The organism is Ruminococcus sp. RTP21359st1_H3_RTP21359_211015 (assembly GCF_040909065.1).
Lineage (GTDB): Bacteria > Bacillota > Clostridia > Oscillospirales > Ruminococcaceae > Hominimerdicola > Hominimerdicola aceti.
On sequence record NZ_JBDGDD010000013.1, the window covers coordinates 1 to 81,651 of the forward strand.

Annotated in this window: 79 protein-coding genes and 1 other annotated feature; of the genes, 27 read left to right on the forward strand and 52 right to left on the reverse strand. The window is 41.5% G+C overall.

Annotated features, from left to right (window positions below; all coding sequences use genetic code 11):
* Positions 1–145 precede the first annotated feature (145 nt).
* Together AB5Z01_RS06890 and AB5Z01_RS06895 are read right to left on the reverse strand one after the other, a co-directional pair.
* Entirely contained in the window at positions 146–736 is a 591-nt protein-coding gene (locus AB5Z01_RS06890) for a hypothetical protein (protein WP_046441888.1), read from the reverse strand.
* 211 nt (positions 737–947) lie between these two features.
* Positions 948–1,706 (reverse strand): phosphotransferase family protein, encoded by a 759-nt coding sequence (locus tag AB5Z01_RS06895; protein ID WP_022288440.1) that lies wholly within the window; start codon positions 1,704–1,706, stop codon positions 948–950.
* Between the two features lie 489 nt (positions 1,707–2,195).
* On the opposite strand from AB5Z01_RS06895, the gene adhE reads away from it, so the two are divergent.
* The 5 genes from adhE to udp all read left to right on the forward strand — a co-directional run bounded on the left by adhE (position 2,196) and on the right by udp (position 8,856).
* The gene (adhE, locus tag AB5Z01_RS06900; RefSeq protein WP_038671794.1) at positions 2,196–4,814 is read left to right on the forward strand and encodes a bifunctional acetaldehyde-CoA/alcohol dehydrogenase; all 2,619 of its coding nucleotides are present in this window, start codon (positions 2,196–2,198) and stop codon (positions 4,812–4,814) included.
* Between the two features lie 283 nt (positions 4,815–5,097).
* Positions 5,098–6,594 (forward strand): L-aspartate oxidase, encoded by a 1,497-nt coding sequence (locus AB5Z01_RS06905; RefSeq protein ID WP_216553105.1) that lies wholly within the window; start codon positions 5,098–5,100, stop codon positions 6,592–6,594.
* On the forward strand, positions 6,591–7,430 hold the full coding sequence (gene nadC, locus AB5Z01_RS06910) for a carboxylating nicotinate-nucleotide diphosphorylase (RefSeq protein WP_195220904.1): 840 nt from the start codon (positions 6,591–6,593) through the stop codon (positions 7,428–7,430). Before AB5Z01_RS06905 ends, nadC begins: the two co-directional genes overlap by 4 nt.
* Before the next feature lie 62 nt (positions 7,431–7,492).
* On the forward strand, positions 7,493–8,047 hold the full coding sequence (locus AB5Z01_RS06915; RefSeq protein WP_287216358.1) for a DUF3592 domain-containing protein: 555 nt from the start codon (positions 7,493–7,495) through the stop codon (positions 8,045–8,047).
* A gap of 20 nt (positions 8,048–8,067) precedes the next feature.
* Positions 8,068–8,856: a uridine phosphorylase gene (gene udp / locus AB5Z01_RS06920; RefSeq protein ID WP_195246502.1), complete on the forward strand. Its 789-nt coding sequence runs from the start codon at positions 8,068–8,070 to the stop codon at positions 8,854–8,856.
* Between the two features lie 42 nt (positions 8,857–8,898).
* On the opposite strand, the gene AB5Z01_RS06925 is transcribed toward udp, so the two are convergent.
* Together AB5Z01_RS06925 and AB5Z01_RS06930 are read right to left on the reverse strand one after the other, a co-directional pair.
* Positions 8,899–9,522, reverse strand: a complete 624-nt coding sequence (locus AB5Z01_RS06925) for a pentapeptide repeat-containing protein (RefSeq protein ID WP_287216362.1) — start codon at positions 9,520–9,522, stop codon at positions 8,899–8,901.
* Position 9,523: 1 nt separating this feature from the next.
* Positions 9,524–10,276, reverse strand: coding sequence for a glycerophosphodiester phosphodiesterase family protein (locus tag AB5Z01_RS06930; protein WP_287216359.1), 753 nt, complete (start codon positions 10,274–10,276; stop codon positions 9,524–9,526).
* Between the two features lie 197 nt (positions 10,277–10,473).
* On the opposite strand from AB5Z01_RS06930, the gene AB5Z01_RS06935 reads away from it, so the two are divergent.
* From AB5Z01_RS06935 to AB5Z01_RS06945, 3 genes are all read left to right on the forward strand, one after another.
* The gene (locus AB5Z01_RS06935) at positions 10,474–11,694 is read left to right on the forward strand and encodes a peptidylprolyl isomerase (protein ID WP_195220899.1); all 1,221 of its coding nucleotides are present in this window, start codon (positions 10,474–10,476) and stop codon (positions 11,692–11,694) included.
* A 211-nt stretch (positions 11,695–11,905) separates the two neighbouring features.
* Positions 11,906–12,541 (forward strand): hypothetical protein, encoded by a 636-nt coding sequence (locus AB5Z01_RS06940; RefSeq protein ID WP_243271215.1) that lies wholly within the window; start codon positions 11,906–11,908, stop codon positions 12,539–12,541.
* Entirely contained in the window at positions 12,538–13,983 is a 1,446-nt protein-coding gene (locus AB5Z01_RS06945) for a D-alanyl-D-alanine carboxypeptidase family protein (RefSeq protein ID WP_243271214.1), read from the forward strand. Before AB5Z01_RS06940 ends, AB5Z01_RS06945 begins: the two co-directional genes overlap by 4 nt.
* 49 nt (positions 13,984–14,032) lie before the next feature.
* Here the strand turns inward: AB5Z01_RS06945 and AB5Z01_RS06950 are convergent, their stop codons facing one another.
* The gene (locus AB5Z01_RS06950) at positions 14,033–15,355 is read right to left on the reverse strand and encodes an AI-2E family transporter (protein WP_022288429.1); all 1,323 of its coding nucleotides are present in this window, start codon (positions 15,353–15,355) and stop codon (positions 14,033–14,035) included.
* Between the two features lie 206 nt (positions 15,356–15,561).
* Positions 15,562–15,814 (forward strand) — a binding site (T-box leader).
* A 75-nt stretch (positions 15,815–15,889) separates the two neighbouring features.
* Between AB5Z01_RS06950 and trpE the strand changes: the two genes are divergently transcribed.
* From trpE to trpA, 7 genes are read left to right on the forward strand one after another with little or no spacing between them, the layout of a single operon-like run.
* Positions 15,890–17,365: an anthranilate synthase component I gene (trpE, locus tag AB5Z01_RS06955; RefSeq protein ID WP_368365409.1), complete on the forward strand. Its 1,476-nt coding sequence runs from the start codon at positions 15,890–15,892 to the stop codon at positions 17,363–17,365.
* Positions 17,366–17,384: 19 nt separating this feature from the next.
* The gene (gene trpS / locus AB5Z01_RS06960) at positions 17,385–18,461 is read left to right on the forward strand and encodes a tryptophan--tRNA ligase (RefSeq protein ID WP_022288427.1); all 1,077 of its coding nucleotides are present in this window, start codon (positions 17,385–17,387) and stop codon (positions 18,459–18,461) included.
* A 12-nt stretch (positions 18,462–18,473) separates the two neighbouring features.
* Positions 18,474–20,111: a bifunctional anthranilate synthase component II/anthranilate phosphoribosyltransferase gene (locus tag AB5Z01_RS06965; protein ID WP_287216136.1), complete on the forward strand. Its 1,638-nt coding sequence runs from the start codon at positions 18,474–18,476 to the stop codon at positions 20,109–20,111.
* A gap of 3 nt (positions 20,112–20,114) precedes the next feature.
* Positions 20,115–20,894 (forward strand): indole-3-glycerol phosphate synthase TrpC, encoded by a 780-nt coding sequence (trpC, locus tag AB5Z01_RS06970; RefSeq protein WP_287216134.1) that lies wholly within the window; start codon positions 20,115–20,117, stop codon positions 20,892–20,894.
* A complete protein-coding gene (locus tag AB5Z01_RS06975; protein ID WP_046440652.1) occupies positions 20,895–21,527 on the forward strand; it encodes a hypothetical protein in 633 nt (210 codons plus the stop codon). It abuts the gene before it with no gap.
* Positions 21,528–22,718, forward strand: coding sequence for a tryptophan synthase subunit beta (gene trpB, locus AB5Z01_RS06980; protein ID WP_287216130.1), 1,191 nt, complete (start codon positions 21,528–21,530; stop codon positions 22,716–22,718).
* Positions 22,708–23,499, forward strand: a complete 792-nt coding sequence (gene trpA / locus AB5Z01_RS06985) for a tryptophan synthase subunit alpha (protein WP_287216128.1) — start codon at positions 22,708–22,710, stop codon at positions 23,497–23,499. The genes trpB and trpA overlap by 11 nt, the downstream gene beginning before the upstream one ends.
* Positions 23,500–23,597: 98 nt before the next feature.
* On the opposite strand, the gene AB5Z01_RS06990 is transcribed toward trpA, so the two are convergent.
* Positions 23,598–25,013: an ABC transporter substrate-binding protein gene (locus AB5Z01_RS06990; protein ID WP_287216125.1), complete on the reverse strand. Its 1,416-nt coding sequence runs from the start codon at positions 25,011–25,013 to the stop codon at positions 23,598–23,600.
* A gap of 249 nt (positions 25,014–25,262) precedes the next feature.
* Here AB5Z01_RS06990 and rnhA point away from each other — a divergent pair, with 249 nt between their 5' ends.
* From rnhA to mnmA, 4 genes are all read left to right on the forward strand, one after another.
* The gene (gene rnhA, locus AB5Z01_RS06995; protein WP_117891699.1) at positions 25,263–25,706 is read left to right on the forward strand and encodes a ribonuclease HI; all 444 of its coding nucleotides are present in this window, start codon (positions 25,263–25,265) and stop codon (positions 25,704–25,706) included.
* Between the two features lie 90 nt (positions 25,707–25,796).
* Positions 25,797–27,002, forward strand: coding sequence for a cysteine desulfurase NifS (gene nifS / locus AB5Z01_RS07000; protein WP_038671763.1), 1,206 nt, complete (start codon positions 25,797–25,799; stop codon positions 27,000–27,002).
* 12 nt (positions 27,003–27,014) lie between these two features.
* Positions 27,015–27,446 carry a Fe-S cluster assembly scaffold protein NifU gene (gene nifU, locus AB5Z01_RS07005; RefSeq protein ID WP_022288418.1) on the forward strand — a complete coding sequence of 144 codons (432 nt, stop codon included), beginning with the start codon at positions 27,015–27,017 and terminating at the stop codon, positions 27,444–27,446.
* Entirely contained in the window at positions 27,439–28,509 is a 1,071-nt protein-coding gene (gene mnmA / locus AB5Z01_RS07010) for a tRNA 2-thiouridine(34) synthase MnmA (RefSeq protein WP_195220893.1), read from the forward strand. The genes nifU and mnmA overlap by 8 nt, the downstream gene beginning before the upstream one ends.
* A 41-nt stretch (positions 28,510–28,550) precedes the next feature.
* Here the strand turns inward: mnmA and AB5Z01_RS07015 are convergent, their stop codons facing one another.
* A complete protein-coding gene (locus tag AB5Z01_RS07015) occupies positions 28,551–29,381 on the reverse strand; it encodes an AraC family ligand binding domain-containing protein (RefSeq protein WP_117856409.1) in 831 nt (276 codons plus the stop codon).
* Positions 29,382–29,545: 164 nt separating this feature from the next.
* Between AB5Z01_RS07015 and AB5Z01_RS07020 the strand changes: the two genes are divergently transcribed.
* From AB5Z01_RS07020 to yfcE, 3 genes are read left to right on the forward strand one after another with little or no spacing between them, the layout of a single operon-like run.
* On the forward strand, positions 29,546–30,547 hold the full coding sequence (locus AB5Z01_RS07020; RefSeq protein ID WP_195220892.1) for an SGNH/GDSL hydrolase family protein: 1,002 nt from the start codon (positions 29,546–29,548) through the stop codon (positions 30,545–30,547).
* A 6-nt stretch (positions 30,548–30,553) separates the two neighbouring features.
* The gene (locus tag AB5Z01_RS07025) at positions 30,554–31,747 is read left to right on the forward strand and encodes a PIN domain-containing protein (protein ID WP_287216119.1); all 1,194 of its coding nucleotides are present in this window, start codon (positions 30,554–30,556) and stop codon (positions 31,745–31,747) included.
* A gap of 13 nt (positions 31,748–31,760) precedes the next feature.
* Complete coding sequence (gene yfcE, locus AB5Z01_RS07030) at positions 31,761–32,276, forward strand: phosphodiesterase (RefSeq protein ID WP_287216117.1); 516 nt, start codon at positions 31,761–31,763, stop codon at positions 32,274–32,276.
* A gap of 33 nt (positions 32,277–32,309) precedes the next feature.
* Here the strand turns inward: yfcE and AB5Z01_RS07035 are convergent, their stop codons facing one another.
* The 11 genes from AB5Z01_RS07035 to AB5Z01_RS07085 form a co-directional block, all read right to left on the reverse strand.
* Positions 32,310–33,437: a DUF4317 domain-containing protein gene (locus AB5Z01_RS07035; RefSeq protein WP_117905220.1), complete on the reverse strand. Its 1,128-nt coding sequence runs from the start codon at positions 33,435–33,437 to the stop codon at positions 32,310–32,312.
* Positions 33,438–33,545: 108 nt separating this feature from the next.
* Positions 33,546–34,943: an oxaloacetate decarboxylase subunit alpha gene (locus AB5Z01_RS07040; RefSeq protein ID WP_022288411.1), complete on the reverse strand. Its 1,398-nt coding sequence runs from the start codon at positions 34,941–34,943 to the stop codon at positions 33,546–33,548.
* 37 nt (positions 34,944–34,980) lie between these two features.
* A complete protein-coding gene (locus AB5Z01_RS07045) occupies positions 34,981–35,343 on the reverse strand; it encodes a biotin/lipoyl-containing protein (protein ID WP_022288410.1) in 363 nt (120 codons plus the stop codon).
* Between the two features lie 38 nt (positions 35,344–35,381).
* Positions 35,382–36,764, reverse strand: coding sequence for a carboxyl transferase domain-containing protein (locus tag AB5Z01_RS07050; protein ID WP_278460035.1), 1,383 nt, complete (start codon positions 36,762–36,764; stop codon positions 35,382–35,384).
* A 234-nt stretch (positions 36,765–36,998) separates the two neighbouring features.
* Complete coding sequence (locus AB5Z01_RS07055) at positions 36,999–37,730, reverse strand: pseudouridine synthase (protein ID WP_117864042.1); 732 nt, start codon at positions 37,728–37,730, stop codon at positions 36,999–37,001.
* A gap of 37 nt (positions 37,731–37,767) precedes the next feature.
* Positions 37,768–38,952 (reverse strand): D-alanyl-D-alanine carboxypeptidase family protein, encoded by a 1,185-nt coding sequence (locus AB5Z01_RS07060; RefSeq protein ID WP_287216112.1) that lies wholly within the window; start codon positions 38,950–38,952, stop codon positions 37,768–37,770.
* 24 nt (positions 38,953–38,976) lie between these two features.
* Positions 38,977–39,372, reverse strand: coding sequence for a GerW family sporulation protein (gene ytfJ / locus AB5Z01_RS07065; protein WP_022288406.1), 396 nt, complete (start codon positions 39,370–39,372; stop codon positions 38,977–38,979).
* A gap of 20 nt (positions 39,373–39,392) precedes the next feature.
* Positions 39,393–40,397 (reverse strand): hypothetical protein, encoded by a 1,005-nt coding sequence (locus AB5Z01_RS07070; RefSeq protein ID WP_195220887.1) that lies wholly within the window; start codon positions 40,395–40,397, stop codon positions 39,393–39,395.
* Between the two features lie 19 nt (positions 40,398–40,416).
* Entirely contained in the window at positions 40,417–40,980 is a 564-nt protein-coding gene (gene scpB, locus AB5Z01_RS07075) for an SMC-Scp complex subunit ScpB (protein ID WP_046440628.1), read from the reverse strand.
* Between the two features lie 20 nt (positions 40,981–41,000).
* Positions 41,001–42,203 carry a ScpA family protein gene (locus AB5Z01_RS07080; RefSeq protein WP_287216109.1) on the reverse strand — a complete coding sequence of 401 codons (1,203 nt, stop codon included), beginning with the start codon at positions 42,201–42,203 and terminating at the stop codon, positions 41,001–41,003.
* Positions 42,204–42,229: 26 nt separating this feature from the next.
* Positions 42,230–42,895, reverse strand: a complete 666-nt coding sequence (locus tag AB5Z01_RS07085) for a site-2 protease family protein (protein ID WP_368365410.1) — start codon at positions 42,893–42,895, stop codon at positions 42,230–42,232.
* 248 nt (positions 42,896–43,143) lie between these two features.
* Here AB5Z01_RS07085 and rpmB point away from each other — a divergent pair, with 248 nt between their 5' ends.
* Positions 43,144–43,329: a 50S ribosomal protein L28 gene (gene rpmB, locus AB5Z01_RS07090; protein WP_022288401.1), complete on the forward strand. Its 186-nt coding sequence runs from the start codon at positions 43,144–43,146 to the stop codon at positions 43,327–43,329.
* Between the two features lie 108 nt (positions 43,330–43,437).
* Here the strand turns inward: rpmB and AB5Z01_RS07095 are convergent, their stop codons facing one another.
* Complete coding sequence (locus AB5Z01_RS07095; RefSeq protein ID WP_287216464.1) at positions 43,438–45,708, reverse strand: LTA synthase family protein; 2,271 nt, start codon at positions 45,706–45,708, stop codon at positions 43,438–43,440.
* A 427-nt stretch (positions 45,709–46,135) separates the two neighbouring features.
* On the opposite strand from AB5Z01_RS07095, the gene AB5Z01_RS07100 reads away from it, so the two are divergent.
* Positions 46,136–46,921 (forward strand): HAD family hydrolase, encoded by a 786-nt coding sequence (locus AB5Z01_RS07100; protein WP_117864034.1) that lies wholly within the window; start codon positions 46,136–46,138, stop codon positions 46,919–46,921.
* Between the two features lie 47 nt (positions 46,922–46,968).
* Here the strand turns inward: AB5Z01_RS07100 and nspC are convergent, their stop codons facing one another.
* From nspC to speD, 10 genes are read right to left on the reverse strand one after another with little or no spacing between them, the layout of a single operon-like run.
* Positions 46,969–48,099, reverse strand: coding sequence for a carboxynorspermidine decarboxylase (gene nspC, locus AB5Z01_RS07105; RefSeq protein ID WP_368365411.1), 1,131 nt, complete (start codon positions 48,097–48,099; stop codon positions 46,969–46,971).
* Between the two features lie 16 nt (positions 48,100–48,115).
* A complete protein-coding gene (locus AB5Z01_RS07110) occupies positions 48,116–48,400 on the reverse strand; it encodes a hypothetical protein (RefSeq protein WP_046439728.1) in 285 nt (94 codons plus the stop codon).
* On the reverse strand, positions 48,401–48,721 hold the full coding sequence (locus AB5Z01_RS07115) for a YbjQ family protein (RefSeq protein ID WP_038673184.1): 321 nt from the start codon (positions 48,719–48,721) through the stop codon (positions 48,401–48,403).
* Positions 48,702–48,932, reverse strand: coding sequence for a hypothetical protein (locus AB5Z01_RS07120; RefSeq protein WP_022288395.1), 231 nt, complete (start codon positions 48,930–48,932; stop codon positions 48,702–48,704). The genes AB5Z01_RS07115 and AB5Z01_RS07120 overlap by 20 nt, the downstream gene beginning before the upstream one ends.
* 12 nt (positions 48,933–48,944) lie before the next feature.
* Complete coding sequence (locus tag AB5Z01_RS07125) at positions 48,945–49,184, reverse strand: hypothetical protein (protein ID WP_117891712.1); 240 nt, start codon at positions 49,182–49,184, stop codon at positions 48,945–48,947.
* A 12-nt stretch (positions 49,185–49,196) separates the two neighbouring features.
* Positions 49,197–50,399, reverse strand: a complete 1,203-nt coding sequence (locus tag AB5Z01_RS07130; RefSeq protein WP_022288393.1) for a saccharopine dehydrogenase family protein — start codon at positions 50,397–50,399, stop codon at positions 49,197–49,199.
* A 38-nt stretch (positions 50,400–50,437) separates the two neighbouring features.
* On the reverse strand, positions 50,438–51,286 hold the full coding sequence (speB, locus tag AB5Z01_RS07135) for an agmatinase (RefSeq protein WP_287215190.1): 849 nt from the start codon (positions 51,284–51,286) through the stop codon (positions 50,438–50,440).
* An 11-nt stretch (positions 51,287–51,297) separates the two neighbouring features.
* Positions 51,298–52,149 carry a polyamine aminopropyltransferase gene (gene speE / locus AB5Z01_RS07140; RefSeq protein ID WP_038671730.1) on the reverse strand — a complete coding sequence of 284 codons (852 nt, stop codon included), beginning with the start codon at positions 52,147–52,149 and terminating at the stop codon, positions 51,298–51,300.
* A gap of 16 nt (positions 52,150–52,165) precedes the next feature.
* On the reverse strand, positions 52,166–53,617 hold the full coding sequence (locus tag AB5Z01_RS07145) for an aminotransferase class I/II-fold pyridoxal phosphate-dependent enzyme (RefSeq protein ID WP_287215188.1): 1,452 nt from the start codon (positions 53,615–53,617) through the stop codon (positions 52,166–52,168).
* Between the two features lie 16 nt (positions 53,618–53,633).
* Positions 53,634–54,449 carry an adenosylmethionine decarboxylase gene (gene speD, locus AB5Z01_RS07150; RefSeq protein ID WP_287215186.1) on the reverse strand — a complete coding sequence of 272 codons (816 nt, stop codon included), beginning with the start codon at positions 54,447–54,449 and terminating at the stop codon, positions 53,634–53,636.
* A gap of 217 nt (positions 54,450–54,666) precedes the next feature.
* Here speD and AB5Z01_RS07155 point away from each other — a divergent pair, with 217 nt between their 5' ends.
* A complete protein-coding gene (locus tag AB5Z01_RS07155; protein WP_287215184.1) occupies positions 54,667–56,610 on the forward strand; it encodes an ABC-F family ATP-binding cassette domain-containing protein in 1,944 nt (647 codons plus the stop codon).
* A 78-nt stretch (positions 56,611–56,688) separates the two neighbouring features.
* Positions 56,689–57,225, forward strand: coding sequence for an adaptor protein MecA (locus AB5Z01_RS07160; protein ID WP_195220880.1), 537 nt, complete (start codon positions 56,689–56,691; stop codon positions 57,223–57,225).
* Here AB5Z01_RS07160 and rpe read toward each other — a convergent pair.
* From rpe to AB5Z01_RS07180, 4 genes are all read right to left on the reverse strand, one after another.
* Positions 57,208–57,861, reverse strand: coding sequence for a ribulose-phosphate 3-epimerase (gene rpe / locus AB5Z01_RS07165; protein ID WP_022286755.1), 654 nt, complete (start codon positions 57,859–57,861; stop codon positions 57,208–57,210). The two genes, AB5Z01_RS07160 and rpe, sit on opposite strands and share 18 nt — an antisense overlap.
* Before the next feature lie 86 nt (positions 57,862–57,947).
* Positions 57,948–58,532: a 5'-deoxynucleotidase gene (yfbR, locus tag AB5Z01_RS07170; protein ID WP_038671721.1), complete on the reverse strand. Its 585-nt coding sequence runs from the start codon at positions 58,530–58,532 to the stop codon at positions 57,948–57,950.
* Positions 58,533–58,600: 68 nt separating this feature from the next.
* Positions 58,601–59,824, reverse strand: coding sequence for a sodium ion-translocating decarboxylase subunit beta (locus AB5Z01_RS07175; RefSeq protein ID WP_022286753.1), 1,224 nt, complete (start codon positions 59,822–59,824; stop codon positions 58,601–58,603).
* Positions 59,825–59,855: 31 nt separating this feature from the next.
* Entirely contained in the window at positions 59,856–60,308 is a 453-nt protein-coding gene (locus AB5Z01_RS07180) for an OadG family transporter subunit (protein WP_117864018.1), read from the reverse strand.
* A gap of 235 nt (positions 60,309–60,543) precedes the next feature.
* Between AB5Z01_RS07180 and AB5Z01_RS07185 the strand changes: the two genes are divergently transcribed.
* Complete coding sequence (locus tag AB5Z01_RS07185) at positions 60,544–61,350, forward strand: mechanosensitive ion channel family protein (RefSeq protein ID WP_117864016.1); 807 nt, start codon at positions 60,544–60,546, stop codon at positions 61,348–61,350.
* Between the two features lie 32 nt (positions 61,351–61,382).
* Here the strand turns inward: AB5Z01_RS07185 and AB5Z01_RS07190 are convergent, their stop codons facing one another.
* The 19 genes from AB5Z01_RS07190 to AB5Z01_RS07280 form a co-directional block, all read right to left on the reverse strand.
* The gene (locus AB5Z01_RS07190) at positions 61,383–61,640 is read right to left on the reverse strand and encodes a hypothetical protein (RefSeq protein WP_022286750.1); all 258 of its coding nucleotides are present in this window, start codon (positions 61,638–61,640) and stop codon (positions 61,383–61,385) included.
* Complete coding sequence (locus tag AB5Z01_RS07195) at positions 61,630–61,824, reverse strand: hypothetical protein (RefSeq protein WP_022286749.1); 195 nt, start codon at positions 61,822–61,824, stop codon at positions 61,630–61,632. The genes AB5Z01_RS07190 and AB5Z01_RS07195 overlap by 11 nt, the downstream gene beginning before the upstream one ends.
* Before the next feature lie 42 nt (positions 61,825–61,866).
* Positions 61,867–62,568, reverse strand: coding sequence for a ComF family protein (locus AB5Z01_RS07200; RefSeq protein ID WP_332009385.1), 702 nt, complete (start codon positions 62,566–62,568; stop codon positions 61,867–61,869).
* Positions 62,558–64,804 carry an ATP-dependent RecD-like DNA helicase gene (locus AB5Z01_RS07205; RefSeq protein WP_195220877.1) on the reverse strand — a complete coding sequence of 749 codons (2,247 nt, stop codon included), beginning with the start codon at positions 64,802–64,804 and terminating at the stop codon, positions 62,558–62,560. Before AB5Z01_RS07205 ends, AB5Z01_RS07200 begins: the two co-directional genes overlap by 11 nt.
* A 17-nt stretch (positions 64,805–64,821) precedes the next feature.
* Positions 64,822–65,166, reverse strand: coding sequence for a hypothetical protein (locus AB5Z01_RS07210; protein ID WP_117876122.1), 345 nt, complete (start codon positions 65,164–65,166; stop codon positions 64,822–64,824).
* Between the two features lie 142 nt (positions 65,167–65,308).
* Positions 65,309–66,151: a zinc ribbon domain-containing protein gene (locus AB5Z01_RS07215; RefSeq protein WP_195220876.1), complete on the reverse strand. Its 843-nt coding sequence runs from the start codon at positions 66,149–66,151 to the stop codon at positions 65,309–65,311.
* 93 nt (positions 66,152–66,244) lie between these two features.
* Positions 66,245–66,979: a hypothetical protein gene (locus AB5Z01_RS07220; RefSeq protein ID WP_287215176.1), complete on the reverse strand. Its 735-nt coding sequence runs from the start codon at positions 66,977–66,979 to the stop codon at positions 66,245–66,247.
* A gap of 105 nt (positions 66,980–67,084) precedes the next feature.
* Positions 67,085–69,199, reverse strand: a complete 2,115-nt coding sequence (locus tag AB5Z01_RS07225; RefSeq protein WP_022286743.1) for a polyribonucleotide nucleotidyltransferase — start codon at positions 69,197–69,199, stop codon at positions 67,085–67,087.
* A gap of 177 nt (positions 69,200–69,376) precedes the next feature.
* Positions 69,377–69,643, reverse strand: coding sequence for a 30S ribosomal protein S15 (gene rpsO / locus AB5Z01_RS07230; RefSeq protein ID WP_022286742.1), 267 nt, complete (start codon positions 69,641–69,643; stop codon positions 69,377–69,379).
* Between the two features lie 171 nt (positions 69,644–69,814).
* A complete protein-coding gene (gene folD, locus AB5Z01_RS07235) occupies positions 69,815–70,669 on the reverse strand; it encodes a bifunctional methylenetetrahydrofolate dehydrogenase/methenyltetrahydrofolate cyclohydrolase FolD (RefSeq protein WP_278460251.1) in 855 nt (284 codons plus the stop codon).
* Positions 70,670–71,920, reverse strand: coding sequence for a prolipoprotein diacylglyceryl transferase (gene lgt / locus AB5Z01_RS07240; RefSeq protein WP_287215172.1), 1,251 nt, complete (start codon positions 71,918–71,920; stop codon positions 70,670–70,672).
* A gap of 41 nt (positions 71,921–71,961) precedes the next feature.
* Entirely contained in the window at positions 71,962–73,236 is a 1,275-nt protein-coding gene (locus tag AB5Z01_RS07245) for a pitrilysin family protein (protein ID WP_022286739.1), read from the reverse strand.
* Positions 73,229–74,515, reverse strand: a complete 1,287-nt coding sequence (locus AB5Z01_RS07250) for a pitrilysin family protein (protein ID WP_287215170.1) — start codon at positions 74,513–74,515, stop codon at positions 73,229–73,231. Before AB5Z01_RS07250 ends, AB5Z01_RS07245 begins: the two co-directional genes overlap by 8 nt.
* A 118-nt stretch (positions 74,516–74,633) precedes the next feature.
* Positions 74,634–74,801 carry a hypothetical protein gene (locus tag AB5Z01_RS07255; protein ID WP_022286737.1) on the reverse strand — a complete coding sequence of 56 codons (168 nt, stop codon included), beginning with the start codon at positions 74,799–74,801 and terminating at the stop codon, positions 74,634–74,636.
* A 2-nt stretch (positions 74,802–74,803) separates the two neighbouring features.
* Positions 74,804–78,274 carry a DNA polymerase III subunit alpha gene (locus AB5Z01_RS07260; RefSeq protein WP_368365412.1) on the reverse strand — a complete coding sequence of 1,157 codons (3,471 nt, stop codon included), beginning with the start codon at positions 78,272–78,274 and terminating at the stop codon, positions 74,804–74,806.
* A gap of 2 nt (positions 78,275–78,276) precedes the next feature.
* Positions 78,277–79,218, reverse strand: coding sequence for a DNA-binding protein WhiA (whiA, locus tag AB5Z01_RS07265; RefSeq protein ID WP_242989164.1), 942 nt, complete (start codon positions 79,216–79,218; stop codon positions 78,277–78,279).
* A gap of 13 nt (positions 79,219–79,231) precedes the next feature.
* Positions 79,232–80,089, reverse strand: coding sequence for an RNase adapter RapZ (gene rapZ / locus AB5Z01_RS07270; protein WP_038671699.1), 858 nt, complete (start codon positions 80,087–80,089; stop codon positions 79,232–79,234).
* 60 nt (positions 80,090–80,149) lie between these two features.
* Positions 80,150–81,064 (reverse strand): UDP-N-acetylmuramate dehydrogenase, encoded by a 915-nt coding sequence (gene murB, locus AB5Z01_RS07275; protein WP_117927397.1) that lies wholly within the window; start codon positions 81,062–81,064, stop codon positions 80,150–80,152.
* Between the two features lie 45 nt (positions 81,065–81,109).
* Positions 81,110–81,651 (reverse strand): phosphatase (locus AB5Z01_RS07280; protein ID WP_368365413.1); only part of this gene is annotated, 542 nt, incomplete at its 5' end.

Sequence of the window (81,651 nt, forward strand, 5' to 3'; positions counted from 1 at the left end):
ATTGATATGGTGTATTATATTCTTGTTGGTATTTTTTCATCAAATTTATTATACCACAAAAAAGACTGCTTTCCTACCCTTTTAAGGGTGGTTGCAGTCTTTTTTTATTGCGCGTTTTTTTACAGCGCCTTTTCTATATAAAGTATTAGCGAACTGTTTTAACCGCAGCTGTTTCAACAACTGCAGCAAGATGGTCATTAACCTCTTTGCTCTGATAGTATTCAGCAAAAGACTCAGTTACTTGATCTGCCCATGACTCTGTAGATTGAGTTTTAACATCCTCAGTATTGATTTTTTCAGCACTTCCTGTTTCATCATCAAGAACGTAAAGCTTATCTGATGCGACCTCGGCAGCGACAGTTGCCACCTTTGTCAACACATCGTCATTTTTATCATATATAACAAAAATGTAACAATTCTTTTTGTTCACAGTCTTAGTGCCTGTATAACCATAAAGCCTTTTGGTTTTTTCAGCCAAAGGATATATCTCCTTGCAGACATCTACGACCTGATTAAACGAATCAACAGCCTCATCTGGTATCTTTTCAAGAGTGCTTCTGTCAGGGAGTGAAGTAGTTTCGTCTGGCACTTCATCAGTAACCTCTGTCTGAGCTGTCGTTACGTCATTATTTGTAAGATTAACATTATTTTCTGTTTTATTATCGGCATTTTTTCCACAAGCCGGCAAAGCAAACATAGTGCAAACTATAGCAACAGCTATCATTAGCTTTTTCATATTGATCCTCCGAATAACCTCTGTAGTCCTAAATCATTATGTCATATTTCAACAGTTTCACATTATATCACATGAAAATTACTCTGTAAAGGGATTATAAAGAATTGTAACAAAATATCCCGATTATGACGAAACTCATAATCGGGATAAATCATTTTTTAGCTATTTGCACAATAAGAGGTTACAAATTTGTTACAACCTAACGAAAAGACTAATCGTAATCTACAACGTCGATCCACTTCATGAGCAGATCCTTCTCCTCTGGTTTGCCCTTAATGAGCTGTGCTGCTGCAACGATCGGCAACCAAGCCTGTACATACTGCTTAGATGTTCCGCTCTTTACGCAATACTTATCAAGATAAGCCTCAGCAAGATCAGGATTGTTAAGGCAGAACAGCAGGTATGTTCTTGCAACGTCAGCAGACGCATTGCCTTGTCTAGCAGAACCCCAATTGATAACATAAGTACCTTCGTCATTGATGATAACGTTCTTTGGCTCAAAGTTACCATGGCAAAGCTTGATGTGCTTTGGCATTGAATCAAGTCTTGTGAGAAGCTCATACTTCTTTATCTCGTCGATCTGACCAAGAGTCTTGATCTGTCTTGCCATCTTATCTTTCAGCTTTGAAAGAAGTGGCATATACTGAGCGTGTATCTCGCACTGAATGTCGATAAACTGGTTAAGATATGTGTCTTTCTTGTCTGGATTTTCGTCCATAAGCTGCTGAAGAGTCTTACCTTTTATAAAGTCCATTGTAATAGCCCATTTGCCGTCGATAACGGAAACCTCGTGAAGAACAGGCATCTTTATAAAGGAATTGCCAAGTGTTGTTTCAACTCTTGCGTGTGTAAGAGCCGCATACAGACACTTTTCCTTGTATTCAGGCTTCTTATAGATCCTGACTGCCATTCCATCAGATTCATAAACATCATAGATGTCGCTGGATGCTACAAAGTTATCAAGTTTCATAAGTCATATCTCCTTTTATTTTAAAATATGGTATTAAGTCGAGCTTCAGAGTATACATCGATTTTTCAACAGCCTTATTGTGTAAAATCACCTTTACATCTCCGTGCTTTCTATGTATCTCTGTTATGTCTATATTATACTACAGATTTTCTAAATGTCAAGCACTTTTTCGTTATTTTCACAACTGTTTTATTTTTGTTTAGTTTTTTTCTTATATTTATTAATCTTTTTTCAGGCAGCATATATGATAAATTTTTATCAATCTGATTTTTATTGTGCATTTTGACGGTCATGAATTGTTAATCTATCATAAAACAATGTTCAATATTTATGTATATTGCATAATAAAGTGACGTAAAATATCAAAAAAGCTGTAACTTTATAAGATTGACAAAAAAATAACAATCGTATATAATATAACTAAGATAAAACCCGAGCGGGGGTTATCAAGAGTAAAAAACAATAATTAATTTATTGGAGGTTTATTTTATGGCAAAGAGTGAAGCTAAAACAGTCGGCATCGTCGATACAGAGGAAGCTTTGACTGCTAAGATCGCTGAAGTAAGAGCTGCACAGGCTATCTTCGCTACCTACACACAGGAGCAGGTAGATAAGATTTTCAAGGCTGCTGCTATCGCTGCTAACAAGGCAAGAATCCCACTTGCAAAGATGGCTGTTGAGGAAACAGGCATGGGTATCGTTGAAGACAAGGTTATCAAGAACAACTATGCTGCTGAGCACATCTACAACAAGTACAAGAATGTTCAGACTTGTGGTGTTTTTGAGGAAAATAAGGCTTACGGCACAATGAGAATTTACGAGCCTATCGGTCTTATCGCTGCTGTTATCCCAACAACAAACCCAACTTCTACTGCTATATTCAAGACACTTATCTGTCTTAAAACAAGAAATGGTATCATAATCTCACCACACCCAAGAGCAAAGAAGTCAACTATCGCTGCTGCTAAGATCGTTTATGATGCAGCTGTTGCAGCAGGTGCTCCAAAGGGTATCATCGGTTGGATCGATGTTCCTTCTCTTGAACTCACAAATATGATAATGAGAGAGTCTGACACTATTCTCGCTACAGGCGGTCCTGGAATGGTAAAGGCTGCTTACTCATCTGGTACACCAGCTCTCGGTGTTGGTGCCGGTAACGCATCAGCTATCATCGATTCTTCTGCTGATATCGTAAACGCTGTAAACTCTATCATTCATTCTAAGACATTTGATAACGGTATGATCTGTGCTACAGAGCAGACAGTTATCGCTGATAAGACAGTTTACAACGATGTTAAGAAGGAATTCATCAAGAGAGGTTGCTACTTCCTCAACGATGAAGAGGCCGATAAGATCAGAAAGACAATGCTTATCAACGGTGCTCTTAACGCTAAGATCGTTGGTCAGCGTCCTGTAACTATCGCTAAAATGGCTGGCTTTGAAGTTCCAGAGGATACAAAGGTACTCATCGGCGAGGCTACAAGCACAGCTCCTGAAGAGGCTTTCGGTCACGAAAAGCTCACAACTATCCTTGGTATGTACAAGTCAAAGAATTTTGACGACGCTCTTGACATCGCAGAGGCACTTCTCGTAAACAACGGTGGTCTTGGTCATACTTCAGTTCTTTGGGTAGATAACATAAACGAGAGAGAAAAGCTCAATAAGTTCGCTGCAAGAATGAAGACTTGCCGTCTTATCGTAAACACACCTTCTTCACTCGGCGGTATCGGTGACCTCTACAACTTTGACTTTGCTCCTTCCCTCACACTCGGCTGCGGTTCATGGGGCGGCAACTCAGTTTCTGAGAACGTTGGCGTTAAGCACCTGCTGAACATTAAGACAGTCGTTGAGAGGAGAGAGAATATGCTTTGGTTCAGAGCACCTGAAAAGGTATACTTCAAGAAGGGTTGTCTCCCTGTTGCTCTTGACGAGTTGAAGACTGTTATGGGCAAGAAAAAGGCATTCATCGTAACAGACCAGTTCCTTTATAAGAATGGTTATACAAAGGCTATCACAGATAAACTCGATGAAATGGGTATTCTCCACGAAACATTCTTCGATGTTGCTCCAGACCCAACACTTGCTTGTGCACTTGAGGGTGTTGCTCAGTTGAGAGCTTTCGAGCCTGACACAATTATCGCTATCGGCGGTGGTTCTGCAATGGACGCTGGTAAGATCATGTGGGTTCTTTACGAGCATCCAGACGCTGACTTCTTCGATATGGCTATGAGATATATTGATATCCGTAAGAGAGTTTACACATTCCCTAAGATGGGTGAGAAGGCATACTTCATTGCTATCCCAACATCTTCTGGTACAGGTTCTGAGGTAACACCTTTCGCAGTTATCACTGATGAAAAGACAGGTACTAAGTATCCTCTGGCTGACTATCAGCTCATGCCTAACATGGCTATCGTTGATACAGATATGATGATGTCTGCTCCAAGAGGTCTGACTTCTGCATCAGGTATCGACGCTCTGACACACGCTCTTGAGGCTTATGCATCTGTAATGGCTACAGATTACACTGACGGTCTTGCACTTAGAGCTATGAAGCTTATCTTCAAGTATCTGCCAGGTGCATATGACAACGGTCAGACAGACGTTAAGGCTCGTGAGGAAATGGCTACAGCATCTACAATGGCTGGTATGGCATTCGCTAACGCATTCCTCGGTGTTTGCCACTCAATGGCTCATAAGCTCGGTGCTTATCATCACCTGCCACATGGCATTGCTAACGCTCTCCTTATCACAATGGTAATGAGATACAACGCTGACCCAACACCTAGAAAGATGGGTACTTTCTCACAGTATCAGTATCCACATACTCTTGAGAGATACTGCGAGTGTGCACATTCACTTGGTATCGTTGGTAAGAACGATGAGGATACACTCAACAAGTTCATCGACGCTATCGAGGCTCTTAAGGAAAGAGTTGGTATCAAGAAGACTATCGCTGATTACGGCGTAGACGAGAAGCACTTCCTTGACACTCTCGACAACATGGTTGAGGACGCATTTGATGACCAGTGCACAGGTGCTAACCCAAGATACCCACTGATGAGCGAGCTTAAGGAAATGTACCTCAAGGCTTACTATGGCAAATAATCTTTGCTGACAAAGCAATTTGCAGAGTGACTAATATTTGATTATTAGTTGATCTATAATAAACCTCCGACTGCTTGTTCCCTTTAGGGAGCAGGCAGTCATTTTTTTGTTAAGTTGCACTTAAAATAATGTAAGATATGTGTATTATATATATGCAAATAACAGTTGAAAAAGGAAAAAATATATGGTATAATGGAATAAGTATAAATTATTTCAGAGCAATATCTGATGTGATTTTTACATAACACTTGGCGACACTCCGCCATACAAAGAGGTTACAAATATGAACAACAAAAATTATGACGTTATTATCGCTGGCTGCGGTGCGGCAGGTCTATATGCAGCACTTAACCTTTCCCGTGATTTAAATGTACTTGTGCTTTCCAAAAGAGAGCTGACCTTGTGTAACTCTTCCCTTGCACAGGGTGGAATTGCAGGCGTTTATGACAATCCAAAGGACTCGCCTGAATATCACAAACATGATACATTTGTAGCAGGCGGATTTGAAAATGATCCTGAGTCCACTCAGGTCCTTGTTGATGAAGCCTATATTGACATTGGAAAACTCATAGAGCTTGGTGCTGACTTTGATAAGTGTCCTGATGGATCTTATCACCGCACTCTCGAAGGCGGACACGGTATGAACAGGATTTTTCATCATGCCGATACCACAGGTCTGGAGATCGAAACAACTCTACTAAGAAATGTTCAACAGCTAGATAATGTTGAAATACTCGAAAATGCCGTTATGTGCAACGCAAAGAAAACCAAAACAGGTTTCTCCATTCTTGTGCTGACTAATGACAACGAATATACGACATATAATTGCAGATACGCCATTTTTGCAACTGGTGGAATAGGCAGAGTTTACGAATACACTACAAACTCCGCTATCGCAACAGGCGACGGCATAACTATCGCTCATGAGCTTGGAGCAGAGATAAAAAACCTCAGCTATATCCAGTTCCACCCAACAGGCTTTAACAACAAGCACACTCGTGAAACTTTCCTTATATCTGAATCTGTCAGAGGCGAGGGAGCTTATCTTAAAAATTGCAACGGCGAAAGATTTATGCAAAACTATGACGATCGTCTGGAGCTTGCGCCAAGAGATGTTGTTTCTCATGCGATCATGGCTGAAGCCAAGAAAACAGGCTCTGACAAATTCTATCTTGATATCACTCACAAAGACCCTGAGTTTGTCAGAAACAGATTTCCTATGATAAATGAAAAGCTTCTCGAAGCAGGTTATGACATGACCAAGGATATGATACCTATTTTTCCTTGTCATCATTACCTTATGGGCGGCATAAATGTTGATACATATGCAAGAACAAACATTGACAGGCTTTATGCCTGCGGCGAATGTTCACATACAGGTGTTCACGGCAATAACAGACTTGCAAGCAATTCCCTACTTGAAGCTTTGGTATTTTCAAGACGTGCTGCGGCTGACATCAATGAGAAGATAAAATCTGACAGTGGTGACCTTGAAACATACGATTTCAAGATAGACAATGAAGCCCCGCACATTCCTCATGGCATAAGAACAGAGATAAGAGATATAATGCAGCGTGCATATTTCGTTATCCCTGATAAGGAGGCTTTGCCGCCTGATCTTGAAGAAGTCACAAAGCTAAAAAATTTCCTTTGTGACGGTAATTTCAAAATAGACAGAGATTATGTTGAAGCAAGATCTCTTACAACTGTCGCTTATATCGTATTAAAGGACGCTATCGAAAAGCTCAAATCCAAAGAAAAAATGGAGGAAAACAAATGAGATTAATGCAGTTTCAGATCGACGATATCATTAAAACAGCTCTGCTGGAGGATATCAACTATATAGACGTTACAACGGATTATCTTGTTGACGAAAATTCAGTTTCAACAGCAAAGTATGTTTCAAAGGACGAAGGCGTTCTTTGTGGAATTGATGTTGCAATGAGAGTTTTTCAGCTTCTTGACAGCAATGTTAAATGTGAGATATTTATCCATGACGGTGAAAAGGTCAAGAAGGGCGACATTATCGCAAGAATAACAGGCTCAACAAGAGCCTTGCTCAAAGGCGAAAGAACGGCACTGAATATCATTCAGCATATGTCAGGCGTTGCAACTGCAACAAACAGATGCGTTGAGCTTGTAAAGGGTACAAAGGCGTCTGTTGCGGATACAAGAAAAACGCTCCCAGGTCTTAGAGTTTTGCAGAAATATGCAGTTACAGTAGGCGGCGGAAGAAACCACAGATACAATCTTTCAGATTGCGCAATGCTAAAAGACACTCACCTTGACGCATATGGCAGCATGACAGGCGCAGTAAACGCTCTCAGAGAAAAAATGGGGCATACTGTCAAGATAGAAGTTGAAGTCGGAAACCTTGAAGAACTCAAAGAAGCTCTTACACTTGGCGTTGAGATAATCATGCTTGACAATATGACAAATGAAGATATGGCAAAGGCTGTTGAAATGACAAATGGCAAAGCACTTTTAGAAGCTTCAGGAAACGTGACCTCTGAAACAATCCGTGCAATAGCTGAAACGGGCGTTGATATCATTTCTATCGGTGCTATCACACACTCAGTCAAGGCGTTTGACATTTCAATGAAAATGGAAAAGTAAGATAAAACAAAAGCCAACGCCATATTAAGGTGTTGGCTTTTATGCTTAAATGGGGGAAAAATATGCGTTATTACAAAAGATCTCATGTGCATTACAGCAAATCAGCAATGAAAATAATAGCGTTAGTTTTCATGTTGGTTGGCGTGACATTTCTTGCAGTTGGAATAGGTTTTGCAATACACCAAACTCAGCTCAAAAACAGATGTACTCTTGAAGTCAATGCTATAATATCAGATATTCTCAGCAAAGATGAACAACACGAAGACGATGACGGACACGTATCATATAGCACAGTTTACACACCAGTGTATTCATATAACGTTGACGGACAGCTCTACACCACTCACAGCAATACATATTCCAGCAACATCAGATACAGAAGAGGACAAACGATCCAGATATTCTGTGACCCTGACGACCCTGAAACGTTTTATGCACCAAATGATACAACCAATACCATATTAACAGTTGTTTTCTGTGGATTAGGCGGGCTGTTTGCGATTATAGCAATAGTGCTTATCATAGTGCTTATACATATAAAGAAAAAGCAGAAATCCGGAAAAAATTTTGCAGAAAATGAATTATACGAAGAAAATAATTATCCATACGACGAATAATTCTGAGAGGAGGAATTTTTATGGCAAGCATTATGGACGGTGAAAGACAATTTCACATCAGAACTATCCCTGAAGAAGTGGGCAGATATGTTATTATGCCGGGTGACCCTGGAAGAGTGCCGAAAATAGCGGCACTTCTTGATGACGCAAAACAGGTGGCTCAAAACAGAGAATACAATGTTTATACAGGCTATCTTGACGGTGAAAAGGTAACTGTGTGCTCGACCGGTATCGGAGGACCATCTGCGGCAATTGCAGTGGAGGAACTGGTAAAGTGCGGCGCAGACACATTTATTCGTATCGGTACAAGCGGAGGAATGGATCTTTCCGTTAGCGGTGGCGACCTTGTTATAGCTTCGGCGGCTGTTCGTGGCGAAGGTACGTCAAAAGAATATCTCCCCGAGGGCTACCCTGCTGTAGCAGATTTCACTGTAACAACCGCCCTTGCAAAAGCTGCGGCTGAACTGTCAGAAGATAAGCTTGGCAAGCGTTATCATGTGGGCGTTGTCCACAGCAAGGACAGCTTTTATGGAGAAGTAGAGCCTGACTCAATGCCTGTGAGCGGCGATATAAATTACCGCTGGGACGCATATTTAAGGTGCGGCTGTATGACTTCCGAAATGGAATGTGCCGCAGTTTTCTCAGTAGGTATCACAAGACACGTCCGTTGTGGAGCTGTTATAACAGCTATATGGAACGTGGAGCGTTCAAAGGCAGACCTTGAAGACAATGTGAGCGACGACACCACAAGAGGTATCCACTGTGCGGTGAACGCTGTGAAAATACTGATAGAACAGGATAAAAAGTGATAAAAAAAGCCGCTGTGACGTTTATTGTCATAGCGGCTAAAATTATTTTATTCTTATTCCAAGGAGCATTGAAAGCTCCACAGCTTGATTGGCTGAAAAAACAGCGTTTCGGAGTTCTCTGAATGTATCAGAAACGCGAAGTCCACTTACAAGACAGGTAGAAAAATCAACGCCGCCGAGAGCCGTTCTGAAAAATGATGTGCCAAGGTATTTGCTGCCGCTGGTCTTGAATGCTTTTAAATTGCAGGAAACAAGCTCAGCGGAGGACATATCACTGTTTTTCACCTGGGTTTCAGACAGCTTGCACTTATCAAATATGGCATATCCGCAGTTTGAGGAATCAAAGGCTACACCTTGAATGGAGCAATCCTTGAACTCTGCGCCAACGAGCTTGCAGGAGCGGAACTCACATCTGCTGAGGTAGGATGAGTCCAGTGATGAATTTGACAGATCGCAGGATATGAACGTCACATCAACGAATGAGGAACGCTCAAAATCGCAATCGGTAAAGGTGCAGTTTTCAAACATACAGTTTATAAATGACAGGCAGGAGAGATCTTCGCTTTCAAGATATTCTCCGCTAAATTTACAGCCTGAAATATCGCTGTCAGTGCGTTTTGTAGTACGTTTGACTTCGTTAAGGTCGCACAATGGAAGGTCTTGCATCTTATTCACAGCTTTCCTCCCAATTGTCAGAAAAATCAAAATCATCAGGAAACTGCTCTGCTATAACTGTCTTTGAAAACTGTGAAGCAGTTTCTATAAGCTCTTTGCCTCTTCCCGTCCATGTGAGCAAGTCTGCATCTATATCAACGGCCTGAAATGCAGTTTCAAGGCTTATAGACCTAAGGTCGGCAGCAATGAACTGCGGTTTTGATATAAAACGCCATATAAATGGCTGGGCGCAGATGAACCTTTCGATATATTCAAGGTCTATATTCTTTCTGTATTTTGAGATAAGCTGACCCCTTGTGACTTTTGGTGAATGAAACCTAAACCACATCACTGAGAATGGGTTAAAGCTCTGCACTGCAAATTCGCCTTTATATTTCTTCATCATATGGTCAACTCGGCTTTCAAGCTCTCCAAATGGCGCACCGCCTTTAAGCTCAATAAGAAGTGGCACTTTGCCGTCAACAGTTTTCAGCACCTCTGACAGCAGTGGTATCTTTTCATCACTGTTTTTAAGTTTAAAGGCAGAAAGTTGTTCATAGGTGTAATCAAACACCTTGCCCTCAACGCCGCACATTCTCATAAGGTCATTATCATGGAAAACCACAATGCGGCAATCCTTTGTAAGACGTACATCAAGCTCGATAGAAAGACATTTTTCAACCGCAAGCCTGAATGCGGTAAGAGAATTTTCAGGAACAAGTTCTGAGTGAAGACCTCTGTGAGCAATATATTGGCCAAAATCCATATGGGATACCTCTTTTCGTATTAAAGTCATTTATATTATACTCTCCCAGACTTAGATTGTCAACTGTATCACGCTGGATAATATATATTTCATTCACAGAAAGTTTAAGAATTATCACACAGTATCATCACAATAATAAGATATAATTAAATTTATGTTATGCAGAGGATTTTCTCTCAAAGGAAAGGACAATTATTATGATAAAGAAATTAGCCGCTGTTACAGCAGCTCTCACAATAGCTATTTGCAGCTTTACTTCATGCAGCAAAAATAACGACAGCTCATCAACCGTATCTTCCACAGTGGATTCTTCTGTTTCATCTGTTGACAGCACAACTGAAAAACAGACACCTGAGCCGTCCCTTACAATTGACGGCAAGTCCATTGATACTAAGGACTTTATCGTTTGCACCATTGACGGCAAAGATATTGATTTTGATACTTTCAGATACTATTATTATTATACTATAAGCAAGTACACTTCCACTTACGGAGCAACCCTTGACACTATCAAGTCAACTGACGGTGGTTTTAAGCTTCTTATGGAGGACGTTATCACTGCACTTAAGCAGGAACTTGTTGCACCTGAGCTTGCAGAAGAAAACGGAATTAAGCTTACAGACGATGACAACAAGACAATTGATGACCAGATAGCTAAAGCTAAAGCAAACTATGATTCTGATGAAGCTTATCTTAATGACATTAAGTCGGCTTACCTCACAGAGGATCTTTACAGGAAAATGCTTGAAACAGCCGCTATCTATACTAAAGTAAACGATACTCTTTTTAAGAATAACGGTAAATATGCAACTAAAAAAGAGGACTTTAAAAAAATAGTCAAGGATACAAGCGAGTATTGCCGCGAGATTCACGTTATGATCCCTTTCTATGCACAGGTAGATCTTGATGACAGTACCGCTGACAGTTATGACAGTATGTCACTTTCAGACAAAGCGAGCGCAAAGCAGTCAGCTTATGCGAAGCTTGATGATGACGGTGTAAAGAAAGCTAAGGAAAAGGCTAAGAAGCTTGCAGAAGAAGTTCTGAAAAAAGCTCAGGACGGAGAAGACTTTGACAAGCTTATTGAAAAGTACGGCTGGGATCTCGGTCTTGAAGATCCTTCAACAGGATATTATTTCAATAAAGATACGACTGGATATCCTGAGGAGCTTGTAAAAGACGCTTTCAAACTAAAAGAAAACGGCATTTCCACTGAACTTACAGAGAATGACACATATGGATATTTCATAATCAAGCGTTTGCCGGTTGATATGGATTATGTAGAACAGAACATAGACGATATGATCTATTCATATGATACACCTGCTATCTCAAAGCTTTACAACGAAAGAATGGACAAAATGGAAGTCAAGTATTGCGACCAGTGGGACAAGATAACTGCGGACAGCATAACCTGATGGGTCATGGTATGATTAAAGAGCCTGAGCAGATCTCAGGCTCTTTTTATGCGTTTTTGTGATTGACGTGAGAGTGAATATCTGATATAATAAAAATTGAGGTGATCTTACGGACAGGCTGAAATTTCAAGATGCTTGCGATAAAATCATAGGTAAAAGCCGTGAACGCAACGGCATCGGAACTCTAGGCGAGAAAACGCTTCATGCTGTTTTGAAAAACTATTTTGAGCCATATGGTGAAAATCAGGAGATACGCATTGGCGGATATGTGGCTGATATCGTAGGCGAGAACGGTGTTATCGAGATACAAACAAGACAGTTCAACAAACTGCTGAAAAAACTTGAAGCCTTTCTTGACTACTGTGACGTGACAGTGGTCTACCCTATCCCTGCGGTCAAATATGTCCGTTGGATAGATACTGAAACAGGAGAGTTGTCAGAAAAGCACAAATCGCCGAGAAAATACACTATCTATGAAGTCATGCCCGAACTGTACAAAATAAAATACACCCTTGATAACCCCCGATTTCATTTGTGCCTTTGTATGCTTGAAACCGAGGAGATAAGATTGCTTAACGGCTGGTCAAAGAACAAAAAGCGTGGATCTTCACGCCATGACAGGATACCAAAAGGTCTTATTGATGAAATACATATCGACTGCCCTGCCGACTTTGATATGTTCCTCCCTGAGGACCTGCCAAAAAAGTTCACTTCTAAAGACTTTGCCCTTAATGCAAAGATATCTCGTGAATATGCACAGGTAACGCTTAATATACTCACATATCTTGAAAGAGTGAAACGTGTGGGCAAACAGCGTGCTAATATACTTTATGAGAAAACTGAATGAGCAAGACTCTTTACATACAGTGCGAAAGGAAGCTGTCAATGAAACTAAAACGAAAAATCAGCAGGATATTATCCATGACGCTGGCAATAATGCTGCTTGTGCCTGCGATGTGTGCAGACGCATTCAATTTTACACCTACATCAGGCTATGACGATGACGGAAAAGCGATACCGTTGGAGCTTTACTCTGAAGCGGTCTATATGGTCAATCTTGACAGCGGTGAAGCTATCGTTGACATAAACGGTGAGGATGAGCGTGTGCCTGCTTCCCTAACAAAGATAATGACTGCTGTGGTGCTTCTGGACAAATTCAAAGGTGATGAACAAAAACTGAAAGATACATACTATTCAGCAGGCTCGGAAGCATTTGATGAACTATATGATACTGGTGCTTCAACAGCTGATATACAACCAGGCGAAGAAGTAAGCTGTTATGATCTCCTGGCGGCACTGCTTATCCCATCCTCATGTGAAGCAGCGAATATAATCGCTTTGAATGTGTCCGATTCCATAACAGAATTTACAGATCTTATGAATGAAAAAGCTGAAAAACTCGGCATGGAAAATACACACTTTTCAAATGCACATGGTCTGTGGGCGCAACAGAATTATTCATCCTGCAAGGATATGGCAACTCTTTGTGAATATGCCATAAGCAAATATCAGGTGTTTCGTGATATTGTCTGTCTGCCAAGCTATCATATGGCATCCACCTCTTATCACTCAGATGGTACAGATATTTATAATACAAACCTTATGCTTGACTCAATGACCGATTATTACTACTCCTATACTAAAGGCATAAAGACAGGCACCCTTGACTCCGCTGGAAGATGTTTAGCTTCATATGCGGAATATGAAGGCACCACATATCTTATTGTGACAATGGGTGCACCAATGGATAAGCTTGAAGAAGATGTGAAGAAGGGTGAGGAAGATCCTGATTCCATATATGGTGGAGATAATGTTTACTACAACCTCCTTGATCACATCAGTCTTTACAAATGGGCATTTTCAAGTCTTGTAGCAACGGATTTTGTGGACAAAAACAGCGAAGTCCGTGATGTAAAGGTAAGCTACGGTGACGGCATAGATTATGCAAATCTAAAACCTGCAAATGGTTTTACAAGGCTGTGGCCTGTAGATATATCAGTAAATGATGTGGAAAAGAAAATAACCGTTTTTGACAACGTTGTTGCACCTGTTGAAGTTGGCGATGTGCTTGGTAAAATGGAACTTGTCTACAAAGGTGAGGTGCTTGCAACTATAGATCTTGTTTCCACAACTAAAGTAGAACGTTCCCAAGTCAAAGCGAAGGTTAAAATAGCTAAGTCATACTTTGAATCGTCTGTTTTCAAGGTCACATTAACAATACTTATTGCACTTATAGTAATATACTCTGTGATACATATTGCAAAAATACAGAAAAAATACATGAAATAAAATAAGTGGTCTGCTCACTATGAATCGTGGACAGGCCGCTCTTTTGCGTTTACTGATCTTTATTTTCGTTGTGATCGTCAACTATTTCTGGATCATCCTCTCTGTTGACCTCATTTACCTCATCAGCACTTGGAATGACCATGGCGTCAAGCTGTTCAGGCGTAAGCGGAATACGCTTTTCATTTTTCTTATACAAATGCTCAACATCCTCCATATAATAGTCGGTATCTACAGGGAGCTTCTTCTTTCTTAACCGCTGAACAACGCTCTCTCGTGTAAAAGTATAAAGCAATGCAAAAGTCGGAACTGCAATGACCATACCTATGAACCCAAACAAATTTCCAAAGAAGAACAGTGATACCAGCACCCAAAAACCCGGAAGCCCAGTAGAATCACCAAGTATCTTAGGGCCAAGGATATTGCCGTCAAACTGCTGTAGAATAACTATGAAAATGAGAAGAATAATGGCTTTTTTAGGATCAATAAAAAGCATAAGTGCAGTTGATGGTATCGCACCGATTATCGGTCCAAAAAATGGGATAATATTAGTTACACCCACTAGAACACTTATCATGATGTTGTAAGGCATATTCATGATAGTCAGACCTATAAAGCAAAGAACTCCGATTATTGCCGAGTCAATGATCTTTCCGCTCAAAAAACCTGCAAAAACTTTATTTGTTTCAGTGCAAACTCTCATGATCTTCTCACATGTAGACTTTTTGGTGTTTGCAATGATTATCTTCTTAGCCTGAGCAAGAAGCTTTTCCTTGCTGCAAAGCATATAGATAGAAACGATAAATCCAAATACAAAGTTTTTAAGAACATTAATAACGCCCCAAGCACCCGAAAGAATATTTTCAAACATCGGCTGTATCTTCTCGATAACGGTTCCCAAATCAGTTGAAAAAGCTTTGAGTTTCTCCGTAGCCATTGTTTCGATATCAGGATAGTTTTTAAACAGCTTATTTATCCAACCCTGCACTTTAACAACGATGTTAGATGCATTGTTAAAAATATCAATTATGGAATTTATAAGTTCTGGAACAACAACATAAGTAAGTCCAACAACTATCCCCAGAAAAACAAGTGACGCTACAGTTACTGAGCAGGCTCTGGTAAGCTTTTTCTTAGCTGGATTTTTTACCACTTTATTTCTGAACAGCTTTTCAAAATTCACCATTATAGGATTTATAAGAAATGCGATCACAAGGCCAACTATAACAGGCGTAAGTGCAGAAACAAGTGTGGAAATAAGCTTTAAGATCGTATTAAATTTAAATACAGCCACTACCAAAAGCACATTTATAGCAATAACGATAACTGCATAAAATGCAATTGTGGTGTATTTCTTATTAGTTTGTACTTTCATATAATTTCCTTTCTTAATTACCTTAACTATTACTTTATTATACACTACATTATTTATAAATGCAAGGAATATTGAAAATTTAAAATTATTTATTTTGGTATAAATCCAAATTGCAAAAGAATATTTACAAAATAGCAATATTATTTACATTTTCTGATATTGACATTTTAGAAACAGAGGAATATAATAAGACTAAAGTTAATACGATAAATCCTATGAGCAAAAGTAAGTAGTTTGATGCAAAAGGTCACAGAGAGTCAGCGGTAGGTGTGAGCTGATACATTTTCTTCAGATGAATGGATTTGTGAGGAGCGGTGTGAAAGTTTTTACGAGTATCACTCGCCGTGATTCCTGCGTTAAAGGACAGGATATTGATTTCTGCCAGTCAGAATGCGTATCTGTGAGCCGATAATTTATTATCGGGAAATTGGGTGGCACCACGGTTCTATCGTCCCATAACTAGATGTTATGTGTGATGACAGGACTTTTTTTATTGTCAATTTTACGACAAAAAAGCATTTAGGAGGAATATTTATGCTGTACCCTGCTATTGAACAAGTAAAGGAACTTTTTGAAAACTACAAGACTGTGCCTGTATTCTATGAGCTTCTCATGGATTCATGTACGCCAATACAACTTTTTAACTGTCTGCACGAGGCGTATGATGATTGTTTCATTCTTGAATCTGTAGATAATAAAGACCAGTGGGGCAGATATTCCTATGTGGGAATTGATCCTAAATGTGAGTATATTCTTAACAAGCACGTTGTTACTGTTAGGGAGAAAGGCAAGGCTGATGAAACGGTAAAAGTCGATGATCCTATCGCTTTCTTTTCTGAGATAATCGAAGGCCACAAGTCACCGAGATTCAATAATTATCCAAAGCTCACAGGTGGTCTAATAGGATTTTTCGCTTATGACATGATAAGATACTTTGAGAAAACACTGTGCAACCCACCTGAGGACGATCTTAAGCTTCCTGACGCTGACCTGCACCTTTTTGAAAAGATCGTTGCTTACGATCACCTTTCAAACAAGGCTGTAATAATCCTCAACATCAATAAGAGCGATGATCTTGAAACTAAATACAAAGAATGTGAAAAGATATGCAACGAAGTAGTTGAAACTCTTAGAAATTACAAGCCTGTTATGAAAACTCCAAAGACAATGGAGGACAACATCACAGTAAAATCCAACATCACAAAGGAACATTATTTCGCAAACGTTGAAAAGGCTAAGGAATACATCAAAGAGGGCGACATCTTCCAGATAGTTCCTTCACAGAGATTTGAGATAGACAATCCGCCAGACAGCTTTGACGTTTACAGAATGCTCCGCTCCACTAATCCGTCACCTTACCTTTACTACTTTAAGCACAATGATTATGCTGTTGCAGGCGCTTCACCTGAAATGCTTGTATCTGTTGAAAACAGAACGGTAGTAACAAGACCAATTGCAGGCACTATTAAGCGTGGAGCGACCTACGACGAAGATATCCGCAATGAACAACAGCTTCTCAACGATCCAAAGGAAAGAGCTGAACACACAATGCTCGTTGACCTTGGAAGAAACGACATAGGAAAGGTTTCTGAGTTCGGCTCCGTAACTGTTACAGACATGATGATAGTTGAAAGATATTCAAAGGTTATGCACCTTGTATCGAATGTAAAGGGTACACTGAGAGAAGATAAAAAACCTCTTGACGCACTTATGGCAGTTCTTCCTGCCGGCACTCTTTCAGGCGCACCGAAGGTAAGAGCAATGGAGATAATCGACGAGCTTGAAACAACAAAAAGAGGCCTTTATGGCGGAACAGTTGGTTATCTTGCATTTGACGGTTCGCTGGATACTTGTATCGCTATAAGGACAGTGCTTTTCAAAAATAACAAGGCTTATATCCAAGCAGGAGGCGGAGTTGTCGCAGACTCAGTTCCTGAGAACGAATATCAGGAGTCATGCAACAAGGCAATGGCTGTTATAAATGCAATAAAAGAAGCAAGCAAATTATAATTTAAAAGGAGTTAATAACATGAGCAATAATATTATTCTTACAGGCGATAGACCAACTGGATCACTTCATCTTGGTCATTATGTAGGTTCTCTCAGAAAAAGAGTTGAACTTCAAAACACAGGAAAATTTGATCAGTTCGTTATGATAGCCGATCTTCAGGCACTTACAGATAACGCTGACAATCCTGAGAAGATAAGACAAAACATTCTTGAGGTAATGCTTGACTATCTTGCGGTAGGACTTGAGCCTGACAAGACAACATTCTTCGTTCAGTCACATATCCCAGCACTTTATGAGCTTCCAATGTACTATTCAAACCTCGTTACAATGTCAAGACTTGAAAGAAACCCTACTATCAAGTCTGAGATAAAAATGAGAAACTTTGAAAGAAACCTTCCTGTTGGCTTTATGACATATCCTATCAGCCAGGCAGCAGACATCACAGCATTCAAGGCTAAGTATGTTCCTGTTGGAGAAGATCAGCTTCCAATGCTTGAACAGGCAAGAGAGATAGTAAACAGCTTCAACAGAATTTATAAGTGCGATATACTTGTTGAGCCTGAGGCTGTTCTCCCAGACAACGCAAGCTGCAACAGACTTGTTGGTACAGACGGCAACACAAAGATGAGCAAATCTCTTGGCAACTGCATTTACCTTAAAGACGATGAAAAAACGCTGAAAAACAAGATAATGTCAATGTACACTGACCCTACACACATCAATGTAAGCGACCCTGGTCACACAGAGGGCAATCCTGTATTTATCTATCTTGACGCATTCAGCAAGGACGAAGATTTTGCTAAATACTTCCCTGACTATAAGAACCTCGCAGAGATGAAAGAACATTATGAGCGTGGCGGCCTTGGCGATATGAAATGCAAGAAGTTCCTTAACAACGTTATGCAGGAATTTCTCGCACCAATCAGAGCAAGACGTGAGGAATATGAAAAAGACAAAGAGCAGCTCATAGAGATACTTAAAAAAGGCACACAACGTGCAATAGAGGTTTCAAACGAAACTGTTTCAGAAATAAGGAATGCTATCGGCATAAACTACTTCAACGACAAAACTTTCATTGATAAGTTTGTACTGTAAAGGAAGATTACTATGATTTTACTTATTGACAACTATGACAGCTTTACCTACAATCTTTATCAGGCTGTAGGCGTACTCACAAAAGACATTACAGTAGCAAGAAATGATGAGATAACCATAGAAGAGATCGAAAAAATGTCACCTGCGGCTATCATCATCTCCCCTGGTCCTGGTTATCCAAAGGACGCAGGAATTTCCGAAGAGGTCATAAAGACATTCAGTGGCAGGATCCCTATACTTGGCGTTTGTCTAGGACACCAGGCGATAGCCGAAGCATTCGGTGGAAAAATAGTTCACGCAAAGCAGCAGCTTCACGGCAAGCAGACAGATATTAATCTTAACACTGCAAACCCACTTTTCAGCGGTCTGAAAAGCACAATAAAAGCCGCAAGATATCACTCACTTGTTGTTGACAGCATTTCACTTCCTGCCTGCCTGTCTGTTATTGCAACTGACGATAAAGCTCAGATAATGGCAATAAGACACAGAGAACACCCGACATACGGCGTTCAGTTCCACCCTGAGTCAGTTCTCACTGGCGAAGTTGGAAACATGATAATCGAAAACTTCCTGAACGATATCGCAGGCATAAAGACCACAAAAACAAAGTCTGCAGCTCTTCCTGACAGCGAGAGAGTTGAGCTTAAAAAGTATCTCAAAATAGTACGTGATGGAAAGTCACTAACTGAGGACGAAGCTTATAAAGCAATGGATATCATCATGAGCGACAGAGCTTCTAATGCTCAGATCGCTTGCCTGCTCACAGCACTGAGAATGAAGGGCGAAACTATCGACGAGATAACAGGCTTTGCAAAGGTAATGAGAGAAAAAATGTCAAAGGTCAATGTCAAGGGTACTCTTGATATAGTTGGCACAGGTGGAGATCTTTCAAACAGCTTCAACATTTCCACAACCTCTTCATTCGTAATTGCGGCAGCAGGACAGAAAGTCGCAAAACACGGCAACAGAAGCGTTTCTTCAAAGAGCGGTGCGGCTGATGTTCTCGAGGCTCTTGGAGTTAAAATTCAGTCAACACATGAACAGGCTGAAAAGTCCCTTGACGAGATCGGTCTTTCATTCCTGTTTGCACAGTCATATCACTCAGCAATGAGATTTGTAGGACCTACAAGAGCGCAGATAGGTGTAAGAACTGTTTTCAACATTCTCGGACCTCTCGCAAATCCTGCAAAAGCAGACTTCATGATACTTGGCACATATGACCCTGATCTGCTTGAACCTATGGCTAAGGTGCTTATGAATCTTGGCATAAAGAGAGCAATGCTCGTTTACGGCAACGACAGACTTGACGAAGTTTCTATATCAGCTCCTACAACTATTTGCGAGATAAACGGCGGAAAGCTTATCAAGTATGAGATAAAGCCTGAGGACTTCGGTCTTAAAAGAGGCAAGCTTGCTGATATCGTTGGCGAGGACGGAAAGGGCAACGCAGCTATCACAAGAGGTATACTTGAGGGCACAATCAAGGGTGCAAAGAGAGATATCGTTCTTCTCAACTCAGGCTGTGCACTTTATATCTGCGGCAAATGCGACAGCATCGAAGAGGGCGTAAAGACTGCAGCTGAAATGATAGACAGCGGCAAGGCTCTTAAAAAGCTTGAAGAACTTGTTGAACTTACTAACAGAGGATAAAAAATGATACTTGACAATATCTGCGACAAAAGAAAAGAACAGCTTGAAAGAGATATATCAAAAGTTTCAAGACAGGATATCAAATACATGGCAGCCGAAAAAGAGTATCAGACAGTTTCATTTTCAAAATCTATCAAGCGTGATACCCTCTCTGTCATAAGCGAGGTCAAGAAAGCTTCTCCGTCAAAGGGACTTATCTGCCCTGATTTTGACCCAGTGAAAACTGCCAGCGAATATGAGAAAAACGGTGCGAACGCTATTTCCTGTCTCACTGAAGAGCACTATTTTCAAGGCTCTGCGGAATATCTCAAAGCTATAAGAGCGGCTGTAAAGCTGCCGATACTCCGCAAGGATTTTATCATCGACGAATATCAGCTCTACGAGGCAAGGGCTATAGGTGCTGATGCAGTGCTGCTTATCTCGGCTATACTCAGCGAGGATCAAATGAAAGAATATTCTGATATCGCTCACGAGCTTGGACTTGAATGTCTTGTAGAGGTGCACAACGAGGAAGAGTATAAAAAGACGCTTGGTTTTAAGCCTGATATGCTTGGCATAAACAACAGAAATCTTTACACTTTTGACGTTGACCTTGAAACCACGGGCAGGCTCAGCAATATAGTAGGCGACCATGCTGTGCTTGTTTCAGAAAGCGGCATAAAAACAAATGCCGATATGAAAAAGGTACGCAGCCTTGGTGCAGACGCTGTGCTTATAGGTGAAACGCTTATGAGAAGCGGCAATATCGCTACAACTCTCCATGAACTGAGAGAGGGCGTATAAATGACAAAAATCAAGATATGTGGTATGCGCCGTGTGGACGATATTCTTTATGTGAACACATACCACCCTGATTATGCTGGCTTTATACTGTCGGAGGGCTTTACACGCACGGTAGACATTGACACATTCTACGATCTTGAACTTCTTCTTAATAAGGAAATCAAACGAGTGGGCGTTTTTGTAAACGAGCCTATAGAGAATATACTGAAAAGCTTTGCACAGAAGCTTGATGTTATCCAGCTTCATGGTGAGGAAAACGCAGAGTATATTGATAAGCTCCGTGAAAACTGCGACTGTGAGATATGGAAAGCCGTTCGTATGAAATGTGCTGATGATATTGCAAAAGCTGACGCACTTCCCGTCCACAAACTGCTTATAGACAGCTTTTCAGCAGGCAGCTACGGTGGGACTGGCAAGTGTGTTGACCTTGATATATTTTCACAGTTAAACATATCAAAGCCGTTTTTCCTTGCAGGTGGACTGAACGAGGACAACATCTGCTATGCTATGGAAAAGGTACAACCTTACGGCGTTGACTTTTCAAGTTCAGTGGAAACCGATGGCTTCAAGGACGAAAACAAGATAAAAAGGATAGTTGAAACTATCAGAAATAATACCGAAAGAAGGATATAAATGAGTAAAATTGGACGATTTGGCGAATTTGGCGGACAATATATTCCTGAAACTGTCATGACTGCTGTTCACGAGCTTGAAAAAGCTTACGATAAATACAAGGACGATCCTGAGTTCAACAAAGAGCTTCAGGAGCTTTACCACAATTATGCAGGAAGACCGTCAATGCTTTATTATGCAGAAAAGATGACCAAAGATCTTGGCGGAGCTAAAATATACATCAAACGTGAGGATCTTAACCACACAGGCTCACACAAGATAAACAACGTTTTGGGTCAGATACTTCTGGCAAAGAAAATGGGCAAGAAGCGCATAATCGCTGAAACCGGTGCCGGTCAGCACGGCGTTGCTACCGCTACAGTATGTGCTCTTATGGGTCTTGAATGCGAGGTCTATATGGGCGAAACAGATATGAAAAGACAGTCCCTTAACGTATACAGAATGAACCTCCTTGGTGCAAAGGTAACAGGCGTTGCAAGCGGTACTGCCACTCTGAAAGACGCTATCAATGAGGCTTTCAGAGATTGGGTATCAAATATCGACACAACTTACTACTGCATAGGCTCTGTAATGGGACCTCACCCTTATCCTACAATGGTTAGGGATTTCCAGAAAGTTATCAGTGCTGAGATAAAGGCACAGCTTATGGAAAAGGAAGGCAGACTGCCTGACTGTGTTGTTGCCTGCGTAGGCGGCGGCTCAAACGCTATGGGTGCATTCTACAACTTTATCGAAGACAAGTCAGTCAAGTTTGTTGGTGCAGAAGCAGCAGGCAGAGGCATTGACACACCTGACCATGCAGCAACTGTTGCAAAGGGTTCACTTGGTATATTCCACGGCATGAAATCGCTTTTTTTGCAGAACGAATATGGTCAGATCGACCCTGTTTACTCAATTTCCGCAGGTCTTGACTACCCAGGTATCGGACCTGAGCACGCATATCTTAACTCTATAGGCAGAGCGCAGTATGTTGACATAACCGATGAAGAAGCAGTTTGTGCTTTTGAGTACCTTTCAAGAACAGAAGGTATAATCCCTGCTATCGAGTCATCACACGCAGTTGCCGCTGCGCTTAAGATTGCTCCTACAATGGATAAGGACTCAATACTTGTCATCAACCTTTCAGGCAGAGGCGACAAGGACGTTTACTCAATAGCAAGATACAGGGAGGTCGAGCTCAATGAAGAATAGGATAGACGCTTGTTTTGAAAAGCTTAAAGCAGAAAACAAAAAGGCGCTTGTTACCTTTATCACCGCAGGCGATCCTGATATGGACACAACAGAAAAATGCGTTCTTGAAATGTATAAGAATGGTTCTGACATTATCGAGATCGGAGTGCCATTCTCAGACCCTATCGCAGAGGGTGCGACTATTCAGAAAGCTTCTCTGCATTCACTCAGTGGTGGAACAAATCTTGACAAGATATTTGACCTTGTGAGAAAACTCCGCACACAGACTGACAAGCCTATGCTTCTGATGATGTATATAAACACTATCTTCAAGTTCGGTACAGCAAAGTTCTTTGAGCTTTGCAAAGAAACTCAGATAGACGGCGTTATCGTTCCAGATATGCCTTTTGAAGAACGTGAAGAGCTTGAGGGCGAGGCTGAGAAAAATGGTATCTACACTATCTTCCTTGTTGCACCGACTTCACACGAGCGTGTAAAAATGATAGCTGAAAAATCTAAAGGCTTTTTATATGTTGTATCTTCACTGGGCGTTACAGGTATGCGTTCAGAGATAACCACTGATTTCAACGAGCTGCTTGCACCTATCCGAAACAACGATCACTGCCCTTGCTGCATAGGTTTCGGAATTTCAAATCCTGAGCAGGCAAAGAAAATGTCCCAATATGCTGATGGCGTTATCATGGGAAGTGCTGTTGTTAAAATTGTTGAGGAACACGGCAAAGACGCTCCTGAATATGTTGGCAAGTTTATCAAGTCTGTTCGTGAGGGCATGGACAACTAAACATAACAATAGCAAAGGCTCTGAGAAATGTATCTCTCAGAGCCATATTTTTATGCAAAAACAAGACCCCGATAAAATCGAAGTCTTGTAAAGTATTCTTATGAATTTTTCTTATTGAATGCAACAACAGCGTCATTGATAGTCTTAAGCTCGGCGTCAACAGTTGCAGAGTATGATTCTCTCAGCTCTGTCCATGAGAACTGTTTGCCATTATCGTCAGCCTTGTTTGTGTATTCATAAAGCTTTCTTGTTACGCAGTTGCCGTCCTCATTTGCATTGTCGTCAGACATTGTGGAAGAAATTCCGTAGCCGTAGTCAAACACCTGATTGTACTCAGAAGATGAGCAGTCAACGATCACCTGATACATATCCTCTGTCCAGTTAGGGTTAGCGTTGAGGAATTTCTCCTTGCCGTTTTCCTTATATGTTTCATCTGTGTTAGCCATTCTGCAGCACTCATACCAGCACTTAACAGCCTCCTTAGCTGTTGAACCTCTTACCCACATATATGCCGTCATATCAGATGTCATGTACTTTTCATCAGTGTTAGGATCAGACGGAACAGGGACCACTCTCCAAGTGTCAGCGTCAGAAGGTCCGTTATTTCCTGTCATAGCCCATGTACCCATGCAGTAGAACAGCAGATTGCCGTCTTTAAGCGCCTGCTTAGCATTGCCAAGCCAGTTGCCGTTTACAAGGTTGTTCTTACCTACCTGATAAAGCAGATCTTCTGCTCTTTCGATATCAGGGTCATTTACATTGTTTGTGAACTTCTCTCCGTCATAGTTTACCATTGTTTTACCGGTCTGCTGAATGACCTGTGTCTGGAACCAACCATTGATACCAAATCTCTCAACATCAGCAGGAGCGTTTGAAACAAACTCCGACATCATGTCATACCATTTATCCCAATTCCACTCGTTGTTCTGATAAAGCTCATATGGATCGTCAAGACCCTCAGCGTCAATAACGTCCTGATCGTACATCATAAGCGTGCCGACTGTGAAGCTTATAGGAGCAACATAATGCTTGCCGCCCATAACGAACTTATCAGCCGCTGTTTTCACATCAGCCCACAACGGATCGTCAAAGTTCACAATATCGTCAACCGGCTGATACATATCCTTAAGCACCTGTGCAGGGAATGCCATCCACTCATACTTGAAGATATCAGGCACATTCTGCTGAGCCATGATAGCACTAGCGAGCTGGTCAAATTTTTCGCTATCAGTTACTCTTGTGTACTCTACTTTACCACCCTTGTTGTTGAAAAGGGTCATCTCAACGGACTTATCCTCGCCCTTTTTCTCGTCAGGGTTAAGGTCATATGTACCCATCCAACGGATAGTTTTCTGAGCGTCGTCAGGGATAGCCTCTATTTCCTGTGTGTCCTCGACCTTAACTTTCTTTACTGTTGATACCTTTGAACTGTTGTCGCCTGTGGAGCCGCAACCTGCAACTGCAAAAACAGATGTAAGCGCTACTGCCAATGCAAGAATCTTCTTGATCTTCATAAAATAATTGACCTCCAAATCAAATGATTTTCTGTCTTAACAACCAATGTTACACTACAATTATAAAACCTAATGTCCTTTAAGTCAATTCTCATTTTATACAAAGACATTCAAGCCATTTGTATAATTTGAACATTTCAAAAGTAATAAATATTAAAATATTAAACCTCGAGAGGTACTTGAAAAAAAGAGAGAAATGTAGTATAATATGTTTTGCATAATAATCATCACAAAAACGGAGATAAATAAATGAAGAAAATAGAAATTTTCACTGACGGTGCTTGCTCTGGAAATCCTGGACCGGGTGGATATGGTGTTATACTAAGATATAAAGGCAATTCAAAAGAACTTTGGGGCGGTGATCCCTCTACAACCAATAACCGCATGGAGCTAACCGCTGTTATCACTGCTCTTTCAGCACTGAAAGAGCCATGTGAGGTAGAGCTTTACAGCGACTCAAAGTATATAATCGACGCTGTTACAAAAGGCTGGGCAAAAAAATGGCGTGCAAACAACTGGGTGAAATCGGACAAGAAAAAGGCTCTAAACAGTGATCTGTGGGAAAAGCTTCTTGATCTGCTGGAGGTGCATAAGGTCAATTTCAACTGGGTAAAAGGCCATGCAGGACATCCGGAAAACGAACGTTGTGACGAACTTGCAGTCATGGGATCAAAGAAATTCAGTAGAAGTTAAATTTCTGTTAAATTAACGAAATCACTTGCATTTTGTAGTAAATAAGTATATAATAAAATAGTAAATCTATATATGAAAGGTATGATTTAATTGGAAAAGAGATTTGTCTATGCAGATAACTCAGCTACGACTAGAGTATCTCAGAAAGCTCTTGACGCCGCTCTGCCTTATTTCACTGAGCTATACGGAAATCCGTCAAGTATATATTCTTTGGGAATGGAATGTGCAAAAGCCGTTCTTAAAGCAAGAGAACAGGTCGCAAACGCTCTTGGTGCGAAGGTCAACGAGATCTATTTCACTGCTGGCGGCTCTGAGTCTGACAACTGGGCTATAAGAGGCTGTGCACAGCTTGGAGAAAAAAAGGGCAAGAAGCATATCATCACAACTGCTTTTGAACATCATGCAGTTCTGCACACTTGTCAGTATCTCGAAAAGCTTGGCTTTGAGGTAACATATCTTCCTGTAGGTGACAAGGGTCTTGTTACTGCACAACAGGTCGAGGACGCTATCCGTGATGATACCTGCCTTGTTACAATAATGACAGCTAACAACGAGATCGGTACTATACAGCCTATCGCTGAGATCGGTGAAGTTTGCCACAAGCATGGCGTATGGTTCCATACTGACGCTGTTCAAGCTGTGGGAAATATTGATATCAATGTTAAAGATATGAACATTGATATGCTCTCACTTTCAGGACATAAGCTCCACGCTCCAAAGGGTGTTGGCGCGCTTTATGTAAAAACAGGCATTAACCTTCCAAACCTTATCTACGGTGGAGCACAGGAGAGAAATAAGCGTGCAGGTACCGAGAACGTACCTTCTATCGTGGCTCTCGGCGTTGCTATCACTGATGCTGTAAAGGATATCCCTGCAAAGAACGAGCGTGTAAGAAAAATGAGAGATAGACTTATCGAGGGTCTGCTCAAGATACCTGAGTCAAGACTTAATGGTGACACAGAACACAGACTTGCAGGAAATGTAAACATATCTGTTCGAGGAGTAGAGGGCGAGAGCCTGCTTCTTTCACTTGATCTTCAGGGCGTTGCAGCTTCATCAGGTTCAGCCTGCACAAGCGGATCACTTGACCCGTCACACGTTCTGCTTTCACTTGGTCTGCCACATGAAGTAGCACATGGCTCACTCAGACTTTCTATCAATGACGAGAACACAGAGGAAGATGTTGATTATATTCTTGAGGTTCTTCCACCAATCGTAAAGCACCTGAGAAGTATGTCACCACTTTGGGAAAGAATTTGCAGAACTGAGAATATTCACGACTATACACTTGATTAGGAGGAATAAAAAATGATATACAGCGAAAAGGTAATGGATCATTTCGCGCATCCGAGAAATGTCGGCGAGATTGAAGATGCTGACGGTGTCGGCGAGGTAGGAAACGCCAAGTGCGGAGATATAATGAAAATGTACATCAAGGTCAATGACGGCGTTATAACTGACGTTAAGTTCAAGACTTTTGGTTGCGGTGCGGCTGTTGCTACATCTTCTATCGCTACAGAAATGATAAAAGGTAAAAAGCTTGAAGACGCTTTGAAACTTACAAACAAGGCGGTTGTTGAAGCTCTTGACGGTCTTCCACCAGCAAAGCTTCACTGCTCTGTTCTTGCCGAAGAGGCTATGAAGGCTGCGGTTTCTGACTACTATAAAAGACAGGGTATCGATCCAACTCCGTTCGTAGGTAAGCAGTCTGCTCCTGATTGTGAGAACTGCAATGGCTGATAGAGTTCTTGTGGCAATGAGCGGCGGCGTTGACAGCTCTGTTTCGGTCAAGCTCCTTCTTGATGAAGGTTATGACGTGGCAGGGGCTACCATGCGGCTCTATAGCAATGAGGACATCGGTCTGGATAAAACAAGAACGTGCTGTTCTCTCAATGATGTAGAGGACGCACGTTTTGTTGCTTTTAAACTAGGCATTGATTTCCATGTATTCAATTTTTCTGATGATTTTAAGCACTATGTTATCGACAATTTTGTTGATACATATCTGGCAGGCGGCACGCCTAATCCGTGTATCGAGTGCAACAAACATTTGAAATTCGCAAAATTCTATGAGCGTGCAAAGCTGCTGGGCTTTGATTATATAGCTACAGGGCATTACGCTGCCAGAGAGTTTGACGAAAAGTCAGGCAGGTGGCTGCTCAAGCGTTCACCTGACAGGTCAAAGGATCAAAGTTATGTGCTTTACAGTATGACGCAGGAACAGCTTGCTCACACTCTCTTCCCCGTTGGCGAGATGCACAAGGACAAGATCCGTGATATTGCAGAAGAAAACAAGCTTATAAATGCAAACAAGCCTGACTCTCAGGACATCTGCTTTATCCCTGACGGTGATTACGCAGGCTTTATCACAAAACGCTGCGGTGAACAGCAGTCGGGAGATATCGTTCTTTCTGATGGCACAAAGCTTGGTAAACACAAAGGTCTGATACACTATACTATTGGACAGCGAAAGGGCGTAGGCATTTCATATAGCGAACCGCTTTTCGTTATTACAAAAGATATGGAGCATAACAGACTTATTATGGGCAAGGCTGATGAAGTATACAGTGACAGCCTTGTGGCAGGAGATGTGAACTTTATTCCGTTTGACACCCTCACAGAGCCTATAACCTGCACTGCTCAGACACGTTATCATCAAAAGGACGCTGAATGTACGGTTTCACCAATGAATGATGGCAAAGTACTCGTGACTTTTAAAGAACCTCATAAAGCTATCTCAAAGGGACAGGCAGTGGTTTTCTATGACGGCGAATACGTTATCGGAGGCGGAACTATATTATAAAAAAAGCCCCACGGAATCCATTTCCGTGGGGCATCATGTTTTTAATTACCTGCTTTTTTATGAAGAGAACGAAATTCTGCAGGGGAAAGCATTTCATGCTTTTTGAACACCGCACAAAAATAACTGCAATCGTTATAACCTACCTCCGCAGCGATTTCATTGATGTTAAGCTTATCCTCCAATAAAAGCAGCTTTGCCTGCTGTATACGCTTTCTTGCTAGATACTCAAAAGGTCTTAGACTAAGACACTCCTTGAAAAGTCTGCAAAGATACTGCGGTGAAAGGTCAATAAGATCAGCAAGCTCCACAAGTGTAAGTTCTTTTCTGAAATTCTTATCAATATAATCAATTACAGGCTGCAGCTGATTGAGTTTTTGCCCGTCCTGACTGCCATTTTGTAGGTTTACGACTCTGTGTAGCTCAATAAGAAACTGATATAGATATGCCGAACACTGGTGACCACAGTAGTAGTAATTAGTCTTCATAAGATAAAGTATCTTCTTAAATATGGCATCAACAGCATTGATATCATTTATGTGAAACACTTTAGCCTTCTCAAGCTTGATATGCTTGAGAATTTCAATTGCTTCCCTGCCCTCAAAGGTTATCCAGTGGGTTTCCCATATATCACCAACAGGATAATACTCATGCGGCACAGAAGGCGGGAGATAAAATGCGTCCCCCGGCTTTATATCATACTCATGACCATCAAATATAATGTGACCCTGACCACGAGTGCAGTATATTATCTGATGATTAGGATAGCCATCTTCTCTTACAAAATGAAATTCTCTATCTCTCGCACCGATTCCAAGCACATACAAAGGCAGGCTCGTTTCATCGCTGAGGACAGGGTAATAATAGTCAGTCATAATAAATCTCGCTTTCCAAACTGATTTCATATTCTTTTATTATATATTATCACAACACACTAAAAAAGTCAAGAAATTTCAAAAAAATATGTTGTACAATTGTCCTGAATGTGGTACAATATATTATATAATAAGGTTAATATACTCATATAGGAGATGATAAGATGTTAAAAAAATTAACGGCTTTTTTCACGGCAACCGTTATGGCATGTGCCACACCTCTTGCCTGTAACGCTGAAGTTATAAAGCATGAAGTAAATGTTCCGCCTAATATACTTGTGCTTGGGGATTCAATCGCCGCTGGCTATGGTCTGGAAGGCTACAGTGAAAACAGATATTCTTGTGCGTCTTATGCAAATCTTCTTCACGACCAGTATGACGCTGAGCTTAAAGACGCTGGCGGCTGTAAGCTTGTGAACTCTGCTGTTGTGGGCGATACTTCACAACAGCTTCTTGACCGCATTAATTCAGGCGAATTTGACGCTGACCTTGCAGACAGCGACGCTGTTATTATATCCATAGGTGGCAATGACATTCTTGGTCTTTTCATAGATTTTTTGATGAACGATCTGGGCATTACTTCTAAAAGCACAATGTCTGATTTGATGGATAAAACCAAGGATATTATTGGCATTGCAATGGATATGAAGGATATGTCTGATGATATGGATAAAGCGCTGAAAAATTTCACGAGCACTCTAGATGATATAATTAACGCTGTTGAAGCTAAAAGTAAAGGTGAAATAATCGTTCAGACACTATATGACCCGCTGGATAATTTCACTGCGGCTGCTGTTTTCCAGAGTATGTCGAAAGATAAAATTTCAAAACTTAACAACATTATCAAAGAACACTCCACTGACGAAGATGAAAATGAGAGATACATAGTAGCAGATGTTTTTAGTGAATTCAGCGGTCACGGAAAGGAACTTACCAACATAAATGACTTTGATATACACCCTAATAAAAAAGGTCATGCACTTATTGCTTCTTGTATAGACAAGGCGTTAAGAACAAAAACTTATACCTATGAGGAGGTCATCCCTGATAGCAGTGAGAACGATGAAAAGGGCAAAAATGTCATACTTATGACAACAACTGCGACAGGCGGACTTATTGTTATAATCGCAGCTACGATTCTTATACGACACAAAAAGAAAGGATAGATCAACATGAAAATATATTTGGTAGACTTTGAAAATGTCAAATCCAAAGGACTTCAAGGCATAGACAATTTAACTGAAACTGATACCGTCATAATTTTTTACAGTGAAAATTCCGATACCATTAACTTTGAAATGCACCAGAAAGTTCTTACATCAAAGGCTGATATTGAATACTTCAAAGTAAACGTTGGTGGCAAAAATGCCCTGGATTTTCAGCTTTCAACACTTCTGGGTTATCTGGTAGCCAAGGATACTTATACGAATATTTTTGTTATCAGCAATGACAGAGGTTTTGACTTTCTTCATGATTTCTGGCACGGTAAGTATGTTGACAGCCCAAATGCTATGGTCTACAGAACTAGGACAATACAAACCGCTATTAATTTCGCTAATCATAAGGTTAATCCGACCGAAAACAATGAAGATGAAGATGAAGAATCGACTAAACATATAGTCGAAAAAGCAGAGGAAACACAAGAAACAGCAGAAATTCAGACAGAGTCAGAGATAACTCTTGACGAAGCTGATGAGCCAAACCCTGAGTCTGCGGCTATAGATTATTCTGTTACACTAAACGAAAATATGAATGGTAATACAGAAGAGGTCGAAGAAGAACCAGAAGCCTGTGCACCTGATATTGTCGAAGTAGAAAGTGATCCTGTTGTTGAGACTATCGTCAAAGTGAAAAAGGGCAGAAAAAAGTGTACCACACAAAAAAACAACGATCTCCAAAGCATACTTGCAAACATTTGCAGCGAAGAGCAAATAGAAGAGATCAGCAAACTTATAGCTGAGTCTAACACAAAAGAGGAGCTTCACAACTCTCTTGCAAAGGTATATAAAAAGCAGGCTACAGATTTTTACAAGCTTCTCAGACCAAGATATCTGCGACTTAAAGGACTACAGGAATCCGAAAATACATGCACCGCTGATGAAGATAAAACGATGACGGCTCAGAAAACTGAAAAGGTTGTTTACCATGATGTACTATCCGTAAAACTTGATGAGCTACTCGACGGCAAATGCAACAAAGACGAACTGGCGCTTATAAGAGAAGCAGTCATTGACGCCACAACAAAACAGCAGCTTTATATCAGAATGGTAAAAGAGTTTAAAAAGGAAAAAGGCTGCGATATATATAACAAAATAAAGCCAGAGTATGTGTCTTTGCACAAGCTTGCATCTGAGATCATAAAATAAAGGAGTGTAAAAAATGAAACTTATGATAGCGTCAGACATTCATGGTTCGGCTTACTGGTGCAAAAAAATGCTTGAAGCCTTTGAGCAAAACGGCGCGGAAAAACTAATTCTTTTGGGTGATATCCTCTATCACGGACCAAGAAACGACCTTCCAGAGGAATATGCACCAAAGCAGGTGATAGCCATGCTCAATCCGCTGAAAGACAAGCTTCTGTGCGTGCGTGGTAATTGTGACACAGAAGTCGATCAAATGGTGCTTGACTTCCCTGTTATGGCGGAATATGCTTATATATGCTGTGACGGACAGAGGATATTCGCCACACATGGTCACAAATTCAACTGCGACAATCTGCCACCGCTGTCTAAGGACGACATTCTGCTCCACGGTCACACCCATGTACCTGTTATTAAAGACTGTGGCGATTACACCTATATAAACCCCGGTTCTGTTTCCATACCGAAAGAAAATTCAGCACACAGCTATCTGATACTGGAAGACGGCAAGTTCTCGTTTGGCGAGCTTATATAAAGAAAAGGCAGCGTTGAGCTGCCTTTTTTGTGCCTATTTTATTGTAGTTTCAAGTCCGTTGACCTCTATCTCAGGGTCATCAAGATTGATTATAAGGCATTTTCTGCCATCAACTATCTGAGTTTTTACCTTGTCAACTGCGTCCTTGCCAATATTTACGGTTATGCTTGGAGCAGAAACTACGGTCCTTTTCTCCACAAGGTTTACCGCTGTGAGTGGCTTCCCGCCAGCCGCAGCGTCAAAAACTTTAGGAAGATTATCAAGCTTATCCTGACTAACTCCAGCTTCCCACAGAATGGACGAAAGTTTATGTTCGTCAATTGTCGGTATCTCAGTTTCATGAGCATTTTGGTCAACAAATGTGGAAATCTTGTCATTCACAGTAGTGATAAGATCATAGTCAAGCTCGTCACCAACAACGCTCGTGAGGATATCCTTGAAAGTTTCCTTTTCGTTCTGACAGGTCATTGAAAACTCGCAACCAAGAAGCTCTTCAACAACGGAAGTGTTCGGCTTTTTGGCGTTTTTCGTGTAGTAAAGCACGCCGTTGATATCAGGCGCACGATCATTGAAAAGAGGAAACAAAAAGCCATCGCTTGGAAGCTCAACAATTCTGTCGCATGACTCTTTCTTAGCGATAGAGTTGTCCTGTTCATCATACACAAGCCCGTCAATACGCAGATTTACAGGGCAAAGGGCTGTCACTATAAAATTGTAATCTGTGTCAGCTTCGTCCTCAAACTCGTCCATTTTGTTCTTTTTCAGCACAGAATATGTACAATGCGCCATGAAAATGGTATATGTAGACACATACTCCACCTTTTCCACAATGGCATTCAGAAAGTTATCAACCTTTTCCTCATCAAGCAGCTTACTTTGCAATGTTTCATACATGAAAGGCTGTGCCCCACCCTCAAGGTAGGCGTCCTTAGGGAACGAATATTCCAGCAGATTTTTACCGATAGAGCCGCTGAGTACCTTTTTCAGGTTTATCATTATCAGCTCCGCCTCGTCCTGCGGAATAGTGTTGTAAAGCTGATTGGTCTTGCACTTTATGTTCTTTTCAGCGTCCACAAATGCAGTAACAACGTGGTTCACGGTGAAAAAGCCGCAGTCATCGCTGAAATTCTTCTTAATTTCATTTATTTCCTTTTTGTTCATCTTGGCGTCCTCCCGAAAAAATGTATATTAATTATAGCACAAATGTACAGATTTTTCAAGAGCCACAGACAAAAAAATCCCACAGCCGAAACTGTGGGATAATTGTTATTAAACTGGGTGAACCTTATTTTCAGCGTCTGAGTGCTTACCGTCAACGCCGTACTTTCTATCACGTCTGTCCTTGAAGAACTTAGGTGCAACCTTAGGGAACATTGCATATGTGAGGATATCTTCCTCCTGCTCCGTCCACTCAGCAGCCTCTTTCTTCATTGTTTCAAACTCTGGCTGGAGAAGGTCAGCAGGACGGCAAGTGATAGGCTCTTCGTCGCCAAGAATCTTCTTCTGGAACTCTGGGTCGATAGCAACTGGTGTCTTACCGTACTCGCCCTTAACAAGTCCCTTGAACTCCTTAGTTACTGTCTTGTATCTCTCGCCCATGATTACGTTGAACACAGCCTGTGTACCAACGATCTGTGATGTAGGTGTAACCAGTGGTGGGTAACCTGCGTCCTTACGAACCTTTGGAACTTCCTTGAGAACGTCGTCAAGCTGATCTGCCTTGCCAGCCTGCTTCAACTGTGAAAGGAGGTTTGAAAGCATTCCGCCAGGAACCTGATAAAGAAGTGCGTTTGTATTTGTAGCGAGCATTGAAGGGTCAAGCAGACCGTTGTCGATGTACTTCTTTCTGAGTTTCATGAAGTAATCTCTTATCACGTTAAGCTTAACAAGGTCAAGACCTGTGTCATACTCAGTGCCCTTGAATGTGGCAACGATAGACTCAGTTGGCGCATGAGATGTACCAAGAGCAAGTGGTGACATTGCTGTATCAACGCCGTCAACACCAGCCTCAACAGCCTTAAGGATACACATGGAAGCAAGACCTGATGTGTAATGAGTATGCAACTGGATCGGGATCTTAACTGCTGACTTGAGATCCTTAACAAGTGTTTCAGCCTCATATGGAGTCAGAAGAGCCGCCATATCCTTGATACAGATAGAATCTGCACCTGCATTCTCAATCTGCTTTGCATAGTTCATGTAATACTCATGAGTAAATACCTCGCCAAGTGTGTACGAGATAGCAACCTGAGCGTGACCATTTTCCTTCTTAGCAGCCTTGATAGCTGTTTCAAGGTTTCTGATATCGTTCAGTGCGTCAAAAATTCTGATAATATCAATACCATTTGCAATAGACTTCTGTACAAAATACTCAACAAGGTCATCAGCATAATGACGGTAGCCAAGCATATTCTGACCTCTGAAAAGCATCTGGAGCTTTGTGTTAGGCATTTCTTTTCTAAGTATACGAAGTCTTTCCCATGGATCTTCATTTAAGAATCTGATACATGAGTCAAATGTAGCACCGCCCCAACACTCAGCAGAATAAAAACCGATCTTGTCGATCTCAGGGAGTATCTCACGCATATCGTCCATTGACATTCTTGTAGCAAGAAGTGACTGATGAGCGTCACGGAGGACAGTTTCAGTTATTTTAAGCTTTGCCATTTTAAATCGATCCTTTCGTTATTTTTCAGGAATGTTATTAGCCGATAACAGCAAGAACTGCACCAGTCTCAACAGCAGAGCCCTTAGTTGTATTAACGCTCAGTACCTTACCGTCGCAAGGAGCGTTAACGTCATTTTCCATTTTCATAGCTTCCAGTACGCAAATAGCCTGACCAGACTTAACAGTGTCGCCCACAGCTACCTTGATGTCAAGGATAGTACCAGGCATTGGAGCTGTTACCTTTGTGCCATCTGCAACAGGTGCAGCGGCTGGAGCTGGAGCAGCAGGAGCGGCAGCAACAGGGGCTGCGGCTACAGGAGCAGCAGCGGCACTTCCGCCGACTTCTTCAACTGCAACGTCATAAGCTTTTCCGTTTACTGTAATATTATATCTTTTCATCTTAAAAAACCACCAATCTTTTTAATTTGATATGTTTATCACAACTGAATATTGCTGTGTTTCTTAGGCAGTCTGGAAATTCTCTTTCCAGCCATTACCTCGATAGAATCCATAAGTGTCTGTCTAATCTCGTTCTTAGCGATGATACCGTCAATGCAGCCATTCTTTGCAGCAACAGCAGCAGAGGCATTCTCCTTAGCGAACTTATCAGCAAGAGTGTTTCTTGCAGCAGTAAGATCAGCAGCACCCTTCAGCTCATCATGCTGGAGGAACTCAACAGCAGTTACAGGAGCAAGTGCAGAAATAACAGCTGTATCAAGTGCAAATGAAAGGTCAGCATTTGAACCCTTGCCGGCAAGTGCAATAAATGCAGGACCGTAAGCCTTGCCAGTAACTACAGCAAGCTTGATAGTTGTTGCCTCAGCATAAGCGTGGCACAGCTTAGCCATATCCTTCACAGCACCGTAAGCCTCAGTATCATCATCAGCCTTAAAGCCCTCTGTATCAACAAAAGTTACAACAGGGATAGCGTAAGCATCGCAAGTTCTTACAAATCTTGCGATCTTTGAGCAATCAGCAGACGTAAGCTTGTCGCCTGTCTTGTTAGTAGCAACAACGCCGACTGTAGCACCGCCAAGTGTTGCAAGTGCTGTATAAGAAGCCTTGCCATACTCAGCATTAAGCTCAGTTACACTGTCGCCATCGCAAACAGCCTTTGCAATGCCATCAGCGTCATCACCAACAGCCTCAGTTGGATCAGCAAATTCATACATTGGAACTGGTGAAAGGTTGTTCTGTGGAAGTTTTGTAAGTATATTCTTTGCAGCCTCAACAGCAGCCTTATCGTCCTCGCAAACAACAGCAGCAGTGCCGTTTTCAGCAGCATTTTCAGCAGAGTTCTTTATGTTTGCGTTTGGTGCAACATAAAGCTCAGCATCCTTTGCGATAACAGTGAAGTCAGCAGACTCAGCGAGCATTGCTGCACAGCCTGCACAAGTGCCAGCGACAACAGCTATCTGAGGAACAACACCTGAAAGGTTAGAAGTCCACATAAGCAGTTCACCATAAGCATTGAGAGCCTTTGAACCGTCGCTTACGTCAGCACCATAAGAATCGAATATTCCGACAACAGGAACTCCTGTCTTAGCAGCAAGGTCATAAACCTTTGCTATCTTCTTTGCCTGTGCCTCTGTCAAAGCACCGTCCTTAACAGTCACGTCCTGAGAAAAAGCATATACAGGATTACCCTCAACATAGCCAAAAGCAGTAATAACTCCAGCAAGGGAGTCACCCGCAGCAGCATAAGCGTCAAGCTCTGTAAATTTTCCTTCGTCAAACAAATATGTCAGCCTGTTTCTTGCAGCAGTAGGAGTCTGCGACGCAGCTTTAAGCTCAGCAAGAGTAGAAATTGAATCAGACATACAGTTTCCTCCATTCAAATAATTTTTTGTGATAAAATAACGCAAAACTACTGGATTTTATCATATTTATACACTTAATATTATACTATTTTTTTGCCGAATTTACAAGAGTAAATTGACCTATTTCCGCATATTTTACGTTTAGTAGCATAATCAATATCGATACACGCATATTATTAAGCATTTTGCACAATAACAAAGGGCCTCCTGACAAAAAGAGGCCCTCGATGAGCGTTATTTTTTGGTGATAGCATTCCTTAAAGCCCTTAGCTCGTCAGGTTTTAGCTCTCTATACTCACCTGGTTTTAGCATACCAAGTTTAATCGGACCGATGGCAGTGCGCTTTAGTCTTGCGACTTCAAGTCCCACAGCTTCGCACATTTTTCTTATCTGACGGTTCCTGCCCTCATGGATAGTCATTTGAAGCACAACCCTGCCAGGCTGTTTGTCGAGCACGACAACTGAACACTCCTGCGTCATTTTGCCGTCTATTTCAACTCCTGAAGCAAGCTTTATGAGCTGCTCATCGTTTATGTCAGGTCTTACTGTAACACGATAAGTCTTAGCGATATGCCTTGAAGGGTGCATGATATCATTGGCAAAATTTCCGTCATTTGTGAAAAGTAACAGACCTTCTGAGTTTTTGTCAAGTCTGCCGATAGGATAAACTCTTTCAGGCACTTTTGTTAGAAGTTCAGTTACACACTTTCTATCAAGCTCATCACTCATTGTGGTAACATATCCTCTTGGCTTGTGGAGCATGATATAATAAAGCTGTCTTTTCTTGGCAACATATATTTTTTCCCCATCAAGGGTGATTATATCCTTGCCTGCAAAAGCCTTGTCGCCAAGCTTGCAAGGTCTGCCATTGACCTTTACTCTTCCCTCTGAGATATACTCCTCTGCCTTTCTTCTTGAACAAACACCACTGTCAGACATTATTTTCTGTATACGAATCTTTTCCATATTTTCTCCTTATTTATGTACGGCTCACATTGAGCCGTTATGCAAACAATTTTTTCAGTTTATCTAGATAATAGTGGAATATATCTGGCTTTTCAGGCTCTGCAAGCATCGCATCTTCCACCGCCGTGATATCCGTTCGGGCTATTTCCACATCATTGTAGTAAAACAATGCCAGCCCTATTTTATCTCCACTTTTCACAGGCGCATAAACAAACCTTGGCAGATATATCTTTGTCTTGACTTTGTAAGCCCTGCCGTTCAAAAGCACAGCACTTGCATTCCCTACCTTACATTTCACACTGTCGCTCACTCCGCCAACAACTGCAACATCAAAACTACTTTTATCCAATGGAAGCTTCTGTTTAGATACAAAATCAAAGCAATAATCATAGAGCTTTGAGTGATCATTCCAATCATCAGGAGCATTCAAGGTAACGCATATAAGCTCTTTATTCTTTCTGTCACAGGCTGAAACAAGACATCTCCTCGCCTTGTCCGTAAACCCCGTTTTTACGCCCACAATACCCTCACAGCTTTTTAAAAGCTTGTTTGAGTTAATTAGCCAGCGGTCATACGGTGGGTTTCCATAGCACAACTCAACCTTTTCAAGGTGACATATAGCCCTGAAATCTTCATTTTTCATTGCTTCCGCTGCAAGCTTTGCCATATCCGCTGCAGTGGAATAATGCTCATCTGTATCATCATCGAGCCCTGACGGCGTTACAAAATGAGTATCATTAAGCTCCAATTGTTCAGCCTTTTTGTTCATAAGCTGAACGAACTTGCCGATACTTCCTGCCACTCTTACCGCAGCAGCATTTGCAGCGTCATTTCCGCTTGGAAGAAGCATGCCACAGCATAGATCGCGTAGAGTGACTTTGTCACCATCTTGAAGACCCATGGACGAGCCTTCGACCTTTATAGCTTCGCTGTCTACCACGAACTGCTTGTCAAGATCTTCACCACTTTCAAGCACAAGAAGCACAGACATTATTTTGGTAGTGCTTGCCATCGGACGCCTTTCATAGGCGTTTTTCTCGAACAGCACATCACCTGTTTCACCGTCTATAACTATAGCACTCTTCGCGGATATCTCACTGAGATCGTCAGCACTGACATTCATACAGCAAAAGCACATCATCATGACCGTACAAATAAATACCGTCACGCATTTCAAACAAACCACACCCTTAAAATCAATTTCAAGGATTAGTTTGCTCACTTACACTTTTAAAATTCAGTAAAATTATTCCTCGTCTTCGTCCTCGTCGTCAGACTTTTTGCCAAGAAAATCTGTTATCTTATCTATTACCTCAGGTACCATATTTATGATAGCGTTTTCCTTTGTCGCATTCATTGAAAGCTGTAAAAGCTTTGCTTCGCCCTTGTAAACAGCGATAAAAGCGATAGGCTGGATAGTTACTCCTCCGCCTGAGCCACCGCCGAACGTTTCCTTTGTGCTTTTTGTTGGTAAGTCGGAGCCACCCGACGCAAAGCCCACTGATATCTTTGAAACTGGGATTATAGTAGTACCATCTGCGGTAACGATAGGCTTGCCCACAACAGTTTCGCAGTCTGCCATTTCACGGACCTTGTCCATTGCAGTTTTAACAAGTCCCTCGATCTTTGTACTTTCGCTCATTTTTCTCAACCTTTCGTATTTCAATTTGTTGCTTTAACTTCATTCTTCTTAGCCGCAAGCTCTTTACTGCGACGCTTGGCAGCACGCTTTTTCTTACGTCTGCCTGAAAGATATATTTTAAGAAAATTAACGCCCGTGCAAAACCCTATTGCTATCAAAGTGCTTGGTCTTACCCTGACTAAGGTATGAACGTCATATCCGAACTTTTTTTCATCAAAAATGCAGTTCACATCAGCTTTTTTAAGCTTTACTGTAAAAACACCCGCAAATATTGCAATGGTATTGAAAAGCCCTGCCTGCACCTTGCCGTATAGCATAGCCGCTTCGTAAGCGTCCTCTTTTCCAACGTCAAGAACTATCCTTGTGTCTGTAAAGCGTATAGCTTTCAGAAGCTTTTTGAAATATTTCCAGCCCATTGGAATATAAGGCTTCACCTTTTTATACTGCGCTTTCAGCTCATAGAACTTGCTTTTTTTCTTTTCTTTAGATTTGGAAACCGGCTTCTTTTCACCCTTATCCTTTTTATGAAAAAGCTTTCCGGCAAAGCCCTTTTTCTCCTGCTTCACAGTTATTTCCTCGGGTTTGTCCTCTGTACCAGCTTCAACATTGGTATCAGTATCAATATCAGAGATATTTTCCTGCTTATCCTCTACCTCAGACACGCTGACATTTTCATCTGCTTCATTCTTTTCTATTTTTTCAGGCTTAGCTTCAACAATTTGCTCGGACACTTCTCCTGTTTTATCAGGCGCATCATCAGTCTGTGGGACAGGTAAGCTTTCTTCAATATTGTCCTCAAACTCCTCATAATCATCAAAACTATCCTCAGGCAGTTCTGCTTTTTTTGATCTTTTCTGTTTTTTCTTCTTAGGCTTTCGTGGATATATTTCAAAAAACATATACCGTACTTTAAGATCAAAGCCTTTTTTATTCAGATCTATCTGTGCCGTAATGGAAAAATGAAGCAGGATAACAATAACCGCTATAATACCAAGCAGTATCCATAAAACAATTATCGTTATCATCTCCCCTCACGGTCATACTTTATTCTTCCGTATCATTCTCTTTTGTTATCTCGTCAATGGTTATCTGCTCCTGCTTATCAGGGATAGGCGGCAGATCGTCCAGGCTTGACAGCCTGAAACAACGAAGAAAATTGTCCGTTGTCTTGTATGCAATAGGTCTGCCAGGCAGGTCAAGTCTGCCTGCTTCTGCAAGCAAACCCTTATCCACGAGAGAATTTACAACTCCCGAGGAGTCAACTCCCCTGACGTGTTCGACAAAGCCCTTTGTTACAGGCTGATTGTATGCGACTATTGTCAGTGCCTCCATTGCCGCAGGGCTAAGAACAGAGTTTTTCTTTATCTCCAAAGCCGCCTTAATGAATGTCGCAAGCTCTTCTTTTGTGGCAAGCTGATATGACCCATTAAGGCTCAGAAGCGTAATTCCGCTTTCAGCCTTGCTATATTTATCCGCCAAAGAGCCAAGAGCTTCCTCAAGCTGATCTTTGACGATACCAACTGCCTCGCATAGCTTCTCGCTCTCCACAGGCTCTCCGCTTGCAAAAAGCACAGCCTCGACGGCTGCCTGTATATTTGAATGTTCCATAGATTATCCCTTTTCTTATTTTATCCGTAGCACCAGAAATTATTGTCTCCGTCATCGCCCACAGGTGAATATCCCCAATAATATCTTCTTTTTGCCCAGTAATTAGGCTTGAACACTGTGTCAGGGGTGATATCCGCAAGCTGTTCGATTAGCCTTATCTCCTCCATAGTTGCTTCGTCAGGCTGTTCGGGCTCAAGCTTTGCAATAGCAGGCTCGGTATATAAATCAACACTGTCTATCTTTTCAGATATCTGCTCCATTTCTGCCATGACCTCCTCAGCTGACTTCACCGGAGCATACGCCGCAATGAATTCACCTGATATGCGCTCGGATTTTGCAGATATATACCGCTTTGACTGAGAAGCTTCTTCACGCTCTGCGTCAACATCAGCAACTTCTTCTATCTCATTCGAAGGCTCATCGTCAAGTATATTTTCTATAGGCTCAGGCTCGGGGACAGCTTCTGTCGTTTCGCTTTCGATAACAACAGGCTTATCGAAGTCGGACTCGACTTTTTTGTTCTTTGAAGCCTTGTTGAAAAAAATCTTTGAGTTATCGTCATTGAGAAATATCCTGCCAGACTTTGTAAGCTCCAATATAGCAAGAAAAGTAGCGACTTTCTCACTTTTCTCCGTCATGCCGTCATAAAGGTCGCCCATATCGCATTCACCATGCTTATAAAGTCTTTTAAGGACATGGATTATCTTCGATGTGACCGATACTATCTTATGTGAAACTATCGGCTCAAACATCTTCGCTTTCAGCGGAACGCTCTCACGGGCTTTCTTTGATATGCCCATATAAGCGTCATAAAGGCACTGAGGGTCATGCTCACGGGTATAGGTCTTGTTTACAGGAAGCTTTATCGCCGTCCTTATAAAAACAAGGTCGCCAACGTAAACTTCACGGAGAGTCTGTGCCGCCTGTTTGCACAGAGAATACTCGATGATCCTGCCTTCAAGCTCTTTTTTAAGCTCTTTTGACTCCTCGTCATGAGGCAGAAGCGAACAGGTCTTTATGTATATAAGGCGTGCCGCCATTTCAAGAAAATCAGCGGCATCCTCATAATCCTCGTGGTCAAGATCATTGATATAGTCCATATACTGTTCAAGGAGCAAAGATATCTCAATATCGTAAATATTCAGTTTGTGCTTGCTGATAAGGTGAAGAAGCAAGTCAAGCGGTCCTTCAAACATATCCAGCTTGAACTGAGCAGCACTCATTTACGTTTTTCCTTTCGTGAACAGTTTTATTTCAAAAATATCGCTTTTAGTATAGGGTCAACCCAGAACGTAAGCTTATCCATTATCCAGAACATACCATTTTGTAACCAACCTATAGGCGTATCAAGAACGCCTGTTACAACGAGTATCATAAATGCAATAGCGATATAGTTCTGATACTGTGCCATAAAGCGATCTACCTTACTGCTTGTAAAGTAAGAAAGTATCTTCTGACCGTCAAGCGGCGGGATAGGTATAAGGTTGAACATTGCAAGTCCCACGTTTATAGCTGTAAAGTAATATAATATAAGCGACACATAGTAAAGAGCTATAGAATAATGCACTATATAAAGCACATAGAAAAGCTTATAAAGAACTATTCCGATAAGTCCCATTATGATATTTGAGATAGGACCTGCAGCTGCCGTGAGTGCCATGCCCTTCCTGTAATTCTTAAACCTGATAGGGTTTACCTGAACAGGTTTACCCCAACCAAAACCTATGAAGAATATGCACAATGCACCAATAGGGTCAAGATGTGCAAGAGGGTTAAGGGAAAGTCTACCCTGATAGCGTGGGGTATCATCCCCAAGCTTTGTTGCCGCCCATGCGTGAGCGTACTCATGGATAGGTATACACATGAAAATTACGATGAGCTTTGCACCGTAATCAAGAATTTTCTGCGGATCCATATTTTCATGACCTCCTGTCATTTCAAAACAAAATTACACAAATCACAAGTGTAATTATACACTATTTTCAATGAAATTTCAAGGCATTTTGTCTTTATTTTTAATCGAAAACTATAAATATATACGATTTTACGGAAATTTCAAAAAAAATCTCAAAAAGCCCTTGCAATTTCTTTTCAGTTATGCTATAATATTAAATATTGTGAATAATAGTATTGCATTTTTAAGGGTAAAGGAGGTGCAGCGTAATGGCAAAATGCGAGATCTGCGGTAAGGGCGTTACTTTTGGTATCAAGGTATCACACTCACACAGAAGAACAAACAGAACTTGGAAGCCAAATGTAAAGAGAGTTAAAGCTGTTGTAAACGGCACTCCTTGTCACATTTACGCTTGCTCAAGATGCCTGCGTTCAGGTAAGGTAGAAAGAGCTTAATGCTTGAATATTCCAAAAAATCGACTAGCTTCGCTAGTCTTTTTTTTATGCTTTTTAAGATACAACAAAAAAATCGGAGCCGAGTGTCATACTCTGCTCCGATTTTTATTATGCAGCGTGTCTGCCAAATGTTCTCTTATTCTCAGGCGGTGCAAAAACAGAATTAGCACCTGACGATGAATTGTCACTGTTCATATTGTTGTTGCTGAAACCGTGGTCGGTCTTATATATCATATCATAGTAGATTATAGCATTGGAAATGTTAATTCGCTCCTCGGCATAATTAGAATAATTGCTGATATAATCCTCGTCCACAACACCATCGTTTATTCGTGCGTTACAAGAATCCTGACAGTACGTTTCATTCACAGTGGTCTTGAACAGACCCTGATCGTCGTCCATATACACTGGGTTAGGATCATCTTTATATACTTGATTGCATGACACCGACGTTGCCACATTTTTGTAATCCGTAAGATCAAAATATGTGTTTTTCTGGCTATCATAGTAAACAGTATCTGTTACAAAATTGCCGTTTGGGAAGATAACAACATTTTCTTCGTTATCAGCAACAGAAAAGATATCATGACCAAGTGCATAGACATTTGAGAAGCCAAACATATTTCCAAGTGTTGGCTGAACGTCATACATGCCCATTATCTGCTTGACCTCTGTAGGCTCATAGCCGCCGTCCTTTGACCAGATTATAAAAGGTACTTTTCTGTTGAGGTTATAGTAGAAATCATCAACAGGAACATATCCCTCGTCATCTTCTGTAAGCACAGAATCGGTGAAAGGATTATAGTTGAAATATCGGTCATACTCCTCTGCCTTTATCTTTGCGTCATGGTCACCATAAATAACAACTACAGTGTTATCAAGAAGTCCTGCATTGTCAAGGTCTGTCATGAACTGACCGATAGCCTGATCTGCATAGTGAACAGACTTAAAATAAGATCCAAGCTTTGTACCCTCAAGGAACGGTGCAGATTTTTCCTCATACATCCCGTCCTCTTCGTTGTACATCTTATACTTGAAATCTACCTCATAGTCGCTCACACGCTCAATGTCAGTAAACGGCGTATGGTTTGTGAGCATAAGGAACGCACCATACCACTTATCATGCTCCTTGTTTATCTTCTCGATCTTAGGCACTGCCTGTCTGAAGAACGATTTGTCTGACAGACCAAGACCAATAGTTTCATCAATGTTAAAATCTTTGTTATAGTTAAAGAAATCATCATAACCAAGGGAATGATGTAGATTAAGTCTGTTCCAGTAAGAGCCGTTGTTGCCGTGCATACTGAAAGTATAATAGCCCTTCTTCTTAAGCATTTTCTGGGTAGTTGTGTAATCTCTGTCCCAATAGTTGATAGCAACTGTACCGCTTGAAGCTGGCATAAGTGAAGAAGCAAAGGTAAACTCGCTATCTGAGCTTGTTCCCACGCTCTCTTGAGCGTAGAAATTTGAGAAATAAAGGCCCTCTCTCGCAAGCTTGTTCATATTAGGCGTAAGCTCTTCTCCGTTTATATATGTATCCATACAGAATTGCTGAAAACTTTCAGCGTGGATAACTATAATGTTCTTATCCTTGAAAATATTTGTGTACTTGTTACTCTTTTCGGAAGTTTCTTCAGTCTTTGACTTATCGTCATAGAACTTATTGAAAACCTCCTCGCTCTCCTCGTAACCAAACATCATGTTTATTTTCGCATGAGTGCAGGAAATAACATCGCTGAACTGATATGTGTAAAGGCCAAAAGTGCCAAGAACATATTCTCTGTTCCACTGCTTAGCAAGTCTTGAATAATCAGTGCCGGTAAGTGTTGAGCAAAATATTCCTGCAAGACCTATGGAAACACAAAATGTTCCAAGAGCATATCCACGGCGCTTTCTCTTTTCCTTGACCTCGGTGATATAATCTCTTGTACGTCTTTTAAGAAGTATGTACACAACTATGATCACAGGGATATCCCACAGGAAAATAAGATCCTTTGGTTCCATGATGTTCTCAGTAACAGCGTCCATTACTCCGCCGAGCTGTGAAGCCGTTGAAATAAGCGACACTGAGATAAACGACTTATAATTTGTATAGTATATAGAATTTGCCGTACAAAGAATAGAAAAAATTATGGTGAGTATAAGCAAATATACAAATTGCTTTCTTGGCTTTTTAAACACATATGAAATTAGAGCAAGCAACAGTATAACTGCCATATCAGCCATGAGCGGTTTTATCTGGCTGTAATTAAACTTAACAGTAAATGCTCTAAGAAGAAATCCATTCAGAACAGATGCAAATACAAATGTTAGAAACAAGATGTTATCCTTCAGATATCCGCCTATTCCGCTGCGGATCTTTGTTATGACCTTATTCATTTATATCTCCTTTTCAATTTACTTTATTCAGTCGCAAAGAATATTGTATAATTTTTTCTGATAAAAGTCAAGCATATTAAAACCTTTTCAGTGAAATACACAAAACTTTCCTCAAACTAGCCAACTAATTTAAAGGCAATATTCCTTGAACAAAGTATATTTTACTCCCATTGAACCTTAATGTCAACAAATTAAGCTGAAATTTCAGCTATTTTTCACTTTTGTAATAATCGCGTAAAACAATTTACATTTTATGTATGTTCAAATAATTTAACTGTACAATAATCTCAATGTGCTTTTGTTTATATGGAATAAATATATTAAAATCGACAAAGTTTTTTGTCAAAAATCAAAAATAATTGAAAATAGTATAGAAATACATTATAATATGAATGTCTGAGCATAACAATGAGCACGGAGGAAAACAATGATAAAACTTATTGCAACTGACATGGACGGCACTTTGCTTGACAATAACAAGCAGCTTCCCGAAAATTTTGACAACATAGTAAAACGGCTGTTTAATAAAAATATCAGATTTGTTATTTCAAGTGGCAGAAGCTACTGTACGCTAAAAAAACAGTTTTCTGAATATCTTGACGACATGACATTTATTTGCGACAATGGTGCATATGTTGTTGATAAAGGAAAACTTCTTTCGGTTTCAGTGTTGCCAAAGGATACTGTTAAAGAAGCTGTTAGATTTTGCGACAAATTAGGACTTACAGTCCTTCTTTGCGGAAAAAATGGCACATGGCATAACTCAAGAAATGATAGTCAGCACCAAGAAATTGCTTCATACTATGTAAATCAAGTAAAGATGGAGGATCTCACCCTTGTTGACGATGATGTTTTCAAGATAGCCGTTTTTGAAGAAAGCGGCATTGAAAATGACGGCTACTGCAAGCTTGAAGAACGTTTCGGCGAAAATTTCAATGTGCAGCTTTCAGGTAAATACTGGACGGATATAATGAATAAAGGCGTAACAAAAGGCACTGCACTGCGAACCATAGAAAACCGCATTGGTGTACGATATGAAGAAACCATGGCTTTCGGCGATTATCTTAACGATGTTGATATGCTCAACAATTCTTACTACAGCTTTGCAATGTCAAATGCTCATGAGTCTATTAAAAAGGTAGCAAATTTCATGACAGGCTCAAACAATGACAACAGCGTTATGAAAGAAATCGAAAAACACTGCCTTGCATAAATAAAACATAAACAAAGCGATCTGACCAAAAATCAGACCGCTTTTTCTTATAATCTCATTTTAAAATCATCATAGCCGAACTCTTTTATAAGCTCCAACTCGCCGTCAAGCTTTTGAAGATATATTGACGGCAAAGGCATTCCGTTGAAAGTGTTGTTTTTACACATAGAATATATAGCCATATCACAGAAAACAAGCCTGTCACCCTCTTTAAGAGGCTCGTCAAAGGAATAGTCACCGATTATATCTCCTGCAAGACAGGTCGGACCGCCAAGGCGATAGGTGTAAGCCTTTTCGTCTGCCTGCCCTGAACCGATGATATTCGGTCGGTAAGGCATTTCCAGAACGTCAGGCATATGACAGGCTGCTGAGGCATCAAGGATAGCAAGATCCATGCCGTTTTTAGCCGTGTCTATCACCTCTGAAACAAGATATCCTGCATTGAGTGCAACAGCCTCGCCCGGTTCAAGATAGACCTGAACACCATATTTGTCATGAAGATAATTCACACACTCGATAAGGGTATCTAGGTCATAGTCATCACGGGTTATGTGATGTCCACCACCAAGATTTATCCATTTCATATTGTAAAGATACTTGCCGAACTTCTCCTCAATATGTGGTATCGTTCTTTTTAGCACATCAGAGCCTTGCTCACACATAGTATGAAAATGCAGACCATCTATGCCATCGATAAGACTGTCATCAAAATTATCTAAAGTTGTTCCGAGCCTTGAATTTTTGAAGCATGGATTGTAGATATCAGTTTTGATCTCCGAATACTCAGGATTGCACCTTATTCCGCAGGATATCTTCCTGCCGCTTTTTTCAACAATGCCCTTGAATTTCTGCCACTGTTTTGGTGAGTTGAACACGATATGGTCGCATATCTGAACAAGCTCATTCATGTCCTTTTCTGTGTATGCAGGAGAATAAACATGAACTTCTCCGTCAAACTCTTCCCTGCCAAGCTTTGCCTCATAAAGACCGCTGGCGGTAGTGCCTTTCAAGTGCTGTGATATCATAGGATATGTGCTATACATGGAAAAAGCTTTCTGTGCCAAAAGTATTTTACAACCCGTTTTCTCCATGACATTATCCAAGATAGTCAGATTTTTTAGAAGCTTTGCTTCGTCAACAACATAACAAGGGGTTTTCACCTTAGAAATATCAAACATTCTTTTCCTCCACAGCTCATCTATATGAACCATCGTTGATAAAGTTTACTGTAATATTTTTGTTTTTCATTCTTGCGTCCATAAAAACACTAAGAACACCCTTGGCAAATTCAAGACTCTCCTCAGGAATATCGTCAAAGTCATGTATCATTATTTCCAATGGCTCTTCGACTTCACATAGCTTCTCATAAAGCTTGTCGCCGTTAGCTATAGAATCCATATCATGAGCAAGCGCCTTGCTGACATATGGGTAAAACATATCAGCATTTACCATTTTAACATCGTCTATCATCAATATCATTTACTCGTCCCCCATAAATTTTACTGCTGTTCCGTATGCAATCACCTCAGCCGCGCCTGCCGCAATAGCAGATGAAGCATATCTTATATTAACTACTGCATCAGCACCCAATTGTTCAGCTTCAACCACCATTCTCTTCGTGGCAAGAGCTCTTGCATCATTCATCATCTCATTATAGGCAGTAAGTTCTCCGCCAACAAGATTTTTAAAGCTCTGCATGATATCCTTTCCGACATTTTTGGTCTGGATAGTTGAGCCTTTGACAAGCCCAAGCATTTCAAGCTTTTTGCCAGAAATATAATCAGTATTTACTAAGATCATCATCTTCGCCCTTCTTTATTTCTTTTATACGCTGAATAAGCACCGTTATCGCAACGCCTGACAGCAATGCAGGAACTACCAGAGCAATTATCTTTGCAAGCATAGGAACACCATTCATATATGCAAAAATAACGCCAATAGCTATATAATAAATAGATATCAAAGCAACTATCACAACTGGTGCTATCATTTTTTTTGTTTTGGTTTTCACTTTTCGTCACCTTTAATCAAAAACCATTTTCTTTTTGCCGTTTTTGTTTCGTGGATACTCTCTTATCCTGATGATATTGGCTGTATTCACGATACTTTCGTTTCGGTCATCACCCTGAGTAACACTCACCCAGCCATCGCCTATCTCTTCAAGTGTGCAGTCTATAACTGATGAAAGCGAACCTCCCTGCGAAACTGTATAAACAAGCACCTCTTGTCCGAGATATCTCGCAAAAGCTTCTTCGATCTTCATTTTTTTCTCCTATTAGTCAACAAGAACAGGATCAAAGTTCTCTGTCCAAGGCAGACCCCACTTGTTAAGTGCGTCCATGAATGGATCCGGATCAAACTCCTCTATATTGTGTACGCCCGGCTTTTTCCACTTGCCTGTGAGTATCATCATTGCGCCTATCATTGCAGGCACGCCTGTTGTGTAGGAGATAGCCTGTGAACCGACTTCCTTATAGCACTCCTGATGATCGCATACGTTGTAAACGTAATATGTCTTGTCCTTGCCGTCCTTTTTGCCCTGGAAGATACAACCGATATTTGTCTTACCCTTTGTTCTTGGACCGAGTGAAGCTGGATCAGGAAGAACTGCTTTAAGGAACTGTAGCGGTACTATCTTCTTGCCCTCAAAGTCAATAGGCTCGATAGATGTCATGCCCACGTCCTCAAGGCATTTAAGGTGTGTAAGATAGCTTTGACCAAATGTCATGAAGAAACGAATCCTCTTGATACCCTTGATGTTGAGCGCAAGTGATTCAAGCTCTTCGTGATGAAGAAGATACATATCCTTTTCGCCCACCTGATCGAAGTTATAAACTCTCTTTATCTCCATTGGCTCAGTTTCTACCCACTTGCCGTCCTGAATATAAGAACCCTTTGCGGAAACTTCTCTTATGTTTATCTCAGGATTGAAGTTCGTTGCGAATGGATAGCCATGATCGCCTCCGTTACAGTCGAGGATATCTATATAGTTTATTTCGTCAAAATAATGCTTCTGAGCATATGCACAGAAAACACCTGTTACACCTGGGTCAAAGCCAGATCCGAGAAGCGCTGTGATACCAGCCTTTTCAAATCTCTCTCTATAAGCCCACTGCCACTTATATTCAAACTTTGCAGTGTCCTCAGGCTCATAGTTTGCTGTGTCAACATAGTCTACTTTACACTCAAGACAAGCGTCCATAATGTGAAGATCCTGATAAGGCAGAGCCACGTTGATACAAATATCAGGCTTATACTCTTTCATAAGAGCCACAAGCTCAGGCACGTTGTCTGCGTTCACCTGTGCAGTTGTGATATTTGTCTTTGTCTTATCCTGAAGTTCCTCCTTGAATTTATCGCACTTTGACTTTGTTCTGCTGGCGATACAGATATCAGTAAATACCTCGCTGTTCTGACAGCACTTGTGTATAACTACACCTGCAACTCCGCCTGCACCGATTATCAATGCTCTTGACATATTAGATCATTCCTTTCTATTTTATCAATTATACTTATTTACTTATAAAAATACAAAAGTATCTCTCTCAGCAGCTTGCAGGCAAGTGCTGTTGAACGTCCTGTCTGATCGTAAACAGGGGACAGCTCATTCACATCAAAACCCACGATATTGAGCTTTGCAACTTCCTCCACTGCGAACATAAGCTCCTTAAAAGTAACTCCGCCTGCCTCTGGAGTACCAGTGCCGGGAAACTCTGAAGGATCAAGCACATCAAGATCAAGTGTAAAGTAAACAGGCTTTCCCTGAAGTTTTTTTACTATGCTGTCAAGTCTGAAGAAGCCGAACTTTTCCATAAAAGTATGCTCTTTCGCAAACTTGAACTCGTCCCTGTCACCGCTTCTAATGCCAAATTGATATATCTTTCCGTCGCCCACAATATCCCAGCATCTATGAAGCACACAGGCGTGTGACTCTTTCACACCAAGGTAATCGTCCCTCAGATCGGCATGAGCGTCAAAGTGAACGATATGCAGATCTGGATATTTCTCTGCCACAGCTCTAATCGCACCGAGAGTGACAAGGTGTTCGCCGCCTATCATGCAAGGCACTTTGCCGTCGTCAAGTATTTCAGCAGTGCGGTCATGGATATCCCTCAGTGCGCCCTCAGGATTGCCAAATGGCACTTCAAGGTCGCCGCTGTCGAACACATTCACATCAAGGAGGTCCTTATCTTGATATGGTGAATAAGTCTCAATGCCGAAGCTCTCATTGCGCATTGCAGAGCTTGCAAATCTTGTACCCGGTCTGAACGAAGTTGTACTGTCATATGGTGCGCCGAAAAGGACTATCTTAGAATCATCATATTCACAATCACAGCCTATAAAGGTATGAACATTCTTTTCCATACTTCTCTCCTTTAGTCACAGTCCTCAAGTACATCAAGGACGTAATTCGGCAGTGCGAAACAGCCCTTGTGAAGCTCTGTGTTATAATATCTTGTCTTTATGCCGAACTTTTTCCACTCATCAGCCTTAAGGTCATATATAGGGTGAAGATTTTTCGAGGCAAAGCCGAAAAGCCAATGACCCGACGGATAGGTAGGTATATGTGTCTGATAGACCATTGAAACTGGGAACGCACTGCCTATTCTTCTGTGTGTGCGCTTTACCATATCCACATAGGAATCATAATAAGTGCTTTCATGTTGGTTTATCAATATTCCCTGATCTGTGAGCGCCTTTGAGCAGTTGCCGTAAAATTCTTTTGTAAAAAGTCCCTCTCCCGGTCCAAACGGGTCTGTGGAGTCAACTATAATAAGGTCATATTCATTTTCCTTGCGGCGAACGAATTTCAGACCGTCCTCAATATAGAGGGTAAGTCTAGGGTCGTCAAATGCACAGGCTGTCTGTGGAAGATACTCTTTGCACACGTTCACCACCTGCTCATCTATCTCCACCATATCTATCTTTTCAATAGTGTTATATCTGCAAAGCTCACGGATAGTTCCACCATCCCCCGCACCAATAACAAGCACCTTTTTTATCTCAGGATTGACCGCCATAGGAACTGCAGTTACCATTTCATGATAGATGAACTCGTCCTTTTCGGTAAGCATTATAAAGCCGTCAAGCACTAATACCCTGCCGAACTCATATGTGTCAAAAACGTCTATTTCCTGATAATAGCTTTTTTTAGAATAAAGCTGTTTTTTTACACGAATGGTGAAATTAACATCGTCCGTATGTTTCTCAGTAAACCAAAGATCCATAAAATGTATCTCCTCTCTATGAATTTACCACTACGTTTATGTTGTTTATCTCAAGATCCTCCGTACCTGTAAGAAAACAGCCCTTTTCTTTACAGTATGCGATATAATTAAGTATGTCGGAAGTTATCTTTTCACCAGGGGCAAGGATAGGTATTCCCGGCGGATAGCACATAACAAACTCTCCGCATATCATACCGTTGCTTTCTTCGATAGGCACTGATTTTTTCTCGCTGTAGAAAGCTTGCTGCGGCGGTATCTCAACGATAGGATTGATATATTCGTGGTCAAACATTCCTGACGGGTCTTTTGAATAAAGCCTTTTAATTTCGGAAAGTGCGGATATAAAACGCTCTATCTCAAGCTCTCTATCTCCTGCGGAAACTATAGCAAGTATATTTCCGATATCACCGAACTCTATCTGAATGTCGTAATCGTCACGGAGAATGTCATAGACCTCAACACCTGCCAATCCCATGGCTCTTGTGTGAACGGAAAGCTTTGTGCTGTCAAATGCGAAGATATCGTCACCGTTTTCAAGCTCCCGACCGAAAGCGTAATAGCCACCTATCTTATTTATCTCTTCCCTTGCATAATCGGCATAGTCAACTGCCTTTTTAAAAAGCTCCTTGCCGTTGAGCGCAAGATTTTTTCTTGCAAGGTCAAGGGATACCATAAGCAGATAAGAGCCACTCGTGGTCTGAGTGAGGTTAATTATCTGTCTTACATAACCCTCTGAAACAGTGTCTGCACAAAGAAGGAGCGATGACTGCGTTAGGCTTCCTCCTGTTTTGTGTATTGATACTGCCGCCATATCTGCTCCTGCCGCCATTGCAGAGCAAGGCAGACCCTCACCAAAATAAAGGTGAGTGCCATGTGCTTCGTCCGCAAGCACCAACATACCATGCTCATGGGCAAGCTTGACGATGCTTTTTATATCAGAGCAAATTCCGTAATAAGTCGGGTTATTCACCAAAACAGCCTTTGCATCAGGATTTTCCTTGATAGCTTTTTCAACGTCCTTAACGGACATTCCAAGAGGTATTCCAAGCCGTTTATTTGTGCCTGGGTTTACATAAACAGGTATAGCACCGCACACAACAAGTGCATTGATAGCACTTCTGTGAACGTTTCTCGGCATTATTATCTTATCTCCTGCCTTACAGCTTGTAAATATCATCGTCTGAACTGCAGCAGTTGTGCCGTTTACAATAAAAAATGCGTGCTTAGCACCGAATGCCTCGGCGGCAAGCATTTCAGCGTCTTTTATTACAGAAACAGGGTGACAAAGGTTGTCAAGTGGCTTCATAGAGTTCACATCGCACTTCAGACAATCCACGCCCAAAAAGTCACGAAGCTCCTTATTCATTCTTCCGCCCTTGTGACCAGGTACGTCAAGACGCACCACTCTGTTCCTCATATGTTTTTTTAAAGCCTCATACACAGGTGCGTTATTCTGTGTTAAGTTCAAATCTATCACTACCTTATCAGTATATGTTCATGCCGCTGTATATCTCGATCATCTCACGGCGCAGACTATCTGTTATGTCAAGCCTTTGCTTCGGCGTAAGCTCATATACGTCCTGCTTGAAAAGATAATTCTGCAAGTCGATATCCTTAATGAGAAGCTTGGTATGGAAAATGTTCGACTGGTAAACATTGACATCTATTGCGTCATATTTAGTCAGCGTATTTTTATCTATATAATCCTGAATCGAAGTTATCTTGTGATCGATAAAAAACTTCTTTCCCAAAACATCTCGCGTAAAGCCTCTTACTCGGTAATCAATAGTTATAATATCAGAGTCAAAGCTGCTAATAAGATAATTCAGTGCGTTTAGCGGAGAAATAGTTCCGCAAGTAGAAACGTCTATATCCACTCGGAATGTGGAAATGGAGTTGTCTGGGTGATATTCAGGAAATGTGTGAACAGTTACATGGCTTTTGTCAAGGTGAGCGTGTATCATTTCAGGCACATCGCCGCCTATTTTTCCTTGATTGCACGAGTGGTCGATACTGTCCTCATCGAGGGCTTTTTCAGCAATAAGCACGTTCACAGACGCACCCTGCGGCTCATAATCCTGTTTTGATATATTAAGTATCCTTGCGCCTATCATCTCAGTAACGTCGCAAAGAATTTTCGTAAGTCTTTCTGAATTATACTGCTCGTCAATATAAGCAATATATTCCTTTTGTTCTCTTTCAGTTTTGGCATAACATACATCATATATGTTAAAGCTAAGGGTCTTGGTTAGATTATTAAAACCATACAAAGAAAGCTTCTGCTCCAACCCTAACATCACCCGTCCTTTCGGATAAAATAATCAGCCTATCAAGACTAAAATTATAGACTTGTTTTCATTATACCACATCTCGATCAAAAAGTACATAGTTTTACGCACTTTTTTCATATTTTTTTATTAAGCATGGCATAAGTGTGGCAATAAAATAAAAAAGGTTGAAATCAAGAAGAAAATAGTGTATAATAAGTTCTGATAATTGTTACAGGAGAAATATACAATGTTATTGAATGTTGAACATCTTTACAAATATTTCAATGGGCAGGCACTGCTCAAGGATATAAATTTCACAGTTGAAGACAGAGAAGCCGTTGGACTTATCGGCGTAAACGGATGCGGAAAGTCTACCCTGCTTAATATCATTACAGGCAGTGAGGGCTATGACAAGACCCCCGAAGGACTAGGCTCTGTGAATATCGCAGGCAAGGCTTCCATTGGTTTTTTAAGGCAGAACAGCGGACTTAATTCTGAACTTACCATAGGTGAGGAAATGAAGAACGCTTTCGCTCCCCTCCTTGAAACACTGGATAAAATGAAAGTCCTTGAAAAGAAAATGGCAGATGGCGGAGATATTGACAGTATAAGCCACGAATATGCCGAGCTTTCTTCATACTTTGAGGCTCGGGACGGATATAGGATAGATGTAAAAATAAAGCAGGTGCTTAACGGCATGGGCTTTGGCTCAACACCTACAGACAGAGTAATCTCTACCCTTTCAGGCGGTGAAAAAACACGTCTTGCACTAGCTAAGCTTCTTCTTGAAGAGCCTAATCTGCTTATACTTGACGAGCCTACCAACCACCTTGATTTTGAAACGCTCATGTGGTTAGAGGACTATCTCAAAGGCTACAAGGGTGCAATAATCATAGTTTCACACGACAGATATTTTCTAAACAAGGTCTGTACGAGAATATGTGAGATAGAACAAGGCAGGCTCACATCATATCGAGGGGACTATTCCTCCTATCTTGTGCAAAAGAAAATGAACTCAGAGCGTCAGCTCAAAGAATATGAGGCACAGCAAAAAGAGATAGCAAAGCTTGAGGACTATGTGGCGAAAAATCTCGTCAGGGCGTCAACCTCAAAAATGGCGAAGTCAAGACAGCATATGCTTGACCGTATCGAGCGTATCGACAAACCGCTTATGTACTCAAAACCTCCAAAGATAAAGCTTGAATATGATATTGAACCAACAAAGGATATCGTACGAGTTGTTGACTGTCCGCTGGTTGTTGGCGATGGTGCTGACAAAAAGGAGCTTATAAAGTCACTTACCATGAACGTTCGCCGTGGAGAGCACGTTGCTATAATCGGTGCAAACGGTATCGGAAAAACTTCCATACTGAAACTTATCCAAGGCATTATCCCACACGAGGGTGGGAATATAAGCTGGGGCGGAAACGTGAAGATATCCTATTTTGAACAGGAACACGCTATACTTGATCCCCGTAAGACAGTGCTTGAAGAAATAATGGATCGCTATCCAAGATTATCAGAACAACAGGCAAGAAGTGTACTAGGTGCAGTTCTGCTTACAGGCGAGAATGTGTTCAAGCCTATTTCTGTTCTCAGCGGTGGCGAAAGGGCGAAGCTTTGCTTTGCCATAATGGCTCTCAATCGTGGAAATGTACTTGTGCTTGACGAGCCTACAAACCACCTTGACCTAAGCACAAAAGAAGTGCTGGAGGACGCTTTGGCAGAGTTTGGTGGAACGATAATCCTTGTATCTCATGACAGATATCTACTCAACAAGGTAGCAAGCAGGATAATAGAGATAAAGCATGATGAGGTGAACTCATACGAGGGCAACTTTGACGCATACAGCGAAGCGGTGAACGCTGCCCGTCAGCTCAAGATGCAGAGCGAAGCAGAGATAAAGCGGGCTGAAGAGGAAAAAGCGTACAAAGAAAAGAAAGCAAGACAATATCGCAGTAAGGAACAGCGTGCTGCTGACGCTCAAAAACGCAACCGCATAAGAGAACTTGAAAAGGAGATCGAAGACACAGAAGTTCTGATATTTGAACTTGAAAATGCCATATCTGACCCTGAGATAGCTTCCGACTACAGCAAAATGAGCGAGAAATGCAAAGAGCTTGAAGAAGCCAAAACCGCCCTTGACCAGAAAATGGACGAATGGGCAGAACTTTCCGACCAGCTTTCATAAACAAATTTTCACAAAAATCACCCCTTATGAGTATAATGATACAGCACAGACTGACATTATACATAAGGGGTGTTTGTTTTGGAGATAAAAAGGCTGTCAGAGTATGAAATAAAAGTTATTCTTAACGAAAAAGATATGCGGATAATGAATATATCCTTTGAAGATTTTGAGAAAAACAACAAAAGAAGCAAAGATTTTTTATCTGAACTCATGTTTATACTCAAGGAGACAGGACTTATAAAAATATCCGAAGGAAATATTGAAGTTGATGTTGCTTTGACAAGTGAAGAAACAATAAACATATATTTTATACTACCTAAAAACGACAATCATCACACCACTGAACTTGCCATAATCAGCTACGATCCAAACGAGCTAATATCAAAAGCTACTGAAATACACAAAAAATACTCCGAAAAGATTATAAAAAGCAGTCTGTATCAGCTTCCTAGTGGTCATGCTCTAATCTTCACCATAGGATACGCACGCTCAACAGTTGCGAAAAAAGCTTTACTGAAAACCTGTACTACTGACAACGTGATTATAAACCAAATAAAGGAGTACAGCCCATTATTGAGCAGTACTCCTTTTGAAAAACTAAACTATTTCTCTTAGAAGCTTAACAGCCTCTGGCATATCGTTTGCCTTAAAAGCATATGTTCCCGTTACTAAAGTGTCTGCACCCGATTCTTTAAGCAAACCGGCAGTTTCGAGATTTACGCCACCGTCAACCTGAAGTCTGATATCCCTTTCCGTCTGGTCAATTAGATATCTCACTTCGCTTATTTTTTCGAGAGTGTCAGGAATAAACTTTTGACCGCCAAAACCTGGGTTTACTGTCATAACGAGTACCATATCAACAGATTTAAGAAATGGCTGGATCGCACTTACAGGTGTTGCAGGCTTAATGGAGATTCCTGCCTTTATCCCCCTCGAATGTATTTTGTCAATAACAGCTTGCGGATCATCAGCCGCCTCATAATGAAAAGTTATAAGGTCAGCTCCAAGATCTGCGTAGTTATCAATATATCTGATAGGATCGCAAATCATGAGATGAACGTCTACTGGAACTGTTATGCTTTTGCCAACACTTTTCAAAAGCGGTTCGCCAAAACTTATATTTCTCACAAACATTCCGTCCATGACATCATAATGAATCCAGTCAACACCAGCGTCCTCAGCACGCTTTATCTCGAACGCAAGGTTTGAAAAGTCGCAGGCAAGCAGCGACGCAGAAACGATAATATCCAATTGAAAGCCTCCGTTAATTCAATATCTTCCCACTTAATATTGTCCTATAATTTCAGTTTCTATTATACAACACCACTGGGGCATTGTCAAGCTTGTTCGTCAAGAGTTAATGTATAAGCTGGAATAAATTCATCAAGAAAAACATTTGCTTCTGGAATATTCATTGCGACAATAGATTCAAGTGTAGATTTTTCAGCTGATGCAAAATCAGTATTTCCCATTTGTCTTTCTTCAAGGCACTTTATAAGTGCAGAAAGCTTATCAGCCGCTTTAACAAGAGTCCATGCTTCTTCTTCCTGTGGAGTTTTACAGAAAAGCGGCTCAAAGTCCTCTTTCAGATCATCAGGAAGATAAGACACCAGAGTATTTTTGGCTTTCTGCTCGATCTCATCATATGCGCCTTTTATCTCATGGCTATAATATTTTATAGGCGTAGGCAAGTCACCTGTGATTATCTCGGTGACATCATGATACATAGCAAGCAGCGCACATCTCTCAGGAGAAACATTACCGCCAAATCGCTTATTTCTAATAAGTGCAAGCACATGTGCGATAAAAGCAACTTCAAGTGAATGCTCGCTAATATTCTCATTGATCGTGTTTCTCATAAGTGCCCAGCGATTTATATATTTCATACGAGATATCACTGCAAAAAATTTACTTTCTGACATATCAACACTCCTATACTATACACAAAAATCGGGACGATGCTTTTCATCGTCCCGAAAAATTTCTGATCTTATCTTACAATTGTAAGAAGAACACCAGCAGCAACGGCTGAACCGATAACGCCGGCAACATTAGGACCCATAGCGTGCATCAACAGATAGTTTGTAGGAACTTCCTGCTGACCGACCTTCTGAGAGATACGGGCTGCCATTGGAACGGCAGATACACCTGCTGAACCGATAAGAGGATTGATCTTGTGACCTGAAAGAACATACATAAGCTTACCAAGAAGTACGCCGCAGGCTGTACCAATTGAGAATGCCACAACGCCAAGTGCCATAACTTCTGCAAACTGAATGTTCATGATCTTATCTGCCTGTGTTGTTGCACCAACTGTTACGCCAAGGAAGATAGTGATGATGTTCATAAGCTCATTCTGAGCAGTCTTAACAAGTCTGTCGCAGACGCCACTCTCTTTAAGAAGGTTACCAAACATGAGCATACCAACCAGTGGAGCTGCTGAAGGAACCATGAGTGAGATAACGATAGTTACGAGGATAGGGAAAATAAGCTTTTCTACCTTAGAAACAGGTCTTAGCTGACCCATTACTACAGAACGCTCTTTCTTTGTTGTAAGAGCCTTCATGATAGGCGGCTGGATAATAGGAACAAGAGCCATATATGTATAGGCTGCAAGTGCAATAGTACCAACGCCGATATTACTATTTGATGTAAGAAGTCTTGAAGATACATAGATAGATGTAGGACCGTCTGCACCGCCGATGATAGCGATAGAACCACACTCAGCAGCACTCATGCCGAAGAGAGCCGCACCGATGAATGTAAAGAAGATACCGCCCTGTGCAGCAGCACCCATAAGAAAGCTCTTAGGGCTTGCGATCAGCGGACCAAAGTCTGTCATAGCACCGATTCCAAGGAATATGAGTGGTGGATAGATCTGAAGCTTAACGCCCATGTAAAGGATATCCAACAGACCACCCTTTTGAAGTATCTGACCGTAATCTATATAGTGGTCATTGCCTGCAACCGTTTTATAGTTCCAGAAGTCTGGATGATACATCTCAGCGTATGGCAGGTTTGTAAGCAGCATACCGAATGAGATAGGCAAAAGCAGAAGTGGCTCAAAGCCCTTTGCAATAGCCAGATACATAAATACGAATGAAATAAGTATCATTATGATATTTTTCCAGCCGCCGTCTACGAGGAAACCCGCAAAACCCGACTGTGACGCCAAAGACGCCATGGTATCAAGAAATGAATTAATTATTGACATCTATTATCACGTTCCTTTCACGTCAACTGCACTAAAATGGTCTTGTATTGTCTATTATGCCTGCGGTAGACCATGCAGGTCTTTGAGGCTTGGCAGTTTTAACGCTCTTAAGAACGAGCTTCTTGCCCTCTGCACTGCTCATAGCCGAAATTGCAGCCATGATAACAGCAACTGTTTCTTCTTCAATGCCGTCTTCTACAACAGGAGCAGCAGCCTTTATTGGCTCTGGCTTAGCAACAGCCTTTGCAGCTTCAGCAGCTTTTTTTGCCTCTTCAGCCTTTCTTGCTGCTCTGCCGTTGATAACGTCAAATATCTTGCCGTATATCGACACAAGCAGAATAAGCAGAACAAGTCCGATAAATACCACAACTAAACCCGTGATAACGACAGAGGCAACAGTTCCAGCACCGAGATCTTTTTGGTCTGGACTGATCGTACTCTTTGCCGCAACCATCTGAGCTGCAGTGTTAAGAAAATTGATCATAAAAATTCTCCTTACTGTAAGTATAATAAAACTTAATATTATTATACACCAAAGCCACACAAATAGCAAGACTTTTTCCCACATTTTTTTCACAAAATTATCTCCAAGTCAACACCTATTTTTGTTATGATTTCTGATAAAAGTGCATAAATACGCAAAAAAACTTATATATTGGGCACACTTGCAAATATCATGTTAAGATGTTATAATATCTTTACATAATAATGTTACGGAGATGATTTTTTTGTCTGACAAATTTTTAAATTGGCTTGAGGAATTTACACCACATCTTATTGCGGCGGCTGTTATTTTTCTTTTAGGAATACTTCTTGACAAGCTTGTTTTGAAGGTCATGCACAAAGGTTTGAGTATGCGTCGAACAGATGTGACTATACATAAATTTCTCACATCTGTGGTACACACTGTATTGCTTATTATAATAATAGTAATGGCACTTTCTGCACTTCAAGTACCTATGTCATCAATAGTCGCAACTATTGGTGCAGCAGGTCTTGCTATCGGTCTTGCTCTTCAAAACAGTCTTTCAAACGTCGCAGGCGGCTTTATCATACTTTTTTCAAAGCCTTTTAAATGCGGTGATTATGTAAAAATAGGCGACTCAGAGGGAACTGTTGACGCTATCTCTATACTTTACACCACCCTAAAGACCCTTGAGAATAAGATGATATTTATACCAAACGGAGTTGTTTCACAATCGACTATTACGAATATAACTGCTGACGACAAACGTCGCCTTGAACTGAAATTCTCTATCAGCTACAATGACGACCACAACAAGGCAATGGCTATTCTTAGAGAAATGCTCAATGATGAGCCAAGGGTAATAAACGAGCCTGACAAGCCGCTTGTGGCTGTCTGCGAGCATGGTGCAAGCGCTATAATCCTTATCATGCGTGTATGGATACCGACCGATGCTTACTGGGAGATACGATACAAATTTCTCAAAGAGGCAAAGGAACGCTTTGACGCAAACGGCATTTCCATACCATTCGACCAACTTGACGTACATATATCAAAATAACAAAAGTCCGCAGGCGAGCATCTGCGGACTTTTTACCTCATATCTTCCCTGTTCTTATATAAAAATCTGTTCACATCAATACTGTCTGCAATTGGTAGCTTGGTTTTGTCACAGTATGTTTTTTCAAGACTTTCAAGCTTCTCTGCTATTCTAAGCTGACCGTCAAGCGCACTTTTTATACACTCCGCAAAAGGACTTCCGCATAGATCACTGTAGGTCTGACAAAACTCCTTTGAATACGCCTTGACAAAGAATCTTGCTTCTTTTATTATATTTCCGTCAGTTACCATTGTTATCCTCCAGACTTGTGAGCAACCCTGAACGCTGATTTTTCAAAGCCGCTGTAAGCTTTTGCATATCTTCCTTTAGCTGCGGCTCTTTTATCTCACTCACATAATGCTCAAACCTGTCTATCATGCAGTTTTCAGACACGATAAGTCTTTTTATCGCCGCAAACTGTTCCTCAGTTATCATAAAGACCGCCTCCCGATATTATTATACCGAAGGCGGTCTGTTTTATTCTTTGTGTTTTTCATCGAGCAAGGTGGTGGCAATAGCTGCACAAAACACCTTTTTAGCACCCATCTCTTTTAACAGCCTGCTACAGACATTGAGAGTTGCACCTGTTGTGTAAACATCATCAAATAGCAGGACATTTTTACCTTTTATGTCAGCATGGTCGGGCAGTGAGAAATATATATCCTCTGCGTGTGTTTTACGCTCGGCGGCTGTGAGAGTATGCTGTTCTGCGGTATCTTTCGTGCGTCCAAGCAGGCGATAGTTCTCTTTTATGCCAAGCTCAGCTGCCGTGAAATGTGCAAGCTTTTGTGCCTGATCATATCCCCTTTTACGGCGTTTTGATCTGTGCATTGGCACTGATGTGATGATATCCGCTTGAACTGCAACGCCATTTTCTCTTAGCACGTTACCCAGAAGCTTCGCAGAATATTCCGCAAAATTAAGCTGTCTGTCGTCTTTAAGCTGATGTATTGCTTTCACGCAGATATCCTCATATCTCATAAGAGTATAAATGCTATCAAAATGCAGTGAATCATGATCCAGGCACTTATCCTTGCCGCACTTTTCGCACAATATTTCTTTATGAAAAGGCAGCTTACATTCACAATTTTTGCACAAAAGCTCGTCCCATTTTATAAAACTTCCACATATAGGACAACGATTAGGATAAACAAAATCAAGCAGAAATTTATATATCAAGCGTCTGCTGACCACTGTCGTCACCCTCTACAAGCTCCATTAGCATATTTTTAAGCGCAGTATACCTCAAAGTGCGTTTATTATTATCTATCATAAAATCAACACGCTTTTTCGAGCCAACTATTATAAGCATTCTTTTAGCTCTTGTCACAGCTGTGTAAAGCAGATTTCTGTAATAAAGCTTGTCAAATCCACCGAATACAGTGAGAATGACAACATCAAACTCAGAACCTTGGCTTTTATGCACTGTTATGGCATAGGCAAGCTCCAGATTATCCAGCATTTGCTCGTCATAGACGGCTATTCTGCCCTCAAAATCTATAGTCACAGTTTTAAGTATCTTGTTCACTGCAATTATTATGCCTATATCGCCGTTAAAAATGCCTGCGCCACTTTCGGTCTTGTCCTCGGTTATATACTTTTTCCAAAGAATTTCATAATCATTCTTGGTCTGCATGACCTTGTCACCTTTTCTGAAAGTATAAACAGGGGTCTTGACCTCTGATTTTCCTGCGGCAGGAGGATTAAGCTCCTGCTGTAGACGCTTGTTTAGCTCCACAGTACCCGCAGGACCTTTACGTGTAGGCGAAAGCACCTGAATGTCGTCTATGGGCGAGTAATCGTAGGCTTTTGGCAGCCTTGTTTTGCAAAGCTCCACCACAAGATCCTGAAGTTCTCCGTATTCAAGCCGTTGCATAAAAAAGAAATCCTTATCCTTGCTGGCTAGGTCGATATGCTCGCCGTTTACTATCTTATGGGCGTTCATAACAATCTCAGACTCCTGTGCCTGTCTGAAGATCTCTTTTAGTGTTACAACAGACATTACTCCGCTGTCAATAATATCCTTTAACACATTTCCTGCACCTACTGACGGAAGCTGATCGCTGTCCCCCACCAGAACGAGCTTACAGGTAACGCTTATAGCTCTCAAAACGGCTTCAAAAAGGCAGGAATCAACCATGGACATCTCGTCGATTATCAAAGCGTCACAATCGAGAAGATTGTTTTCATCATGTATAAACGCAAGTGTGTCACCGCTTGTATGCTTCACTTCAAGAAGCCTGTGGATAGTTTTTGCGTCATATCCCGTAAGGTCAGAAAGCCTTTTGGCGGCTCTGCCTGTTGGTGCGCATATCATAACGTTAAGCCCTTGCTGCTGATAAAGAGAAATTATAGCGTTGAGCGTTGTGGTCTTTCCTGTACCCGGTCCTCCCGTCAGCACAAGAAAACCCTTTGACAGTGCAAGATTTATGGCTTCACGCTGTATTTTTTCATATTGTATGCCATTATTTTCCTCTTCAAGATCGATTACTTCGGAAAAATCTATCTTATTGTCATAAGAGATCTGCCGCATTATGGCAAGTCGCCTTGCTATGTAGTCCTCAGCTTTGTAAAAATCTGCAAGCATAACAAAACGTCTGCCATGCTTATCGTAATAGTAGAGGTTTTCCTCCTCAGTTTCATCCTCGATTACTTTTTTTATAAGCTTATCATCAACATCAAGATAACTTACCGCTGTTTTCACAAGACTGTCTAAAGGCAGGCAGGTATGACCTTGGTCAGCGTTTTGTCTTAGGATATATGTAATGCCTGCCTTTATCCTGCACTCGCTGTCAGCAGGGATATCAGACTTTGCCGCAACTGCGTCCGCACGGGAAAATGACAGATCGACGCCCTGAATACAAAGCACATAAGGGTTTGATTTTATGATCTGCTCGGCAGTGTTGCCCCAACGCTTCCACGCCTTTATGCCATAAGAAGTTTCTATCTCGAATTTGTTAAGATATGACATAAGAGACCTTGCGGCAAAAGTGGTTTTGAACTCCTGAGATATTTTTTCCGCTTTTTTCACTGTTATCCCGTCTATCTCCGTGAGCCTGTCGGGAGTATTTTCTATTATGTCAAGGGTATCGTCCCCGAACTTGTTCACAAGCTTTTTTGCAAGTACAGGCCCTACACCTGATATAGCACCGCTTGCAAGATAACGCTGAATCGCTGCAGAGGTAGTAGGCAAAGAACGCTCAAAGATATGCACCTTGAACTGCTCGCCGAACTTCTGATGTGAAGTAAACTCCCCTGTTACAACGAGATCTTCGCCCTCCTCAACGTCACCCATTTCGCCAACAACTGTGATAAGGTCATTGTCACAGTTAAGCATAAGCACACAGAAGCCTGTGTCCTCACTTTTAAATATTATGCTGTCAACCTCACCCTTGAGGGTCTTTAAATCTTCCATATTATTCTCCGAATGATCTATTTTTCATGGCATTTCAGCTCTCTGCGCTTGATAAAATCTGCAAGTTCAGTTATATCAACACAGTGAACGATGCTATAATCCTGTTCCAAACGCTTTGAAACATAATTTATCTCGCTTTTGTCAAGCTGAACGAGGATTATTTCTCTTCCATAATATTCAGGCTGAAAAAACTCCTCCCAATAACAGCTTTTTACCATATGTTCAAGCTCATGTGTATTCTTTTTGCATGGGATAAGCAAATATCCTCCACGCTTGCCAACATTTCGCACCTTATACCATTTCACCCAAAACCAAATAACGACCGCCAGCACAAGAGCCAGAAGAAGTATAAGATTCAACACAAGATCACCTCCACATATTATTAGTACATTTTATGCGGAAAGCAGATTTTGTGTCATATGATTCATTTTACACCTTTTTGACGAAAAAAGCAAGATTTTTATGCAAAACAAAAAAGCTGCCCCGAAGGACAGCTTGAATTATTTACTTTATCTCAACTGAAGCAGCCCAATCCTTGAACTTATCTTCATACTTTGACTTATTTTTCTGCTCGCAGAGAAAATCAAAAATGTAGTAGCCACCGTTGCCCTCTGTTATAGAACTCATGCCATAATAATGTTTATCTCCTATGCTCTGGGTATAATAAATATATTTTGAATCCTTACCTGTTATTTTTAAGGTTGTTGAGCCGTTTTCAAGGATAAAATCAAAGATATCTGATGCAGACTCGCCCTTGCCATAGCCGTAAAGTGCAATATCAGAATATGAAAGCTTAACAGCGTTTATGCCCACCTCGTTGTTGGAGAAGTTATCAAGGGCATACAGATTTGTACTGCTAGATTTCTCAATATCCGCAGGAGCTGTCATTGTATATCCTGTACCCTGCAATGTTTTCGTAGCTGTATTTTTGTAAAAATATCTCACACCAAAAGCCACCAAGAGCGCAAGGATAAACACAAGAACTGACATCAAAGGCTTTGGTATGCCCTTTTTAGCAGATGTAACAGGCGCTATCTTATAAGGCTCATATGCACTGCCGTATGGAGTTTGAGCATTGCCATTCAGCGGAGGCGGATAACTCTGCTGAGCGTAGCCGTTCTGTGGCTGACCATAAGACTGCTGACCCTGAGCATAACTCTGCTGAGGTACTGCATTCACAGGCTGTGCTCCTGTTGTGTTACGCTTGCCAAAACCAACATTCTCACCAAGGTTTGATGTGTCGATAGAATCCATATAACCGCTTGTTTCAGACTTCACAGCCGACCCACAATTAGGACAAAAAGCGTCAGTATCACTGATCTTTGCCGAACAAATAGGACATTTCATATTCTTTTCTCCCTCATATAATTTATGCTTTTATTCTAACATATGCTGTTTATTATGTCAATAATTTAACAAATCGATTTTATAAATTTTGTATTAATTGATATGGATAGTGCTTGCCCACTTTTCAAATTTCGGGTCATAGAAATCCTTTTCATCAGCCTTACAGCCAAAAACAAACCAATAATATTTATAACCTGACTTTTTGCATAAAGCATAGTTATAAACTTCGTCGCCCGTTTTTGCACGATAGGTCATTTTAAGCTTGTTGCCACTAGCATACACTTCTTTATAGCTACTTCCAAACTGACTTTTCAAATTGCCCTTCATGTAGGTGACAAACAATTTCTCAGTAAGAATATCCGTTGTTTCGCCGGCAAGTGAAGAGTAATCAAGGATCATATACTGAAAATCGCTATTAACATCGGCGTACTTTCCGTTGGCTTTTACAGTTCCATCACTGCTCTGTGCCGCATAATCTATTGTGGTTTCCTTTTTAAGTGACCTTGGCAGTTCAACGCTAAAGTTCTCCTCTCTAATGGTATGGGTTGAAACATTGTGATAGTACCAATATCCAAAACCGATAGCTGCGCCCACAAACAATGCCAGCAAAAGGATAAGCACCTTTTTGCCTATAGACATATTCTTTCCCACTGCCCTCACATTGCTGTTAAAACCATTGTCAAAGCCATTGTTAAAACTATTATTGAAACTATTGCCATACCTCGGCTGTGCCGAATTTACCCCTGTCATTTCAATAACTCTTGTGCCACAATTCTGACAGCAAATGCTGTTAGGCAGAATATCGCACCCGCATACTGTACATCTCATAAAGATACCCCCTATAAAAATTTATTACTTTTATATTAACATACTTCTTCTTTTTTGTCAACAAAAAAAGCGGACAGCACATAGCCGCCCGCTCTTAAAAACTTATTACTTAGCGTTCTTCTTAGCTTCGATATCAGCAAGAGCGTCTTTTCTTGAAAGATTGATCCTGCCCTGATCGTCTATTTCCATTACCTTAACAACGATCTCGTCGCCAACTGAAACAACGTCCTCGACCTTTTCTACTCTTGATTTGTCAAGCTTAGAAATGTGTACCAAACCGTCCTTACCAGGAGCTATCTCAACGAAAGCACCGAAGTTCATGATCTTTACTACCTTACCTCTGTAGATAGCACCTATCTCAGGGTCATTAGCGATAGTATTGATGATATTGATTGCCTGCTCAGCCTTTTCCTTGTCGATACCTGAAACGAATACGCTACCGTCCTCAGATATGTCTATCTTAACGTCACACTCAGCTGAGATCTTCTGAATTACCTTTCCGCCTGAACCGATAACTTCTCTGATCTTGTCAACTGGTACCTTTGTTGCCAGCATCTTAGGTGCCCACTTGCTTACCTCAGCACGAGGAGCAGGGATAGCCTTGAGCATTATCTCATCAAGAATGTACATTCTTGCTTTTCTTGTCTTTTCAAAAGCACTTGCGATTATCTCAGGTGTCAGACCATCGACCTTGATATCCACCTGAATAGCTGTGATACCGTTCTTTGTACCGCCTACCTTAAAGTCCATATCGCCGTAGAAGTCCTCAAGACCCTGAATGTCTACCATAGTCATCCAGCTGCCGTCCTCCTTAGTGATAAGACCGCATGAAATACCTGCAACAGGCTCTTTGATAGGAACGCCTGCGTCCATAAGTGCAAGTGTAGAACCACAGATAGAACCCTGTGATGTAGAACCGTTTGAAGAAAGCACCTCAGATACGCATCTGATAGCATATGGGAACTCTTCAACAGAAGGAATAACTGGAACGAGTGCTCTCTCAGCAAGTGCACCGTGACCTATCTCTCTTCTTCCCGGGCCTCTTGAAGGTCTTGTTTCACCAACAGAATATGAAGGGAAATTGTACTGGTGCATATATCTCTTGGAAGTTTCCTCATCAATGCCATCAAGCTTCTGAGCGTCTGAAACAGGGCCAAGTGTTGCGATAGTCATTACCTGTGTCTGACCTCTTGTGAAGATACCTGAACCGTGTACTCTTGGGAGAACGCCAACTTCAGCAGCAAGTGGTCTTATCTCGTCGATACCTCTGCCGTCAACACGCTTGCCCTCATAGAGCCAGTTTCTAACTATCTTCTTCTGGAGCTTATACATAACTTCGTCAAGAACTGCTGTGTTATCCTCGCACTGCTCATCGAACTTCTCATGAACAGCGTCTATTATTGGCTGGAGTCTTGCGTCTCTTACATTCTTATCATCTGTATCAAGAGCGACCTTTACCTGCTCGCCTACCATTGCTTCAACAGCGTCGAACAGATCGTGGTCAACTTCCATTGACTCGAACTCGAACTTAGGTTTACCGATCTGAGCCTTGATATCGTTGATGAAAGCTACCATTTTCTTTATCTCTTCATGACCTGTCATGATAGCCTTGAGCATAAGATCGTCAGGTATCTGGTCAGCACCTGCTTCGATCATTACTATCTTTTCAGCAGAGCCTGCAACTGTAAGGTTAAGTCTGTTCTTAGCTCTCTGCTCAAGAGTTGGGTTAAGAACAAGTTCGCCGTCAACGTAACCTACGTTGATAGATGCAACTGGTCCGTTCCAAGGGATATCAGAGATAGAAAGTGCAATAGATGTAGCTATCATACCTGTGATCTCAGGTGAGTTGTCAGGGTCAACAGAAAGAACTGTCATAACAACTGAAACGTCATTTCTCATATCCTTTGGGAAAAGAGGTCTGATAGGTCTGTCTACACATCTTGAAGCAAGGATAGCCTTGTCAGAAGCCTTGCCTTCTCTCTTTGTGAAAGAACCTGGTATTCTGCCTACTGCATACATTTTTTCCTCAAAGTCAACTGAAAGTGGGAAAAAGTCAACACCCTCTCTTGGCTTTGCAGAAGCTGTAACGTTAGCCATTACAACCGTTTCACCGTATCTTACCCAGCAAGAGCCGTTAGCAAGTCCGCAGGTCTTACCTGTTTCAACTACTACAGGTCTGCCTGCATATGTCGTTTCAAAAGTTTTGAAATTCTCAAACATTGTCTTTCCTCCATTTTAGAAATTTAGTTTTTTCTGTATGGTGAAAGCATTAGCAATAAACAGGACATACGAGCTTCATACATTCTGTTTAATGCTAAGTTACCTTTCACCAACAGTTCAAATAAACACCAAAAGGCAGTGGCAATAAATGCCTCTGCCTTGATGTCAGTTACATGATTACTTACGGATACCCAGCTTTTCGATAGTAGCTCTATATCTTTCGATATCCTTCTTCTTGAGGTAGTTGAGAAGATTTCTTCTCTTACCGATCATCTTGAACAGACCGCTTCTTGAGTGGTTGTCCTTCTTGTGTGTCTTAAGATGTTCTGTAAGGTCGCTGATTCTCTTTGTAAGGATAGCGATCTGTACCTCAGGTGAACCTGTGTCTGTTTCGTGAGTTCTGTTAGCTTCAATAACAGCTGTCTTTTCGTCTTTTCTAAGCATTTTTTGTACCTCTTTCGTTAAAATATTTCCGATGTAAAAGAATATGGCAGGTAACTTTCCCACTTACGGGCGTGACCCATATTCTGTTGCATGGATATGTTGCAGTAAGCAACTCATATATTATACATTATTTCAGACAAATTGTAAATAGTCTTAACAGAAATTTTACAACTATTCTATGCCGTGATGAGCCTTGCCTGCTGTAAGTGTGTTTCTCATAAGCATTGCAATGGTCATAGGGCCAACTCCGCCTGGAACAGGTGTGATAAATGAAGCCTTATCCTTGCAGTCCTCAAAATCAACATCACCGCAAAGCTTGCCGTTTTCATCACGATCCATACCAACGTCGATAACTACTGCACCCTCCTTGATATAATCAGCGGTTATCATCTTTGGTCTGCCAACAGCCGCAACCAGTATATCTGCTCTCTGGCAAACTTCTTTAAGATCTTTTGTCTTTGAATGGCAGATAGTAACAGTGCCGTTATTATGCAAAAGCAACATAGCCTGTGGCTTACCAACGATATTGCTTCTGCCGATCACTACACACTCCTTGCCTGCAATGTCAGTACCTGTTGACTTGATAAGCTCCATAACGCCGGCAGGTGTGCATGGCAGAAAACTGTAATCGCCTATCATTATTTTGCCCACGTTTACAGGGTGGAAAGCGTCAACGTCTTTGTCAGGTCTGATGTTATTTATTATCACTTTATCGTCAAGGTGCTTTGGCAATGGGAGCTGAACGAGTATTCCGTCCACTCTGTCGTCATCATTGAGCTTTTTGACAAGGTCGAGGAGCTCTTCTTCTGTTGTTTCCGCGGGGAGAGCATACTTGAATGAATTAAAGCCCACTGTTTCGCAAGCCTTTTCCTTGTTTCTTACATAAACCTGTGAAGCAGGGTCGTCACCGACGATGACCACTGCAAGACCTATCTCTATGCCCTGCTCTTTAAGCTTCTCTGTTTCAAGTCTTATTTCTTCCTTGACCTTGGCTGATACTGCCTTGCCGTCAATTATCTGTCCCATTTATTCTTCCTCCGTATCCTTTTCATCTGTATCTTTTACTTCGCTGTCCTCGTCGTTATCGTCACCAAGGATAGACTTATACTCTGTCTCGGCTTTGGTGTGTGACTCCTTGTCCTTTTCCTCGGCTTCTTTAAGCTTGTCTTTTTGAGCCTGCTTGCCGAATTTTTCGTCATATTCTTTTTGAAGCTCAATAAAGCTCTCACCCTTATCCTTGGCTTCCTTTATCTTGTGCTTAAGTTCTTTCTTCTCTTTCTGAATATCATTGTAGCTGTTATACTGTTCAAGCTGAGCCTTTGAAAGCTCTGTATCAACGAACAGCTTGTAATCGCTGTTTCTCTTTGTGATACCTCTGAACACGATTATAAGTACAAGTGAAGCAAGAACACAAGTGCCTGCAACAAGCTGTGATACTCTTATGTTTCCAAGATAGAGCGAATCTGTTCTCAGACCCTCGATGAAAAATCTTCCCAGACCGTACCAGCATGTGTACATAAGGAATATTTCGCCATCAAACTTGCGGTGTTTAAGATAGAAATGCAGGATTATAAATCCAATAAGACACCAAATAGATTCATAAAGGAAGCATGGGTGGATAGGGTCAAGAGCCGACACTTTGCCGCCAAGCTCGTCATAATGGTTTGAGATATATTCCATTGTGGTGTTGCTTATCATGCCCCAAGGAAGCTTTGTGTTTGCACCGAAGGCCTCCTGATTGAAGAAGTTGCCCCAACGTCCGATACACTGACCGATAAGAAAACATGGTGCGACCACGTCAAGAAGCGCAGTAAGCTTCAGCTTTCTTACTTTAGCTATAATTCCGCCCACGATTATCGCACCGATAAGTCCGCCGTAGATAGCAAGACCTCCGTCACGAATATCGAAAAACTCTGAGAATTTCATGCCCTCTGTATTAAAGATGATATAATAAAATCTTGCGCCAAAGATAGCTCCAATAAGTCCGCCGATAACGGAATCTGTCGCTCTATCAGGGTCGATACCTACGGTCTTCATTCTTCTGAAGCCGTATATCATTGCAAGAAGAATACCGATGGTTATCAAAAAACCATACCAATATATCTTGAAATTCGTACCTGGCACTGTAAAAAGCACTCTGTCGATATCAATACCCTCTTTGAAGATATTGTCACCCTTTCCGAAATTGGGGAAATAAACTCTGTTCGGAAACTCTCTGAGTTTTTCCCTTATTGCATCATTTGCCGAAGAGTCGGCAAGAAACTGCAATGCTGTCATAAATTTATCATTCCTTTCACTGAGCCTGTAGCTCAAAATACCTACTTATTATCTACCACGGAGATAGACGACTTTTCAGGGTCGAACATTTCTCTTACGGCATTTTCGCAATCCTCCACAGTCATTTCTGCAAGAACCTGTGCTTCATAGAAAGCGTCAGAATTTTCAAAATAGCTTTCTGCAAGATAATCTGCTGCTCTTTCAGGATTATTCATTCCTCTTACTATTTCGCCGTACATAGAACGCTTTATCATATCAAACTGTGACTTGTCAAAGCCCTCTGTCTTTACACGTTCTATCTCCGCTAGATAACGGCGGTAAAGCTCTTCGGGGTCATGGGATTCACCTGATATTATTGGAGAGAATACTCCGCCGCTTGTGAAAACTTCGACACCGAACTGAGAATTAATAAGACCGTCGTCAAAAAGCTGCTTATAAAGTGGTGAAGACGAGCCTATAAGCAGATGAAGCGCAACTGACGCTGTTCCAGCCTTTTTGAAAAGTTCTCTGCCCTCATAAGGCTTGCACTTGAAGCCGATATTGAAAAGTGGCAGACCCACAGGGAAGCTCTGAAATATCTTTTTCTGCGCTACATTCTCAGGCTCATCAGGGAGCTTTGTTTCAAGCTCCATATTCTCGCATGGCTTCAACATTTTATCGCATATTTCCATGACCTTATCCTCGTCAACATTTCCTGCAATGGCAAGGACCATGTTGTGAAGATTATAGAAAGTGTAGTAACACTTATAAAGAAGATCAGGGGTTATCTCAGCAATAGTATCAACAGTTCCTGCAATATCTATCTTTATAGGGTGGTTTACATACAGAGCTTTCAGCAGATTATAAAAGCACTGTCTTTCAGGAGAATCTGCACACATTTTTATTTCCTGACCGATTATTCCCTGCTCCTTAGCCACAGATTGCTCTGTAAAATAAGGCTTCTGAACAAAGTCAAGAAGTATTTCAAGAGAATCCTCCCAGTTTTCCGAGCAACTGAACGTATATGCCGTTTCATCAAAAGACGTGAAAGCGTTTGCGTTGGCACCAGTTTTTGCATATAAGTCAAAAACATCTGTGTCCTCGTTTTCAAAAAGCTTATGCTCAAGAAAATGGGCTATGCCCTCTGGCACAGTGATGAAATCTTTGCTGTCCTTGGTCTTGAAACAGTTGTAAATTGAGCCGTACTTTGTGGCAAATATGGCTTCTGTAGTTGTGAAGCCCTCCATTTTCCACACAAGCACGTCAAGTCCTGACGGGTGATGAAAAACGCTGTAGCTCTCGCCCAACCGCTCGCTTTTTACGATCTCCTTATTCATCACAGTCCTCCTCTTCCTCGCCCCTGATCACGAAAACAGTATCAGGCTTAAAAGTCTTTGCGCAGCTTATTATGTCCTCACGGGTAAGCTTTGCTATCCGCTCGTTTATCTCCTCAGGGGTGAAAGCTGTGTTTCGTGTGTTCTGCGCTGCATACCAACCCATGATATCATATATGCTGTCATAATTTGACTTAAAGCCTCCGCAAAGAGATTTCTTTGTGTTTTCAAGCTCCTCATCTGTAAAATCGCCATTACATATGGCTTCGAGCTGTTCTTCGATAGCTTTTTTTGCCTTTTCTATGTTACAGCTTTCAACTCCACTGTCGATAAAAAGAGTGCCCTTTCTGTCGGCATATGCAGAAGAACAATAATAGCAAAGGCTGAGCTTCTCTCTCACATTTGCAAAAAGCTTTGAAAAAGGCGTTGCTCCGAGAAGCATACAGAAAAGCTTTGCGGTGTAGATATCCTCATAATCAGACTTGAATGCCATGACCATTTTGCTTTGGCTTACCTGCATTTTAAGCTCTCTATAAACAGGCTCCGCCTTTGCAGGTGAATTGTGTCTGTAGTCTATCTTCTCCACGGGTGAAACTCTTATAAGAGCAGCCATTTCATCTCTTATAAGCTTTTCCGCAGCAGCCGTGTTTCCGCCGCCTGATATGGTTATCTCTATCTTTGCACTTTCAAGAAGCTTTTTGTGTTGTCTTAACAAATCCTCCTGAGTTATGTTCTCAGCAAGCTCCACAGTTCCGATTGCAGACACAGCCGCAGGCTCGCCCTCAAATATGACCTTTTTCGCCTGCAAAAGTGCATAGCCACGCTTGTCATTGACAGTGGCAACAATAGCGTCGATAAGCTCCTGCTTTCTCAAAGTAAAATACTTCTCACAGAACTTTCCGTCAACAAGGTGCGGTCTGAGCAGACAATTGAGAAGCTGTCTTACAACCTGAACGGATATTACTTCGCCGTCTATAGTATAATCGTCGCCAATAAAGCTCGCAGACAGACCGACAGACTGATAATCGCCTATAGTGCCGCAGTTAGTACCTATGCTCGAACCATACAGCCCGGTGAGTGTGGAAGTAAGCTTTGTTCGTGAAGGTATCTCCGCATTCGATGTCACAAGCACTGTTTGAAGCATTGCATTGACGCAGGCTGTTTTTTCGTCCAGCGGTGATATAAATGCTATCTTCACGCAGTTTGACTTGAATTTCTTGTCATATATTCTTGTAAGAGATATCCCTCTGCCGAGTTCTTCCCTACTATAAGATACAGCCATTTGATTACTCCTTCAAGCGTTTTCACGCTAAAATTTTTCGTGATAACACGATAATAATATAGTATATCACATTCCTGTGCAGATTTCCATACTTTTCACAAGAATTTCATAAATGCACTTATTCTATTACCGTATAAATGAAATTTTCCCAGTGGAGCATTGTTCCCTCGTCTGTTTCGTCAGGCAAAAGCGCTCTTGCCATAAGAAGATCTTCGCCTGTGTCCACATTGAGAAGATGTGCATAATCGCCGTCAATTTTTGTTACCTTATATGTTCTTGGCTCCATTTTTATTCTCCTTTTCTGTCCATAAATACCACGTTTTCAGCACCCAGTCTGTTTTCAAGTTCGACGAGCAGTTCAGGACACATTTTCACAGCATGAACAGACTTTATGCCTGTCATTTTGCGAATATCGCTGAAAAATACCGCAAACTTTGAACCAGTCTGTGCTCTGTATTTCTCGGCTATAGTTCTAACAGCCTTTATGCCCTCTGCATCTCTTGAAACAAGCCTTACGCAAATATCCCTTTGAAGCTGTAATGAGCAAAATCTATCGACAGGCTCGAGCATATCCGCAAGTATCTTAGGTTCTTCTTCCTCTTTGCATGATATCTTGCCTTTGACGTGTAGAAGCACTCTGTCTTTTATAAGGCCTCCCATAGTTTGAAAAACTGACGGAAAAACCACTATCTCTAATGCTCCGAACTTGTCTTCAAGCTCCACAAAACACATCATATCGCCTTTTTTGGTCTTTAGCATTTTTCTGCCCCTGACCATTCCTGCATAGTCTACTTCCTCCCCATCAGCAAAACGTTTATCAGCCATTCCGCCCTCGTCTGTACAGGCTTTTATGAGCTGTGCAGAGGTGACGCACCTTGTGGCTGAAATCACACACTCAAAGCGGTCTATAGGGTGGGCGGATATATACATACCAAGAGCTTCATGCTCAAATTCAAGAAGCTGCTGCTCGTCAAACTCGCCACAGCGTTCTATCTTCTTTTCCATTGGCAAAGCAGCACCCATGCCAAACAAGTCAAGTTGACCCTCAATCACACTTCCGTCTGACCGAGTTACGCTTTTCATTATGTCCTCGCAAGCATTGAGATGTTCACGTCTGGTGTATCCAAAGCCGTCAAAAGCTCCACTCTTTATAAGTGCTTCCACTGTTCTCAGGTGGATATCTCTGCCCGAAACTCGTGTACAAAAGTCTTGAAGCGAACGAAACACTCCACCTGATTTACGCTCAGAAACTATCCTGTCGATAGCCCCCTCGCCAAGCGACTTAACCGCAAGAAGTGCAAAGCGTATTCCCTCAGGCTCTGCCACAAAACCGCTTTCGCTCTTATTTATATCCAGCGGCAATATCTTCACACCGTTTTTGCTCACGTCTGCAATATAACCGTAAAGCTTATCGGTGCTGTCAAGAAGCGTGATAGTCATAAGTGCCGCCATGTATTCTTTATAGAAATGACATTTTAAATACGCTGTCTGATATGCGATAGTTGCATAAGCCGCCGCATGGGATTTGTTAAAGGCATAGCTTGCAAATGAGGTCATTTCATCAAATATCTCATTGGCTACATTAGCCGGCACACCGTTTGCCACTGCACCACAGCACTGCCCTTTCTCACCGTAGATAAACGCTTTTCGCTCGTTTTCCAAAACAGCCGCTTTCTTTTTAGCCATTGCTCGCCTTACGATATCCGCTCTGCCGTATGAATATCCTGCGAGAGTGCGGAATATCTGCATTACCTGCTCCTGATAAACTATACAGCCGTATGTCACTTCAAGTATGCCTTTGAGCAATGGGTGCTTATACACTATCCTGTCAGGTTCATGGCGGTTTCGGATATATGTCGGGATCGAGTCCATAGGTCCTGGGCGGTAAAGAGAGATAACAGCGATAAGGTCCTCTAATCTTTCAGGGCGAAGCTTCATGACAGTCGCCGTCATTCCTGCACTTTCAAACTGGAAAACGCCCTCCGTTTTGCCCTGTGACAGCATTTCATATACCTTCTTGTCATCAAGAGGTATCTTCTCCAAGTCAAAATCAGGGTGAGTTTCTATCACCTGCTTTCGGCAGTGGTCTATAATGGTAAGGTTGCGGAGTCCAAGAAAGTCTATTTTCAGAAGTCCCAAACGTTCAAGCACTGTCATTGTATACTGAGTTGACACCTGACCGTCACGGGCATAGAGCGGCACATAAAAATCCACAGGCTCTTTTGTGATAACAACGCCTGCTGCGTGGGTGGACACGTTTCGTGGCATACCCTCGACGCTCATGGCAATATCAAGAAGTTGTCGTATCTTCATATCAGTCTTATAAAGGGAACTAAGCTCAGGTATATTCTCAATGGAATATTTCAGTGGCTGACCTCTTGGTATTTTCTTTGCAAGCATATCTCCTGTCTGATAAGGCAGACCCATTGCTCTTGCCACATCTCTCACTGCCTGCTTTGCCGCAAGCGTACCAAAGGTCGCAATCTGCGCCACATGGTCAGAGCCGTATTTCTCCACAACGTAATCAATAACACGCTGTCTGCCTTCCATGCAAAAATCTATATCAAAGTCAGGCATAGAAACTCTTTCTGGATTAAGAAAACGTTCAAAAAGCAGATCATATTTCAACGGGTCTATACCCGTTATGCCTATGCAATAAGCACACAGACTTCCTGCACCTGAACCACGTCCACAGCCAACAGGTATACCGTGGGTCTTTGCATAATGCACGAAATCCCATACTATAAGATAATAGTCAGTATATCCCATTCTCGTTATAACGTCAAGCTCATAGTCAACACGTTTCAAAGCCTCTTTTGTTGGCTTTTCATAACGTTTATAAAGCCCTTTCATGCACATATCGCGAAGAAACTTTTCGTTATCTGAAACACCGTCTATATGGAAATACTGAAGCTTTGTTTTGCCAAACTCAAAGCTTACATTACATCTGTCAGCTATCTTTACTGTATTCTCCAGCGACTCAGGCTGAGAGGGAAAAAGCTCCGCCATTTCTTCTGCTGACTTTACATAAAACTCGTTTGTCGGAAATTCAAGCCTGCTTGGGTCGTCTAGTGTCGTGCCTGTTGAGATACACATTAGCACACGTTGCGCATTAGCGTCTGAACGTCTGAGATAGTGTGCGTCATTAGTGCAGACCATCGGTATTCCTGCTTCTCGTGAAAGCTTTATAAGCATAGGCAATATTCTCTGCTGGTCTGCAAACTTATGATTTTGAAGCTCTATAAAGTAATTATCCCTGCCAAATATATCACGATATTTAAGAGCAGTCTGCTTCGCGCCCTCATAATCGCCATTGGTAAGCTTTCTGGGTATCTCACCCGCAAGACAAGCCGACAGACAGATAAGCCCATTATGATATTTTTCAAGCAATTCAACATCTACTCTCGGTTTGCTGTAAAAGCCCTCTGTATATGCCGCCGACACAAGCTTTATAAGATTTTGATAACCCTCATTGTTTTCGCACAGAAGCACAAGGTGGTAAGGCGAACTGTCTATCTTCGCTAGCTTGTCAAATCGTGTTCTTGGTGCAACATACACCTCACAGCCTATTATAGGCTTTATGCCCTGAGCAAGGCACTCGTTGTAAAACTCCACCGCCGCAAACATATTTCCATGGTCTGTGACCGCAACAGCTTTCTGTCCAAGCTCCTTTACACGCAAAACAAGCTCCTTGATACGGCAGGCGCCGTCAAGGAGCGAATATTCACTATGAAGATGTAGATGTACAAACTCAGGCATTTTTATTCCTCTTTCAGTGCAAGACCTTTTTCAACTCTTATCCTGTCAGCTATCTCTGCTATCTTCTGCAATCTGTGGTTAGCGCCCGAACGTGAGATAGGAGGATCTATGGCTGCACCAAGATCTTTAAGATTGAAGTCAGGATTATTATATCTAAGCTCAGCTATCTCCTGCAAATTATCAGGAAGAGAATAAAGCCCCACTGTCTCGTCTATAAGCTCGATATCGCTTATCTGCTTTTCCGCTGCTTTCAGCGACTTCTCTATATTGGCATTATCGCAGTTCACCGCTCGGTTTATCTTGTTGCGCATATCTTTCATCATTTTTACGTTCATAAGTTCAAGCGAACACATAGGCGCACCCATAAGAGTAAGCATATCTATGATATTCTCAGACTCTTTTATGTAAACTATCTGTGCGTTCTTACGTTCAACGTGCTTTGGAGTGATATCGTAATTATCTATAAGCAGCATACCAAAATCATTGCAAAGCTCTATCGTTGGCATAACGAACTCCATATGATATTTTTTCTCAGGATTGTTCACCGAACCGCAGGCAAGAAATATACCAGCCACGAGCTGTGGATAAAACTTCTCTTTAGGCAGGTCAGCTTCTTCCAAACGCCTGCTCTTATCCATTCTGAAATAGTCAAGAAGTGTGAGCCTGTCCTCACGCTCAGGAATATCCAAAGCATAAAGCACAACGCCGTTTCGCTTTTTCTGCTCTGTGACTAACACTGCGTTTTCATTACCAGTTATCCTGCCAGTGTTCAACACGAAAAAGTCCGCTACCGCTTTGTTTTCAGTGAGAAAAGATATCTCATCATCTGACAGACAGTTACAATACGTGAGCATACCCATCATGCACACGTCAGCCTTTGGCTTTGAATTTATCTTGCTGATTATTTCTTCTTTTGCTCTATATGAAAAGGATACGTCCTCCAACTTTCAAACCGCCTTACTGATTATTTATATCTCTGTGTGTTATTCTTATCCTGTGACCTTGCTTTCTCAGATGCTCCGCAACTGCTTCTGCAAAGGTAACGCTCCTATGCTTTCCGCCCGTACAGCCGAACGCTATAACAAGCTGTGACTTGCCCTCTTTTTCGTAAAGAGGTATGAGATAGTCGATAAGATCTGTTAGCTTGCCTAGAAGCACTTTGGCTTCGTCAAAGCTCAAAACATAATCATAAACGTCCTTGTCAAGACCTGTTTTGTTCTTAAGCTCAGGTACATAAAACGGATTAGGCAGACACCTTACGTCAAATACAAGGTCGCCCTCGCTCATTGCACCGAACTTGAACCCGAACGACTGAACATCAATATGCATAAACTCGTTGTTTCCAAGAAATATGGAATAAAGCCTTTCCTTAAATTGAGCTGTTGAGCTTCTGGACGTGTCTATATAAAAATCAGCCTGTGCTTTTATAGGTCTTAATATCTCACGCTCAGTTTCAATAGCTTTTCTTATGTTTCCATATGACACCTCGTCAAGAGGGTGCTTTCTTCTTGTTTCCTTGTATCTTCTCACGATAACGTCATCTGAGCTGTCAAGGAAAAGTATTTTAAGACTCACGCCCTCGCCCTGAAGCTGCTTTACTGTGTCTTGAAGCTTCAGAAAAAGGTCGCCGCCTCTTATATCAACAACAAACGCTACCTTGTCTATTTTTCCGTCAGACTGACTGCATATGTTTGCAAACTTTGGGATAAGCTCAGGCGGCATATTATCAACGCAGTAATATCCTATATCTTCAAGCACATTCACGGCACTTGATTTTCCCGATCCTGACATACCAGTAATTATCACAAACTGCATAACGTTCATTCCTTTCTTACAAAGCTGAAAAAAATCATCACTTATTGATCCCTATTTAAGTTATTCCTTGTAAGGTATTATCTTTACCTCACATTCAAGAAGATAGCCTGTCTGCTCTTTGACAATGTGCTGAACGTGTCTTATCACCGACATTATATCCTCAGTTGTTGCACCACCCTTGTTCACCACAAAACCGCAGTGCTTTTCAGACACCTGTGCTCCTCCCACTGTGTATCCCCTCAGACCACAGTCCTCAATGAGCTTTCCTGCAAACTGTCCCTCAGGTCTTTTAAAAGTCGAGCCTGCACTTGGATATTCAAGTGGCTGTTTTGAACGGCGTCTGCCCATAAGCTCCACCATTTTGTCCTGAATATCGTCATACGCTCCTGCCTCAAGTCTGAACACTCCTGAGGTTATGACTTCGCCGTTTTTCTGATAACAACTGCTGCGATAAGCAAGAGCCATTTTATTTGCCTCTGTAGTATGTACAGTACCGTCTGCCCTCACGGAGTTTGCAGAGGTTATAACGTTTTTAATCTCACCGTCATAAGCACCTGCGTTCATGTATATCGCACCGCCCACAGTTCCCGGTATGCCATAGGCAAACTCAAGTCCTGTGAGGTTATGCTCAAGAGCGAATCTGCACAGCTTTATAAGGCTGCACCCAGCCTCGGCGTATATGGTGTTTTCGTTCATCATTTTTATCTCGTCCACTGACTGACCCATGAGGAACACCACGCCCTCATAGCCTCTGTCGTCAAAGAGAAGATTTGAGCCATTTCCAACAACAATATATCTTACGTTCCATTCGTGTGCGGCTCTAACAAGTTTTGCAAGGCTTTCCTCTGAGCTTATATCCACCATTGCAGTACACGCTCCGCCTGTGCGGAATGTGGTATGCTTTGAAAGCGGCTCGTTGTAGACAACATTACATTCAAGCTCTGAGGCAAGATCAAGCAGCTTTTGTGTATTCATATATATCTGTAAAACGCCCTTGTAAGGGCTTCTCCTTTCATCGTTTTAAATATCGAGGTTTGGTCTTTTCGCAAGAACATATTCCCTTATCTTTTCCCAATCACTGTTCATGATAAGCTTCTCAGGAAAATCAAGTTCCTCCGCTATATTTGCCACTTTCGGTGTTTGACCGATAAGCTGACAGAAATGACAATCAGAGTCAAAGACCACAGGCACTTCATACTTTTTGCAAAGCTTCAAAAGCTCCACTACGTTTCTTCTGGGCGACCTTTTGCACGCAAATGAGCTTTCGTTTATCTCCACAAGCTTGCCGTACTCCTTGAACGCCTTTACGCCCTTTTCATAATTGAACATAAAAGGTGCGGTGGTGCAGTGACCTATAACATCCACCTGAGGGTTCTGTGCGACTTTCAGCCAGCTTTTAGTGTGGTTCTCAGGTGTCGAGGGAGTATAGCAGGCACTGTGCATAGACGCCACCACCCATTCAAGTCCTGAAAGCAGCTTTTCGCTGGTATCAAGCTCTCCGTCATCGCTCACAACGTTAGCCTCTATACCTCTGAGGACGGTTATCCCGTTTATCTTTCTCG

Excerpts from the sequence above, each read along its gene's own strand:
- AB5Z01_RS06890 (WP_046441888.1), bottom strand. The coding sequence starts at position 736 with ATGAAAAAGCTAATGATAGCTGTTGCTATAGTTTGCACTATGTTTGCT.
- AB5Z01_RS06895 (WP_022288440.1), bottom strand. The coding sequence starts at position 1,706 with ATGAAACTTGATAACTTTGTAGCATCCAGCGACATCTATGATGTTTAT.
- adhE (WP_038671794.1), top strand. The coding sequence starts at position 2,196 with ATGGCAAAGAGTGAAGCTAAAACAGTCGGCATCGTCGATACAGAGGAA.
- AB5Z01_RS06905 (WP_216553105.1), top strand. The coding sequence starts at position 5,098 with ATGAACAACAAAAATTATGACGTTATTATCGCTGGCTGCGGTGCGGCA.
- nadC (WP_195220904.1), top strand. The coding sequence starts at position 6,591 with ATGAGATTAATGCAGTTTCAGATCGACGATATCATTAAAACAGCTCTG.
- AB5Z01_RS06915 (WP_287216358.1), top strand. The coding sequence starts at position 7,493 with ATGCGTTATTACAAAAGATCTCATGTGCATTACAGCAAATCAGCAATG.
- udp (WP_195246502.1), top strand. The coding sequence starts at position 8,068 with ATGGCAAGCATTATGGACGGTGAAAGACAATTTCACATCAGAACTATC.
- AB5Z01_RS06925 (WP_287216362.1), bottom strand. The coding sequence starts at position 9,522 with ATGCAAGACCTTCCATTGTGCGACCTTAACGAAGTCAAACGTACTACA.
- AB5Z01_RS06930 (WP_287216359.1), bottom strand. The coding sequence starts at position 10,276 with ATGGATTTTGGCCAATATATTGCTCACAGAGGTCTTCACTCAGAACTT.
- AB5Z01_RS06935 (WP_195220899.1), top strand. The coding sequence starts at position 10,474 with ATGATAAAGAAATTAGCCGCTGTTACAGCAGCTCTCACAATAGCTATT.
- AB5Z01_RS06945 (WP_243271214.1), top strand. The coding sequence starts at position 12,538 with ATGAGCAAGACTCTTTACATACAGTGCGAAAGGAAGCTGTCAATGAAA.
- AB5Z01_RS06950 (WP_022288429.1), bottom strand. The coding sequence starts at position 15,355 with ATGAAAGTACAAACTAATAAGAAATACACCACAATTGCATTTTATGCA.
- trpE (WP_368365409.1), top strand. The coding sequence starts at position 15,890 with ATGCTGTACCCTGCTATTGAACAAGTAAAGGAACTTTTTGAAAACTAC.
- trpS (WP_022288427.1), top strand. The coding sequence starts at position 17,385 with ATGAGCAATAATATTATTCTTACAGGCGATAGACCAACTGGATCACTT.
- AB5Z01_RS06965 (WP_287216136.1), top strand. The coding sequence starts at position 18,474 with ATGATTTTACTTATTGACAACTATGACAGCTTTACCTACAATCTTTAT.
- trpC (WP_287216134.1), top strand. The coding sequence starts at position 20,115 with ATGATACTTGACAATATCTGCGACAAAAGAAAAGAACAGCTTGAAAGA.
- AB5Z01_RS06975 (WP_046440652.1), top strand. The coding sequence starts at position 20,895 with ATGACAAAAATCAAGATATGTGGTATGCGCCGTGTGGACGATATTCTT.
- trpB (WP_287216130.1), top strand. The coding sequence starts at position 21,528 with ATGAGTAAAATTGGACGATTTGGCGAATTTGGCGGACAATATATTCCT.
- trpA (WP_287216128.1), top strand. The coding sequence starts at position 22,708 with ATGAAGAATAGGATAGACGCTTGTTTTGAAAAGCTTAAAGCAGAAAAC.
- AB5Z01_RS06990 (WP_287216125.1), bottom strand. The coding sequence starts at position 25,013 with ATGAAGATCAAGAAGATTCTTGCATTGGCAGTAGCGCTTACATCTGTT.
- rnhA (WP_117891699.1), top strand. The coding sequence starts at position 25,263 with ATGAAGAAAATAGAAATTTTCACTGACGGTGCTTGCTCTGGAAATCCT.
- nifU (WP_022288418.1), top strand. The coding sequence starts at position 27,015 with ATGATATACAGCGAAAAGGTAATGGATCATTTCGCGCATCCGAGAAAT.
- mnmA (WP_195220893.1), top strand. The coding sequence starts at position 27,439 with ATGGCTGATAGAGTTCTTGTGGCAATGAGCGGCGGCGTTGACAGCTCT.
- AB5Z01_RS07015 (WP_117856409.1), bottom strand. The coding sequence starts at position 29,381 with ATGACTGACTATTATTACCCTGTCCTCAGCGATGAAACGAGCCTGCCT.
- AB5Z01_RS07020 (WP_195220892.1), top strand. The coding sequence starts at position 29,546 with ATGTTAAAAAAATTAACGGCTTTTTTCACGGCAACCGTTATGGCATGT.
- AB5Z01_RS07025 (WP_287216119.1), top strand. The coding sequence starts at position 30,554 with ATGAAAATATATTTGGTAGACTTTGAAAATGTCAAATCCAAAGGACTT.
- yfcE (WP_287216117.1), top strand. The coding sequence starts at position 31,761 with ATGAAACTTATGATAGCGTCAGACATTCATGGTTCGGCTTACTGGTGC.
- AB5Z01_RS07035 (WP_117905220.1), bottom strand. The coding sequence starts at position 33,437 with ATGAACAAAAAGGAAATAAATGAAATTAAGAAGAATTTCAGCGATGAC.
- AB5Z01_RS07040 (WP_022288411.1), bottom strand. The coding sequence starts at position 34,943 with ATGGCAAAGCTTAAAATAACTGAAACTGTCCTCCGTGACGCTCATCAG.
- AB5Z01_RS07045 (WP_022288410.1), bottom strand. The coding sequence starts at position 35,343 with ATGAAAAGATATAATATTACAGTAAACGGAAAAGCTTATGACGTTGCA.
- AB5Z01_RS07050 (WP_278460035.1), bottom strand. The coding sequence starts at position 36,764 with ATGTCTGATTCAATTTCTACTCTTGCTGAGCTTAAAGCTGCGTCGCAG.
- AB5Z01_RS07055 (WP_117864042.1), bottom strand. The coding sequence starts at position 37,730 with ATGGAAAAGATTCGTATACAGAAAATAATGTCTGACAGTGGTGTTTGT.
- ytfJ (WP_022288406.1), bottom strand. The coding sequence starts at position 39,372 with ATGAGCGAAAGTACAAAGATCGAGGGACTTGTTAAAACTGCAATGGAC.
- AB5Z01_RS07070 (WP_195220887.1), bottom strand. The coding sequence starts at position 40,397 with ATGATAACGATAATTGTTTTATGGATACTGCTTGGTATTATAGCGGTT.
- scpB (WP_046440628.1), bottom strand. The coding sequence starts at position 40,980 with ATGGAACATTCAAATATACAGGCAGCCGTCGAGGCTGTGCTTTTTGCA.
- AB5Z01_RS07080 (WP_287216109.1), bottom strand. The coding sequence starts at position 42,203 with ATGAGTGCTGCTCAGTTCAAGCTGGATATGTTTGAAGGACCGCTTGAC.
- AB5Z01_RS07085 (WP_368365410.1), bottom strand. The coding sequence starts at position 42,895 with ATGGATCCGCAGAAAATTCTTGATTACGGTGCAAAGCTCATCGTAATT.
- rpmB (WP_022288401.1), top strand. The coding sequence starts at position 43,144 with ATGGCAAAATGCGAGATCTGCGGTAAGGGCGTTACTTTTGGTATCAAG.
- AB5Z01_RS07095 (WP_287216464.1), bottom strand. The coding sequence starts at position 45,708 with ATGAATAAGGTCATAACAAAGATCCGCAGCGGAATAGGCGGATATCTG.
- AB5Z01_RS07100 (WP_117864034.1), top strand. The coding sequence starts at position 46,136 with ATGATAAAACTTATTGCAACTGACATGGACGGCACTTTGCTTGACAAT.
- nspC (WP_368365411.1), bottom strand. The coding sequence starts at position 48,099 with ATGTTTGATATTTCTAAGGTGAAAACCCCTTGTTATGTTGTTGACGAA.
- AB5Z01_RS07110 (WP_046439728.1), bottom strand. The coding sequence starts at position 48,400 with ATGATATTGATGATAGACGATGTTAAAATGGTAAATGCTGATATGTTT.
- AB5Z01_RS07115 (WP_038673184.1), bottom strand. The coding sequence starts at position 48,721 with ATGATCTTAGTAAATACTGATTATATTTCTGGCAAAAAGCTTGAAATG.
- AB5Z01_RS07125 (WP_117891712.1), bottom strand. The coding sequence starts at position 49,184 with ATGAAGATCGAAGAAGCTTTTGCGAGATATCTCGGACAAGAGGTGCTT.
- AB5Z01_RS07130 (WP_022288393.1), bottom strand. The coding sequence starts at position 50,399 with ATGTCAAGAGCATTGATAATCGGTGCAGGCGGAGTTGCAGGTGTAGTT.
- speB (WP_287215190.1), bottom strand. The coding sequence starts at position 51,286 with ATGGAAAAGAATGTTCATACCTTTATAGGCTGTGATTGTGAATATGAT.
- speE (WP_038671730.1), bottom strand. The coding sequence starts at position 52,149 with ATGGATCTTTGGTTTACTGAGAAACATACGGACGATGTTAATTTCACC.
- AB5Z01_RS07155 (WP_287215184.1), top strand. The coding sequence starts at position 54,667 with ATGTTATTGAATGTTGAACATCTTTACAAATATTTCAATGGGCAGGCA.
- yfbR (WP_038671721.1), bottom strand. The coding sequence starts at position 58,532 with ATGTCAGAAAGTAAATTTTTTGCAGTGATATCTCGTATGAAATATATA.
- AB5Z01_RS07175 (WP_022286753.1), bottom strand. The coding sequence starts at position 59,824 with ATGTCAATAATTAATTCATTTCTTGATACCATGGCGTCTTTGGCGTCA.
- AB5Z01_RS07180 (WP_117864018.1), bottom strand. The coding sequence starts at position 60,308 with ATGATCAATTTTCTTAACACTGCAGCTCAGATGGTTGCGGCAAAGAGT.
- AB5Z01_RS07185 (WP_117864016.1), top strand. The coding sequence starts at position 60,544 with ATGATTTTTTTGTCTGACAAATTTTTAAATTGGCTTGAGGAATTTACA.
- AB5Z01_RS07190 (WP_022286750.1), bottom strand. The coding sequence starts at position 61,640 with ATGGTAACTGACGGAAATATAATAAAAGAAGCAAGATTCTTTGTCAAG.
- AB5Z01_RS07195 (WP_022286749.1), bottom strand. The coding sequence starts at position 61,824 with ATGATAACTGAGGAACAGTTTGCGGCGATAAAAAGACTTATCGTGTCT.
- AB5Z01_RS07205 (WP_195220877.1), bottom strand. The coding sequence starts at position 64,804 with ATGGAAGATTTAAAGACCCTCAAGGGTGAGGTTGACAGCATAATATTT.
- AB5Z01_RS07215 (WP_195220876.1), bottom strand. The coding sequence starts at position 66,151 with ATGAAATGTCCTATTTGTTCGGCAAAGATCAGTGATACTGACGCTTTT.
- AB5Z01_RS07220 (WP_287215176.1), bottom strand. The coding sequence starts at position 66,979 with ATGAGATGTACAGTATGCGGGTGCGATATTCTGCCTAACAGCATTTGC.
- AB5Z01_RS07225 (WP_022286743.1), bottom strand. The coding sequence starts at position 69,199 with ATGTTTGAGAATTTCAAAACTTTTGAAACGACATATGCAGGCAGACCT.
- rpsO (WP_022286742.1), bottom strand. The coding sequence starts at position 69,643 with ATGCTTAGAAAAGACGAAAAGACAGCTGTTATTGAAGCTAACAGAACT.
- folD (WP_278460251.1), bottom strand. The coding sequence starts at position 70,669 with ATGGGACAGATAATTGACGGCAAGGCAGTATCAGCCAAGGTCAAGGAA.
- lgt (WP_287215172.1), bottom strand. The coding sequence starts at position 71,920 with ATGACAGCATTGCAGTTTCTTGCCGACTCTTCGGCAAATGATGCAATA.
- AB5Z01_RS07245 (WP_022286739.1), bottom strand. The coding sequence starts at position 73,236 with ATGAATAAGGAGATCGTAAAAAGCGAGCGGTTGGGCGAGAGCTACAGC.
- AB5Z01_RS07250 (WP_287215170.1), bottom strand. The coding sequence starts at position 74,515 with ATGGCTGTATCTTATAGTAGGGAAGAACTCGGCAGAGGGATATCTCTT.
- AB5Z01_RS07255 (WP_022286737.1), bottom strand. The coding sequence starts at position 74,801 with ATGGAGCCAAGAACATATAAGGTAACAAAAATTGACGGCGATTATGCA.
- AB5Z01_RS07260 (WP_368365412.1), bottom strand. The coding sequence starts at position 78,274 with ATGCCTGAGTTTGTACATCTACATCTTCATAGTGAATATTCGCTCCTT.
- rapZ (WP_038671699.1), bottom strand. The coding sequence starts at position 80,089 with ATGCAGTTTGTGATAATTACTGGTATGTCAGGATCGGGAAAATCAAGT.
- murB (WP_117927397.1), bottom strand. The coding sequence starts at position 81,064 with ATGAATACACAAAAGCTGCTTGATCTTGCCTCAGAGCTTGAATGTAAT.